Below are 111,897 nucleotides of genomic sequence, written 5' to 3'. Positions count from 1 at the left end.
TTGGTGCCGACCCGGTCGACGAACGGGATGATCAGGTTGAGCCCGGGATAGAGCGTCTTGGTGTAGCGGCCGAACCGCTCCACGGTCCAGTTGAAGCCCTGCGGCACCTGCTTGATGCCGGCGAACAGGACGATGATGGCCAGGAACACGAAGGCCGCGACGGCAATGTCGACCCCGGTGAAGAACATGCGCCCCTCCAGTCGGAAACCCCGCGCCATATAGGCACGGCCGGAAGCGCCAGGGAAGCGGCACGGGGGCCCGGACCGGCGGGTGGCCGGCCCGGACGTCACCGCGGCCCGTCGTCAGGCGGCGAGCGCCTTCAGGGCGGCCGGCGCCAGGGCTCCGGTCGGGCGCAGCACGCCTTCGGCGCCGAGGAGCGCGCCCGGCGTCAGCTCCAGCGCCAGGAAGCGATGACGCTCGTAGGGGCCCGGCATTGCGAGGCCGCCGGTGCGCTCGCTGGAGAAGCCGAAGCGCCGGTAGTAGGGCTCGTCGCCGACGAGGAGCACGGCCCCGTGGCCGAGCGCCTTGGCGCGGGCGAGCGCGAGCCGCATCAGGGCGCCGCCGACGCCCGCGCCCTGCTGGTCGGCCGAAACCGCCAGCGGGCCGAGCAGCAGCCCGTGCCGGCCCGTGTGCCCCGCCGCCACGGGCCAGAGCCGGACGGTGCCGACCAGCCGGTCGCCGTCCTTGGCGACGAGCGCCAGGCCCTCGGCCGGCAGGCGGCCGGCGCGGATGCGCTCGGACGACTTCAGGAAGCGCGCCGGCCCGAAGGCCCGGTCGAGCAGGGCTTCCCGGGCGCCGACGTCCTGCGGCGCCTCGTCGAGGTAGGTGATCATGGGGCGAAACCCTTCCCGCGGGCGCGCGGGCTCAGCCGCGCGCGACGCGAAACAGACACCAGGGGTGCCGGTCCCCCGGTTCGTCACCGGGGCCGGAGCGGGGAAAGGCGGCCGGCGGCCCTTGGAGGTCGGCCGGCCTTCGTGGGATCGAGGCGGTCGCCTCAGATCACGTAGCTTCGCAGGGGCTCGAAGCCGTTGAACGCCACCGCCGAATAGGTGGTGGTGTAGGCGCCCGTGCCCTCGATCAGCACCTCGTCGCCGATCTCCAGCGACAGCGGGAGCGCGTACGGGGTCTTCTCGTAGAGCACGTCGGCCGAATCGCAGGTCGGGCCGGCCAGGATGCACGGGGCCGTGTCGCCGCCGTCCCGCTCGGTGCGGATCGGGTAGCGGATGGACTCGTCCATCGTCTCGGCGAGGCCGCCGAACTTGCCGATATCCAGGAAGACCCAGCGGATCTGGTCGCCCGCCTGCTTCTTGGAGATCAGCACGACCTCCGCCTTGATGATGCCCGCGCCGCCCACCATGCCGCGGCCCGGCTCGATGATGGTCTCCGGGATAGCGTTGCCGAAATGCCGGCGAACCGCGTCCGAGATCGACCGGCCGTAGGCCTCAGTCGCCGGAACGTCCTTCAGGTAGCGGGTCGGGAAGCCGCCGCCGAGGTTGACCATCTTCAGGTGGATGCCGCGCTCCGCGAGGGTGCGGAAGAGCTGCGCCGAGGAGGCGAGCGCCCCGTCCCAGGCCTCGGTGTTGCCCTGCTGCGAGCCCACGTGGAAGGACACGCCATAGGCGGTCAGGCCCAGCCGGTGGGCGTGCTCCAGCACGTCCACGGCCATCTCCGGCTCGCAGCCGAACTTGCGCGACAGCGGCCACTCGGCGCCGGCGCCGTCGCAGAGGATGCGGCAGAACACGCGGGCGCCGGGCGCCTGACGGGCGATCTTCTCCACCTCGGCCTCGCAGTCGACCGCGAACAGGTCGATGCCGAGGCGGCGGGCGCGGGCGACGTCCGCCTCCTTCTTGATCGTGTTGCCGAAGGAGATGCGGTCGGGCGTCGCGCCGGCGGCGAGCGCCATCTCGATCTCGGGGATCGAGGCGCAGTCGAAGGACGAGCCCAGCTCGGCGAGCAGCGACAGGATCTCCGGCGCCGGATTGGCCTTCACGGCGTAGAAGATGCGGGTGTCCGGGAGCGCGCGGCGGAAGGTGAGGAAGTTGTCGCGCACGACGTCGAGGTCGACCACGAGGCAGGGGCCCTCGGGACGTCGGGTGGCGAGGAAGTCACGGATGCGAGCGGTCATTGGCGTGGACCCCAGAACCAAACAAGGTTTCACCGTCCGGAGCCGATGCGTTCGACCGCGTCGCCGCTGTGGAGACGGCGCCGGCGATGGATCGCACGGGCTCGCGACCGGCCTTCCGGCCGGCGGAGTGATGTCGGTTGCGCGCCAAGCCCAGCCGAAGCCGATCTCGTCACGAAGCCGTAAAGCCTTTGATTGGGCGGGAGGTCCCCGTCCGCACGTCCGGCAAGATGTAGTCGCCTCTTTAGTGACCCCGGCGGTTGGAGCGCCGGCAGAGACCAAAAAAGCCCTCTACGTCGTTGCTTTAAGTCGCGTCCGCCGCTTGAGAAGCGGCTTAGACCCGGTTCATCTCCGGTCACCGGTTTGCCCTCGCTGGATACCGCCGTGAGCGGCCCTTACGAAACCGGCACGCAACCACAGGCACGTGCGAAATTGGGCAAGCCGGGAGATAGCGCCATTGCCCCCGCTTCGCAAGACCCAATTCGCCCGTGCGGACAATTAATTCCGGACCGTCCGTCCGGCCGCCCCGAGCCGCCCCGGACGACGCCGCCGCGCACGCGCCGCCGCACCGGCCCGCAGCACGCCGGACCGCCCGTCCGGGCATTCGGCGCCATCTTGTCCGTCCTGCGCATTGTCGAACGATTGCTCCGATCCTACATGGGTTCAGACCCGGATCGGCCGTCCGGGTGAACATTGCCGGGAGTGGGCGGACCGGCGGCCGGCGCGCGACGGAGGACAAGGTGGACACGCTCACCCGGATGCGGACCTTCGTGGAGGTGGTGGACGCGGGCGGCTTCTCCGCGGCCGCGCGCAAGCTCGGCCGGTCCAAGGCGCTCATCTCCAAGTACGTGAAGGAACTGGAGGACGAGCTCGGCACCCGGCTGATGAACCGGACGACGCGCCGGCTTTCCCTCACCGAGCTCGGTCAGGCCTACTACCGCGACGCCGGCGAGATCCTGCAGCGCGTCGACGACCTGCAGGACATGGTGCGCGACCGCCACGGCGAGCCGACCGGCCTCCTGCGGATCGCCTGCCCGCGCACCTTCGGCGACGGCTTCGTCGGCCGGGCGGTGATGGACTTCGTGGTCGCCAACCCGTCCATCAAGGTGGACCTCCGACTCGACGACCGGTTCGTGGACCTCGTGGACGAGGGCTTCGACTGCGCCATCCGGATCACCGAGCTCCAGGACTCCAGCCTGATCGCCCGAAAGCTCGCCGACTACCGGTTCGTGATCGCGGCCCGCCGGGACGTGGTCGCCAGCCACGGCCGGCCCCAGCACCCGGACGACCTCGCCGACCTGCCCTGCGTGATCGACAGCAACCTGCGCAGCCGCTTCTCCTGGCGGTTCCAGGTGGACGGCGCGCGCACCACCGTCCAGGTTTCCGGCCGGGTGGAGGTGAACTCGCCCATGGCGGTCCGCCTCGCCGTCCTGGCGGGCCTCGGCTACGGCTCGGTGCCCTTCATCATGGTCCGCGAGGACATCGAGGCCGGCCTGATCGACGTGGTGCTGGAGGAATACGAGACCGCCAACCCCGGCGTCTACGTGGTCTATCCCCACCGCCGGCACCTCTCCGCCAAGGTCCGGGCGTTCGTGGACTTCATGGCCGACTGGTTCTCCCGCTTCGACGGCCAGAACTGCCGGGGCGACACGTTCGACGGCCCGGCCAGCCGCAGCGCCTGACGGGCGGTCATCGTTGCGCCGGAATTCGGCGCGATGCATCTTGCCCGATGGAACCGGGGCTGTTCGGGGGATTGTCGATGCGCTTCATGTCGGACCGGGTTCGGGGTTGGACCCGGCGCTCTTCGCCGGCCGTTCTCCTCGCCGCCTGTTCGATCATCGCGGTCGCGTCCCCGGCCGGCGCGCACCCCCACGTGTTCGTCGACGCCAAGGCCGAGATGGTGTTCGACGCCTCCGGCAAGGTCACCGCCATCCGCAACGTCTGGCGCTTCGACGACGCCTACTCGGCCTTCGCCAGCCAGGGCCTCGACGCCGACGGCGACGGCAAGCTCTCCGTGGAGGAGCTGAAGCCGCTCGCGGACGTGAACGTGGAGTCCCTGAAGGACTTCGCCTATTTCACCTTCCTGGCCGCCGGCGACCGGGACATCGATTTCGACGCTCCCACCGAATACTGGATCCAGTGGGACGAGGGCTTCCTGACGCTCTACTTCACGCTGCCCACCAAGGGCGCCGTGGAGATCCGCGGCCTCCCGGCCAAGCTGGAGGTCTACGATCCCACCTACTACGTGGCCTTCAACTTCGTGGAGACCGAGCCCGTGGCGCTCGACAACGCCCCGAAAGGCTGCACCCTGGAGGTGATCCGCCCCCAGGAGCTGGACGCCGCCACCGCCGCCACCCTGGCCGAGATCCCGCCCGACCAGCGCGAGATTCCCGACGAGCTCGCGATCGTGACCCAGGACCTCACCAACGGAGCCAGCGTCCGATGCCCGTGACGACGACCCGGCGCCCCGCCCCGCTCTCTCCCGCTCTCCTCGCCTTCGTCGCCCTCGCGCTCGTCGCCTTCGTCGCCCCGGCTCTCGCCGCCGGTCCGTTCGGCGTCGGCGTGCCGGAGCCCGCCCCGTCGGCCGGCGGCTTCCTGCCCGGCCTGTTCGGCTGGATCGCCGCGGAGCAGAGCCGCTTCTACCGCTCGCTCACCGCCACCGTGTCGGCGGTGAAGTCCGACGGCTCCGCCGTCCTATGGCTGATGGGCCTCTCCTTCGCCTACGGGGTCCTCCACGCGGCCGGCCCCGGCCACGGCAAGGCGGTGGTCTCGGCCTACGTCCTCGCCAACCGCGAGACGGCCCGGAACGCCGCCGTGCTCTCCCTCCTCTCCGCCCTCGCCCAGGCGGTGACGGCGGTGGTCCTCGTGTCCGTCGCGGCGCTCGCGATCGGCGCCACCGCCATGGCGATGACGCGGACGGCGGAGTATTTCGAGATCGGCTCGTTCGCGCTCATCACCGTCCTCGGCCTCTGGCTCGTCCAGCGCAAGATCGTCAGCCCCCTGTCGGCCGCGTTCGCGGCCCGCTACGCGCCGGTCGTGCTGCCGTCCGGCGGCCCGTTCGCCTTCGCGGGCTCCGCGGAGATCGGCGGGTCCCACCATGCTCACGCCCACGACCATGCCCACGCCCACAATCATGGGCCGGCGCACGGCCACCAACACGGGCACGGGCATGGGCATGCTCACGGGCACGACCACCATCACCATCACGCCGGCTGCGGGTGCGGTCACGCCCACGTGCCATCCCTGGAGCAGGCCGGCGGCCGGCTGAACCTCGCCAAGGCGTGGAGCACCATCCTGGCGGTCGGCATGCGGCCCTGCACGGGCGCCCTCATCGTGCTGGTGTTCGCCCTTTCCCAGGGCCTCTTCGCGGCCGGCATCGCCGCGACGGTCGCCATGGCGCTCGGCACCGGGCTGACGGTGGCGGCGCTGACGCTGCTCGCCGTGTCGGCGCGCGGCCTCGCGGTGCGGCTCGCCGGGGACGGCTCCGCCACCGGGCACCGGGTTCACATGGCCGTGGAGGCGCTCGGCGCCCTTCTCGTCCTCGGCTTCGGCCTTCTGATGCTCGGCGCCAGTCTCAGCGGCTGACGCCGGCGCCGGCCTCGCGCGCGGGCCCTATTCGGCGGCTTCCCGGCCCGCCGCGGCCGACCGGGCGGCTCCGTAGGCCCGGGCCGCGTCCCCGAACGCGCCGAAGATCCTCGCCGAAGGCCCGTCCGTGCGCGCCCAGTATTCCGGATGCCACTGCACCCCCAGCGTGAAGCCCGGCGCGTCGCGCACGGACACCGCCTCGATGGTGCCGTCCTCGGCCGAGGCTTCCACCTGCAGCCGGTCCGCCAGGCGGCCGATCGCCTGCCGGTGCAAGGAGTTAACGTCGATGCTCCCGGCGTCCACGATCCGCCCCAGGCAGCCGCCCTCGCGCACCAGGACAGGGTGCCGGATGGCGAATCGGATCTCCTGGAGCTCGGTCTCCGGCGCCCGGTGGTCCATCCGCCCCTCCTCCTCCTGGATCTCTCCGGCGAGGGTGCCGCCGAGGGCGACGTTCAGTTCCTGCAGGCCGCGGCAGATGCACAGGAGCGGGATGCCCCGCTCCAGCGCCCGGCGGATCAGCGGCAGGGTGGTGGCGTCCCGGTCCGGATCGAACGGCTCGTGCTTCTCGCTTGCCTCCGCCCCGTAGAGCGACGGGTGGACGTTGCTGCGCGATCCCGTCACCAGCACGCCGTCCACCCGGTCGAGCGCGGCGTCGAGGTTCATCCGGCTCCCGAAGGCCGGCAGGATCAGCGGCACCCCGTCCGCCCGTTCGATCACCGCCTGGAGGTAGGTGTGCGGCGCGGCGTGCCAATCGTAGCCCTGCATGGGGCGGACGTCGGCGGAAACGAGGATGACCGGGGCAGGCATGATGGTTCCTGAAGATGGCGACCGCACGGATACTGATGAGAAAGCGGGCGGCGTCAAGACGGCGGCGTCGCTGGTCAATCCGCAGGCACTTCAAGAGGCGGAATCCGGCTGTCCCGGAGACATTCTTCGTGTCTCTACAGATCCTTGGTCTAAAACAGCTTTCACCGCTTGTTCTGACCAGTCACATGCGCTTTAGTCCGTCCTCGGAGCAAGGGTTCGGCAGCAATCGGCCGACGGACGGACGCGATCCGGGAGGAGAGCCGGCAAGGACCCTCATCTCTGTCTGACTGGCCCGGATCCGGTCGCACGAACCGGGCATCATCCGCATGCGTGTGAGGTGCTGATCCCGGTCCGACCGAACTCGGGCGGCCGGCATCGCGACAAGAGCTTATCGGGAGGATCCATGGATCGTCGTTCATTCATCAAGAAGGCAGGTCTCGTCTCGGGCGGCGCCGCCGTCGCCGCGACCCCCCTCGCCGCTCCGGCCATCGCCCAGGAGCAGCCCACCATCAAGTGGCGTCTCACCTCCAGCTTCCCCAAATCGCTGGACACCATCTACGGCGGCGCCGAGATGATGGCGAAGACGCTGTCGGACATCACCGACGGCAAGTTCCAGATCCAGGTCTTCCCGGGCGGCGAGATCGTGCCCGCCCTGCAGGCGCTCGACGCGGCCTCGCAGGACACCGTGGAAGCCTGCCACACCGTGTCCTACTACTTCTGGGGCAAGGACCCGACGTTCGCGATCGCATCCGCGCTGCCGTTCGGCCTGAACGCCCGCCAGCAGAACGCCTGGCTCTACCAGGGCGGCGGCAACGAGCTCCTCAACGAGTTCTACGCCAACTACAACGTGGTCGGCTTCCCTGGCGGCAACACCGGCGTCCAGATGGGCGGCTGGTTCCGCCGAGAGGTGAAGTCCCTCGCCGACATGCAGGGCCTCAAGATGCGCATCGCCGGCCTCGCCGGCAAGGTCGTCGAGCGGATCGGCGTGGTGCCGCAGCAGATCGCCGGCGCGGACATCTATCCGGCCCTGGAGAAGGGCACCATCGACGCGACCGAGTGGGTCGGCCCCTACGACGACGAGAAGCTCGGCTTCTACCAGGTGGCCAAGTTCTACTACTATCCGGCGTTCTGGGAGGGTGGCCCGACGGTCCACTTCTTCTTCAACAAGGCGAAGTACGAAAGCCTTCCGCCCTCCTACCGGGCGGCTCTGGAATCGGCGACGCGCATCGCCAACCAAAACATGATGAACCAGTATGACGTGAAGAACATCACGGCCATCCGCAGCCTCGTCGGCAAGGGCGTGCAGCTGCGGCCGCTGCCGCGCGACGTGCTCGACGCCGCCTACAAGTCGGCTTTCGAGGTCTATGGCGAGATCGCCGAGTCCACGCCGACCTTCAAGAAGGTCTACGAGCCGTGGGCCAAGTTCCGCACCGAAGCCTACCAGTGGTTCCGGGTGGCCGAGTACACCTACGACAGCTACGTCTACGGCCAGCAGGCGGCCGGCAAGTAAGCCGCCCCGACAGCCTATACCGAAACGAGGGGCCCGCGGCGACGCGGGCCCTTTTCCGTTCCGGAGCCGGGTCGCGGCGGGCAGGGCCGCGAGGGGGCGGGCCTGGAGGTCAGGGCCACGGACGTCAGGGTTTTGGAGGTCAGGGTTTTGGAGGTCCGGCCCTACTGGCCCGGCCAGGTCTCATCGACCCGGCCATGTCGGCCGGATCGGCCGGCCGCAAGCGAAACCGCCGCCCGGAAGGACCGGGCGGCGGCTCTGGCGTCCTGTCACTGGGCCGGCGCCGGCGTCGCGGGCGCGCCGAAATCCGGCGGCGGCAGCCCGCCCGGGCTCGGCGGCGCCGATGGGGCCGCGGGCGCGCCGAAGTCCGGCGGCGGCGGGCTAGCCGGGGCGGCTCCATCCGCCGGCGGCGTGGCGAACGGATTGTCGCCGGGCGCCGGACCGCCGAACGGATTGTCCCCGGCGCCCGGACCGCCGAACGGGTTGTCGCCCGCGCCCGGGCCGCCGAGGCCCGGCATCGGGATGTCGATGTTGATGGTCGACGGGTCCACCGCCTCCGTGGTCGTCTTGTAGTGGGTGACCATGTACGGGAAGGCGATCACGAGGCCCACCATGACGATCTGGATGATCACATAGGGGATGGAGCCCATGTAGATCTGGCCGGACGTGACCGGCGCCATGGTCTTGCCCGTGATCTTGTCGACATAGGCCCTCGCCGGGGCGACCGAGCGCAAGTAGAAGAGCGCGAAGCCGAACGGCGGGTGCATGAACGACGTCTGCATGTTGACGCCGAGGATGATGCCAAACCAGACGAGATCGATCCCGAGCTTTTCCGCCACCGGCACCAGGAGCGGCACGATGATGAAGGCCAGCTCGAAGAAGTCGAGGAAGAAGGCGAGCAGGAAGACCAGGATGTTGACGACGATCAGGAAGCCCAGTTCACCGCCCGGGATGGCGGTGAGCAGGTGCTCCACCCACAGGTGCCCGTCCACGCCGTAGAAGGTCAGCGAGAAGACGCGGGCGCCGAGGAGGATGAAGATGACGAAGGAGGAGAGCTTCGCCGTGGTGTCGAGCGCCTGATAGATCATCCGGACATTGAGGCGCCTGTTGATGGCGGCGAGGATGAGCGCGCCGACGGCGCCCATGGCCCCGCCTTCGGTGGGGGTCGCGAGGCCGATGAAGATGGTGCCGAGGACCAGGAAGATCAGCACCAGAGGCGGCACCAAGGTCGTGACCACCTTGATGGCGAGCTTGGCGCCTCTAAGGGTCCGCGCCTCCGGCGGCAGGGCCGGCACGAACTGCGGCTTGAAGATCGACACGAGCAGGATGTAGGACGCGTAGAGGCCGGTCAGGATCAGGCCTGGGATCAGCGCGCCGGCGTACATGTCGCCGACCGACACCACCTGGCTCGATCCCGTCTTCAGCTGGTCGGCCAGCACGATCAGCACCAGGCTCGGCGGGATGATCTGCGCCAGGGTGCCGGACGCCGCGATGGTGCCGGCCGCCACGCGCCGGTCGTAGCCGTAGCGCAGCATGATCGGCAGCGAGATCAGGCCCATGGAGATCACCGACGCGGCCACCACGCCCGTGGTGGCGGCAAGGAGCGCGCCGACCAGGATCACCGCATAGGCGAGGCCGCCGCGGATCGGGCCGAACAGCTGCCCGATGGTGTCGAGCAGGTCCTCCGCCATGCCCGACCGTTCCAGGATCAGGCCCATGAAGGTGAAGAACGGGATCGCCAGCAGCGTCTCGTTCGCCATGGTGCCGAAGATCCGGTCCGGGATGGCCCCGAAGAGATTCGGCGACAGAAGGCCGAGTTCGATGCCGACGAGGCCGAAGACGAAGCCGTTGGCCGCCAGCGCGAAGGCGACCGGATAGCCGAACAGCATCACCACCACCAGGGCGGCGAACATGATCGGCGCGAGGTTCTCGGCGAGGAGAGCGGTCATGGATGGGAGGTCTCCGTCCCGAGGATCAGTGGTGCGACTGGGTCTGATCGAGCGCCGGGTCCGGCCCGTGGCCGGTCAGGAAGGCGACCCGCTTGATGAGTTCGGAAAAGCCCTGCAGGCCGAGCAGGAAGAAGCCGATCGGGATCAGGATCCACACCGGCCAGAGCGCGAGGCCGCCGGCGTTGGACGACATCTCGCCGGTGGCGATCTTGTCGACCACGACCGGCCAGACCAGCCATACGGTGATGATGCAGAACGGGAACAGGAACAGGATGGTGCCGAGGATGTCGATCCACACCTGCGTGCGCCGCGACAGGCGCCCGTAGATGATGTCGATCTTCACGTGCTCGGCCTTCAGCAGCGTATAGGCGGCGGACAGAAGGAACACCGCCGAGAACAGGTACCACTGGGATTCCAGCCAGGCGTTCGAACTCATGTTCAGGAACTTCCGGCTGAAGGCGTTGCCGGCGCTGACCAGGATGGCCACGAGCGACAACCACATCACCGTCTTGTGGACGATCTCGGATACTCGATCGATGCCACGGCTGAGCGCGAGAAGTCCGTGCATGGGTTGGATCGCCTCCAGGATTGCTGAACCGGGACGAGCGCTCCCACGACCGCGCGGCACCGGTCACGGCTCGGCGTCGCGACGACGGGGCCATAGACCGGTTGACCGAATGCGAGCGTGGCCGCCTGCCCCTCCCCACTGCCGGGTGCGGCCGCACCGGCAGGCGTCTCGTTTCTGTGGATGCGACCGGTGGTCGCTCCCGTGCAGTGGCGATAACAGGTTTCAGCGGCTCCGCCAAGCGAGGGAAAGCCCGCTTTCCGGTCCGATCCGCCGGTTTTCTCAGGGTTCCGCAGCGAAAGGTCCGCGCATCGTGCGCCCGCGCCGGCTGCGCAGAGCGCGCTCGCCCTGCCAAGGATTAACGATAGCAGGTCAACCACGCTGATCTCTTATGCAGAGTGTGATCATATCGCATTCTGTATGCGTCTTGGCGGAGGCGACCGTGGGCGGGAACGAGCGGCCGGGCTCGCCGGCAAGAGACACGGCGGATGCGCACATCCTCCTCATCGAGGATGACGAGGACGACGTACGCGTCATCACCCGGCTCCTCGACCAGGCGCCGATCTCGTTCCGCATCACCACCGCCGAGAACGGCCGCGAGGCCCTGGACTGGCTCGCCGGCGTCGGCTCCCTGGACGATCCGGCGGCGCCGGACCTCGTCATCCTCGACATCAACATGCCCGTCATGGACGGCATGCTGTTCCTCTCCGAACTGCGGCGGAACCCGGTGTTCCGCTCGCTTCCGGTGGTGACGCTGACCACCTCCACCGACCCGGACACCATTCGCCGGGCCTACGACTTCGGCGCCAACGCCGTCGTCAACAAGGCCGACAGCCTGGACGGCATGAGCCAGATCGTGAACACCACCGTGGACTTCTGGTTCAGGATCGCCCACCGCTACTACATCGATTGAGGCCGGATCGTCCGGCCCGGAGCCCGGACCACCGCCGGCCCGCCCCGAACACCCCGACGCGAACGACCGGCCCTCAACCGCCAGCCTCCTTCGCCCCGCCCGCGCGCCTCGGCTCGCCCCGCCGCCGTTGACGCCGACGGATTCGTCGCCACATGTGCGCTGCACGGATCCGCCCCCGCGGCCGTCCCGGCCCGGACGCCCCGACCTCGGTCGGCCGCGGCCGGGGCGTTGGGGCCGGAGCGGTCGGGACTTGTGATCCCGACCGCGGAATGGTTCGTATGCGGCACGACACGACGGCGTGGCCCTTCGAGGGTGCCGGCGCCGCGCTTTCGGAGACAATCAAGATGGACATGATCAGTGTCGGGACCGCGCCGACCGTTCCGACTCCGGTGCAGTTGCCCGCCGGGCACCCGGCCGTCGCCACCGGCAAGGTCGGCGTGCTCCTCGTCAATCTCGGCACCCCGGACGGCACCAGCTACGGGCCCATGCGGCGGTACCTGAGGGAATTCCTCACCGACAAGCGCGTGATCGAGTGGCCGAAGGCGATCTGGTACCCGATCCTGTTCGGCATCGTGCTCAACACCCGGCCCGGCAAGAAGGGCAAGGACTACGAGACCATCTGGAACCGGGAGCGCGACGAGAGCCCCTTGCGCACCTTCACGCGCAGCCAGGCCGACAAGCTGGCCGCGCGGCTCGGCGCCCTGCCGAACCTGGTGGTCGACTGGGGAATGCGCTACGGCAACCCGTCCATCGCCGAGCGCATGCGCGCCCTCAAGGACCAGGGCTGCGACCGGGTGCTCGTCTTCCCGCTCTACCCGCAGTATTCCGCCTCCACCACGGCGACGGTGAACGACAAGGCGTTCGAGTTCCTGCTGAAGGAGCGCTGGCAGGCGGCCGTCCGCACCGTGCCGCCCTATCATGACGACCCGGTCTACATCGACGCGCTCGCCCGCTCCATCGAAAGCCACCTGAAGACCCTCGACTTCGAACCGGAGGTGGTGCTCGCGTCCTTCCACGGCATTCCGAAGAGCTATTTCGAGAAGGGCGACCCCTACCACTGCCACTGCATGAAGACGGCGCGGCTGCTGCGCGAGCGGCTCGGCTGGTCCAAGGAGAAGCTGCGCGTCACCTTCCAGTCCCGCTTCGGGCCGGAGGAGTGGCTGCAGCCCTACACGGACAAGACCGTGGAGGCCCTCGCCAAGTCGGGCGTGAAGCGCCTCGCCATCGTGGCGCCGGGCTTCGTGTCCGACTGCCTGGAGACGCTGGAGGAACTGGCCGTGGAGAACGGCGAGATCTTCCTCCACAACGGCGGCGAGAAGTTCAGCCACATCCCCTGCCTCAACGACAGCGAGCCCGGGATGGACGTGATCGAGACCGTGGTCCGCCGCGAGCTCGCCGGCTGGATCTGACCGGCCGCCGCATCGCGTCCCGGGGCCGGCCGAAGCCCCAGCCCCGGGACCGATCGACGCTCCCGCCCCGGGCCGGCGGACGGTCCCGGCCGCCCCTCACGTCCCGAACGAGCTCCATCAAGGCCGGCGCGCTTCAGGTGCGTGCCGACATCGGTTAAGGAAGACCGCCGGGCGCGTCGGGAACTCCGACGGCTCGAAGGCACTTTCCTGGACCGGCTCGATGGAGTGATTCCGATTCTGACGCTCATGCAGGCGACTGCCCTCTCCATCATCGCCGTGATGATGGTGCTGTTCGTGTGGGGGCGCATCCGCCACGACGTCGTCGCCCTCCTGGGGCTCCTTGCGGCGATCCTCACCGGCATCGTGTCCGTCGACGAGGCCTTCGCGGGGTTCGGCGACGACATCGTCGTGATCGTGGCGAGCGCGCTCGTCATCAGCGGCGCGGTTTCCCGCTCCGGCGTCACCGAGATCCTGATGGGCAAGGTGGCGCCCTTCATCCGGACGGTGCCCACCCAGATCGCGGCGCTCGCCGGCACCGTCATGGTCCTGTCGGCGGTGGTGAAGAACATCGGCGCCCTCTCCATGCTGATCCCGCCGGCGTTCCAGATCGCCCGCAAGACGTCCACGTCCGCGTCCGCGCTCCTGATGCCGATGTCCTTCGCGTCCCTGCTCGGCGGCCTCGTCACCCTCGTCGGCACCTCGCCGAACGTCATCGTGTCGCGGCTGAGGGAGGACATCTCCGGCGAGCCGTTCCGCATGTTCGACTTCACGCCGGTGGGCCTGCCGATCGCCCTCCTCGGCCTCGCCTTCCTGCTGTTCGGCTGGCGCCTCCTGCCCCAGGACCGGCGCAGCGCCACGACGGAGACGACCTTCAACATCTCCGAATACACCACCGAGGCGGTGGTGCCCGACGACTTCACCCTCGCCGGCCAGTCGGTCGACGACGTGGTCAAGGCCGCCGGGGGCGGGGTCCGGGTCACGGCGCTGATCCGCGACACCCACAAGCGCTTTCAGAACCCGACCACCCAGATCGTCCGGCCCGGCGACCACCTTCTCCTGGAGGGTGAGCCGGACGACCTGGAACAGGCGGTCGCGGCCACGGGCCTGATGCTGTCCAGGGCGCAGAAGCAGCCGGAAAAGACGGCGCCGGACGACGAGATCGGCGTCATGGAGGCCGTCGTCACCGCGTCGAGCGTCCTCGTCGACCGGTCGTCGGAGAAGCTGCGCCTCTACGACCGCTTCAAGGTCAACGTGCTCGCCGTCAGCCGCAGCGGCGCGCGGGTCAACCAGCGCCTGAAGACGCTGCGCTTCCGCCCCGGCGACGTGGTGGTGCTCCAGGGCAACCTGAAGCTCCTGCCCGACATCATGGCGGACCTCGGCTGCCTGCCGCTCGCCGAACGCACCATCAACATCGGGCGGAACCGCAAGGGCCTGCTGCCCCTCGCCATCCTCTTCGTCGCCATGCTCCTCATGGCCATGCAGATCCTGTCGGTGACGACGGCCTTCTTCGGCGCGGCCGTCCTCATCATCGCCCTGCGCTGCATCAGCCTGAAGGACGCCTACGGGTCCCTGGACGGCCCGGTCCTCATCACCCTCGCCTGCCTCATTCCGGTGTCGGACGCCCTGAGAACCACCGGCGTCACGGACATTCTCGCCTCCGGCCTCTCGTCCGCCGCCGGCGTGCTGCCGCCGATCGGCTCCATCGCGCTCATCATGGCGGTCGCCATGGCGGTGACGCCCTTCCTCAACAACGCCGCCACCGTGCTGGTCGCCGGCCCCATCGCGGCCGGCCTCGCCACCCAGCTCGGCTACAATCCGGATCCCTTCCTGATGGCGGTGGCGGTCGGCGCCGCCTGCGACTTCCTCACGCCCATCGGCCATCAGTGCAACATGCTGGTGCTCGGCCCCGGCGGCTACCGGTTCGGCGACTATTGGCGCCTCGGCCTGCCGCTGTCGCTCCTCGTCCTCGTGGTCGGGGTGCCGCTCATCACCCTCGTCTGGCCGGTCTGACCGGCCGGACGAGGGTCGCCCGCCCGATCGCGAGGCCGGCGCGGCCGCGCCCTCCAACTTTCAAGCGTCGATGCCGGATCCCGACGTCCACCCCTCCCCGACGACCGACCCGGCGCTCGCCGCCGCGCTCGCCCGCGTGGCCGCGACCCTGCCGGACCTCGACCTCGCCGTCTCGACCGGCGAACCGGACGCCGTCCCGGTATCCGGCCTCCCGTCCGCCCTGCCCCGCTGGATCGACGAGGATCTCGCCCTCTGGCCGGGCCTCGACCGGCGCACCGCCGCCGTCCTCCTCGCCGGGCAGGCCGCCTATCCGATCGGCCTCACCCTCGTGGCGCTGCACCTCGCGGGGGCGCCCCATCCGTTCGGCCCGGACGAAGTGACGCTTCTGCGGCTCCGGTTTCCCCTCGGCGACAGCGGCCGAACCGGAACGCGGTTCGCCGTCCGGATCCGCCCGGACGTCGGCGGGCGTGGCGCCGACACCGGCGATCCGGCCCTGCGATCCCTGGAACGGGTGCTCGATCCGCTGATGGACGCGGTCGCCGCCACCGGCCCGCTCCGCCGCGGCAACCTCCAGCGGATCGTCGGCGACGCGGTCGCCATCGCGCACCTGGCGGCCGGGCGAGCCTTTCGCGCCGAAGCGGCCGCCCGCGACGACGCGCTCAGGCGCCTGCGCGTCCATCGGTCCCCGATCGCGAGCCCCCGCACCGGCTTCGTGGCGGTCCGGGCCGAGCGACCGGACGGCGAGCCTGCCGAACAGTGGTTCGTGGACCGCGCCGCCTGCTGCCGCCTGCACGAGCACCCGGCCTTCGAGGCCTGCGACACCTGTCCGCGCCGAAGCGCCGACGACCGGACGGCCCGCCTGAAGCGCTTTTCGACCTGACGGAAACGTCAGGTCGAAGAGACATCGCGCCGGATCAAGTCCTTGGAGCGCTCTTCCGCGCCCGTTTGACCGCATCCCCAAGCCGGCCCGGAACCCGGCGGTTGCACCTGCGCTTATAGTTGACTATGAAACTCAGGTTTCCACGTCGAACTCTTGTCGAAGCGCGGGTGCCATGACCGTGTATGCGTTTGCCGGCCGATCGGCCACCCTTCTCGCCTGCCTCGCCGCCCTCGCGCCGTCGGTTCCCGCCGCCGCGCAAGGAACCGCCGAGCCCTTCCGGGTCGAGCTCAACCGCCTGGAGCCCGTCGGCGCGGACTGCAGGGCCACCGTGGTCACCGAGAACACCGCCGCAGAGCGCCTCGACAGCCTGAAGCTCGACCTCGTGGTGTTCGACCGCGACGGCGTGGTGGCCAAGCGGCTCGCCGCCGAGCTCGGCCCCCTGTCGGCGCGCAAGACCGTGGTGAAGGCCTTCCCGATCACCGGCCTCGCCTGCGAGGCCATCGACCGGGTGCTGGTGAACGACGTGGTCGCCTGCGCGACGCCGGCCGGCGCCCTTGCCGGCTGCGTCGATCGGGTCGAGCCCACGTCCCGGTCCACCGCCCGCTTCCTCAAGTGACGCCAGGACCGAGAAGGATGCCGCCCATGCCGGATCTGCGCTCCGTTGCCCTCGCCGTGGCGATCCTCGCCGCCCCGTCCGTCGCCGCCCTGCCCTTTGCCGCCTCGGCCCAGGAGGCCGTCCCGGCCGCCGCCAGTCCTTCCGTGAACGTCCCCGCCCCGGAGGCCTCGTCAGCGCCCATCGCGCCGGCCTCCCCCGCGCCGGCCTCGACCCCGACGGCGGCCGACGTCTCGCCCCCGCCGTCGCAGGACTTGCCCGCGCCGCAGGCCAGCCTGTCGTCGGCCGCCCTGCCGCACGATCTGTCGCCCTACGGCATGTTCATGGCCGCCGACTGGGTGGTGAAGTCCGTCATGATCGGGCTGGCGCTCGCCTCGGTGATCACCTGGACGGTCGGGCTCGCCAAGGCGCTGGAGCTCGCCGGCGCCAACCGGCGGATCCGCGCCGCGGCCGCCCGGCTCCGCGACGCCGGCGGCCTTGCGGAGTCCGCCGGCGCGGCGGGGTTCGGCCGCGGGCCGGCGACCGAGATGCTGCGCGCCGCCGCCGCGGAACTGCGCGCGTCCGAGGGCCTGCCCCGCGCCGGGCTGAAGGAGCGCGTCGCCCTCCGCCTGGAGCGCATCCAGGCCGCCGCCGGCCGCGGCATGGCGAAGGGCACCGGCGTCCTCGCCACCATCGGGTCCACCGCGCCGTTCGTCGGCCTGTTCGGCACGGTCTGGGGCATCATGAATTCCTTCGTCGGCATCTCGAAGGCCCAGACCACCAATCTCGCCGTGGTGGCGCCCGGCATCGCCGAGGCTCTCCTCGCCACCGCCATCGGCCTCGTCGCCGCCATCCCGGCGGTCGTCCTCTACAACGCCTTCGCCCGCTCCATCGCCGGCTACAAGGCCGCCGTCGCCGATGTCGCCGCCGAGGTGACCCGCCTCGTCTCCCGCGACCTCGACCGGGCCGACGGTCGCCGGCGCGTCGCCGCGGAGTGACCCCATGGCGGCCCGGCTCGACGACGGCGACGACCTCGCCGAAACCCACGAGATCAACGTCACGCCCTTCATCGACGTGATTCTCGTGCTCCTGATCATCTTCATGGTGGCGGCCCCGCTCGCCACCGTGGACGTGCCCGTGGACCTGCCCGGCTCCACCGCCGCCCCGGCCCGGCGCCCCGAGGCGCCCGTCACCCTGACGATCGGGGCCGACCTCGGCCTCGCCCTCGGCAACGACCCGGTCGCCCGCGAGGCCCTCGGGGCGGCGCTCGACGCCCGCACCGGCGGCGACAAGGCCGAGCGGGTGTTCCTGCGGGCCGACAAGGCCGTCTCCTACGGCGACCTCACCGAGGTGATGAACGTCCTCAGGGCCGCCGGCTATCTGAAGGTCGCCCTCGTCGGCCTGGAGACCATGCCGGGCTCCGCCGTCGGAGCGGCGCCGTGACGGCCATCGGCGGACGGCCGGCGGACCGCGAGGGGGCCGGTTGGGGCCGCTGGACCGCCGCCTTCCTGGTGGCGACCGCCCTCCATGGCGGCGGCGCGGCGCTGATCCTGCCCCGGACGGCGTCCGAGCCCGCCATCCAGGCGCCCGAGGCCGCGGTCATGATCGATCTGCCGCCCGAACTCGCCCTGCCGCCGGCCGAAACGGTGGAGAGCCTCGCCTCCGAAGGCGTCGACGCCGAGACGCCCACCGAGGTCCCGACCGAGGCCGTGGAGCCGCCAGTCGAGACCGCCGCCCCCGTCGAGGCGGTGGCCGAGCCCCTTCCCGAGACGGTCGAGACCGCCGAGGTGGAGACGACCGTCGCGGCCGAAGCCGTCGCCGACGCCCCCGCCGAGACCCCCGTGGAAGACGCCGCCGAGGCCGCCCCGTCGGAGGTCGCCGAAGCCGCGCCGGCCGACGCCGTCGAGGCGCCGCCGTCCGAGGTGGCGGAAGCGCCGCCCTCGGAGGTGGTCGAAGCCGAAACCGTCGCGCCCGCCCCTCCCGTCGCCCCGACGCCGAAGCCGGTCCGCCGGGTCCGGCCGCGACCGGAGGCCAAAGTGGCCGAGACCGTCCGCCGGGTGGAGCGCGCCGCGCCCGCCCCGTCCCGCGCGGCGGTCGCCGGCGAGCGGGCTTCGGGTGCCGGCAACCCGGACCCGGACGCGTTGGAGACCTACAGCGCCACCGTGCGCGCCCGCATCATGCGCCAGCGCCGGACCGTGGACACCCGCGCCTCTAGGGGCGCGCGGGTGACGGTCCGGTTCACGGTGGCGGCGGACGGCAGCGTGACCGGCATCTCGGTCGCCCGGAGTTCGGGCGACCAGCGCCTCGACGAGGCCGCCGTCGCCATGGTCGGCCGGGCGAGCCCGCTGCCGGCCATCCCGGCCGCCGTCGGGCGGCCGAGCCTGACCATGAGCCTGCCCGTGCGGTTCGACCGCTGACGGCCTGTCGGCGCCATGGACCTGCCGCGACAAGGGCCGGACCGGACGCCCCCTCGGGACCGCCGACGAGACTGTCCGGTCGCCGCCGGTCAGAAGCGGTCGTTCTCGCTCGGCAGCCGGCCTTCCGGCGTGTAGCGGTCCACCGCGTCCGGCAGCGTGCGCGACAGGCGCGCCAGCAGCTCGTCGCGGGAAAGGCCGGTCTGCTGGGTCAGCGTGTCGATCACCTCCGGGTCGATGGCCTGTTCCAGCTGCGACGGCGACACCTCCCGGTTCGGGCCGCGGCCCACCCAGCTGTCCGCGGTCTCGCCATGGCCGGCCCGGCGGAAGCTGTCCACCAGGTCGCCGAGACCGCCGCTCAGCATGCCGCCCGCGCCGGCGCCGCCGGCCGAACCGGCCAGCCCGCCGAGGATGGACCCCAGCCCGCCGCCGCCCGCCTGGCCGAGCCCGCCCAATCCGCCCAAGCCACCAAGCCCGCCGCCCGACTGCTGCGCGGAACGGTCGTAGGCGCCCGGTCCGCCGATCCGGCCGTCCGAGGTTCCGTCGCCCTGGGGACGCTGGCCGAGCATCTCGGCGATCTTGTCCCGGTTCTGGTAGCCCGCGACGGCGAGAAGCCCCAGGAGGGCCGTCATGGAAGGAAGTCCGCGTGCCATTTTGGTCGTCTCCTCGTCTGAACTGGCGAGGGAACGAGCCCTGGCGCGCTTGGTTCCGCCGGCTTGAACCCGCCCTCCGGCCCGGCTGACGCTTGGGTGCGGCCGGCGATCGCCTGCGCTCGCCGCCGGCCGGCCGTCGGCGCAGGCGCCCGTCATCTCCGGTTCGCAGACCTGTCCTATGCAGCTTGCTGCAGAGGTCGGGGTTGCGTTCGCGGTGGTCTCAGGCAGACTGCGGGGCATGCGGCCAAGAGGAGGGCAACCGGAGCGGATGCTCCGTCCGGAGAGCGTGGAGACCCGTATGTCGAAGTGGATGAGCGTTGGCCTGGCGGTTCTCCTGACCGGAGCCGGGTGCGTGCCCATGCCCGCCGTGCCGCTGCCCTCGGTCACGCCGCCGCCCGCCTCGTCGCCCCCGCCGATGACCGAGCGGGACCGCTACATCGCGCGCTTCTGCGAACGCTATCCCATGGACCGCGACTGCGGCGACTGGATGAGCAACCGGGGCTTCTGGACCGACGAGCGCTATGCCGCCTGGCTGCGCCAGCGCCGCCTCGACCGGGACCCGACCACCGCCGCCCTGTTCGGCCTACCGGTGCCCCCGGCCGCGATCACGCCCGGCGCGGCGGCGCCTCTCTCCAGCCCGCCCCTCTCCGCTCCGGCCCCCGCCCTCGCGCCGCCGAACGCCTTGGCGCCGCCCGCCGGCGTCGCGTCCGGCGGCCAGCCGGACCGCCTGGCGCGCTGCCGCGCAAGCTTCAAATCCTATGACGAACGGACCGACACCTACGTCGGCTTCGACGGGGTCCGCCGCCGCTGCCCCTACTGACGGGCCTTTCCGTCGCGGGGGACGTCGCCTCGTGGCGCCGGTCCCGCGCGCCTTTCCCGCCTCCGAGGCCTTCCGCCGTTCGCGTCCTCTTTCCCGCGGCGGCCCGGAATCGAAACGGGCGCCCGACTGTCCGGACGCCCGATGGCAAGGGTTCTCGACCTCAGCTGCGAAGGACCGTCTCGGCATAAGCGACCCGGAGGCCCTCCCGGTCGATCACGCCGGCGGCGAGGTCGGCGGCGTAGATCGGCCACAGGCGTTCCACCAGGTCCTCCAGGCTTTCCCCGGGCTGCAGCGTTCGGGCGATGTTCAACGCGGCTACTCGTCGGGCTTCGGATTCGATCAGGCGTTGCGTGTCCATCGTCCGCTCTCCCCTTGTGATGTGGTCTGGTCTCTTCAAGGCGGCGTCTCCGCCGGGCCATGCCCGGAACGGGCCGGTGCTCCTCCACCCGGCCAGCCGCGAGACCTCTTCGATGCCTCGTCGTGTTGCTTGAGGTTCTGTCACTTTAGCGCATCTGGCCCGCGTGTCGACAGGCGATGGCGTTCCCGTTGTCACTGCGCAGGACCACGGCCGGCCGGCTCGGCGCCGGCCGGCCGCATCCGGGCCGCGCTCCCGCCTCAGCGGGTGAGGTAGAGCGAAAGCTCCGGCACGTAGGTGAGAAGGATCAGCACCGCGAACAGGGCCGCATAGAGCCCCACCGCCTGGCGCGTGAACGAGGCGACCCCCACCTTGGCGATGTTGCACACCAGCAGCATCACGGTGCCCACCGGCGGCGTCAGCGTGCCGATGGAAAGGTTGAAGATCAGCACGATGCCGAAGTGGATCGGATCGATGCCGAGCGCCTTCACGGTCGGCATGAGCAGCGGCACCAGCACGATCATCAGCGCCGTGCCTTCCATCAGCATGCCGGCGAACAGCAGCACCACGTTCACCACCATCAGGAAGCTGGTCGGGTCGGTGGTGAAGCCGGTGATCAGCCGCGACAGCGACACGCCCGCCTGCTCCAGCGAGAAGATCCACGCCAGTGCCGAGCTCGCCATGATGACGAGCAGCACCGACGAGGTGGACTTCGCCGTCTCCAGAAGCGCCTCGCCCACATGGCGCAGTCGCATCTCGCGGAACACGAAGAAGCCGATGATCAGCGTCAGCGTGATGGCGACGGCGCCGGCCTCGGTGGGCGTGAACACGTTCATCCGGATGCCGCCGATGATGGCGGCGACGAGCAGCACCGCCGGCCAGGCGCCAAGCAGGGTCCGCCCCGCCTCGCCCGCCGTCGGCCAGGCTTCCCGGCTCGGCTTGTACCCGCGCCGCACGGCGGTGACGTAGACCGCCAGCATCAGCAGCGCCGAGCAGAGGAGGCCCGGCAGGATGCCGGCCATGAACATGCGCCCCACGGACACGTCGGCGATCAGCGCGTAGATGATGAGCGCGATGCCCGGCGGGATGATCGGCGTCACCAGGGAGCCGGCGGCCGTCACGGCGCTGGCGAACGCCCGGTCGTAGCCGCGCCGCTCCATCTCCGGCACCATCATGCGGGTCAGCATGGCGGCGTCGGCGAGGTTGGAGGCGCTGATGCCGCCCATCAGGGTGGACAGCATGATGTTGGCGAGGCCCATGCCGCCCCGCAGCCGCCCCACCAGGAGGTCGGCCACCTTCAGCATGCGTTCGGCGATGCCCGTGTGGGCCATCACCGTACCGAGCATGATGAAGAAGGGAATCGCCAGGAGCGAGGTGTTCTGGGTCGGCCCGATCACCCGCTGGATGGCGATGCCGAGCGGCACGTTGGCGAAGACCAGGAAATAGGCGAGAACGGCCGCCAGCATGCCGATGTAGAGCCGCACGCCGAAGGCGAACAGCACCAGCATGATGCCGGAGATGACGAGAAGACTCATGAACTCTCTCCGGTGGTGACGGGTCCGTGGGGCCGGTCGTCGGCGCCGGGAGCGCCGGACCCGAGCCGCCGGATGGCGCCGACCGAGCGGGCGACCATCACCAGGGCGACGCCGAGGAAGCCGATCGGCACGGCCACGTCGATCCAGAACCACGAGATGCGCAGGATGTCGGTGAGCTTGAAGCTGACGCTCTGGCTGAGCTGCCAGCCGAGCCAGGCCACCGTGAGGAGGAGCGCCACCGAGGCGAGGTCGAACACCACGTCGAGCACGAGGCGCGGACGGCGCGCCAGAAGGTCGGTGAACACCGTGATGGAGAGGTGCTGGTTGTCGCGCTCGGCCGCGATGGCGCCGATCATCACGATCCAGATCATCAGGAGACCGGACATCTCCTCGGTCCAGTGGATCGGCTGCCCGACCGCGTAGCGCATCACCACGGCCGCGTTGAAGAGGACGATGAGGGCGACGAGCGGGATCACCGCCAGCCACCCCGTCCACGAGACGAGACGGTTCATCAGGACACCGCTTTCATGGAAGCCCGCGGCGACGCCGGCGATCCCGGACGCCCGCCGGGCCGGGCGGGGCTCGCCCCCGGGCCGCTCATGGCCCGGGGCGCGGGTCGGCGATCGGCTCCGGCCGGGGAGGCCGGATCCCGCCCCGGCGCCCGAGGGCGTCGGGGCGGGCGCCGGATCACTTCAGTTCGGCCTGGATCTTCTCGTAGAGGCCTTCCGACCACTCCGGGAATTCGCCGTAGACCGACTTGGTCTTCTCGCGGAACGGCGCCTTGTCGACCTCGATCACCTCGACCCCGGCCTCCTTCATCTTCTCGATGAACTCGGCGTCGTTCTCGGCGGCCATCTTCTGGCTGTAGAGGCCGGTCTCGCGGGCGGTCTCCTCGACGATCGCCATCTGCTCCGGCGTCAGGGTGGAGAAGAAGGCCTCGCCGCCGACGATGAGCGACACGTTGGTGAGATAGCCGATGAGGCTCAGGTACTTGGCCTCCTCCTGGAAGCGCTGGCCGTAGAGCACCGAGAGCGGGTTCTCCACGCCGTCGATCACGCCCTGGGACAGCGCCGGGAAGGTCTCGCCCAGCGGCAGCGGCGTCGCGGTCGCGCCCATCGCCTCGAAGGTCTTGATCTGCATGACGTTGTTCGGCACGCGGATCTTCATGCCGGCGAGGTCCTCGGGGGTCCGCACCGGCTTCTTGCTGATCAGGTGCCGCACGCCGTAGAGGTAGTTGCTCATCACGATGCGCACGCCCTTCTCGCGCAGCGCCTCGGCCTTCTCCTTGAACCACGGGCCCTCGTAGAGCTTGAACAGCTTCTGCGGGTCGTCGGTCAGGAAGGGCCCGAACAGCGCGCCGAGGTCCGGGTCGTAGTCGGCCAGGAAGCCCACGTCCGTCAGGGTCATGACGTTCATGCCCATCATGGCCTGCTCGGTCACGTCCTTCTTGGAGCCGAGCTGCGAGGACGGATAGAGCTCCATCACGATCTCGCCGTTCGAGCGCTCCTTCAGGAGGTCGGCCCAGTAGTGCATGGCCTGGTCGAACGGCTCGCCCGGATTGTTCTCGTAGGCCATCTTCAGGGTGACGTCCTGGGCCATGGCGACGACGGCGCTGCCGGCGACCAGACAGGCCGTGGCGACGCCGACCACCAGGGCCTTCAGGCCGGTGCGCTTATTCAATGTATACATCCTGCATTCCTCCAAATGGTCGACAGACGCCCCTCAGGTCGGCGCCAGGGCGCCGGCCATCCTCCGACGGGCGGTGTTCGGCTGGGACGCCCCGGCGGGGCCGTCGTCGTGGGCCGGCGCTCCCGGGCGAACCCGGGACGCCAACGGTCGCGCGCCCCGCCCGCCGGGCGGGGCGGCCGCGTCAGGTCCTCTCGATCATGATCTTGAGGGAGGTCGCCCGGTTCGCGTCCCAGAAGGGCAGCGCCGTGTCGGCCTCGTCGAACGGGATCATGCGGGTGATCAGGGCGTCCGCCCGGTCCCCCATCCCTTCCAGGCAGCGGATCACCGCCTGGAAATCGGCCAGGGTCGCGTTCCGCGACCCATGGATGTCGAGTTCCTTCAGGTTGAACAGCTGGGTCTGGTAGCTGACCGGCTGCTTGCAGTAGCCGATGTAGACGACCCGGCCGGCGAAGCAGGCGAAGTCCACCGCCTGGGTGAAGGTCTGAGGCACGCCGACCGCCTCGATCACCACGTCGTAGCCGTCGTCGCCGGTCAACGCCTTCACCCGCTCCGCCGCGTCCTCGCGGGTCGGGTCGATGCCGTGGGCGGCGCCGAGATCCTTCGCCAGCGCCAGCTTCTCCGCCGACACGTCGAGCACGGTCACCTCGGCCCCCTTGGCGAGCGCGCCGAGGAGCGCGCCGACGCCGATCATCCCGCAGCCGAGCACCAGCACCTTGTCGCCCGCCGCCACCCGGCCGCGCTCCACGGCGTGGAAGCCCACCGACAGGGGCTCGATCAGCGCCAGGTGCCGGGGCGCCAGGGTCTCCACCACGATCACCTTCTCGTGGGGCACCGCGATGCAGTCCTTCAGGCCGCCGTCCTGCTGGACGCCGAGGGTCTTGTTGTACCGGCAGGCGTTCAGCCGGCCCTTGCGGCACGACGAGCACCGGCCGCAGTTGGTGTAGGGCATCACCGTGGCGCGCTGGCCGACGCGCAAGCCCTCCGGCACGCCGGCCCCGAGAGCCAGGATCTCGCCGCCGATCTCGTGCCCCGGGATGCGCGGCAGCTGGACGAGCGGGTTGAGGCCCTTGAACGTGTTGAGGTCGCTGCCGCAGAGCCCCACGTGGCGCACGCCGATCAGCACCTCCCCGGCGGCGGGCTGCACGTCCGGCACCTCCACGAGGCGGGTGGCGTTGATGTCTTGGATCACCAGGGCTTTCATCGGAATTCCGTCTCGGTCTTGCTCGGTCGAGTGCCCGCCCGGTGCGCGTCAGCGCGAAGGCGCGGCGCCCGGCGCGTGGATGAGGAGGTGGTCGCGGCTCTTCTCCAGGTGATCGGTCAGGGCCGCCACGATGCGGGCAGGATCGCGCCCGCGCATCGCGCCGAGGATCGCTTCGTGCTCCGCGCGCGACCGCTCGAAGTCGTAGGTCTCCGGCGAATAGGTCCGGATGCTCTGGGTCTGCCAGAGGATCGTCTGGTGCCACGACGACAGGAGGCCGTTGCCGCCGAGCGTCATGATCGTCTCGTGGAAGTCCCGGTCGAGGCCGATCACCTCGGCCAGCACCGGCGCGGCCCCGGCGGCCCGGTCGAGCAACCCCACATGGGCGGCGTAGATCGCCTCCATCCGGTGAAGGAAGGCGTCGTCCAGGCGGCCCGCCGCGATCCCGGCGCGCACCGCGTTGAGCTCCAGGAGCACGCGCGCCTCGTAGATCTCGCGGATGTCGGCGGGCGTGAAGCGCCGCACCACGGACGCGCGCCGCTCCGTACCCTCCACCAGTCCGTCGCGCTCCAGGAGCGCGAGCGCCTCCTTCACCGGGGTCGGGCTGATCGAGAGCTCGCTCGCCAGCTCGTCGGCGAAGATGCGCTTCCCGGCCGGCAGTTCCCCGGTCAGGATCTTCTTCTGGATTTCCTCGTACGCCTGCCGGGCAAGCGTCGGCCGAACGATCGCCATCATGGGCGTGGTGCCTCCTCCCGAAGCGCCGCGACCTTAACAGCTGCCCGACGCGTGTCCAGAATAAAAAATTTTTTATTCTATATTTGGACTCCCGGACCGGTGACCGGGCCGCGCCTCTGTGCTCGCACGATGCAGCTTCTCGCCGAGCTCGCCGGAGGTGGTCTCCTCGATCCGCGCCTGGATCTGGGCGACCGTGGGTTTGCTCCGTCGGACGGCAGGTCGACCGGTGCTTTCAACTGCATATTCAGAAACGACACAGCAACATTCCGAAATTATACCGTATATCGCAGGATTGAATATCGTTTAATCATTGCGAGCCTAATGAACAGGCACAGCTTGTCTGAAAAATAAAGAAAAGATTCAGTGGAGTGCGGAATACTCTGTCTAAACAGGAAGACAGCGATGCCGAACTCATTCGACTTATCCCTGACACCAGGTTTCCGCGAGCGACTGAAGATGGCGACCTCCCGGACGCGATCGTGGCTCGCGCGACGTTCGGCCCTGCGCGCGGCCCTCGACTGCCTGCCGCAAGGCATCGTCCTCCTCGACCGCGACGGCCGGTATGTTCACTGGAACCCGCGGTACGCGGAGATCTACAAGGGCAGCGCGGACCTCTTCGCCGTGGGTCGGCGGCTGGAGGACACGCTGCGCGCCGGCGTGGCGCGCGGCCACTATCCGGAGGCGATCGGCCGGGAGGGGGAATGGCTGGCCGGTCGCATGGCGGCGATCCGGAACCCGGCCGGCCAGACCGAGCAACAGCTCGCCGACGGCCGCTGGATCCTGATCGACGAACGGCAGACCCGCGACGGCGGCTACGTCGGCATCCGCGTCGACATCACCGAGCGCAAGAAGCGGGAAACGTCGTTCCGGATCCTCTTCGACGACAACCCCGTGCCCATGGTCGTCCTGAAGAGCGAAACCGACGCGGTGCTCGCCGCGAACCGGATGGCGATCGACGTCTTCGGCGATCCGGCCGGTCACCTGATCGGCGTCTCGCTCGCCGACCTGTCGGCGGACGACGCCGATACCGAACTCATCGCGCCGGACGGCGCCGTGGTCGAGCACCGGTTCCGCGACAGGGCCGGCACCGTCCTGGAGATGCAGGTCTACGCCCGGCCCCACGTCTTCGAGGGCGAGGATGCGATCCTGGTCGCCCTGTTCGACGTGACCGAGCGCAACCGCGCCAAGGCGGAGGCCGCCTACCTCGCCCACCACGACCCGCTCACGGGGCTCGCAAACCGCGCCTACCTGCACCTGCGCCTGCGCGAACGGCTCGGCCGGGACCAGTGCGAGCCCACGGCCGTCCTTCTCGTGGACCTCGACCATTTCAAGGCCGTCAACGACACCCTCGGCCACCATGCGGGCGATCATCTCCTCCAGGAGGTCGCCCGCCGCCTCGTGTCCGCCCTCGGACCGGGCGACTTCGCCGCCCGGCTTGGCGGCGACGAGTTCGTCATCGTCACCCGGTTCGATCACCTGCGCGCCCTCAGGGCCACCATCGACGCCCTCCTCGACAGGCTGCACGAGCCCCTCTTTCTGGATGGCTCCGACGTATGTCCGCAGGCGAGCGTCGGGATCGCCATCGGTCCGGCCGACGGAGCCGAGCCGGATCTCCTGCTGCGCAACGCCGACCTGGCGCTCTACCGCGCCAAGGCGGAGGGACGGGGCACCTACCGCTTCTTCGAGGCGGAGATGGACGACACGCTTCGCCGACGCCGGGCGCTCGAGCTGGAGCTCCGCGCCGCCCTCGAGACTGGCGATCTCACGGTCCACTACCAGCCGCTCGTCGATCTCGCCTCCGGCACGGTGACGAGCTTGGAGGCCCTCGTCCGCTGGCACCACCCGGAGCGCGGCGCTATTCCGCCGTCGGACTTCATCCCGCTCGCCGAGGAGACCAACCTGATCGGCCGTGTCGGCGAGCACGTCCTCCGACAAGCGTGCCGCGACGCCGTCGCCTGGCCGGGTCACATCCGCGTGGCCGTGAACCTGTCGCCGCTCCAGTTCCGCTCCGGCACGCTGTTCGCCACCGTCGACCGGATTCTTGCCGAGACGGGACTCCACCCCGCCCGCCTGGAGCTGGAAATCACCGAAGCCCTTCTCCTGGAGCGCACCGAGCAGGTGCTCTCCACCCTCCATGCGCTCCGGGCCCTCGGCGTGCGGATCGCCATGGACGACTTCGGCACGGGCTACTCCAGCCTCAGCTATCTGCGCAGCTTTCCGTTCGACAAGATCAAGATCGACCAGTCCTTCATCCGGGACCTCGCGCTGGATAAGGAGGCGGTCGCGATCGTGCGCGCCATCATCCACCTCGGCTCCAGTCTCGGCATGAAGGTCACCGCCGAGGGCATCGAGGACCCGTCCGCCGCCGCCATTCTGAGCGAAAGCGGCTGCCACGAGGGTCAGGGCTACCACTTCAGTCGGCCGCGTCCGCAGTCCGACGTCCTTGGCCTCCTGGCAGCGGATGGCGCGGCGAGGGCCATCCGCGCGCCACTCGGCGCCTGATCCCGAGTCCGGGATCGCCCAGCCGATCGGACGCGTTCCCCCAGTGGCGACGCTGCGCCGGCCGGCGAGCGGCGCCTTCCCGCGCTCGCCGAACCGGAACACCCCATGCATCTCGTCGAAATCCTCCTGCCGACCGCCGACAACGAGGGCAATCCCTTTCCCCGGTCGCACTTCACCGCCCTCAGGCAGGAGCTGGTCGACCGCTTCGGCGGTGTGACCGTGTTCGCCCGCAGCCCGGCCGAGGGCTTCTGGGACGGTGGCGACAGCGTCGACCGGGACGAGATCGTCATCTTCGAGGTCATGTGTGAGGATCTCGACGAGGCCTGGTGGCGCGAACGGCGCCGGAACCTGGAACGCCTCTTTCGCCAGGACGCCATCGTGATCCGTGCCCAGTCGGTCCGCCGCCTGTGACGACCGGCGGCCGAACACGCCCTCCGCTGCCCGCGACCTGCCGTTGCACGCCCCCCGTCTGGAGGCGGCCGAGACTGGTCCGCAGCGCGCCGACGCCCGTCGGTCCGAGGCGCCTGGGGACGGCCCATTATTCCGTAATTGACATGCCTTGAGGCAGATTCGTCATTAGACGGTTATATCTTCGTCCGCCTATTCTCCACACATAAACAAGAACCGGACGGCTCCGCCAGATCCGGTCGCACATCGGGAAACGCTCGTCGGCCCTGCCAATGGCGGACCGGCAACCACAACACGCACCGGCCTGTCGCGCCGCGGACGTCCGTCCGCGAACGATGCCCCATGGCCGGTCGATCGGGAGGACACCCATGACCAGATCATCCCTCTTCGCAGGCGTCGCGCTCGCGGCCGGCCTCTTCGCCGCCACCCTCGCGTCCGCGGCCGAGCTCACCGTCGGCTTCTCCCAGATCGGCTCGGAGTCCGGCTGGCGCGCCGCCGAGACGACCGTCTCCAAGATGGAGGCGGAGAAGCGCGGCATCGACCTCAAGATCGCCGACGCCCAGCAGAAGCAGGAGAACCAGATCAAGGCCATCCGGTCCTTCATCGCCCAGGGCGTGGACGCCATCTTCCTCGCCCCGGTGGTCGCCACCGGCTGGGATTCGGTGCTGGAGGAAGCCAAGGACGCCGACATTCCGGTCGTCCTCCTCGACCGCACCATCGACACCAAGGACGAGAGCCTCTACCTGACCGCCGTCACCTCGGACACCGTCTACGAGGGCAAGGTCGCCGGCGAATGGCTGGCCAAGACCGTCGGCGACAAGCAGTGCAACATCGTCGAGCTCCAGGGCACCGTCGGCTCCTCGCCCGCCATCAACCGCAAGAAGGGCTTCGACGAGGCGATCGCCGCCCACTCCAACCTGAAGATCATCCGCTCCCAGACCGGCGACTTCACCCGCACCAAGGGCAAGGAAGTCATGGAGAGCTTCATCAAGGCCGAGGGTGGCGGCAAGACCATCTGCGCGGTCTACGCCCACAACGACGACATGCAGATCGGCGCCATCCAGGCCATCAAGGAAGCCGGCCTGAAGCCCGGCACCGACATCCTGATGGTCTCCATCGACGCCGTGCCGGACATCTTCAAGGCCATGGCCGACGGCGAGGCGAACGCCACCGTGGAGCTGACGCCGAACATGGCCGGCCCGGCCTTCGACGCCGTCATGGCGTACAAGAAGGACGGCACCGTCCCGCCGAAGTGGATCCAGACCGAGTCCGCCCTCTACCTGCCGGACACCGCCAAGGAAGAGTACGAGCGCCGCAAGAACCTCGGCTACTGAGCGGGGCGCCTCCCCCTCGCCCGTTTCCTCCCCAGCACCGGCCGCCGCTCCCCGCGGCGGCCGCAGCGCGCCCGTCCGGTCGCGCGCGCCCCCGATCCCGAGCGGAGCTTCGCGATGCAGGCCTCCTCCGATCCTCTCCTCGACATCCGCGGCCTCACCAAGATCTTCCCGGGCGTGAAGGCCCTCGACGGCGTCGACTTCACGCTCCGGGCCGGCGAGGTCCACGCCCTCCTCGGCGAGAACGGGGCCGGCAAGTCCACCCTCATCAAGGTGCTCACCGGCGTCCACGGCCGCGACGGCGGCGAGATCCGCCTCGCCGGCGCGCCCATCGAGGCCCGTGACGCCGCCGACGCCCAGCGGCTCGGCATCGGCACCGTCTACCAGGAGGTCAACCTCCTGCCGAACCTCACCGTGGCGGAAAACCTCTTCATGGGCCGCGAGCCCACCCGCTTCGGCTTCACCGACCGGCGCTCGCTCCGCCGCGCCGCCGCCGCCCTCCTGAAGGACTACGGCCTGTCGGTCGATCCGGACTCCACCCTCGGCGACCACTCGGTCGCCGTGCAGCAGATCGTCGCCATTGCCCGCGCGGTGGACCTCTCCGGCCGGGTGCTGATCCTCGACGAGCCGACCGCCAGCCTGGACGCCGGCGAGGTGGTCGTGCTGTTCGACGTGGTGCGCGGCCTCGCCCGGCGCGGCATCGGCGTCGTCTTCGTCACCCACTTCCTCGACCAGGTGTTCGCCCTCGCCGACCGGGTCACGGTCCTGCGCAACGGCCGGCTCGTCGGCACCCGCGCCATCGGCGATCTCGACCGCCTCTCCCTGGTCGCCATGATGCTCGGCCGCGAACTCAGCGCCGAGACCCTGAAGCGCCACCGCACCGGCCGCGTCGCCGCCGAGCCCTTCGCCCGCTTCGAGGGCTACGGCCGGCGCGCCTGGGTCCAGCCGCTCGATCTCGCGATCCGCCCCGGCGAGGTGGTGGGCGTCGCCGGCCTCCTCGGCTCCGGCCGCACCGAGACGGCGAAGCTCCTCTTCGGCATCAAGGAGGCCGACAGCGGCCGGGCGGTGGTGGACGGTCGCCCCGTCCGCATCGCCTCGCCGCGCGTCGCCGCCGCCCTCGGCTTCGGCTTCTGCCCGGAGGACCGCAAGACCGAGGGCATCGTCGGCGACCTCTCCGTCCGCGAGAACATCGTCCTCGCGCTCCAGGCCCGGCGCGGCTGGCTGAAGCCCCTGTCAGGCCAGGAGAGCCGCGCCATCGCGGACCGGTTCGTCAAGCTCCTCGACATCCGGACCTCCGACATCGAGAAGCCGATCCGCCTCCTCTCCGGCGGCAACCAGCAGAAGGCCCTGCTCGCCCGCTGGCTCGCCACCGAGCCGCGCTTCCTGATCCTCGACGAGCCCACCCGCGGTATCGACGTCGGCGCCCACGCGGAGATCATCCGGCTGATCGAGCGGCTCTGCGACGACGGCCTCGCGCTCCTCGTGGTCTCGTCCGAGATCGAGGAGATCGTCGCCTATGCGGACCGCGTGGCCGTGATGCGCGACCGCCGCCTCACCGGCGTCATCGAGGGCGACGGCGTCACCGTGGACGGCATCGTCCGGGCGATCGCCTCGGAACACCGGGAGGCCGCCTCGTGACCCTCGCCCGCCCGTTCCGCGCGCTGCCCGCCGCCACGCCGCAGATCCTCACCTTCGTGCTGGTGCTCCTCGCCAACTGGGCCGTCTTCCCGGATTTCTTCGATCTCCGCCTGCAGGATGGCCGCCTGTTCGGCAGCCTCATCGACGTCCTCAACCGGGGCGCGCCGGTGGCCATCCTGGCGGTCGGCATGACACTCGTCATCGCCACCAAGGGCGTCGACCTGTCCGTCGGCGCCGTGATGGCGATCGCCGGCGCCGTGGCGGCGACGCTGGCGGCAGACGGCCAGCCCCTGCCGGTCATCCTCGCCGCCGCCCTCTCGGTCGGCCTCCTCTGCGGCCTCTGGAACGGCCTCCTGGTGGCGATCCTCGACATCCAGCCGATCATCGCGACGCTGATCCTGATGGTCACCGGGCGCGGCATCGCCCAGCTCGTCACCGAGGGCCAGATCGTCACCTTCACCCACGAGGGCCTGATCGCCGTCGCCGGCAGCGCGCTTCTCGGCCTGCCCATGCCGGTCGTCATCGCCCTCGCGCTCGCCGGCGCCGTGGCGGCGCTCGTCCGGTTCACCGCGCTCGGCCTCCTCATAGAGTCCATCGGCGTGAACCGGACCGCCTCCACCTACGCGGGTGTGGACAGCCGCAGCGTCCTTCTCGCCGCCTACGGCGTCTCCGGCCTTTGCGCGGCGCTCGCCGGCCTCATCGCGGCCTCCGACATCCGGGGCGCCGACGCCAACAACGCCGGCCTCTGGCTGGAGCTCGACGCCATCCTGGCGGTGGTCATCGGCGGCACGTCGCTCTTCGGCGGGCGCTTCTCCATCCTCCTGTCGCTGGTCGGCGCCTTCGTGATCCAGGCCATGAACACCGGCATCCTCCTCTCCGGCTATCCGCCGGAGATGAACCTCATCGTCAAGGCGACGGCCATCGTGCTGATCCTGGTGGTCCAGTCGCCGGCGGCGACCCGGCTCAAGGGCTTCTTCGGACCGAAGGGAGGCCGCCCATGAGGCGTCTCGGACAGATCAACCCGCGCACCCTGCCGCTCCTCGCCACCCTCGGCGTGTTCATCCTCGCCTATGCGCTCTGCGCCCTGCAGTTTCCCGCCATGCTGTCCACCCGCGTGGCGGCGAACCTCCTCACCGACAACGCCTTCCTCGGCATCGTGGCGGTCGGCATGACGTTCGTGATCCTGTCGGGCGGCATCGACCTCTCGGTCGGCAGCGTCATCGCCTTCGCGGGCGTCTTCCTGGCCGTGACGATCCGGGCCGGCCTCGACCCGATCGTGGGCTTCGCCCTCGTCCTCGTCCTCTCCACGGCGTTCGGCGCCGTCATGGGGGCCATGATCCACTATCTGGAAACGCCGCCCTTCATCGTCACGCTCGCCGGCATGTTCCTGGCGCGCGGCGTCTGCTTCCTGATGACGACCGACTCCATCCCCATCGACCACCCGGTCTACGACACTCTCTCCGGCCTCACCTGGCGCATCCCGAGCGGCGGGCGCCTGTCGCTGATCGCGGTCGTCATGCTGCTGGTGTTCGTCGCCGGCATCGTCCTCGCCCACCGCACGAGGTTCGGCACGGCCGTCTATGGTCTCGGCGGCAACCGCGCCTCGGCGGAGCTGATGGGCGTGCCGATCGCCCGCACCACCATCCTGATCTACGCCCTCTCCAGCGGCCTCGCCGGGCTCGCCGGCATCGTGTTCTCGCTCTACACCTCGGCCGGCTATTCGCTCGCCGCGACGGGCGTGGAGCTCGACACCATCGCGGCCGTGGTCATCGGCGGCACGCTCCTCACCGGGGGCGTCGGCACGGTGGCGGGCACCTTCCTCGGCGTGATGATCCAGGGCCTCATCCAGACCTACGTGATCTTCGACGGCACCCTGTCGAGCTGGTGGACGAAGATCGTGATCGGCGCGCTGCTGTTCGGCTTCATCATTTTCCAGCGCGGCCTCGTGCATCTCGCCGTCCGTCGCCGCCAGGCCGCCCGCCTCGCCGCCGCCTGATCCGGTCCGGTCCCGCGACGCCGGACGCCTGCGCGCGTCCAGTCGGCGCCGCCAGCATGCGCCCGGGGCCGTCGGGCCGCCCTCAGTGGTGGCTGTCGTTCCGCCAGGCCCGGACCGCCGTCACCACAGACCGGGTCAGGACGGCGACGGCCAGCCCGACCGCGGCGGCGACCGGGAGGCCCGTCGCGACCGCGAGCGCGTCCGGCTCCGGCGTGGTCCGCACCGCGTAGGCGCCATAGAAGGCCACCGCCGCCACTCCGCACCCAAAGCACGACAGACGTGAACCGCTGCGGCCCCTGCCCATTCCCATCGACGCCTCCGACCGGCCTTCGACGCCTCCCCGTCAACCGGCCGTCTCAAGCGTCCGGTTGTGCCGAGCAAATCATCAACCGGCTTACGGGATCTGGGCAATTCAACTAAAAAGATGTGCGGATCGAAGACGAGACGGGGAACCATTCGGCCGGACCGTCAAGGACCGCGACCGCTGCGGCGATGCGCCCGCCGGCCGCATGGCCGAAGCCGGAATCGCCCGTCCGATCAACGGCCAAGCCCCAGCTTCCGTTTGCATTCCAGGCCGGCCTGTGGGACCGTATCCCTTCACCGGGATCCCGGAACCCTATCCGGGTGGCTCTTCCGGCCGCCGATCCGCCGGACAACCAGCATGGCACCGTTGCTGGAAGGTGCGCGACGGGACGTCACGTCCCCCGCCCTTCGACGAGCAGCCGACGGTGAGGCCTCAGGCCGACCGCGCACGCGGTTGTCGCCCGGGACGGTGCTGCGGACGCCAATCTGATCGGGATGCACCAGATCGATACTTATCGCAATTTTCACGCGCTTGACGGCATTCGTGGTTTGGCGGCTTTTGCGGTCGTTTGCTGGCACATCCCGGATCCCATGCTGGATCTGGACTTTCACAGCGCCTATCTTGCCGTCGATCTCTTCTTCTGCCTCAGCGGCTTCGTGATCTGCAAGTCGTACGAGGCGAAGCTGAACGGAGATCTTCAGGTCGGCCACTTCATGGCCATCCGCCTGGTGCGCCTCTATCCGCTCTATTCGATCGCGGTATCGATCGCGGTCGCCCAGCTGATCGTCGACACGCTCTTGTTCCGGTCCGAGCTTGCCGCGGACGCCGCCGTCCTCACGGCGTGGTTCGCGTTCGCGCTCCTGCCCGTGCCGCCGGGGCTGGCGGGCGTCAACCACCTCTTCCCCCTCTGTCCGCCCGCTTGGTCGCTCTACCTGGAACTGCTGGTGAACGCGGTCTACGGCGCCGTCTCCCGCTGGCTCACCCTCCGGCGGATCGCCGCCGTCCTCGCCGGGTCCGCCGCCACGCTGGCCGTCGCGTCCTGGTGGTTCCACGGGCTCGACACCGGCTATGGCTGGCACAACGCGCTCGGCGGCATCCCGAGGGTCGCCTTCTCGTTCTTCCTCGGCGTCGCCCTCTACCGGTCCAGACACTTCATGTCGTTCCGGGTCCGGCATGGCGCGCTCGTCGCGATGGCGATGGTCGCGGTCGTGCTGTCCGTGCCGGTGCCCTACAGCCTGCGGCCCGTCTACGACGTGCTGGCGATCGTCCTCGCCTTCCCGGCCATCATCCTGATCGGCTCCATGGCGTCGGACGGCCCGCGGGTGTCGCGCTACTGCTTCGTGCTCGGAGAGCTGTCCTATCCGCTCTACGTGTTGCACATCCCCGTGCTCGCCGCCTTCGTGAGCGGCTGGAACAAGGCCGCCTCCGCCCCGCCGGACGACGCCGGCTCGGTCAGCGGCGCCCTCTTCCTGATCGTGCTCGTGCTCCTCAGCGGCCTCGTCCTCAACCTCGTCGACGGCCCGCTCCGCCAGGAACTGCGTCGCCGCCTGTTCCAGCCGAAGCCGGTCTCGGCGATCTGAGGCGAACCCCGCAACCCGGGTCGGTCGGGCGCGCCCGTCGAAAGGGCGCCCTCAGCCGTCCCGGGTCAGCTCGTCCTGCACCTGCCGGACGGCCGCCTCGGCGATCTCCACGATCATGTCCGCCTCGTCGCGGGTCAGCACCAGCGGCGGCGCGAAGCCGAGGATGTCGCCGTGCGGCATGGCGCGGGCGATGAGGCCCCGGTCGCGGGCCGCCTTGGAGACGCGCGCGCCCACCTTCAGGTGAGGGTCGAACCGGGTCTTCCGCTCCCGGTCGGCCACGAACTCGATGGCGCCCATCAGCCCGACGCCGCGCACCTCGCCGACGATCGGCAGCTGCGCGAACGTCTCCGCCAGCCGGCGCTGGAAGTAGCCGCCCACGTCCCGGGCGTTGCCGGCGAGATCCTCCGTCTCCACGATGTCCAGCACCGCGTTGGCCGCCGCCGCCCCGATCGGGTGGCCCGAATAGGTGTAGCCGTGCGAGAAGGCGCCGATCCGGTCCGCCTCCGCCTCCATCACCTCATAGATCTTCTCGCCCACGATCGCGCCTGAGAGCGGGAAATAGGCCGAGGTCAGGCCTTTGGCGATGGTGATCAGGTCCGGCTCGATGCCGTAGTGGAAGCAGCCGAACAGCGACCCGGTCCGGCCGAAGCCGGTGATCACCTCGTCGGCGATCAGAAGCACGTCGTATTTGCGCAGCACCTCCTGGATCGCCGGCCAGTAGCCCTCCGGCGGCGGCGTGATGCCGCCGGTCCCGAGCACCGGCTCGGCGATGAAGGCGCCGATCGTGTCCGGATCCTCGCGGAGGATCAGCGCCTCCAGCTCCGCCGCCCGCCGGCGGGAGAACTCCAGCTCCGTCTCGCCCGGCTGCCCGCCCCAGTAGTGGTGCGGCACGCCCGTGTGCAGCACCCGGTCCAGCGGCAGGTCCATGTTGTCGTGGTAGAAGCTCATCCCGGTCATGGAGCCGGAGACCACGCTGCAGCCGTGGTAGCCGCGCTCGCGCGCGATGATCTTCTTCTTCCGCGGCTTGCCGCGCAGGTTGTTGTAGTACCAGACGAGCTTGGCCTGGGTCTCGTTGGCGTCCGACCCGGACATGCCGTAGAACACCTTGCTCATCCGCCCCGGCGCCATCCGGACGAGCCGGTCCGACAGGATGGCGAGCTCGTCCGTCGTGTGGGCCGCGTAGGTGTGATAGTAGGCCAGCCGGTACGCCTGCCGGCTGATCGCCTCCGCCACCTCGGTCCGCCCGTAGCCGATGTTCACGCAGTAGAGGCCCGCGAAGCCGTCGATATACTGCCGCCCGGTCGCGTCCTCGATCCGGATCCCCTTGCCCGTCGTGACGATCGTCGGATCGCCGAGCTTGCCCGTCGCGAAGTCCTTCAAATGGGTGAACGGGTGCAGCACGCTGGCCCGGTCGAGAGCGTTGATGCCGGCGATGTCGATCGACATGGGGCGGGTCCTTCCGATGCTGGCCAAGGCGGGCGGGGGCCCGGTCGCTCGCGGGTGACGACAACGCGACCGAGCCGCCCTTCCCCCAAGATGTAGCGGGCTGAAAAATTCCTGTCGATCTCTTTTCAGAATTGACACCGAATTCTAAATCTGAAAACCTCTCTACATATGTCGAGGGCGGCCGAATGAACAGCAAAGTCAAAGACATGCTGACCGCCCCCGGGCTTGCGCTGACCCCGTCGGAGGCCAGGATCGTGCAGGTCCTCTTGTCCGACTACCCCATGTCCGGCCTCGGCACCGCGACCACCCTCGCCCGCCGGGCGGGCGTCAGCGACCCCACCGTCGGGCGGCTCGTCATCAAGCTCGGCTTCGACGGCTATCCGGCCTTCCAGGCCCGCCTTCTCGCGGAGGTCGAGGCCCGGCTCCATTCGCCGCTCCTGATGATGGAGGCCAAGCGCCCGGCCGGCGATGGCGACGGGGCCGCCCAGGCCTATCTCGCGTCCGTCGGCCACAGTCTGGACGCCACCCGCCAGGCCGTGCCCGAGCAGGCCTACGGCCAGGCCGTGCGCCTCCTCCTGGAGACCAAAGGGCAGGTCTATCTGGTCGGCGGCCGGTTCAGCCGGGGCATCGCCGCCATGCTGGCCGGCTACCTGCAGCAGTTCCGGCCCGGCGTCGTCGACCTCGGCATCCTCTCCGCCGACAGGTTCGACGCCCTCGTGGACATCGGCCGCCGCGACCTCCTCGTCGTGTTCGACTACCGGCGCTACCAGAGCGACGTGGTCGCCTTCGCCCGGCAGGCGGCGGACCGGGGCGCCCGGATCCTCCTCTTCACCGACGTGTGGCTCTCGCCGGTGGCGGAGTTCGCCGAGGTGACGCTCTCCGCCCGCATCGAGGTGGACTCCCCCTACGACACGCTCGCCCCGGCGGTCGCCCAGATGGAGGCGGTCATCGCCCACGCCGTCGCGGAGACCGACTTCGCCGCCCGCGACCGCATCGAGCGCATCGAGCAGATCCGCGCGGCCCAGAAGGTCACGCTCGACGACGAACCCGGCCGCAACGCCCCGCCACGGCGCGGCCCCGACGGGGTCTCCCGCCGGCCGAAGCTGACGCCCAACCCCGAAGGCACCTCATGAACGCCATGACCCTCAGCCGCGACGCGCCGTTCGAACGCGGCAAGACCGCCCTCCTCCTCGTCGACATGCAGCGCATCTGGCTGGAGCCGGGGCTCGACCCGGCGCACGCCGACTGGACGGCGGACCACTACTTCTACCGGACCTGCCGCGAGACCGTGATCCCGAACCAGGTGCGCCTGCTCCAGGCCGCCCGGGCGTCGGGCGTGGAGGTCCTGCACACCATCATCCAGAGCCTCACCGAGGACGGCCGCGACCGCTCGCTCGACCACAAGCTCACGCCCATCCACATCCCGCCGAGCCTGCCTGAAGGCCTGCCGCCGCCGGAGGTCGGCCCGAAGGGCGACGAGATCCTGCTGCCGAAGACGTCGTCGGGCGTCTTCAACTCCACCAACATCGACTACCTCCTGAAGAACCTCGGCGTCACCTACCTGGTGGTCGCCGGCATCCTGACGGACCAGTGCGTGGACATGACCGTGCGCGACGGCGCCGACCGCGGCTATCTGGTCACCTGCGTGGCCGACGCCTGCGCGGCGCCGACCCCGGAGCGTCACGCGGGCGCCCTCAAGGCGTTCGGCGGCTACTGCTGGGTCGCCGACACCGCCACCGTCGCCGACCGGTTCGCCAGCCTGAAGGCGGAGGCCTGACCCATGGACGCCGCGTCGGCCAAGGCCCTCACCGCCATCGTGACCACGGATCTCGTCGCCGTCACCCGCGGCCGCCCAGTGCCGGCGGACGACCTCGAGAAGGCCAAGGTCGCCGGGGTGGGCTGGACGCCGGCGAACGTCTGCCTCACCGCCTTCAACACCATCGCGGACCCGAACCCGTGGGGCACATCGGGCGACCTGCGCCTCCTGCCGGACCTCAAGGCCCGCTACCGCACCGACCGAACCGGCAGCGGCACCCCGTTCGACATCGTGATGGGCAACATCGTCGAGCTCGATGGCGCGCCCTGGGACGGCTGCGCCCGCGTCCGCCTTGCCGAGGCGCTGGACGCCCTGAAGCGCGCGACAGGCCTCGCGCTCGTCGCCACCTTCGAGCAGGAATTCCAGCTCGCCAGCGACCGGGCGCCCGCCCACGCCTTCTCCTACGAGGCGTTCCGCCAGGCCGACCCGTTCGCCCCCATGGTGTATTCCGCGCTGGAAGACGCCGGGATCGAGCCGGAGATGGTGCTGGCCGAATATGGCGCCCACCAGTTCGAGGTCACCCACGCGCCGACGGACGCCCTGTCGGCGGCTGACCGCGCGGTCGCCATCCGCGAGATCATCCGCGAGGTCGCCCGCAACCTCGGGACGCGCGCGAGCTTCACCCCGAAGGCGGACCCGAACGGCGTCGGCAACGGCGTCCACATCCACTTCAGCTTCGTCGGCCCCGCCGGCGAGACCGCCACCTACGACCCCGCCGGCCCGGGCGGCCTGTCCGCCGTCGCCGGGGCGTTCGTCGCCGGCGTGCTCCGGCACCTGCCCGCCATCACGGCCCTCACCGCCCCGAGCGTGCCGTCCTATCTCCGCCTCAAGCCGCACATGTGGAGCTCGTCCTACACCTGGCTCGGCGAGCGCGACCGCGAGGCGAGCGTGCGCATCTGCCCGACCGTCACCCTCGGCGGACGGGATCCGGCGAAGCAGTACAATCTGGAATTCCGCGCCGCCGACGCGACCGCCAACCCCTATGTGGCGCTCGCCGCCATCGTCCGCGCCGGCCTCGCCGGCATCCGCGACGGCCTGCCGACCCCGCCCATCGTCACCGGCGACCCGTCCGTCATGTCCGACGCCGAGCGCGCCGAGAAGGGTCTCGTCCGCCTGCCCCAGTCCCTCGGCGAGGCGCTCGACACCTTCCTCGCCGACGCGGAAGCCCGGTCCTGGTTCCCGCAGCGCTTCGTCGACAGCTTCGTCGCCGTGAAGCGGGCCGAGATCGCCGCCACCGCCGACATGACGCCCGAGGCGCTCTGCGCCACGTTCAAGGCTCTCTACTGATGCGCGGTCACGTCGAACCCATCCGGCCCACCGCCGACTGGCCCGCCCCGGTGGAGGTGATCGCCGAGGCCGGCACGTCCGATTTCGTGCTCGTCTGCGAGCACGCGTCGAACCACATCCCGGCCGAATACGCCGGCCTCGGCCTGCCGCCGTCGGAGCTCACCCGGCACATCGCCTGGGACATCGGCGCGGCGGACCTCACCCGCCGCCTGTCCGCCAGGCTCGGCGCGCCCGCGGTCCTCGGCGCCTATTCGCGCCTCCTCGTCGACCTGAACCGGCCCTTCGGCGCGCCGACCGCCATCCCGACCCGGTCGGAGGCGACCGAGATCCCCGGCAACAAGGGGCTCGACGACCGCGAGCTGGCCCGCCGCCGCTCGCGGATCTTCGATCCGTTCCACGCCCGGGTGGCCGGCCTCCTCGGCCAGCGCCGGCAGCGCGGCCGGGCGACGCTCCTCGTCACCGTGCACAGCTTCACGCCGGTCTTCCTCGGGGTCGCCCGCCCCTGGCACGCCGGCATCCTGTTCGACCGGTCGGGCGCCTTCGCCCACCACGTGCTCGACGAGCTCGCCGCCGAGGGCCTGACCGTGGCGCCGAACGAGCCCTACACGGTCGACCGCGAGACCGACTACGCCATCCCGGTCTACGGCACAGACCTCGGCCTGCCCGCCATCCTGGTCGAGGTCCGCAACGACCTCATCGCCGACCCGGCCGGCGTCGAGGCCTGGGCCGACCGGCTGGCCTTGGCGCTCGAGCGGACGCGGCCGAAGGTGCTCGCCGCATGAAACACCGCGGCCGAAGACGAGGTTCGGCGGCAGGAAGGCACGACGTCCGGACACCGGGCGTCGGCGTCGGAAACACCGGGGCGACGAACGGGACTTGAGATCCCGGCCGCGCCGGCCACCAGGATCCACGAAGAAGAGGGGATATCGCGTAATGAAAAGGCTGCTTCTCGCATCCGCGCTCTGCACCGCCGCCATGCTGGCGACCGCCGGCGCCCAGGAGGACAAGATCATCATCGGCGGCGCCCTCGCGCTCACCGGCATCCAGGCCCCGCTCGACACCCCGGGCTTCAAGGGCGCCCAGGTGGCGGTCAAGTACCTCAACGACAACGGCGGCCTGCTCGGCAAGCAGGTCGAGTTCATCAACATCGACGGCAAGTCCGACCCGGTCACCGTCGGCAACGCCGCCGTCGAGGTGATCGAGAAGGGCGCCGAGCTCGTCCTGGCGCCCTGCGACTTCGACTTCGGCAGCCCGGCGAGCCGCGAGGCCCAGGCGGCGGACCTCGTCGGCCTGTCGCTCTGCGCGTCCGACCCGCTCTACAGCTCCTGGACGCTCGGCGACAAGCAGTTCACCCTCTCCATGTGGAACACCACCATGGGGGCGGTCGCCGCCGACTATGCCGTCAAGGAGAAGGGCTGGAAGACCGCCTACGTGGTCACCGACCAGTTCATCGCCTACACGAAGTCGCTGTCGAAGTATTTCGTCGAACAGTTCAAGGCGAACGGCGGCGAGATCCTCCTGGAGGACACCTACACCAACGGCGACAACAACTTCTCCGCCCAGATCGCCCGCCTGAAGGCGCTGGACAAGAAGCCGGACGTGATCTTCGTGTCGTCCTACGGCACCGACATCGGCGCCATCATCCGGTCGCTCCGCGAGGTCGGCTACGACGCCCCCGTCATGGGTGGCGACGCCTATGACGACCCGGCGCTCCACGCCGCTCTCGGCGAGCAGATGGGCAATGACGTCTTCTTCGTCACCCACACCTGGATGGGCGCCGAGTCCAGCCCGCAGATGAAGCAGTTCGTCGATCTCTACAAGGCGATGTTCAACGCCGAGCCCGACACGTCCTTCGTGGCCACCGGCTGGGACAGCGTCATGATGCTCGCCGAAGCGGTCAAGGCCGCCGGCTCCACCGACGGCGCCGATGTCGCCAAGGCCCTGGAGGACGGCACGTTCGAGCTCCTCACCGGCACGCTCGACTACGGCACCGCCGAGGAAGGCCACGTGCCCAACAAGTCGGCGGTCGTCGTGGAGCTGAAGGCCGGCAAGCCGACCCTCGTCGGATGGCGCACGCCGGAGACCCTGCCGAAGCCCTGATCGGCCCTCGCCTCCCGACGCGGCCGGAGCCTCCTCCGGCCGCGTCGATCCGCGGTCCATCCCGTCGCCCGAAGCCCTGGTTGCCCCAAGCACAGCGGAACCCTTGATGTCGAAGCCAATCCTCAGGGCGACGGACGTCGTCGTGGAATTCACCGGGCTGCGCGCCCTCGACGGCGTCTCCCTGGCGCTCGCCCCGGGGGAGATCGTCGGCCTCATCGGCCCAAACGGGTCGGGCAAGACCACGCTCATCAACGCCATCACCGGCCAGGTCCGCCTCGCGGGCGGCTCCATCACCCTCGGCGACCGCACCATCTCGGGCCTGAAGCCGCGCGACATCGCGCTCCTCGGCCTCGCCCGCTCCTTCCAGATCGTCCGGCTCTTCAACGAGATGACCGTCGTGGAGAACGTCCAGGCGGCCGCCCTCGCCCATGGCGCCGGCACCCGCGCCGCCCGCGCCACCGCCCTGCGGCTTCTCCACGAGCTCGGTCTCGACGCCCGGGCCGACGAGCTCGGCGCCAGCCTCTCCTACGGCGACAAGCGCCGGGTCGAGATCGCCCGGGCGCTTGCGGCCGACCCGGCCTTCCTGCTCCTCGACGAGCCGGCCGCCGGCATGAACGACGCCGAGACGGAGGCCCTCCTCCACACGCTCGCGGCCCTGCCGGCCCAGCGCGGCCTCGGCCTTCTCATCATCGACCACGACATGGGCCTCATGATGCGGCTCTGCCACCGGCTCCAGGTGCTCGCCTTCGGCAAGACCATCGCGGCGGGCAGCGCCGACGAGGTCCGCCGCCACCCGGCCGTCATCGAGGCCTACCTCGGCTCGGAGGCGGCCCATGCTTGAGGTCAAGGACCTGGAGGTCCGCTACGGTGCCATCCGGGCCGTCCGCGGCGTCTCGATGAAGGCCGAGGCCGGCCAGCTCGTCGCCCTTCTCGGGGCGAACGGCGCCGGCAAGTCGTCCACCCTCATGTGCGTCGCCGGCGCGCTTCGCGCCGCCGCCGGCTCGATCCGGCTGATGGGCGAGGACGTCACCAGCGCCCGACCGGAGGCCATGGTCCGCAAGGGCGTCGCCACCGTCACCGAGACCCGCGACGTCTTCCCGGACCTCACGGTCTCGGAGAACCTCCTCCTCGGCAGCTATGTCCACCGGCACGACCGGGCGGGCGTCGCGGCCGACCGGGAGCGCATGCTCCAGCTCTTCCCCCGCCTCGGCGAGCGCGCCGGCCAGGCGGCCGGCACCCTCTCCGGCGGCGAGCAGCAGATGCTCGTCATCGCCCGGGCCATGATGACCCGGCCGAAGCTCCTCCTCCTCGACGAGCCCTCCCTCGGCCTCGCGCCGGCCATCGTCGACCAGATCTTCGAGATGATCCGCGTCCTCAAGTCCTCCGGCCTCACCATCGTGCTCGTGGAGCAGAACGTCTCCAAGGCGCTCCAGCTCGCCGACACCGCCTATGTCATGCGGCTCGGCCGCATCGCCGCCGCCGGCACCGCCGCCGAGATCGCGGCGACGACCGACCTCGGCGCGCTCTATCTCGGAGGCTGAGCCCTTGACCTTCGCGCTCCAGTTCCTGATCGACGTCCTCAGCCTCGGCGGCGCCTACGCCCTGATGGCCCTCGGCCTCGTCATCGTCTACGGCATCCTCAGGCTGGTGAACTTCGCCTATGGCGAGCTCATCATGGTCACCGGCTACGCGCTCTTCCTCGCCGGCGGCACCGGCCTGCCCTGGCTCGTCATGGCCGCCATGGCGATCCTGGTCGCCGTCGCCACCGGCATTCTCACCGAATACGTGGCCTTCCGGCCGGTGCGGGCGAAGTCGGTCACCGCCGTCCTGATCACGTCCTTCGCCTTCTCCACCCTCCTCCAGAACGCCGCGCTCCTCTTCATCTCGCCGCGCCCGCGCAACGTGCCGCTGCCGCCGATCTTCTCCCAGACGGTGGAGATCGCCGGCGTGGTCACGCCCATGCGCAACCTCCTCACCATCGCGGCGGCCGCCATCCTCCTCGCCGTGTTCGCCTTCCTGATGCGCCGCACGGTGCTCGGGGTCGCCATGCGGGCGGCGGCGTCCAACTTCACCATGGCGCGCATGCTGGGCGTGCCCGCCAACCTCGTCATCACGTCGGCCTTCGCCATCAGCGGCCTCCTGGCCGGCGTGGTCGGCATCCTGTGGATCGGCCGCATCGGCACGGTCGTGCCGGGCATCGGCATGGAGCCGCTCCTCGTCGCCTTCATCGCCACGGTGATCGGCGGTATGCGCAGCCTCTCCGGCGCCGTCCTCGGCGGCTTCCTCCTCGCCTTCATCGACACCACGCTGAACTACACGCTGGCCCAGGATCTCCTGAAGTTCCGCGACGCCTTCACCTTCGGCCTCGTCATCCTGATCCTGCTCTGGCGCCCGCAAGGTCTCCTCAAGGGTCCCGCCACCGGACAGCGCACGTGAGGACCATGATGAACCGCCATCTTCTCACCGCCGTCCTCCTTTCCGGCCTCGTGGTCCTCCTGGTCGTCGCCACCGAGGCCCTCGGCGTCCGCGTGTTCGACCGCATCGCCACGAACCTCTGCGTGTCGTTGGTCCTCGTCATCGGCCTCCAGATCTTCATGGGCAATTCCGGCATCCTGTCCTTCGCCCACATCGGCTTCATGGGCGTCGGCGCCTACGTGTCGGCGCTCCTCACCATCCCGGCCCAGATGAAGGGCATGGCCCTGCCGGATCTCTATCCGATCCTCCAGGGCATCCAGGTCTCGCCCTATCTGGCCATCGCGCTCGCCGGCGTCGCGGCGGCGGTCGTGGCGGCGGTCATGTCCTACCCGCTGATGCGCCTCTCCGACGCGGCGGCGGTCATCACCTCCTTCGCGCTCCTCGTCGTGCTCCACACCGTCATGACCAACTGGAGCAACGTCACGAACGGGCCGCGCACCCTCTTCGGCGTCCCGAAGGCGACGGACCTCCTCCTCGCCGCCGGCGTCGCCGTGGCGGCCATCGTGGGGGCGGTCGCGTTCAAGGAATCCCGCACCGGCCTTCTCCTCAGGGCGAGCCGCGACGACGAGGTCGCCGCCGCCGCCCTCGGGGCGCACATCCCGCACCTGCGCTGGCGCGCCTTCATCGTGGCGGCCTTCTTCGCCGGGGTGGGCGGCGCGCTCTGGGGCCACTTCGTCACGTCCTTCTCGCCGAACGCCTTCTATCTGCACCAGACCTTCGTGATCCTCGGCATGCTGGTCATCGGCGGCGCCAACACGGTCACCGGCGCGGTGGTCGGCGCCTTCCTGGTGACGGGCGCGTTCGAATCCCTGCGCTCCGTGGAGGCGCGGCTCAACGACCTGAAGCTGTTCAACGATCAGGTCGTCGGCCTCACGGAAATCGTCCTCGCGCTCGCCATGATCGCCGTCCTGATCCTCCGGCCCGGCGGACTGTTTCCGTCGCGCGAGATCGGGGCCGTCCTGGCGAGGGCCTTCGCCAACAAGAAGAAAGGTGCCGCATGAGCTGGAAGACCGCCTACCGCTCCTTCTACTACGCCAACGCCGACGAGCCGGACGACATCCACCTGGACCCGGCGACGACGGCGCTCCTCGTCATCGACGTCCAGAACGTCTACCTCGCCCCGAAGGAGACGCCGGAGGAGACCGCCCGCTGGGCGCCCTTCTTCGCCCGCATGCGCGAGACGGTGATCCCCAACAACGCCCGCCTCATCGAGGAATGCCGCCGGCGCGGCGTGGAGATCGTCTACGCCCGCATCGCCTGCCAGAAGCCGGACGGCCGCGACCGCTCGCTCAGCCAGAAGAAGCCCGGCTTCAACTATCTCCTCATCCCGAAGGACCTGGAGGAGGGCCAGGTGGTGCCGGAGCTCGCGCCGCGCCCGGAGGACATCGTCGTCACCAAGACGACCGACAGCGCCCTCACGGGCACCAATCTCCGGCTCCTCCTGCGCAACATGGACATCAAGGACGTCATCTGCACCGGCATCTTCACCGACCAGTGCGTGTCCTCTACCGTGCGCAGCCTCGTCGACGAGAGCTTCGGCGTCATCGTGGTCGACGACTGCTGCGCGGCCGCCACCATGGAGCTCCACCACCGGGAGCTGGAGATCATCAACATGATCTACTGCCACGTGGTCCAGTCCGACGAACTTCTCGGCTTCTTCCCGGCCGAGACGGCGGCAGCAGCGGAATAGCGCCATGGCGACCCTGTTCGACCGGGACGCCGCGGCCATCTCCACCATGGCCCACCTGCGCTTCCACCCGCAGGCCGTCGTCGGCGGACGGGGCAGCCGGCTGACGGCGGACGACGGCCGCCATCTCCTCGACTTCTCCGCCTCCTGGGGCGCGGCCAGCCTCGGCCACGCCCATCCGGCCGTGCGCGCCGCCGTCGACCGCGCCCTGTCCGACCAGGCCGGCGCGAGCTATCTGTCGTCCGCCAACCTGCCGGCGGTGGAGCTCGCCGAGCGGCTCCTCGCCCGGGTGCCGCCCCGCGCCCGCGGCCGGGTCTGGCTCGGCCATTCCGGCTCCGACGCCATGGAGACGGTCGCCCGCATGGTGACGGCCGCCACCGGCCGTCCGCGCATCCTCGCCTTCCGGGGCGCCTATCACGGCGGCACCGTGGGCTCCATGGCCGTGTCCGGCCACCCGGTCCAGACGGTCCCGCGCGCCCCGGGCCTCGATCTTCTGCCCTACCCTGACGCCTACCGGGACGGCGGCCCGGAGGCCGCCTCGGCCGCCGCGCTCGCCCACCTGGAGGACCGCCTCGCCGGCCCCGTGCCGCCGTCGGAGGTCGCGGCCCTGCTGATCGAGCCGATCCAGTCGGACGGCGGCATGCTCGTCCCGCCGCCGGACTACTTCCGTGCCGTCGAGGCCCTCTGCCGACGGCACGGCATCCTCCTCGTCTGCGACGAGGTGAAGGTCGGCCTCGGCCGCAGCGGCCGGTTCAACGCCTTCGACCACCTCGGCATCGAGCCGGACGTGGTCGTCTTCGGCAAGGGCCTCGGCGGCGGCCTGCCGTTGTCCGCCGTGGTCGGCCCGGCGGACCTGATGAACCACGCCGCCGCCTTCGCCTTCCAGACCGTCCACGGCAACCCGGTCTGCGCCGCCGCCGCCGTCGCGGTCCTCGACACCATCGACGCGGAGGACCTCCCGGCCCACGCCGCCCGGATCGGCGACGTGCTGACGGCGGGCCTCCGGGAGATCGCCGCGCGCTCGTCCTCCGTCGGCGACGTGCGCGGCCGCGGCCTCGCCCTCGGCGTCGAGATCGTGTCCGACCGCGCCTCCCGCGCCCCGGACAAGCGCGCCACCGCCAAGATCGTCTACCGCGCCTTCGAGCTCGGCCTCGTCCTCTACTATGTGGGGGTCCACTCCAACGTCCTGGAACTCACCCCGCCGCTGACCCTCACCGAGGCCGAAGCCCGCGAAGGCCTCGCCCTCCTCGGCCAGGCCATCGCCGACGTGGAAGCCGGCCAGGTCCCCGACGAAGCCGTCGCCCCCTTCGCCGGCTGGTGAGGCCTCACCCCCGCGCCTGCCACCGCCTGAACTCCGCCTCAGCCTCCTCCAGGGCGGTGCGGTTGATCAGCCGGCGCAGCATGGCGACGCTCACCGCGCGGGTGCGCAGGTTGAACACCGCCTCGTCGGCCCCCTCGCCGTGGGTCACGCCGAGCTTGCCGTAGATCGCCTGCAGCCGGTTCTGCACGCTCCTCAGCGACATGTGCCGGCGCGCCGCGATCAGCTTGTCCGTGAGCCCGATGGCGAGGTCGAGCAGGATCTCGTACTCCGCGTCGGTGATGCCGGAGGAGCGGTCCTGCGTCTTCTGCTGGACGCCGCGGATCTCCTTGTCGATGACGCACTGGTTCTCCAGGAAGATCGACCGCAGCGCCAGGCGCAGCCGGTCCTCCGAGGCAGACTTCAGCAGGTAGCCGTAGGCGGCGCCCTCCGGCACGATGCGCGAGACGCCGCGCACATAGGCCTCGTCCGCGTAGTTGGACCAGAACAGGATGGAGGTGTCCGGCCGCGCCCGCCAGATCGCCCGGGCGGCGTCCACCCCCGTCCGGTGCGGCATCTGCAGGTCCATGATCACGTTGGAGAGGGCATACTCGCGCGCGGCCTTCTCGCCCGACTGGCCGTCCTCCGCCTCGATCACCCCGTCGCATTCCGGCAGGGCGCGCTCCACCGCCTCGCGCAGGAAGGCGCGGTGCACCGGGTCGTCCTCGACGATCAGAACCTGCATTTTCGCTTGTCCCGTCCCTGCGCCCATATCGGCGCGATCGTCCCTACCATGCCGCTTCGGCGCGACTATCCTTACTACGCCGCTTCGACGCGATCGTCCTGACTGTGCCGCCTCGGCGCGGTCTTCCCTACTGCGCCGCCTCGACCCGGGCCGGCAGCGCGATCCCGATGGTCACGCGCGTGCCGCGCCCGTCCGGCGGCGTCTCGATGGCGAAGTCCGCGCCCACCAGCTGGGCGCGGGTCCTCATGTTGGCGATGCCGCTCAGCCGGCGCGGTCGCCGCCCGCCGAGCCCGACGCCGTCGTCCGCGATGGAGATGACCGTGCGCTCCCCGTCGGCGGCGAGCCGCACCACGATCTCGCCCGCCCCCGCGTGGGCGGCCGCGTTGTTCAGCGCCTCCTGGACGATGCGGTAGAGCGCCACCTTCAGCGGCTCCGGCGCGTCGTCCATGGCGGCGCCGACCGTGTTCTCCAGCCGCACGACGAGCGCCCCGGCGCTGCCCCGCGCCGCCCGCTCGAGGAGGTCCTCCACGGCGTGCTCGAAGCCGAACAGCTGCAGCACGTTCGGCCGGGCGTCGTCGATGATACGCCGCAGCTCCCGCATGGCCGCCCGGATGTCCGCCTCGATCCCGTCCAGCTGCCCGGGCGTCACCGCCGGCTCCGCGCGCAGCCGCGCGATGGCGTGGAGGAGGCGCGTCAGGTCGGCGAGCACCTGGTCGTGCAGGTCCATGCCGATCCGCTGGCGCTCGCGCTCCAGCGCCTCCGTCAGCCGCAGCGCCCCGAGCCGCAGCCCCTCCTCGCGCGCCCGCGCCTCCGCCTCCACGATGGCGGAGGCCTTGGCCTCCTCCGCCTTGCCGATGGCGAAGCAATAGGGCGCCAGGAGGTCCGCCACGTGCTGGGCCGCCGTCACGTCCGCTCGACCGTAGACGTCGATCTGGTGGCTGGAGACGCTGAGCGCGCCGATCACCGCCCCGTGCACCCGCAGCGGCACGTGCAGCCGGCTCTTCAGGCGCGCCGCGAAGATCGGCTGGTCGTTGGCGCCCTCGAAATGGAAGCGCGGGTCCGACTGGGCGTCCGGCGTCACGATGTCGGCCACCTCGCCCCGCAGCAGCGAGCGGATCGGGCTGTTGCGCGTCGGATTGGCGGTCGGGCTGCCCCAGCTCGTGTGCAGCCCCACCTCGTAGGCGAGCAGGCTCTCGCCGTTCTTGGACAGGAGGCAGATGTCCATGTGGTCGAAGGCAAGGATCGCGCGCACCTCCCGCGACACCGCCAGGATGGCGGACTGGAAATCGAGCTGGCCGGCGAGGGCCTGGGAGATGCGGACGAGATGCTGGAGCATGGCGGCGTCGTCGAGCCTCGGAGGCGCGGTCGGGTCAGGCACGAGGCAATCTCCACTATGGGCCGGGCGCGCGCGTTTTGCCCGGCGTTCGATGCGCCATCGCGGCGGGGAGCCGCACCTCCGGATGCGGGTTCCCGCATGCGATCTGCGCGGCTCCGCCGACGCGCCGCGCGGATAGGCGGCGACGAAGCACAGGATCCACATTACCCTCTAAATCGATTGATACCGACCGTCTCTGACAAGGGGGGCGGCGGCTCGATCCGCCGCCCCCCTTCTCCAGAGACGGCCGGCGGCCGATCAATCCACCAGAAGCCGCCGGCAAGCGCGGCGAACCAGGGATGGAACCATGACACGCATCAGCTCCCTGCTGGCGGCGACCGCCGTCGGCATCGTCCTCTCGTCCGGTTTCGCCGTCGCCGACACCAAGGACAAGAGGATCGCCCTCTCCAACAACTACGCGGGCAACAGCTGGCGACAGGCCATGCTGAAGAGCTGGGACAAGGTGACCGGCCAGGCCGTCTCCGACGGCGCCGTCGCCGCCGCGGACGCCTTCACCACCGCCGAGAACCAGGCGACCGAGCAGGCCGCCCAGATCCAGAACCTGATCCTGCAGGGCTATGACGCGATCGTCGTCAACGCCGCCTCGCCGACCGCCCTCAACGGCGCCGTCAAGGAGGCCTGCGACGCCGGCATCATCGTCGTCTCCTTCGACGGCGTGGTGAACGAGCCCTGCGCCTGGCGGATCGCGGTGGACTTCAAGCAGATGGGCGCGGTTCAGCTCGACTATCTGGCCGAGCGCCTGCCCGACGGCGGCAATCTCCTGGAGATCCGCGGCCTCGCGGGCGTGTTCGTCGACGACGAGATCCACGCCGGCATCGAGCAGGGCGTCGCCAAGCATTCCAAGTTCAAGATCGTCGGCTCCGTCCACGGCGACTGGACCCAGGAGGTGGCCCAGAAGGCTGTCGCCGGCATCCTGCCGAGCCTGCCGGAGATCGCCGCCGTCGTCACCCAGGGCGGCGACGGCTACGGCGCCGCCGAGGCCTTCCGGGCCGCCGGCCGTCCGATCCCGCTCATCATCATGGGCAACCGCCAGGACGAGCTGCAGTGGTGGAAGGAGCAGAAGGACGCCAACGGCTACGAGACCATGTCGGTCTCCATCGCGCCGGGCGTCTCCACCCTCGCCTTCTGGGTCGCCCAGCAGATCCTCGACGGCAAGGACGTGCCGAAGGACCTGGTGGTGCCGTTCCTGAGGATCGACCAGGACACCCTGGAGGCTAATCTGGAGACCACCGAGAAGGGCGGCGTCGCCAACGTGGAATACACCCTGGAGGACGCCCAGAAGGTGATCGCCGGCATGTGACCGCGGCCGGCCGGGCCGCCGGGTTCCTCCCGCCCGGCGGCCCACCCTTCTCCCGCTCCGGCGCCGCCCGCGTCGGCGCGCCCGCCGGACCGTCCCTGGGCGGTCCGGCACGCGTCCAAGGGCGGACCGAGGGACGGCCCCAGATCCCGGCCCGGCTCCCCGGTCCATCATCCCGGCAGCACGAGCCCGGCCCCCAAGCCGCGCCCCCCAAGTCCCGGAGAGTGTTCCCCGTGTCGTCCTCCGCCATCGTCAGCCTCAAGGGCGTCGAGCGCAGCTTCGGGGCCGTGCGCGCCCTCGCCGGGGTGGACCTCGACGTCCGGGCCGGCGAATGCCTCGGGCTCGTCGGCCACAACGGCGCCGGCAAGTCCACCCTGATGCAGATCCTCGCCGGCACGCTTCCCGCCGGCGCCGGCGCGCTCGCCGTTCACGGGCGCGACCTCGCGTCCGCCTGGTCGGTGGCGGTCGCCCAGGCGAACGGCATCCGCTGCGTGTTCCAGGAGCTGTCGCTCTGCCCGAACCTCACGGTGGCGGAGAACGCCCGCATCCTCCATCCGTCGATCCGCGGCTTCGGCTGGCGGCGGCGGGCCGGCGCCCTCATCCGCCGCACGCTCGACGAGATCTTCCCCGGTCACGGCATCCGGCCGGGCGACGTGGTCGGCGACCTGCCGATCGGCCGCCGTCAGATGGTGGAGATCGCCCGCGCCCTCTCGCTCAGCGAGGGCCGGCTCGACCTCGTCATCCTCGACGAGCCCACCTCCTCCCTCGACAGCATGGTGTCGGCCCAGCTTCTCGCCTTCGTGCGCCGTTTCGTGGCGGGCGGCGGCGGCGTCATTCTCATCTCGCATCTTCTCGGCGAGATCCTCGGCACCGCCGACCGGGTCGTCGTCATGCGCGACGGCCGGGTGGTGGACGTCCGGGCCGCCTCCGCCCACACCCACGCCAGCCTCGTCGGCGCCATGGGCAATGTCGCCCGCGAGGCCGCCGAGGAGGGTCCCGCCGCCTCCCGGCGGGCGTCCGGCGCGCCCGCCGTGGACATCCGCCCGGACAGGCAGCGCGACGGCCGGCGCCTTTCCGTCCACCCGGGCGAGATCGTCGGCCTAGCCGGCCTCGCCGGGCACGGCCAGACCGCCACCTTGCGGGCGATCTTCCGGGCCGCCCGGGCCGGATCGCCGGCGGTGCGCGGCACCGTCGCCTTCGTGGCCGGCGACCGGCAGACCGACGGCGTCTTCCCGCTCTGGTCCATCGCCGAGAACGCCGTCGTCTCCTCCGCGCCCCGCCTCGCCCGGTTCGGCGTCACCAACCCGGCCGCCGAGGCGCGGCTCGCCGCCGAGTGGCGCCAGCGGATCGGCATCCGCACGCCGGACATGCGCAACCCCATCCTGTCCCTTTCCGGCGGCAACCAGCAGAAGGTCCTGTTCGCCCGCGCGCTCGCGTCCGAGGCCGACATCGTGCTGATGGACGATCCCATGCGCGGCGTCGACATCGGCACCAAGCAGGAGGTCTACGCCATCGTGAAGGCCGAGGCCGCGAAGGGCCGCAGCTTCGTCTGGTACACCACCGAGTTCGACGAGCTGCGCCACTGCGACCACGTCTACGTCTTCCGCTCCGGCGCCATCGTGGCCGACCTCGCCCGGTCCGACCTGACCGAGCAACGGGTGCTGCAGTCGTCCTTCGAGATGGAGGAGACGGCATGACCACGGCACCTCAGCACCACCCCGTCGTCGTCAGCGTCGCGGCACCTAAGCACCACCCCGTCGTCGTCAGCGTCGCCGCGCCTTTCCCACCCACGCCGTCATGGTCGGCGAAGGCCGACCACCCACGCATCGACTCCCGAGCGCTCGCCGCCACCCGGGCGCGTCCAGTGAACACCCCCCGGACGGATGCCTTTCCCCAATGCGTGGGTGGTCGGCCTGCGCCGACCATGACGGGGAGCGTCCGGCGCCCGCTCGACACGCCGCCCTCCCGCGTGACGGAAACCGCCGCCCCGCCCCCCACCTCCACACCGTCATGGTCGGCGAAGGCCGACCACCCACGCATCGATTCCCGAGCGCTCGCCGCACGGCGCGGAGCATGCCCATGAGCCCCCGCACCCTCCGCGCCCTCCTGCCGGCCCTGTCGCTCGCCGCGCTTCTGATCGCCATCGCGATCGTGCAGCCGCGCGCCATGAGCTACTTCGGCCTCAACCTCATGCTGAACCTCGCGCTGCCCATCGCCTTCGCCACCATGGCGCAGCTCTGCGTCATCACGGTCAACGACCTCGATCTCTCGATCGGCTCGTTCGTGTCCTTCTGCGCCTGCGTCGGCGCCACCTGGCTCGCCGAGAGCCCCGCCTTCGGCGTCCTCGTCCTCCTCGGCTGCATCCTGGTCTACGCGGCCGTCGGCGCCCTCATCCATCTCCGCAACCTGCCGTCGATCGTCGTCACCCTCGGCATGTCCTTCGTCTGGCTCGGCTGCTCGGTCCTCCTCCTGCCGACGCCCGGCGGCACCGCGCCGGACTGGCTGGTGTCGATCGTCAAGCTGAAGACGCCCGTCGTGCCCTTCGCCATCCTGGCGAGCGCGGTCCTCGCCCTCGCGGTCCACGGGGCCCTGATGGGCTCGGCCTACGGGGCGGTCCTGCGCGGATCGGGCGGCAACCCGCAGGCGATCGCGCGGGCCGGCTGGTCGCAGCTCACCGCCAAGGTGGCGCTCTACGCCCTCGCGGGCCTGTTCGGCGTCCTCGCCGGCCTCACCCTCGTGGGCATGACCACCTCGGCCGACGCCAACATCGCGCTCCGCTACACCCTCCTCTCCATCGCGGGCGTCATCCTCGGCGGCGGCGAGTTCGTCGGCGGCCGCGTGTCGCCCATCGGGGCGGTCCTCGGCGCGCTCACCCTGGCGCTCGCCGGCTCGCTCCTCTCCTTCCTCAGGATCTCGCCCGACTGGCAGATCGGCGCCCAAGGGGCCATCCTCATCGTGGTGCTGGCGCTCCGCGCCCTCGTGAACCGGGCGGAGGCGCGGGCCGCATGAACACGATCGCGGCCCCGCGCCGCTCTCCCCTGTCCCGGGTCGCCGCCCGGCCGTGGATCTGGTCCTTCCTCGGCGCGTTCGCCGTCTGGATCGCCACCATCGCGTTCACCGGCGGCCAGGGCGCCGGACAGATCCTCTCCGTCGCGCTCACCTTCTCGGCCTTCTTCGTGATCGTCGGCATCGGCCAGATGTTCGTCATCACCACCGGCCCCGGCAACGTGGACCTGTCGATCCCGGCCAACATCGCCCTCTCCGGCGCGCTCGCCATGATCCTGATGGACGGGTCCGACGCCATGATCCTGCCGGGCATCCTCGCCGCCGTCGGCTGCGGCGTGCTGATCGGGGCGTTCAACTACCTCCTGATCCGCACGCTCCAGATCCCACCGATCATCGCCACCCTGTCGGCGAGCTTCATCATCCAGTCGATCGCCATCGCGTACGGCCGCGGGCTGAAGATCAAGCCGCCGCCGCTCCTCTCCGGCCTCGTCCAGTCGCACGTCCTCGGCGTGCCGCTCCTCGCCCTCGTGGTGCTGGCGCTGGCGGTCGTGCTCGGCTTCGTGCTCCACCGCACGCTCTACGGCCGCGCCGTCACCGCCGTCGGCCAGAACCCCCGGGCGGCGGAGCTCGCCGGCATCTCGGTCGGCCGCACGCGCTTCGCCACCTACGTGCTCTCGGCCGCCCTCGCGGGCTTCTGCGGCGCGCTACTCGCCGCCTTCTCCGGCGGGGCGTCCCTCAACATGGGCGAGGAATATCTCCTCGCCTCCATCGCCGTGGTGGTGATCGGCGGCTCGTCCGTGTCGGGCGGCGACAGCAACGTGCCCGGCATCTGGGGCGCGTCGCTCTTCCTCTACCTGCTCGTCACCATGCTCAACACGTTCGGCGTCGGCGCCGGGGTGCGGCTGATCGCGACGGGCGTCATCATCATCGCAGTCATCACGCTCGCCGGCGGCAAGACGGCCGGCCGGCGCTAGGGGGGCACGTCCATGGGGTCCGATACGCTTTACGAGGTGCTGGACAGGCGGTTCCGCGACCTCGTCGTGCCGCACACGGAGGCGGACCTCCTCTTTTCCGGCTGCCGCTGGGCGGAGGGGCCGGTGTGGTTCGCCGACGGCCAGTTCCTCCTCTTCAACGACATCCCGAACCGGCGCACCCTGCGCTGGGTGCCGGACCTCGGCGTCTCGGTGTTCCGGGCCGACAGCAACTTCGCCAACGGCAACACCCGCGACCGGGAGGGGCGGCTCGTCACCTGCGAGCACGGCGGCCGGCGCGTCACCCGCACGGAGCACGACGGCTCGATCACCGTCATCGCCGACCGCTTCGAGGGCCGGCGGCTGAACGCGCCGAACGACGTGGTGGTCCGCTCCGACGGCACCATCTGGTTCACCGATCCCACCTACGGGATCATGTCCGACTACGAGGGCTTCAAGGCCGAACCGGAGCAGCCGACCCGCAACGTCTACCGGGTCGATCCGGCGACCGGCGACATCCGCGCCGTCGTGACCGACTTCCTGCAGCCGAACGGCCTCGCCTTCTCGCCCGACGAGAGCGTCCTCTTCGTCGCCGACAGCGGCGCCAGCCACGACCCGGACGCGCCCCGCCACATCCGCGCCTTCGACGTCGGCCCGGACGGCTCACTCTCCGGCGGCCGGGTCCACGCCGTGATCGACGCCGGCGTGCCGGACGGCTTCCGGGTCGACACGGCCGGCCATCTCTGGACGAGCGCCGGCGACGGCGTCCACTGCTTCTCGCCCGAGGGCGAGCTCCTCGGCAAGATCCGCCTGCCCGGCCCGGTCGCCAACGTCACCTTCGGCGGCCCGGCCCGCAACCGGCTGTTCGTCACCGCCAACAAGAACCTCTTCGCCGTCTACGTGGCCGCCACTGGGGCGCAGCGGCCCTGAGCCCGTCCGCGAGGGCCGCCCGGAGCGGACCTCGCGGACCTTCTCCCTTTCGAATTTGAGACTCCCGGTCATGGCGACCCCGCCCGCGGCAGTACAGCGCGCGGCCGAGGTCGGACACACTCGGCCTCAGGGGCGAGGTCGCAGCCGGAGGGCGCCGCCGGGAGGGGCATGGCGCCGCGACCGTCCCCTGAAAATCCGCCGCGAACGGCCGGCCGGCGGAGGTCTCAAGGGCCGTGAGGGAGGAACACCAGATGATGAGGACTTCGGTATCGGCTGCCGTGCTGCTCGCCAGCCTGCTCGCGTCGGGCTCGGCCATGGCCGAGACGATCAAGCTCGGCTTCCTGGCCACGCTGGAAGGGCCGCTCACGGCCCTCGGCGAGGACGGCAAGCGCGGCTTCGACATCGCCCTGAAGCAGCTCGGCAACAAGATGGCCGGCAAGGACGTGGAGGTGGTCTACGCCTCGTCCGACGCCACCCCGGACAGCGCGCTCCGGGCCGCGCGCAAGCTCGTCGAGCAGGACGGCGTCGACATCCTGATCGGCCCCCTCTCCGGCGACGAGGGCATCGCCCTCAAGGAATATTCCAAGTCCCATCCGGACAAGACGTTCGTCAACGGCGTCGCCAGCGCCATGGAGGCGACCGTCGTCGACCCGTCGCCCAACTTCTTCCGCTTCAACGAGGACGCCGCCCAGTGGATGGCCGGCGTCGGCGAGTATGTCTACAAGGAGAAGGGCTACCGCCGGATCGCCACCCTGGCGGAGGACTATTCCTTCCCCTACACCCAGGTCTACGGCATCGTCATGGGCTTCTGCCGCTCCGGCGGCGAGGTGGTGGACCGCCAGTGGGTGCCGCTCGGCACCAAGGACTTCTCCTCCGTCATCGCCAACCTGCCGGACGACGTGGACGCCATCTTCGTCGGCCTCGGCGGCGCCGACGCGGTCAACTTCCTCACCCAGTACCAGCAGGCCGGCGGCGACGCCAAGCTGATCGGCGGCACCATCCTGGTCGACCAGACGGTCCTCTCCTCCAAGGGCGAGGCCAAGCAGGCCCTCATCGGCACCCCGACCGGCGGCCCGCAGGCCGACGACTGGAACGACCCGAAGTGGCAGGAATGGGTGAAGCTCTATCAGGACAGCTATCCCGCCGAGGCCCGCTTCCCGACCCCGTCCCTGTCGGCCACCGCCTACTACGTCAACGTCATGGCGGTGAACCAGGCCCTGGAGGCCGTCGGCGGCGATCTCTCGGACGGCCAGGCCAAGTTCCGCGAGGCCCTCGCCAAGGTCGAGGTCGCGGCCCCGAACGGCAAGATCACCCTCGACGAGAACCGCCAGGCGATCGGCTCCACCTTCATCACCGAGGTGGTGGAGGGGCCGGAGGGCAACCTCATCAACAAGATGGTCAGCGTCGTCCACGGCGTGCGCCAGGGCGGCGGCATGTCGATCGACAAGCTGAAGGAGATCGGCATGCCCTCCCGCGACACGCCGGAGTGCAAGACGGAGTATTGAGCCGAAACGATCAACGGGGGGCGAAGCAGAGACGGCCGCGGTTTCGCAACCGCGGCCGTCTTCTATTGCAGTGCAATGAACCTTGCAAAGTCCTGCGGAAGATGAAGTAATCGGGAAAACCGGCGCTGAAGACCGGAACGGGAGGCTCGGTCATGAACAAGGCGTTGTCCGTGACGCACGGGCGGTTCGGTCGCGTCAATCTCTATGATCTCGATCGCGGATACGTCACCCACGCCCATCGTGAAGCGCAGATCGTCTTCCACATCCGCGGCCAGCCGGCCCCGCTCACCATCTCCAAGGCCCCCGTCACCCTGTGCCCCGACCACGGCGTCGCCTGCAACGCCTGGGAACCGCACGACTACGCCCCGCCCGCGCGGTTCGAGGGCCAGCGGTCGCTCACCCTCTATATCGACACCGCCTGGTGGGAGGCGTTCGGCGGCCCGTCGGTCGGCCCGCTCCACTTCGGCCGCCGGCATGTGGTCCAGACCAACACCATCGAGCGCGCCATCGACCGGCTGCTCGCCTCCATGGCCGACGCGAAGTCGCCGCTCCTCTTCGAGGGCCTGGTGTTCGAGCTCGTCGGCCTCGTCGCCGAGCAGACCAACGCGCGCATCGGCGCCGTCCCCGCCGGCCGCCCGGTCGCGTTCGACTTCCGCGTCCGCAAGGCGATCAAGCTCCTGTCCGAGCACCGGGGCAGCGACATGGACCTGGAGTTCGTCGCCCGCGCGTCCGGCATGTCGCGCCCGAACTTCTACCGCCTGTTCCGCGACCAGACCGGCATGACGCCGAAGCTCTACTACAACATCCTGCGCATGGAGCGCGCGCTCCAGGAACTCTGCGGCACCGGCAAGCCGATCACCGAGATCGGCCTCGACCTCGGCTTCGCGTCCCAATCGTCCTTTTCGCGCTTCTTCGCGCTCAACTCCGGCATCTCCCCGTCCGACTACAGGAACGCGCTCCAGATCCTCCACTGAGGCCGGCCCGGCGGGCCGGCGTCGCGGCCGGCTCCGGCGGTTCGGCCCCGCATCCGCGGGAGCCACGAATTGAGACGTCTGGGTATGCGGACGCGGGAGCCGCCCGACTACACTCATTCCGACCAGACGACAGCCGTCGCCGCCTCCGGGCGGTTCGGTCGGACGAACCCGAGGAAACCGGTTCATGGCGCGTGGGAGGCCGCAGACTGAGACACGCCCCGGGGGCGTTCTCCGGCCGGGAGGTGGTCCGTGAGCCGATCCCTGGCCGGCTGGCGGATCGCCCTCGTGGCGCTCGCCGTGGTGCTGTTCGCCTGGCTGGTGCTGGCGCCCTGGCCCCAGGGGTTCGAGGCGGTGTTCGGCCGCAAGAAGGTCTTCCTCAACGCCGTCCTCAACGGCATCACCCTCGGCGGCCTCTATTTCCTGGTGGCGAGCGGCTTCACGCTCATCTTCGGGCTGATGCGCAACGTCAACCTCGCCCACGGCAGCCTCTATCTCGTCGGCGGCTACGTGGCCTACGAGACCGTGGAGGCCACCGGCTCCTGGCTCCTCTCCTTCGTGGCCGCCTTCCTGGTCACGGCCTTCCTCGGCCTCCTCCTGCAGTGGTTCATCTTCCGCCGCATGGAGGGCCAGGACCTCCGCCAGACCCTGGTGACCATCGGCATCTCCATCGTGGCCGCCGACGTGATGCTCTGGCTCTGGGGCGGCGGCTTCTACCAGATCGCCGCGCCCGCCGCCCTCGGCGGCGCCACCCAGCTGCCGCTGATCTCCTCGGTGAAGTCCAACGGCGACACCGTCTGGCTCACCTATCCGATCGTCCGCCTTGTCATCTTCGCCGCCTCGGTGGTGCTCGGCGTCGCCATGTGGCTGGTCCTCAACCGCACGCGGCTCGGCATGATGGTGCGCGCCGGCGTCGACGACCGCGACATGCTCTCCGCCATCGCGGTCCGGGTGCCGATCCTCTTCATGCTGGTGTTCGCCTTCGGGGCCGGCCTCGCCGGCGTGGCGGGCGTCGTCGGCGGCACCTTCCAGTCGCTCGCGCCCGGCGAGGACAGCCGCTTCCTCCTCGTCTCGCTCATCGTGGTCATCGTCGGCGGCATGGGGTCGATCCCCGGCGCGGCCCTCGGGGCGCTCATCATCGGCCTCGCCGAACAGCTCGGCTCGGTCTACGCGCCCACCTACGCGGTGGCGCTCACCTTCCTGATCATGGTGGCGGTGCTGGCCTTCCGGCCGCAGGGCCTGATGGGGCGCGCATGACCGACATCCCCGTCCCCGCGCCCGCCGCCGCCGCCGCGCCCTCCGCCTCCGGCCTGCCGGCGTGGCTGTCCGCCGTCCACCCGGCCTGGTGGATCCTCGGCTTCCTCCTCCTGTTCATGCCCGCCATGGCGGGCGACTTCGTGCTCGTGCAGATCTTCGGCTGGAGCTTCATCCTCGGCATGATCGCGCTCAGCCTGATGTTCCTCGGCGGCTACGGCGGCATGGTCTCGCTCGCCCAGATGACCATCGCGGCGCTCGCCGGCTACATGGCCGCCGTGTTCGGCACCTCGTCCGTGGCCGAGATCAGCCTCGGCCTGCCGTGGTGGATCGCCGTGCCCATCGCGCTGTCGATCGCCACCCTCTTCGGCGTCGTCGTCGGGGCGCTCGCCGTGCGCACGGCCGGCATCTACACCATCATGATCACGCTCGCGATCTCGGCGGCCTTCTTCTACTTCGCGCTCCAGAACTACGAGATCTTCAACGGCCAGCGGGGGTTCAACGGCATCCGGGCGCCGGTCGCCTTCGGCGTCGACTGGCGCGCGCCCGTCCCCTTCTACTACCTGACCCTCGCCCTCGCGGCCGCGAGCTATCTCTTCGTCGTCTATGTCGGCCGGGCGCCCTTCGGCCTCGCCCTCCAGGGCATCCGCGACAACGCCCGCCGCATGGCGGCGATCGGCTACAACGTCACCGCCCACCGCATCGCCGCCTACGCGGTGGCGAGCTTCATCGCGGGCGTCGCCGGCATCCTGCTTACCTGGCAGAACGGCCAGATCTCGCCCGGCACCGCCGGCATTCCGGCCGTCATCGACATCCTGGTGATCGCGGTGGTCGGCGGCCTCGGCCACCCGATCGGCCCCTTCCTCGGCGCCCTCCTCTACGCGCTCCTGCGCACCTTCGCGCTCGACGTCTTCTCCGCTTTCGGGTTCGAGAGCACCCGGTTCAACCTCCTGGTCGGCGTCGCCTTCCTGGTCGTCGTGCTCGCCTCGCCGGACGGCCTCGTCGGTCTCTGGCGGCGCTGGCGCGACCGGCGCCGGCCCGCCGCCAAGCCGTCCGGAGGGCATCGCTGATGTCGTCCGTCGCCGAACGCCTGTCCGCCACCGGCACCGCCAACGCCCTGGAGCTGCGCGGCATCACGCGCCTGTTCGGCGCGCTCGCGGCCCTCACGGACGTCACCATCTCGGTCCGCCCCGGCGAGCGGCGGGCGGTGCTCGGGTCGAACGGCGCCGGCAAGACCACGCTCTTCAACTGCATCACCGGCGACTTCCTGCCCACCTCCGGCACCATCCGGTTCTTCGGCGAGGACATCACAAGCTTTCCGCCGCACGAGCGGATCCGCCGGGGCCTGCGCCGCACCTACCAGATTTCGCTCCTTTTCAAGGGCCTCACGGTCGTCGACAACGTCTACCTCGCCTGCCGGGGCGTCTCGCGGGGCCGCTTCTCGCTCCTGCGCCCCCGGCGCGGCGACGCGATCCGGGCCGCCGCCGAGAGCCTCGTGGAGGCGGTCCATCTCACCGGCGTCCGCGACCGGCTCGTCGGCGAGCTCGCCTACGGTCAGCAGCGCCAGCTGGAGATCGCCCTCGCGCTCGCCGGCGCGCCGCGCTTCGTCCTCTTCGACGAGCCGGCCGCCGGCCTCTCGCCGACGGAGCGGTCCGAACTGGTGGAGATCCTCACCGCCCTCCCCAGGCACATCGGCTACGTCATCATCGAGCACGACATGGACGTGGCGCTCCGCGTGGTGGAGAGCGTCACGATGATGCACAACGGCCGGATCTTCAAAGAGGGCGCGCCCCAGGAGATCGAGGACGACCCGGAGGTCCAGGACCTCTACCTCGGAGGCGGCCATGGCTGACGCAGCCCGCCCCGGCACGCCCGTCCTGGAGATCCGCGGCCTCAACGTCTTCTACGGCGCCGCCCAGGCCCTCCACGGCGTCGACCTGACGCTTCCGGCCGGCACCCTCTCGGTCGTCGGCCGCAACGGCATGGGCAAGACCACCCTCTGCCGCACCATCGTGGGCCTCCAGCGCGCCGCCTCCGGCTCCATCCGCTTCCTCGGCCGCGACATCGCCGGCATGGACCCGGCCGCCATCGCGCGCCTCGGCATCGGCTACGTGCCCCAGGGCCGGCGCCTGTGGCCGTCGCTCACCGTCGACGAGCACCTGCGCCTCACCCAGGCGAACCGGCGCGGCGCCTGGTCGGTGGAGCGCGTCTACGACACCTTCCCCCGGCTCGGCGAGCGCAAGTCCAACCGGGGCAACCAGCTCTCCGGCGGCGAGCAGCAGATGCTCGCCATCTCGCGCGCGCTCCTCCTCGACCCCAAGCTCCTCGTCATGGACGAGCCGACGGAAGGCCTCGCGCCGGTGATCGTCGCCCACGTGGAGGACCTTCTCACCGGGCTCGCCGAGACGGGCGGCCTGTCGGTCCTCATCATCGAGCAGAACATCGGCGTCGCCACCGCCGTCGCCGACAGCGTCGCCATCATGATCAACGGCCGGGTCAACCGCACCATGCCGTCCGCCGCCCTGTCGGCAGACCGGGAGCTGCAGCAGCGCCTCCTCGGCGTCGGCCGCCCGGGCGCCGCGCCGGAGACCGCGGACGACGCGTCCGTTTTCACCGGCGTGCCCGCCGCCGCGCCGACGTCCCGGCCGAAGGGCCCCGTCCGCGTCTGGGTCTCCAACCCCACCATCCCCACCCGCTGGTCCCAGCCCGTGCCGGTCGCCCGCATCGAGGCCGCCGCCCGCACGGTCACGCCCGTGGAGGCGCGCCCGGGCGTGCCGGCCGCCGGGGTCGAGCTCCACGCCCTGTCGCCCGCCGGCGAGCCGGTCGTGCTCGTCGTCGGCACCCTCGACACCAAGGCCGAGGAGCTGCGCTTCCTGGTCGACATCCTGCGCGGCCACGGCCATCGCACCCGCCTCGTGGACCTGTCCACCTGCGGACGGCCGTCCTCGGCGGACGTGCCGCCCCACCAGGTCGCCGCCTATCACCGCCGGGGCGCCGCCGGCGTCTTCACCGGCGACAGGGCCACCGCCGTCCCCGCCATGGCGGACGCCTTCGAGGCCTGGATCCGGCGCCAGGCCGGCATCGCCGGCGTCCTCGCGGCGGGCGGCGCCTGCGGCGCCCGCATGGTGGCGCCGGCGCTCCGCACCCTGCCGGTCGGGGTGCCCAAGCTCATCGTCTCCACGGTGGCGTCCGGCGACGTCGCCGCCTATGTCGGCCCGGCCGACATCATGATGCTGCCCTCCGTCACCGACGTCGCCGGCCTCAACGCGGTCTCCCGCCAGGTGCTCGCCAACGCCGCCGAGGCGGTCGCCGGCATGGTGTCGGCGCGCGCGGAGGCCCTCAAGGCCGCGCGCCGGGGCCGCGCCGGCCGGCCGGACCTGCCGGCGGTCGGCATCACGGTCTCGCCCGCCACCGCCGCCGTCGCCGAGGCGGTGACGGGCCTCCTGCGCGCCGAGTTCGACTGCCTCGCCTTCCCGGCCCCGGCCGGGGCCCGCGCCCTGGAGAAGCTCGCCGACGGCGGCCAGCTCGCCGGCGTCGTCGACCTCGCCCTCGGCGACCTCGCCGCGCACCTCGTCGCGGGCGCCGCCGGCGCGGAGGACCGCCTCGGCGCCCTCGTGCGCGCCCGCGTCCCCGCCGTGATCGCGCCCGGCGGCCTCGACGTCCTCGCCTTCGGCCCGCCCGAGACCGTGCCGGCCCACCTCGCCGGCCGCCGGACGCTGGCCCACGGGCCCGCCGTCACCCTCGTCCGCCTCGGCCCCGCCGAGGCCGCCGAGATCGGCCGGGCCCTCGCCGATCGCCTCAACCGGTGCGACGGCCCGGTGCGCCTCCTCTGGCCGGAGGCGGGCCTGTCGCCGGAGGGCCGTCCCGGCGGCCCGCTCGCCGACCCGGCCGCCGACGCGGCGCTCGTTCAGGCTCTGGAGGCCGGCCTTCGCCAGACCGCGAACCGCCGCCTGCAGCGCCTGCCCCATTTCATCGACGACCCGGCCTTCGCCGCCGCCGTCGCGACGGCCGTGCGCGGCCTTCAGGGCGGGCGCGGCCGGCCCCGCCGGGCGGCGCCGCCATGACGCGCGCCGATCGTCCAACGCTCGCAAGAACGGCCCGCGGGGAGGCGGCGCCGGCAGGGAGAGGTCCATGACGGGTCAAATGATCGGAGCGCTGATCCTCTGGCTGATCATCGCCGTGGTGGTCGTCGCCATCGTGGTCTGGCTGGTGAACTGGCTCTACCACCGCTCCTCCAAGGAGGTGGCCTTCGTGCGCACCGGCTTCTTCGGCGAGCGGGTCGTCATCGACGGCGGCGCGTTCGTGCTGCCCTTCGTGCACGAGATCACGCCGGTGAACATGAACGTGCTGCAGATGGCGGTGGTGCGGGCCCGGGAGGACGCGCTCATCACCAAGGACCGCATGCGCGTCGACATCGAGGCCGACTTCTACGTCCGCGTCGCCGCCGTCCGGGAGGCCGTGTCCATCGCCGCCTCCACCCTCGGCCGCCGCACCCTGGAGCCGGAGCGGCTGCACGCGCTCCTGTCCGGCAAGTTCGTCTCGGCGCTCCGCTCCGTCGCCTCCGAGATGACCATGGAGGAGATGCACGAGCAGCGCGGCGACTATGTGCGCCGGGTCAAGGAGGCGGCCGCCTCCGCCCTGGCGCAGAACGGCCTGGAGCTGGAATCCGTCGCCATCACGGACCTCGACCAGACCGACCTCCAGTACTTCAACCCGTCCAACCGGTTCGACGCGGAAGGCCTCACCCGGCTGATTCAGGAGATCGAGGAGCGGCGCAAGCTGCGCAACGACATCGAGCAGGACTCCATGATCCGCATCCGCACCCGCAACCTGGAGGCCGAGAAGCAGGCGCTCCAGATCGAGCGGGAGAGCGAGGCCGCGCGCCTCGACCAGGAGCAGGACGTGGAGATCCGCCGCGCCCAGCAGCGCGCCGACCTCGCCCGCGAGCGGGCGCTGCGCGACACCGAGGCGGAGCGCGCCCAGATCGCCGCCCGGGAGGAGATCGAGAAGACCCGCATCGCCAACGAGCACGCGATCGCCCAGGCCCGCATCGCCGCCGACCGGGAGCTCCGCGCCCGCGAGATCGACCGCGAGCAGGCGGTCGCCGCCGCCGAGATCGCCGCCCGCGAGGCCACCGAGAAGGCCCGCATCGCCCAGGAGCAGGCGCTCACCGCCGCCCGCATCGCCGTCGAGGAGGAGACCCGCCGGCGCGAGATCGAGCGCGCCCGCGCCCTGGAGGAGGCCGAGATCGCCGCCCGCGAGGCGACCGAGAAGGCCCGCATCACCCAGGAGCAGGCCGTCACCACCGCCCGCATCGCCGTCGAGGAGGAGACCCGCCGGCGCGAGATCGAGCGCACCCGCACCGTGGAGGCGGCCGAGATCGCCGCCCGCGAGGCGACCGAGCGCGCCCGCATCGCCCAGGAGCAGGCGGTCGCCGCCGCCCGCATCGCCAACGAGGAGGAGATCCGCCGCCGCGAGATCGCCCGCAATCTCGCCGTCGAGGAGGCCGACATCGCCGCCCGCGAGACCACCGAGCGCCAGCGCATCGCCCAGGAGACCGCCCTCACGGCCGAACGCATCGCCGCCGACCGGACCGCCCGCGACCTGGAGATCGGCCGCAACCGCGCCATCGAGGAGGCGGAGATCGCCGCCCGCGGCGCCGTGGAGGCCGCCCGCATCGGCCAGGAGCGCACCGTCGCGGCCGAGCGCATCGCCGCCGACCTCGCGGTGGAGCGCGAGCGCGTCGCCGCCGAGGAGGCCCGCGAGGTGCTCGGCATCGGGCTGAAGCGCAGCCTGGAGCTCGCCGAGGAGGACCGCGTCATCCGCGTCGCCGCCAAGCGCGTCGAGCGGACCGAGGCGGACCGGCAGGTCCGCGAGGCGGAGATCGTCGCCCGCGAGGCCATCGAGAAGGTGGAGGTCGCCCGCGACCAGTCGGTCGAGGCCGCCCGGCTGGAGCGCCGCCGCAGCCTGGAACAGCTGGAGATCGCCCGCGACCAGGCGCTCCAGGAGGCCCAGATCGCCGCCCGCGAGGATGTGGAGCGCGCCCGCCTCGCCGCCGAGCGCGGCCTCGACGAGGCCCGCGTCCACCGCGACCGCGACCTGAAGCGGCTGGAGATCGAGCGCGAGAAGGCGATCGAGGCCGCCTTCATGGAGAAGGCCATCGTCCTCTACGAGGCGTCCTTGCGCGAATCCGCCGCCAAGGAGGCGGCCGAGATCGCCCGCGCCCGCGCGGCGGAGGCGGAGGAGCGCGTCGCCACCGTGCGCGACACGGAAGCCGCCGCCCGGCGCAAGAAGGTGGAGGTCCTCCTCGCCGAGATGGCCGCCGAGGAGACCCGCATCGCCGCCGAGGCCCAGCGCATCCGCGCCGCCGTGGAGGCGGAGGCCCAGCGCCTCCTCTACGAGACGGAGAACAGCCTCACCCAGGAGGCCCGCCTCGGCATGTTCCGGCGCAAGCTCCTCGACAAGGTCGAGGGCATCGTCCGCGAGAGCGTCAAGCCCATGGAGAAGATCTCCGGCATCAACATCCTGCAGGTGGACGGGCTCACCGGCGGCGCCGCCGCCGGGGCGGCGCGCACGCCCACGGACGACGTCATCGACAGCGCGCTGCGCTACCGCATGCAGGCGCCCCTCATCGACGGCATCCTGAAGGAGATCGGCATCGAGGGCGGCAGCCTCGCCAAGATGGGCGGCCTCATCCGCGAGGCGAGCGATCTCCAGCGCGTCGCCAAGGAAGCCGCTCCCCGGATCGAGAAGCAGGAAAAGGCCTGATCCCATGCCGCGCGTCTACGTCTCCACCGTCGTCGCGGCGCCGCCCGCCCGGGTCTGGGCCCGTGTCCGCGACTTCAACGGCCTGCCGTCCTGGCACCCGGCCATCGCGGAATCCCGCATCGAGGACGGCGAGCCCGCCGACCGCATCGGCTGCGTGCGCGACTTCCGCCTGCGCAACGGCGAGCGGGTGCGCGAGAAGCTCCTCGGCCTGTCCGACTTCGAGCTCTTCGTCACCTATTCGATCCTGGACTCCGCCCTGCCGGTCACCGACTACGTGGCGACGCTCCGCCTCACGCCCGTCACCGACGGCGACCGCACCTTCATCGAGTGGACCGCCGAGTTCGGCTGCGCGCCCGAGCGGGAGGCCGACCTGATGGCGACGTTCGGCGGCGGCATCTTCCAGGGCGGCCTCGACAGCCTGAAACGGCACTTCGGAGGCTGACGCGTCATGCCGAAGGTCGCCCGCTCCACCATCCTGTCCGCGCCGGTCGACCGCGCCTGGGCGGTGCTGCGCGATTTCAACGGCCACGACCGCTGGCAGCCCCTGGTGGCGGCGAGCGTCATCGAGCGCGGCCAGCCGGCCGACCGGGTCGGCGCCGTCCGCCGCCTGCGTCTCGCCGACGGGACGGAGCTCCGCGAGCAGCTGATCGCCCTTTCGGACCTGGAGCAGACCGCCTCCTGGTGCCTTCTCGACACCCCCATCCCGCTCTTCAACTGCGTCGCCCACGTCCGCCTCCTGCCCGTCACCGACGGCGACCGCAGCTTCTGGTCCTTCGAGATGCGCTTCGACACGCGCCCGGGCGAGGAGGCGGCGATGATCCGCCTCGTCGGCGACGACATCATCGGCGCCGGTTTCCAGGCGCTCCAGACCACGCTGTCCACTCCGGCCTAGAGGTTCCGACGCCCCCATGCCGATCACGGTCAAGACCACGGCGACCTTTGCGGAGGCGGCCGACCTCGTCGCCGGCAACCGCGCCGCCCGCTTCCTCGGCGGCGGCACGCTCCTGATGCGCGACGTCAACGAGGGCTCCGTCGCGTTCGAGACCCTCGTGCGCACCACCGAGCCGGCGCGCGCCATCCGCACCGCCGGCTCGCGCATCGAGATCGGCGCCGCCGTCACCATCGCGCAGATCCAGGCGGAGCGGGACCTCGCCTTCCTGCACGGCGCCGCCCGCCTCATCGGCGGCCCCGCCGTGCGCGCCGCCGGCACCGTCGGCGGCAACCTCTTCGCGCCGTCGCCCTACGGCGATCTCGCCACCGCGCTGCTCGCCCTCGACGGCGTCGCCACCCTCCAGCAGGGCGCCAGCCGGCGCGAGATGCCGCTCGGCGACCTGTTCGCCCAGCGCGGCCGCGACCTTCGCGGCGTGGTCGTGTCGGTCAGCATCCTCCGGCCGGAGAGCGCCGACGCCTTCCGCTTCCGCAAGGTGTCGCGCGTCAAGCCGAAGGGCGCGGCGGTCCTCACCATCGCGGCCCACCTGCCCACCTCCGGCGGGCGGATCGGCAAGGCCCGCGTCGCCTACGGGGCGATGGCGCCGACGCCGATCCGCGCCCGCGCGGTCGAACGCGCCCTGGAAGGCCGCAGCCTCGACCGGGACGGCGTCGCCGCCGCCCTCGCCGCCGCCGCGGAGGGGACCGACCCGGCCGACGACGCCATCGCGAGCGCCTGGTACCGGCGCGAGGTGGCGCCCGTCTACCTCCGCCGCCTCCTCCTCAACGAACCGGACTGAGCCGGATCCCGCCCCATGAAGACACCCGTCCAGTTCCGGTTGAACGACCAGCCCGTCGCCGTCTTCGTCGACGGCGGCGACAACCTTCTCACCGCCCTTCGCGACGGCGTCGGCGACGTGACGCCGAAGTTCGGCTGCGGCCAGGGCGCCTGCGGCGCCTGCACGGTGATCGTGGAAGGCGAGCCGCGCCTCGCCTGCATCACCCTCGCGGAGGCCTGCGAGGGCGCCCGGGTGGAAACGCTCGCCGGCCTGAGGCGCGGGCCGGACCTCCACCCGCTGCAGTCCGCCTTCATGGAGCATTTCGCCGCCCAGTGCGGCTTCTGCACCCCGGGCATGATCATGGCCGCGAAGGCCCTTCTCGACCGCAATCCCCGGCCGTCCCGGGAGGAGGTGGTGGAGGCCATCGCCGGCAACATCTGCCGCTGCACCGGCTACGAGCCGATCATCGAGGCCATCCTCGCCGCCGCCGCCTCGGCGCGGCGCTACTGAGGGCGCGCACCATGCTGGAATTCCGCAAGGACTATTTCGCCGACGAGCGCCGCGACGACCTCGACGTCATCGGCAAGGGCGTGCAGCGCCAGGACATGCTCGGCCACGTCACCGGCACCACGACCTTCTTCGACGATCACAAGATGGCCGGCATGGGCCACCTGAAGGTGCTGCGCAGCCCGCACCACCACGCCCGCATCCGCCATATCGACGTGTCCCAGGCCGAGCGGTCGCCCGGCGTGCGGCGGGTGATCCGGGGCGCGGACGTGCCGCGCAACCTCAACACGCTCCTCGGCCTGATCGGCTTCGGCAAGGACGACGAGCCGTCGCTCGCCACCACCAAGGTGCGCTATCGCGGCGAACCGATCGTCGCCGTGGTGGCGGACAGCGAACGCCTCGCCCACGAGGCCCTCGCCAGGGTCCGGGTCGACTACGACCCGCTTCCCGCCGTGTTCGACGTGGAGGAGGCCCTGAAGCCCGGCGCGCCGACGGTCAACGACGTCTACCCCGGCAACGCCTTCGAGTACCACGACCGCTTCGACCACCAGCGCGTCCGCTTCGGCGACGTGGAGGCCGGCTTCCGCTCCGCCGACCACGTGCTGGAGCAGCGCTACCAGATGTCGCCCATCGAGCAGGCCCCGACCGAGACCAACGGGTCGATCGCCGCGCCGGAGACCAACGGCCGCTTCGTCGTCTACACGCCGACCCAGGGCCTCTTCTTCTCGCTCGACACCTGCGCCAAGATCCTCGACGTGGAGTCCAACGCGCTCCACTTCGTCGGCGGCACCGCCGGCGGCGGCTTCGGCGGCAAGGTGGACAGCCTCACCGAGCCGCTCGCCATCCTGGGCGCCATGCTGACCGGCCGTCCCGTGCGCTACGTGCTCGGCCGCGAGGAGGAGATGCAGTTCGGCGGCCCCCGGTCGGGCGAACGCATCGTCATCAAGGACGGCCTGATGCGCGACGGCCGCATCGTCGCCCGCAAGGTCACGGTCTGGTTCGACAGCGGCGCCTACACCCGGCTCACCAGCTACGGGGCGGTGAAATGCGCCGCCCACGTGCCCGGCCCCTACACCATCCCGGCCGTCCACGGCGACTTCTACTGCGTCTTCACCAACCGCACGCCGGCCACCGCCATGCGGGGCTTCGGCGTCACGGGCGTCGATTTCGCGCTCGAATGCCAGATGGACAAGCTCGCGGCCCTCGCCGGCATGGACCCGATGGAGTTCCGCATCCTCAACGCCTACCGGGACGGCGACATGAAGGCCCACCGGCGCGAGGCCAAGAACACCGCCCTCGTCGAATGCGTCCAGGTCGCCGCCGAGAAGGCCCGTTGGCCGATCCGGGAGGAGTTCCGGCGCGCCTCCAGCCGCACCGGCGGCGGCGGCGAGCGCGCCCGCATCCCGCCGACGCCGAAGGACACGAGCCCGCCGAAGCGCACCGCCGGCGGCTCGACCTACACGCCGTCCGTCGCCCCGCCGCCCGCCTCGTCATGGGACCGCCCGGCCGCGTCCCCGCCGGCGACGCCCTTCCAGGAGCGGTTCGCCATGCCGCCCCCGCCCCCTGCGCCGATGCCCCGGCCGGCCTCGTCCCAGCCGCCCGCGCCGCCGCCGCCCGAGCCGGCCGACCGCCGCGAGCCGCCCCCGCCGGCCGCGCCGGGCCCCGGCACCACCCGCTTCTCCTCCGTCTTCGGCACCAGGAGGCGCTGACATGTCCAGGCACCGCGGCCGAGGCATGGCCTCGATCAACTACCCCATCGGCATGAACCTCGGCGGAGACCCGAGCCAGGCGCTCGTCCACTCCAACCCGTCCGGCAAGTTCACCGTCGCGCTCTCGTCCATCGACCTCGGCCAGGGCATGAAGCAGGTGACGCGCCAGATCTGCGCCGAAACCCTCGGCATCCCGATCGAGGACGTCTTCGTGGACACCGCCGACAGCGACACCGGCCCGCACTGCATGGGCTCGTTCGCCTCCCGGGGCACCCACCGGGCCGGCAACGCGGTGCTCGCCGCCGCCAGGGAGGCACGCGGCGTGCTCCTGGAGGCCGCCGCCGAGGAGTTGGAGGTGGATCCGGGCGATCTGGAGACCGACGGCCGCGGCACCATCCGGGTCCGCGGCGCGCCGGGCAAGTCCATCACCGTCAAGGAGGCCGCCCAGGCCGGCCAGTTCAAGCAGGGCCGCACCATCGCGGGCCGGGGCATCTTCCTGGTGCCGCTGTCGCCGGTCGATCCGGAGACCGGCGAGATGTCGCCCGCCACCTGCTACGCCCACGCCGCCATGGTGGCGGAGGTGGAGGTCGACGACGAGACCGGCGTCGTCACCGTCGTCCGCCTCGACAGCGCCTACGAGCTCGGCCGCGCCCTCAACCCGCGCATGGTGGAGCAGCAGCTGGTCGGCGGCGCCTGGATGGGCGTCAGCCACGCGCTTTACGAGACGCCGGAGCCCTACTATCCGGACCCGAAGGCCGGCGGCCGCGACTTCGTCGAATACCTGATGCCCGGCCCCGGCGACATCGCGCCCCACGACATCGCCGTCCTGGAGCGCCCCGCGCCGGACGGCCCCTACGGCGGCAAGGGCCCCGGCGAGATGTGCGCCAACCCGGTCATCCCGGCCGTCGCCAACGCCATCTTCGACGCGGTCGGCGTCCGCATGGACACGCTGCCGATCACGCCGGAGAAGGTGCTCCGGGCCCTGAAGGCCCAGGGCGGCGCCCGGCCGCAGCACCGCGCGGGCCGGTGACGCCATGGCGATGCGCCGGGAAATCGTCGGGATCGACGGGCCGGAGGCGCTGGAGCGCGCGCTCCGCGCCGCCTACTACGTCGCCGACGACCGCCTCGCCACCGCCGCCTACCTCGCCCTCGCGCTCGGCAAGCCGCTGCTCCTGGAGGGCGCGCCCGGCGTCGGCAAGACGGAGGCCGCCAAGGCGATCTCCGGCATTCTCGGCCGCGGCCTCATCCGCCTCCAGTGCTACGAGGGCATCGACGCGTCGGCGGCCCTCTACGAGTGGAACTATCCCCGCCAGATGCTCGCCATCCGCCAGGCCGGCGACAAGCCGGTCGACGTCTGGAAGGACGAGTTCCTGATCGAGCGCCCCATGCTGGCCGCCCTCCGGGCGCCCGAACACCTCGTCCTCCTCATCGACGAGATCGACCGTGCCGACCACGAGTTCGAGGCCTTCCTTCTGGAATTCCTCTCCGACTTCACGATCTCCATCCCGGAGCGCGGCACCCTCAAGGCCTACGAGCGGCCGGTGGTCATCCTCACCTCCAACCGCACGCGCGAGCTCCACGAGGCGCTCCGCCGCCGCTGCGTCTACCACTGGATCGACTATCCGGATCCGGCCCGCGAGGCCGAGATCGTCATGCTGCGCGCCCCCGGCATCGCCGAGGCGACCGCCAGGGCCGTGGTCGCCGCCGTGGCGCGCCTGCGCCGCGAGCCGCTGGTCAAGCCGCCCGGCGTCGCCGAGACGGTCGACTGGGCCGAGGCCGCCACGCTCCTCGCCGAGCGCGGCTCCCCCTGGCCCGTCGCCTTCCGGCGCGCCATCGGGGTCGCCCTCAAGGACGAGGAGGACCTCGCCTACATCGCCCCGCGGCTCGACCAGATCCTGGCGGAGGCGGTCGGATGACCGCCCTTCCCCGCCCGCTCCGCCCCTTCCTCCGCTTCCCGCGGGTCCTCCGGGACAACGCCTTTCCGGTCGCGCCCGAGCAGGTCACCGGCTTCCTCGCCGCCGTCGATCTCCTCGGCCCCCGCTCCGTCGCCGACGTGCGCGCCGCCGCCCACGCGCTCCTCGCCCCGCCGCCGGAGCGCCGCGCCGCCTTCGACGCCCTCTTCGACGCCGTCTTCCTCGGCGAGGCCGCCGACCGTCCGGCCGACGCCGAGGCGGACGACGAGCTGCGCGTCCAGGACGACGAGGACGACGGCCTCCTCCACCCGGACAGCGGCGAGGAGAACCCCTCCGGCGAGGCCGCCACCGCCGCCGAGGTCCTGTCCCGCCGCCGCTTCGCCGGCGAGACCGAGGCGGACAGCCTGCGCCGCCTCGCCCGCGCCGCCCCGGCCGCCCTGCCGCGCCGGCGCGGCTACCGCCGCCGGGCCGCCCGCCGGGGCGGCCTGCCGGACCTTCGCCGCACCCTCCGCCAGGCGGCCCGCACGGACGGCGAGGCGCCGCGCCTCTTCGCCCGCCGCCGGCGCAAGCGCCAGCGGCCCGTCCTCGTCCTCATCGACGTGTCCGGCTCCATGAAGGCCCGCACGGAGGCGCACCTGCGCTTCGCCCACGCGCTCGCCCGCGCGGTGGACCGGATCGAGGTCTTCACCTTCGGCACCCGCCTCACCCGCCTCACCCGGGCCATGCGCCTGCGGAACGCCGACCAGGCCCTGGTCGCCGCCGCCGCCATCGTGTCCGACTGGGACGGCGGCACGCGCATCGGCGACGCCCTGCGGGCCTTCCTGGCCGTCCCGCGCTTCGCCGGCTTCGCCCGGGGCGCCGTCACCCTCGTGCTCTCCGACGGCCTGGAGCGCGGCGATCCCGCCGCCATGGTGGACGCGGTCACGCGCCTGTCGCGGCGGGCCTGGTCCATCTCCTGGCTGACGCCGCTGGCCGCCGATCCCGGCTACCGGCCCGAGACCCGCGCCCTCAAGGCCGTCCTGCCGCTCGTCGACACCCTCGCCGACGGCTCCTCCACCGAGCGGCTCTGCGCCCACGTCCTTTCGCTAGCCCGGAGCGCCGCATGACCGTCGTCGACGCCCACCACCACGTCTGGCGGCAGGCGGACCTGCCCTGGCTCCTCGGCCCCATGCAGCCGCGCATCTTCGGCCCCTACGAGCCGATCCGCCGCGACTACCCGATGGCCGAGTATCTCGCCGACATCGCCGGCCTCGGCATCGGCAAGTCGGTCTACGTCCAGGCCAACTGGGCGAAGGACCGGTTCGAGGACGAAGCCGCCTGGGTCTCCTCCGTCGCCGCCGAGACCGGCTGGCCCCACGCCATCGTGGCCTACGCGGACATGACCGTCCCGGACGCGCGGCCTGCGCTCGACCGCCTCGCCCGCCATCCGCTCGTCCGCGGCGTGCGCATGCAGCTCCACTGGCACGAGAACCCGCAATACCGCTTCGCCGCCGGCCCGGATCTCGCCCGCGACCCGGTCGTCCAGGCCAACGTCGCCCGCCTCGCCGACTACGGCTGGAGCTTCGATCTCCAGGTCTTCGCCCCCCAGATGGCCGGCGCCGCCGACCTCGCCGACGCCTGCCCGGACGTGCCCTTCGTCCTGCAGCACGCCGGCATGCTGGAGGACCTGTCGGAGGCCGGCCGCGCCGCGTGGCGGGGCGGCATGGCCCTCCTCGCCGCCCGGCCGAACGTCGCCGCCAAGCTCTCCGCCTTCGGCACCTTCGTGCACCGGGTCGACCCGGACCTCGTCGCCTTCATCACCCGCGAGACCGTCGCGCTGTTCGGCCCGGACCGCTGCCTGTTCGGCACCAACTTCCCCATCGAGAGGCTCTGGACCGACGCCGGCACGCTCCTCCGCGCCCATCAGGACGCCACCGCCCACCTGCCGGAGGAGGCGCGCGCGATGATCTTCGCCGGCACCGCGACCCGCCTCTATCGCCTGGAGTGACCATCCGGGCGGCCGACGACCTGCAGAGACCGACCAAGACGAAGCGACCGTCACGAAACGAGCGACAAGAACACCGGTGGAGGGAGCCATGGTCCATATCGCGTTGAGCCGTGCCTTCGAAGACCTACTCGACGTTTCCCGGGACGCGCAGCGGATCGTCTCCGGCTGCCGGTTCACCGAGGGCCCGGTCTGGCACCCGGTGGAGAATTTCCTCCTCTTCTCCGACATGCCGGGCGACGTGCGCCGCCGCTGGGACGAGCGGGGCGGCACGCGCGAGGTCATGCGCCCGTCCAACAAGTGCAACGGCATGACCTACGACGCCGAACTCGACCTCATCGTCTGCGAGCACGCCACCTCGCGCCTCGTCCGCGAGCGCCGGGACGGCCGGCGCGAGGTCCTCGCCTCCCACTTCGAGGGCCGGGAGCTGAACAGCCCGAACGACGTCTGCGTCCACTCCTCCGGCGCCATCTACTTCAGCGACCCGTGGTACGGCCGCATGCCGGGCTTCGGGGTGGAGCGCCCGCGCGCGCTCGGCTTCCAGGGCGTCTACCGGGTGGCCCCCGGCCGCGGCCCGGACCTCCTGGTCGACCGCGCCCTCTTCGGCCAGCCGAACGGCCTCTGCTTCTCGCCCGACGAGAGCCGCCTCTACGTCAACGACACCGAGCAGGCGCTCATCCGCGTGTTCGACGTCCGCCCCGACGGCACGCTCTCCGCCGGCCGCATCTTCGCCGACGGCCTCAGGTCCGACGCGGAGGGCGGCGTGCCCGACGGCATGAAGTGCGACCGGGACGGCAACGTCTGGTGCACCGCGCCCGGCGGCGTCTGGGTCTTCGCGCCGGACGGCGCCCTCCTCGGCAAGGTCCGCGTGCCGGAGGTCGTCGGCAACCTCCATTGGGGCGGGCCGGACTTCTCCATCCTCTATCTCTGCGCCTCCACGTCGGTCTATCGTCTCCCGACCAGAACCCGCGGAAGGACGGAACCTTTCATGGCAGCCAGCACGCCCCCCGCCCCGCTCTCCGCCGACGCGTCGAGCGGCATGCGCCTCGATCCCCACCGCACGGCGCTGATCATCCAGGACATGCAGAACGACGTGGTGATCGAGGGCGGCGCATTCGCGGCCTCCGGCTCGCCCGACCACTGCCGCCAGCAGAACGCCGTCGCCAACATCCGCAGGCTCGCCGACGCGGCCCGCCGGGCCGGAGTCATGGTCGTCCACGTCTGGTTCGTGGTCGACCAGGGCGCCCCCGGCCTCACCCTCAACGCGCCCCTGTTCGAGGGCGTGATCGACACCAACGCCCTCGTCCGCGGCACCTGGGGCGCCGCGCCCGTCGCCGGGCTGGAGCCCCAACCGGGCGATTTCGTGGTGGAGAAGATGCGCATGTCGGCGTTCGAGGGCACCATCCTGGAGACCATCCTCAAGGCCGGCAACCGCGACGTCCTCATCTCCACCGGCGCCTGGACCAACATGTCGGTGGAGCACACCGCCCGCACCGGCGCCGACAAGGGCTATTTCGTCGTGGTGCCGGAGGACTGCTGCTCCACCATGAACGCCGACTGGCACCGGGCCTCGATCGACTACGCCCTCCAGAACGTCGCCGTCGTCACCAAGGCCGACGAGGTGATCGCCGCCCTCTGACGCCGCCGTCCGACGCCGGCCGTCCGCCACGCGCCGGCCACCCGCCCGCCGGGAGCCGGACCTGACCGGCCCCGTCCGGCGACACCCGCCGCCCCTTCACGCCGGCCGTGCCCGTCCCGGCCGTCGCATCTGCCGAACCCGCGAGAGTGCAAGCCATGCCGAGACAGACCACCCAGCACGATTTCACCGGCCGCGTCGCGGTGGTCACCGGCGGCGCCCAGGGCATCGGCCTCGCGGCCGCGCGCCGTCTCGCCGGCTCCGGCGCCCGGGTGGCCATATGGGATCTGGACGAGCCCGAGATGGCGCGCGCCAGGGACGCCCTCGGCGGCGACACCCTCGCGGTCCGCTGCGACCAGGCCCGCTGGGAGGACGTCGAGGCCGCCGCCAAGGCCACCGAGGCGGCCTTCGGGCGCGTCGACATCCTGGTCAACAACGCCGGCATCGCCGGCCCCGCCGCGCCCCTCGCCGCCTACGACCTCGCCGCCTGGCGGCAGGTGATCGACATCGACCTTCACGGCGTGTTCCACTGCTGCCGCGCCGTGGTGCCCGGCATGGTGGCCCGCAACTACGGCCGCATCGTCAACGTGTCGTCCGTCGCCGGCAAGGAGGGCAACCCGAACGCCGCCGCCTATTCGGCCGCCAAGGCCGGCGTGCTCGCGCTCACCAAGTCCCTCGGCAAGGAACTCGCCGCCTACGACATCGCCGTCAACGCCCTCACGCCCTCCCCGGCGAAGACCCGCATCCTCGACCAGCTCACCCCGGAACAGGTGTCCTACATGCTCGGCAAGGTGCCGCGCGGCCGCTTCGTCGAGGTCGACGAAGCGGCCGCCATGATCGCCTTCATGGCTTCCGACGAGAACAGCTTCACCACCGGCGCCACCTTCGACCTCTCCGGCGGCCGCACCACCTACTGAGCGCACGGCCCTCAGGCCCCGCGACCGCGACCCATCACGACGCACCAGACCCGCCCCAGACCGATCGCACTCCCGCCCGAACCACCGTCCGTCACGGTCTGCATGAAGCGGACCATGACGACGTGACGGAACCACCACGCGCCAACCACCATCCCGCCCGAACCACCATCCGTCATGGTCTGCTTCACGCAGACCACCCACGCATTCCACCACCCGCCTCCGCCGGCCGAAATGCGTGACTGGTCCGCCTGAAGCGACCCATCACGACGCACCGGAACCGCCCAACACCACCACGCGCCTGTCCCGCCCCGCCCGATCGCGGCTCTTCCCCCCACGAGGTCCATTCCACACCACCCCCACATGCCCTACCTTCGATCCCACCAGCGAGGGAGGGTCGGGCATGGCCGGGAAACTCAGGTCCAGCAACATCGTCGAAGGCGTGGCGCGGTCCCCCAACCGGGCCATGTACTACGCGCTCGGCTATCAGCAGGCCGACTTCCAGAAGCCGATGATCGGCATCGCCAACGGGCATTCCACCATCACGCCCTGCAACGCCGGCCTCCAGCCGCTCGCCGACGCGGCGGTCGAGGCCGTCCGGGCGGCCGGCGGCAACCCGCAGGTGTTCGGCACGCCCACCATCTCCGACGGCATGGCCATGGGGACGGAGGGGATGAAATACTCCCTCGTCTCCCGCGAGGTGATCGCCGACTGCATCGAGACCTGCGTCCAGGGCCAGTGGATGGACGGCGTGCTCGTGCTCGGCGGCTGCGACAAGAACATGCCCGGCGGCATGATCGGCATCGCCCGCTGCAACGTCCCGGCGGTCTACGTCTATGGCGGCACCATCCTGCCGGGTCGCTGGAAGGGCGAGGACCTGTCCATCGTGTCGGCCTTCGAGGCGGTCGGCTCCTTCATGGCCGGCAGGATGAGCCGGGAGGATTTCGAGGGCATCGAGCGCAACGCCTGCCCGTCCACCGGCTCCTGCGGCGGCATGTACACCGCCAACACCATGAGCTCGTCCTTCGAGGCGCTCGGCCTCTCGCTGCTCGGCTCGTCCACCATGGCGAACCCGGATCCGGACATCCGCGGCGGCGCCGCGCGGGCCGCCGAGGTGCTCGTCGCGGCGGTCCGGGCCGAGATCCGCCCGCGCGACATCATCACCCGCCGGTCGATCGAGAACGCGGTCGCCCTCATCATGGCGACCGGCGGCTCCACCAACGCGGTCCTCCACTATCTCGCCATCGCGCGCGCCGCCGAGGTGGAGTGGACGCTCGACGACTTCGAGCGCATGCGCCGCAAGGTGCCGGTGCTCTGCGACCTCCGCCCGTCCGGCCGCTACATGGCGGTGGACCTCCACCGGGCCGGCGGCATCCCGCAGGTGCTGCGGCTCCTTCTCGACGCCGGCCACCTCCACGGCGACTGCCTCACCGTCACCGGCCGCACCCTCGGCGAGGAACTCGCCGCCGTCCCCGCCGCCCCTGACCCCGGCCAGGACGTCATCCGCCCGGTGGACCGCCCGATCTACGCGGAGGGCCACCTCGCCATCCTGAAGGGCAACCTGGCGGAGGACGGCGCGGTCGCCAAGATCTCCGGGCTGAAGAACCCGGTGATCACCGGCCCCGCCCGCGTCTTCGACGACGAGCAGTCCGCCATGGACGCCATCCTGTCCGACCGGATCCGCCCCGGCGACGTGCTCGTCCTGCGCTACCTGGGGCCGCGGGGCGGCCCAGGCATGCCGGAGATGCTGAGCCCCACCTCCGCCATCATCGGCCGCGGCCTCGGCGAGAGCGTCGGCCTCATCACGGACGGGCGCTTCTCCGGCGGCACCTGGGGCATGGTGGTCGGCCACGTATCCCCGGAGGCGGTCGACGGCGGCACGATCGCGCTCGTCGAGGAGGGCGACGCGATCACCATCGACGCCCACCAGCTCCTCCTCCACCTCCACGTGGACGACGCCGAGCTCGCCCGCCGGCGGAGCGCCTGGACCCGGCCCGCGCCCCGCTACACCGGCGGCGTCCTCGGCAAGTTCGCACGGCTCGCCCGCCCGGCGAGCGAGGGCGCCGGAACCGGCTGACGCCCCCCTGGGGCCTGCGGCCGGTCCCGGTCCTAACGCATGTGAGTGCCGTCCCCTCCGCGTTTCGCCAAGGATCGCCTCCTGGTGATCGGAGGGGCGGCCCATCATGACGGCGCGGATCGTTTCCATCGTCCTCGGCGGACTGCGGTATTCCGCAAGCTACACCCGGGTCGGCGACCGGATCGACCTGACCACTGGCCTCGCCAGGATCAGCCGGCCGATCGGCGACGACACGGAGGAGAAGGCCGCCGAGAAGGCGCTCCTGCAGCTTCTCGTCGACCACCCGAACACGCCCGGCGTCCCCGTCGCGCTGCCGACCGCGCCCGAGTGACCCCGAGTGACCCCGGCCGGGCCCGCGGCGACCCCTGGAGCATCGTCCGAACAGGCTGCACGACGTGATCGATGAGCGAACGCTCCAGGCGGTCGAGACGGAGCGGCTTGTTGCCGGCCCGACGAGTCCGTCAGGTTGGGAAGCGCTCTATCGGTCGCCCGGCTCGTCGATGTCGGCGGCGCTCAGGCCCAGCGCGTCGGCGCGGCTGCGGCCGGAGGCCGTGATCCGGAGCTTGTTGCTCACGTAGTCCGCGTAGCCGAGGCCGGTCAGTTCCTCCACCAGCGCGCGGTTGCGGCTGTTCAGCTGCCCCAGATAGTTCAGCGCCAGGAGCGCGATCCGGGCGGGGCGCGACATGGACGGCGTCGTCATCGCGGCACTCCGTCCGGCCCGCCGGACGACGGCCGCAGCCCCGCGTAGCGGCCGCCCTGACGCTCCGGCGTCGGCGTCGCCACGGCGGCCTCGATGGTGCGGACCAGCTGGGCGTTCGTGTAGGGCTTCATGAGGATCCGGACGCCGTCCCGGCCGTGACGGGCCGCCGCCTCGGAATCGCCGGTGATCACCACCAGCACGTGGTGGGTGCTCGTCACATCCGAGGGCCGGATGTCCGTGCGCAGCAGGATCGACAGGTCGCTCACCACCAGGTCCGGCTGGAGGTCCGCGATCGCCGTCACCGCCTCTATGCCGTTCGTCGTCACCACGGTCACGTCGCAGCCGAACTCGGCCGCGAGGAGATCGTGGAGATCGAGCGCGATGACGTGATTGTCCTCCACCACGACCGCGCGGCGGATCCGGCCGGTCTCGACGGCCGTCGTCCGACGCGGGAGACGTGCCGTCCAGCATCCATGGTCGGGACTGTGATGCATGCCGTGTCCGTTTCTTCGAAAGCGGGGCGAGGCCGGGCCAGCCACCGCAACTCCGCCGTTCGTGCCATGGCCGGCGCACCCGTGCCGCAACATGTGTTAACGGCGCGGTCCGGTCAGCCGGGCCGTTCGGATCCGAACTCCAGGAAGGCGCGGTAGACGACGCGGCCGGACTCGTCCCGCACGTCGAGCGAGAGCCGGCGGTGGCCGCCGTTCGGCAGCGCTTCCAGGGCGAGCGAGGCCAGCGTCTTGGCGCCGATCGCCTGCGCCTCCTCGAGCGTCCGGAAATGGACGCCCTCGTCGTCCGTCACGGCCCCGTCGCCGTCGTCGATGTCGAAGAAGTAGCGCATCACCGGGTCTCCGGCGGGGCGTGTCGGTCCCGCCCCTTGAACGACGCCGCGTGACGGTGCGCGGACACCTTGGTCGGGCCGGGGCGGATCACGCCGCCGGCCGGTTTTCCTTCACGTGCAGATAGGTAGCGTCGAAATCCGCCACGGCGACCAGCCGGTCCCAGTCGGGCACGGTGAGCCAGCCCTGGTCCAGCACGATGTGCCCGTCCGAGCGCAGCGCCTGCAGCACGCGGTTCACGTGAACGGCGGTCATGCCGAGCGCGTCGGCCAGTTCCGTCTGGGTGATCGGAAACGCGCAGCGGTCCTCCTCCACCAGGCCCACCGCCCGCTTGCGGGCCACCAGTTCGCAGAACAGGTGGGCCATGCGGCTGTAGCCTTCCCGCTGCCCGATGCTCGTCATCCAGGCCCGGAAGATGGCCGCGTCCACCAGGGTGCTCCGCCAGAGCGCCGCCGCGATCCGCGGAAAGCGCGTGCAGACGTCCCGGAGCACGGCGTGCTGGACGAAGCCGAGCGTGCACGGCGTCAGGGTGGAGAGGCTGTTGTCCATCTCCTCCAGAAGCAGGCTCTGAAGGTCGGGCGTGTCGCCCATGATGCCGAACGAGACGATCTGCCGCCGGCCCTTGGACGTGGACACGTACGTGGCCGTCATGCCTTCCAGGATGATGCAGGACCGGGACGGGCTGTCGCCCACCCGCACCACGTCCTGGTCGGCGCGCAGGGTCGCCACCTGCATGGGCATGGACAGGATGGCGGCCTTTTCGTCGTCCGCCAGAGCGAAGATGCTCTCCAGCTTCTGGACGAGCGGATGGGCGTCGAAGACATGGGAAGGGGCCACAGCGCTGCTCCCAATTACGGCGGGAGCACATCGAGCGCGTCTCTCAGCCACCGGCGCCGCGTTCGCCATGCCGATGATAGGCAAGTTATACACCAAAGATTACGATCCACCACTAACATATGTTTGGCTTGGCATCCTGCCGGGCCGGACCGCCCGGCGCCCGCCCCGAAAACGAAGCCGGGCTCCAAGGCCCGGCTTCTCGCCTTCGCGTCGTGGCCGAAGGTCGTCTCAGTGGCCGCGGCCCGGTCCCGTGGTCTTGCCGGTGTCGCCCACCCGGGCGCCATGGCTGCGGCCGACGTTCTCGGTCCACGTGCCCTCCTTGCCGAGCCGGGTGTCCGTGTAGCCCATCTGGGCCCCGTGGACGCCATTGTCATGGGCCTCGGTGTGCTCCGGCGTGGTGGTCTGCGGCCCGGCCGCCTCTTTCATCTTAAGGGCCTTCTCCATGTTGGCGACCATGGGCTTGTCCCGATGCTTGGCGATGAAGTTCTTGATGCCCTGGAACATGATCTGGTCCCTTCTCAGCGTCCGCCGTGGCCGCGGTTCTGGTGGTCGTTCTCGACGCCCTTGTTGGCTTGCTCCTGGCCCTGCTGCCTGGGGCCGCCGCCGGCGCCGTCACCGCCGCCGTTGTGCGAACTGATGCTGTTGTTGCGCCGGTCCGCGCCGGACCGGTCGATCTGGCCGCCTTCGGTGTCGCCCTGGTGGCCCTGAGCGGACGGATTGTGGTCCTGCTCGCCGGTCGCCTGGCCGGTCGGCACGTGACCCTTCATCTTCTCGCTGCGATTGTTGTGGTTCCGCGTCGTCATGTGGCCTCCGCGTCATGCTTGCCATCCCCATTAAAACGCTCGTCGGACTCATGGTTCCCGATCGCCGGAGAAGCCCCCTTCTGCAGAACCGTTTATGTCGGACAAATTGACCGCAAGAGCTTCGCGACAAAGCCACGACACGCCGTCCCTCGCGCGGTCACCCCGTCCTCGGTGAACACCCGTCCTGGACCGGCCCGCCGACCGGTCCGGACGGCGCTCCGGGCGCCGGCGCACGCCCGCGGTCTCGCCGACTCCCCCGCCCGACGACAATCCCACATGCGCCGTTCGCCACACGCTCCCGCCAATCGGCGGAAATCCGCCATGTCCGGCCGGCTGTCCGCCGCCGCCGATCCCGACATCCGCCACGACACACCCACGTGTGGAGCGGGGATGATTAGGGTCTCTTATGGGGTTGTTCCCCGGGCGTGGCCGATCCGGCCCGGCCCGGCGCCCTCGCCATGATCTTCAGAATACCATGGCGCTCGCTGGCGGAGACTTCCGCCGGGCGCACGAATACTCTGCCGCGCTCCCGCCCGTGATGCTCCGCTCCGTCCACCGGAAAGGCCCGCCGCCGCCCCCGAAGCCCCTTGACGTGCAGGGCTCATACTGAAAAGCTGGCAGATGTCAGACCAATTTCAGCGGCGATCAGAGCGGGCAGCCAAGCTCGCCGGCCGGGTCGGCGGGCAGAGGGAGGGGGGTATCATGGCCGATGGACATGCCGCGTTGGCGCCCCTGCCCCGGCCCGATCGGGCGGCTTCGGTGATGAAGGCGGTGGCCGATTTCGTCCATCGGGCCGGGCTGAAGCCCGGCGACAAGCTGCCCACGGAGCGGGAGCTCTGCGCCGCCCTCGACGTCGGCCGGTCGACGGTCCGCGAGGTCATCCGCCAGCTCCAGGCCCTTGGAATCGTGGAGTCCCGCAAGGGCAGCGGCACCTATCTCCTGCGCATGGTGTCGGCCGGCACCGTCCACGTGCCGCTCACCTTCGACACCACCCATCTGCGCGACGTCCTCCTCCAGACCCTCGACGTCCGCCGCGGCGTGGAGGCCGAAGCCAGCGTCATCGCGGCCCGCCGACGGACGCCGGAGGATCTTCGGGTCATCGAGGAGAAGCTCGACGAGATGGAGCGGGTGCACCTGGAGAAGGGCACCGCCGGCCGCGAGGACCTCGCCTTCCACCTTGCGATCTACGACGCCACCCACAACCCGTTGTTCCGCCAGCTTCTCGAGCAGATGCGCGAAGCGTTCGAGCGGTTCTGGGACAAGCCCTTCGACCGGCCGGACTTCGCCCGCCGGTCCTTTCCGTTCCACCGCCAGCTGTTCGACGCCATCCGCGACGGCGACGAGGCGGCGGCGCGGGCCACAACCATCGCCATCCTCGACATCGTGGAAGAGGACATCAAGGACATGTCTCGATGACCCCGGACGATCCCTTCGACCTCGCCCGGCTGACCGTCGCCCATGACGAGGCGCACGCCTTCGACGCGGTGGTGCCGCCGATCGTGCAGACCTCGCTGTTCACCTTCTCGTCCTATGCCGAGATGGAGGAGACCTATCGCGGCCTGAAGGTCCGCCCGACCTACACCCGCGGCCTGAACCCGACCGTGCGCCTGTTCGAGGAGATGATCGCGCGCCTGGAAGGCGCCGAGGATGCCATTGGTTTTGCGAGCGGAATGGCCGGCATCTCGTCCACCGTGCTGACCTTCCTGAAGCCCGGCGACCGCATGGTCTGCGTGAAGCACTGCTACCCGGACGCCTATCGGCTGTTCCAGACGCTGCTCGCTGGGCTCGGCATCCAGGTCGACTACGTGGACGGCCTCGACGAGGCGGCGGTCGCGGACGCCCTGTCCGGCGCGAAGCTCCTCTACCTGGAGAGCCCGACCAGCTGGACCATGGAGGCCCATGACGTGGGCGCGCTCGCGGCGCTCGCCAGGCGTCACGGCGTTCTCACCGTGATCGACAATTCCTGGGCGACGCCGGTCTTCCAGCGCCCGCTGTCGCTCGGCGTCGACATCGTGCTGCACTCCGCGTCCAAGTACATCGGCGGCCATTCCGACGTGGTCGCCGGCGTCGTCGCCGGGTCGGCGGACCTGATCCGGCGGATCCGCCAGACGACCTATCCCTATCTCGGCGGCAAGCTCTCGCCGTTCGACGCCTGGCTGCTGATCCGGGGCCTCAGGACCCTGCCGATCCGCATGAAGGCGCACGAGGCGGACGCGCTCGCGGTCGCCCGCTGGCTGCGCGAGCAGCCGCTGGTGGAGGCGGTCCTGCATCCCGGCCTCGCCAACGGGCTCCCGCCGGGGCTCGTTGGAACGTCGGGCCTTTTCAGCTTCCGGTTCCGCGACGGCGTCGACATTCCGGCCTTCGCGGACGCGCTCGCCCTGTTCAAGCTCGGCGTCAGCTGGGGTGGCCACGAGAGCCTCGTGGTCCCGGCCGAGGTCGTGCGCAAGCAGGCGGCCGGCCCCAATTCGGCGATCGACTTCGGCGTCGACGCCCGGGTCGTCCGCCTTCACGTCGGCCTGGAGGGCGCCGACGCCCTCGTCGCCGATCTCGCCGCGGCGATCGAGGTCGCCTCGGCTGGAGCGTCTTCCGACCTGACGGGGACGTCAGGGCGATGAGACATCGCTCCGGAACGACCAGTGTGGAGCCTTCGCTCGAAGACGGCTCCAGGACCTGACCCTCACAAAAAGCATCCAAAGGGACGGAAGGGGACACGCAATGATCAAGTCGCTGATCGCCGCATCCGTGGCGGCCGTGCTGATGACCGGCACGGCGCTCGCGGACACCACGCTGAAGCTCGTCGAAGTCATTACCAGCCCGGAGCGCACCGAGACGCTTCGCGGCATCGTGAAGACCTTCGAGGAAGCCAACCCGGGCACCACGGTCGAGATCATCTCGCTGCCCTGGAACGAGGCGTTCGAGAAGTTCGCCACCATGTACTCGGCCGGGGAGATCCCCGACGTCATGGAGATGCCCGACACCTGGCTCGCCCTCTACGGCAACAACGGCGCGCTGGAGGACCTGGAGCCCTACCTGAAGGACTGGGAGCACACCGCGGACCTGTCCGACCGGGCGCTGGAGTTCGGCCGCCAGGTGGGTGGCAAGACCTACATGCTGCCCTACGGCTTCTATCTCCGGGCCATGTTCTACAACAAGAAGCTTCTCCAGGAGGCAGGTGTCGCCGAGCCGCCGAAGACGCTCGACGAGTTCATGGAGGCGTCCAAGAAGGTTTCGGCGCTGCCGGGCAAGTATGGCTACTGTCTTCGTGGCGGACCGGGCGGCCTCAACGGCTGGATGATGTTCGGCGCCTCGATGGCCGGCAGCGACCAGCTGTTCAAGGAGGACGGAACCTCCACCTTCGCCGATCCGGGCTGGGTAAACGGCCTGAAATACTTGGTTGATCTTTACAGGAACGGCTACGCCCCCAAGGACAGCGTCAACTGGGGCTTCAACGATATCGTCGCCGGCTTCTATTCCGGCACCTGCGCCTTCCTGGACCAGGACCCGGACGCGCTGATCGCCATCGCCGAACGGATGAACCCGGACGACTACGGCGTCACCACGATGCCCAAGGGCCCGGACGGAAAAACGTTTCCGACCATAGGCTTCGCCGGCTGGTCGATGCTCGCCAACTCGGCCGAGAAGGACCTCGCCTGGAAGCTGATCGCGACCCTCGAGGGTCCGGAAGGCAACATCGCCTGGAACAAGCGCACCGGCGCCCTGCCGGCCCTGACCTCCGCGTCCAAGGACCCGCACTTCGCGACGCCGCAGTTCGAAGGCTGGTTCAAGGAGCTGGCGGACCCGGACGCGAAGCCGCTCTCCATGCCGACGTACTTGGAAGAGTTCGCCTACTTCAAGGACAGCCTCGTCATCAAGACGAGCCAGCAGGCTCTTCTCGGCGAAATCACGCCCGAAGATCTCGCCCGGCAGTGGGCGGACTACATGACCGCCGCCCAGCAGAAGTGGCTCGCCAACAAGAAGTGAGCGGATGCTTGCGCCAACCCTTCCCCCTGCTCGCAGGGGGAAGGACGACGCGTCCGCGCTCATGGCCGCGCGGCCGATCCTTCCCCTCAGGGGAAGGTGGCCCGAAGGGCCGGAAGGGGTCGTCTTCCTCTCCCTGCCAAATCGGTCCGCGTGAACATGGCCCCGGCCGACGAAAAGAAACACGACCCCTTCCGCCTGGCTTCGCTCGGCACCTTTCCTTGAGGGAAGGATCGATCAAGTCACTGGCAAACGGACCGATTTCATGACCGCCTTCGTGGCCTCGCGCCGACGCCCCTTCCTGCAACGCCTCGCCGACGCCAGCGAGCCGTGGCTCTACACGGCGCCCGCGCTGATCCTGATCGTGGCGGTCATGCTGGTGCCGCTGGTGCTCGGCGTGTCCTACGCCTTCCGGGACATCAAGCTCCTGAACCCGTTCGGCGGCGGGTTCGTCGGGCTGAAGCATTTCGAGGCCCTGGCGACAGACCAGGCGTTCCGCACCGCGCTCGTGAATACTTTGTGGTGGACGGGCGCGTCGGTGCTGATTCAGTTCGTCTTCGGCCTCATCCTGGCTCTCCTCCTGAACCAGCCGTTCCGCGGCCGCGCGATCGCGCAGGCGCTCTGCTTCCTGCCCTGGGCGGTGCCGAGCTTCCTCACCGGCCTTGATTGGGCTTGGCTGTTCAACCCGGTGATCGGCCCGCTGCCGCACTGGTTCGTCGCCCTCGGGCTGATGGAGACGCCGCAGAGCATCCTGTCCGACCCGGATCTCGCCATGTGGGGCCCGATCGCCGCCAACGTCTGGTGGGGCATCCCGTTCTTCGCCATCACGCTGCTCGCGGCCCTGCAGGCGATCCCCAAGGACCTCTACGAGGCCGCCGCCATCGACGGCGCCGGGCCGATCGAGCGCTTCCGCTCGATCACCCTGCCCTTCCTCGCCCCGACCATCGCGATCACGATCCTCCTCAGGACCGTATGGATCTCCAACTTCGCCGATCTCATCGTGGTGATGACCAACGGCGGCCCGGCGGACCGCACCCAGATCGTGGCGAGCTACATCTTCACGACGGCCTTCCGGCGGCTCGACTTCGGCTACGCCTCGGCGATCGCCCTCGTCCTCCTCGTCCTGCTGCTCGCCTATTCCATGCTGATCGTGCTGCTGCGGCAGTCGTTGCTGAAGCGAGGCTGATCCCCGCATGCGCCGCAATCCCGTCCTCACCGTCCTCCACCGCCTTGCGATCGGCCTCTACATCGCCTTCGCGCTATTCCCGCTCTATTGGTTGCTGAAGGTGAGCGTGACGCCCAACGACCTCCTCTATTCGGAGGGCGTGCGCCTGTGGCCGTCCCGCACGAGCTTCGAGCACTACGCCTTCGTGATCGCCAACAGCGAGTTCCCGCGCTTCTTCCTCAACAGCTTCATCGTCTCCGGGTCCACCGCCGTGATCGTCACCATCGTGGCCGCGGTCGCCGGCTACGCCCTGTCGCGCTTCGCCTTCCGGGGCAAGTATTGGATCACGGCGCTGATGCTTTTGACGCAAATGTTTCCGCTTGTGATGTTGATCGCGCCGATGTTCAAGATCCTGTCGCCGCTCGGCCTCACCAATAGCCTGACCGGACTGATCGTCGTCTACACGGCCTTCAACGTGCCGTTCGCGACCTTCCTGATGCAGTCCTTCTTCGACGGCATTCCGCGCGACCTGGAGGAGGCCGCCATGATCGACGGCGCAACCCGCTTCGTCGCCTTCCGGCAGATCATTTTGCCGCTGACGCTGCCCGGCATCGCGGCGACGCTCGGCTTCGTGTTCACCGCCGCCTGGAGCGAACTCCTGTTCGCCCTGATGCTGATCTCCGGCAACGCGGCGGCGACCTTCCCGGTGGGGCTCCTCTCCTTCGTGTCCAAGTTCTCGGTGGACTTCGGGCAGATGATGGCCGCCGGCATCCTGGCGCTCATCCCCGCCGCCCTCTTCTTCCTCTTGATCCAGCGCTATCTCGTGCAGGGCCTGACGGCCGGCGCGGTGAAGGGCTGAGGAGACCCCGCATGGCCGCCATCGACATCAAGTCCGCCCGCAAGGCCTACGGAGCCGTGAACGTGCTCCACGGCGTCGATCTGGCGATCGGCGACGGCGAGTTCGTCGTGCTCGTCGGCCCGTCCGGCTGCGGAAAATCGACCTTGCTGCGCATGATCGCCGGGCTGGAGGAGATCACGTCCGGCGAGATCGCGATCGGCGGCAGGCGGGTGAACGACCTGCAACCGAAGGACCGGGACATCGCCATGGTGTTCCAGTCCTATGCGCTCTACCCGCACATGACCGTCGCGGAGAACATGAGCTACAGCTTGAAGCTCCGCCGCACGCCGAAGGAGCGGATCGCCGCCGCCATCACGGCGGCGGCCGGCAAGCTCGGCCTCGACCAGCTGACGGAGCGCCGCCCGAAGGCCCTCTCCGGCGGTCAGCGCCAGCGCGTCGCCATGGGCCGCGCGATCGTGCGCAGCCCCAAGGCCTTCCTGTTCGACGAGCCGCTCTCCAACCTGGACGCGCGCCTGCGCGAACAGATGCGCGTGGAGATTAAGAGGCTGCACAAGGATCTCGGGGCGACCTCGATCTACGTGACCCACGACCAGATCGAGGCGATGACGCTCGCGGACCGGATCGTGGCCATGAACGGCGGCGTGGTGCAGCAGGTCGGCAGCCCGCTCGACCTCTACGACCGGCCGGCCAATCTCTTCGTCGCCGGCTTCATCGGGTCGCCCGCCATGAACATGATCCCCGCTACCTACCGGCTGGCGAATGGCACTGGTGTCGCGGAGGTCGCGGGCGGCCACCGCCTTCCGCTCGCCGGATCCTTCCCGGTGCCGGACGGGACCGCGGTGGTGATCGGCGTCCGGCCGGAGCACGTCACCGTTTCGCCGCCGGGCAGCGGCGGACTGCGCACCGGCGTGGATCTCGTCGAGCCAACCGGGTTCGGCTCCATCCTCCACCTCGCGCCCTTCGGCCAGCCTATCAAGGCCTTCTCCCTCGACCGCTCGCTCGGCCGGGACGGGGCCGCGGTGGACGTGACCTTCGATCCCGCCCGGCTCCACGTGTTCGCCGAGGCCGACGGGCGGCGGATGGACCCGGCCGGCTGACGGTCGAGCCTCGGCCGCCGTCAGGCGGCTGGCGCCTGGTGCATGATGTAGAGCTTGCGGGTCGTCTCCACGATCCGCCAGGTTCCGCGCCAACCGACCGGCAGGACGAGAAGATCGCCCGCGCCGAGGTCGCGGGTCTCGCCGTCGAGGGTGGTCATTTCGACCCGGCCGGAGATGATGTGGCACATCTCGGACGTGGTGGATCGGTCGGCCGTGAAGCGGCCGGGGGTGCATTCCCAGACGCCGATCTCGACGGACCCGTCCGGCGAGGTCCAGAGCGTCCGGGCCGCCTCCCGCTGGTCGCCCTCGAAGGAGGTCGGCTTCGGGGCCGGCGCGCCGAGGTCGATCCCGGCCAGATGCTTGAAGGTGTCAAGGTCGATCAAGTGCGCTCTCCGTCCGTGGGTCAGTGTCCGGTGATGCGGTCCGCCAGGGTGGCGAGCCGCGAACTCCGCTTGAGGCCAGCTTCCTCGCGCCGGTCCGCGAGGCCGTAGAGCCGGTACATGGAATGCACGCCGAACCAGCGCAGCGGTTCGGGCTCCCACTGGCGGACCGCCCGGTTCACCCAGGGCAGCGAGGTCAGGTCCGTGTCGTGGCCGAGCACCAGATCGCGCAAGGTGCGGCCGGCGAGGTTGGAGCTGGAGACGCCGAGCCCCACATAGCCGCCAGCCCAGCCCATGCCGGTGCGCGGGTCGAATCCCACGGTCGTGCACCAGTCGCGCGGAACGCCGAGGACGCCGCACCAGGCGTGGTCGATCCTGAGGTGGCGGGTCTGGGGCAGCAACCGGACCAGGATGGCGTGGAGCTGGTCGATCGTCGCCTGCTGGGTCTGGCCGCGGACATCCGTGCGGGAGCCGAAGCGATAGGGAACGCCTCGTCCGCCCATGGCGATGCGGCCCTCGCGGGTGCGCTGGGCGTAGCAATAGGTGTGCGCCGCGTCGCCGAGGAGTTCGTGGCCGCTCCAGCCGATCTCCCGCCAGAGCGCGTCCGGCAGCGGTTCCGTCATGATCTGGGCGCTGTTGAGCGGCAGCCAGTTGCGCTTCTGGCCGGGCAGGCCGGCGGTGAAGCCCTCGGTCGCCCGGATGACGACCGGCGCCCGGACCACGCCCCGGTCCGTCGTCACGCGGCCGGTCTCGATCTGAAGGGCGGCGGTCCGCTCGTAGATCGCGACGCCGAGGCGCTCGACGACCGACGCGAGCCCCTGCACCAGCTTGGCCGGCTGCACCCGCGCGGTGCCGTGCACCACCATGGCGCCGAGGATGTTGTGGATGTTGATGCGGGACCGCGCCTCCTCGGCCCCGATCAGGTCGATCCGGTCGGCCGGCGTGTCCCAGCTCCGCGCCTCGTCGTACATGGCCCGGACGCGCTCCAGCTGGGGCGCGTTGGTGGCCACGGTCAGCTGGTCGACCCGGCGGATGTCCGCGTCGATCCCCTCCCGCTCGGCGACGGAGACCACCTCGTCAACGGTCCCGGTCATGGCGTTCTGCATGGCGACGACACGGTCGCGGCTGGAGGTCTTCAGGTATTTCTCCCGCGACCAGCCGAACCCGCCGGACAGCCAGCCGCCGTTGCGGCCGGAGGCCCCGAAGCCGGCGAACTCCTTCTCGACGATGGCGATCCGGATCGAGGGCTGCGCGGATTTGAGGTAGTAGGCGGTCCAGAGGCCCGTGTAGCCAGCCCCGACGATGGCCACGTCCACGTCGAGGTCGCCCGAAAGGGGCGCCCTCGGCTTCGGCAGGCCCCCGATGTCCGCGTACCAGAAGGATACGTCGCCATTGACTTTCGGCTGCATGGTCGTCCCGATCGAGCTCAGGTGAGGGTCGTGTCCGCGGACCGGTCGTCCGCCAGAAGCTTGGCGTCCGCCGGCGAAAAGAGGAGATCCACCGGGTCGCCGATGGCGAAGCTCTCGTCGCCGAGCGGCGAGCGGACGATCGCGGTGGAGCCGTCGGCCAGTTCCACCTCGTACTTGCTGCCCGAGCCCAGATAGATGACCTCCGAGATCCGGCCGGCGAGCCGGTTCAGACCGTCGCCGGCGCCGGTCGCGGACCGACGCTGCAGCCGTAGCTTCTCCGGCCGGATCAGCATCACGGGCACGCCGCCGCCGGAGAGGCGCTTGTCGGTGACGACGGTCTCGCCGGCGATGGTGAGGGCCGTGCCCGTGCCGTCGCTCCGGGCCGCGCCGCGCAGCACGGTGCTGTCGCCGATGAAGCGGCCGACGAACAGCGTCGCCGGCTCGTCATAGAGCTGCCGGCCGGTGCCGATCTGCTCCACCCGCCCACCATTGAAGACCGCGATCCGGTCGGAGAGCACCAGCGCTTCCTCCTGGTCGTGCGTCACATAGACGAACGTGGTGCCGAGCTCCCGATGGATGCGCTTGATTTCCAGCTGCAGCCACTCGCGCAGCTTCTTGTCGAGCGCTCCGAGCGGTTCGTCCATGAGGAGGAGCGGCGGATCGAACACGATGGCGCGCGCCAGGGCGACCCGCTGCTGCTGGCCGCCTGAAAGCTCGCTCGGATAGCGGTGGGCGAAGTCGGTCATCTTGACCATCTCCAGGGCCCGTTTCACCCGCTCGGTCCGCTCCGCCGCCGGAACCCGGCGCAGGCTGAGCGGATAGGCGACGTTCCCGCCGACCGTCATGTGCGGGAAGAGCGCATAGTGCTGGAACACGACGCCGATGTTGCGCTTGTGCGCCGGCACGCCGACGACGCTTTTCCCGCCCACGTCCAGGTGCCCGCCGCTGATGTCCGTGAAGCCGGCGATCAGGTTGAGCGTGGTGGTCTTTCCCGATCCGCTCGGACCCAGGAAGGTCATGAACTCGCCGGGCTCGATATGGAGCGAGACGTCGGAGAGCGCGGCGAACCCGCCATAGTGCTTGCTGACCGACCGGATACCGATGGCCGCGCCGCGGCCGAGGGTTGGAACTGCGGTCGCCATCAGGTCCTCCGCTCACGACCGAACAGGACGAGGCCGAGCCCGATGAGGAGGGTCGTCGCCAGGAACAGGATGGTTCCGACGGCGGCGACCGTGGGATCGGCGTCCCGGGTGATGCTCGAGTAGATCTGAACCGGGAGGGTCTTCAGATACGGGCTGGTGATGAACAGCGACACGATGATCTCGTCGAACGACGTCACGAAGGCGAACAGGAAGCCCGACAGGATGCCGGGCGCGATCAGCGGCATGGTCACCGTTCGGAACGTGGTCCAGCGCCCGGCGCCGAGGCTCGCGGCCGCGAGCTCCAGGCGCTTGTCGAACACCTCCAGGCTGGCCGAGACGGCGATCAGCACGAAGGGGATCGCCAGCATGGTGTGGGCCACCACGAAGCCGAACAGGGTGCCGACGAGGTGCGTGTCCAGGTAGACCGCATAGATCCCGATGCCGAGCACGACACCGGGCACGATCATCGGCGTCAGGAGGATCATCCGCAGCCATCCGGCCGAGGCGCTCTTCATGCGGTCGAGCCCGAAGGCCGCGAGGGTGCCGAGGACGGTGGCCGCGACGGCCACCAGGCTCGCCACCTTCAGCGAATTGAAGAGGCTGGACGACCATTCCGGGTTCGAGAAGAAGTTCGCGTACCAGTCGAGCGTGAAGCCCTTCGGCGGAAAGGCCAGCGACTTGTTCTCGTTGAACGACATCGGCACCACCACCAGGGTGGGCGCCACCAGCCAGAGCGCGACCAGGAGGCAGCAGAGGCCGAGAAGCACGCGCGTGAACGGCGACATGGTCATCAGCGGGCCCCCGTCTTCTTGTGCCGCTGCCGCATCAGCGGCGCCGCGAGGGCGAGGAGGACGAGCGTGGCGACCAGGAGCACGACGCCCATCGCGCCGCCGCGGCCCCACTGGAGCAGGCTGAGGACCTGGGTCTGGACCAGCGTGGACAGCATGGTGCTGCGCGGTCCGCCGAGGAGGGCCGGCGTGATGTAGAAGCCGAGCGCCAGGATGAAGACGATGATCGCCCCCGCGTAGACGCCCGGAAGCGAGAGGGGCAGGTAGACGCTGAAGAAGGCCCGGGATGGGCGGGCGCCGAGGCTGCGCGCCGCCTGCACGAGCCGGAGGTCGATGCCCTTCATGACGGAATACATCGGCAAAATCATGAAGGGCAGCAGGACCTGCGCCATGCCGATCACCACGCCCGTCTGGGTGCGGATGAGCCGGACCGGCGGCAGGCCCAGGCCGCGGAGCGCGGAATTGATGGCGCCGGAGTCCTGGAGAAGCAGGACCCACGACAGGGTGCGGACAACTCCGCTGACCCAGAACGGCACCATGACGCAGAGGATCAGGACCACGCGCAGGGTCGGCCCCACGACGGTCATCACGTAGGCGTACGGATAGGCGCAGAGGACGCAGACGACCGTCACCCAGGCCGAGATGGTGAACGTGCGCTGCAGGACCGTCAGGTTCACCGGCGTGCCGAAGAACCAGGCGTAGTTCTGCAGGCCCCATTCCGGCTGGGAGATGCTGCGCACGGCGATGCTGGCCAGCGGATAGGCCATCACGGCGCAGAGCACCACCAGGGCCGGCAGCACCAGAAGCCAGCCCTCGCGAAAGAGCGCCGCCCGCCCGGCGCTGCCGCCCGACCGCGGCGAGCCGCGGTCGGGGTTGGCGTCGGATCGGGCAGGCGTCGACGCGTCGGATCCGGACAAGGAGGTCAACTCAATTCCCCGACATCAGGGCGGTCCATTTCTCCTGCGTCTCCGGGAAGTTCTCTACCCAGAACTTGACGTTCTGCTGATAGCCCTGCTGCTGGCGCTCGGGCGTGTTGGTCATGAAGGCCGCCACGGCCGGTTCCACCTCGGGCTGCGCGTCCTTGTGGATGGGCGTGTAGGAGGTCTTCTCCGCCAGGACCTCCTGGGAGCGCTTGCCCAGATAGGCGTTGATCAGGGCGTGAGAGGCGTCCGGATCCTTCACGCCGACCGGGATCGTGAGCTGATCCATCACCACCAGCCAGTCCTGCCACACGGGCGTGAACTCGGCTCCGTTCTTCACGGCGGTCATGGCCCGTCCCGTCCACATGACGATCATGTCGGCTTCGCCGGATTCGGCCATCTGCTGGGATTCGGCGCCGGTCTTCCAGTAGATCGTGTCGGGTCCGAGCTGGCGCACCTGGTCGATCGCCTTGTCGATGTCGGCCGCGGTCATAGTCTCCACCGAACCGCCGGCGGCGATCAGCGCCTGCTCCAGGAAGCCGCCGGACGGGTCGCCGCTGCCGTCGATGGCGCGGACGCCCGGGAAGTTCTCCGTGTCGAAGAAGTCCTTCCAGCTCTTCGGCGGATTATCCTTGTAGGTCTCGTTCTTGTACATGAGCACCACGCCATAGTTCATGGCGGGCACGCTGCACTCCCCCACCTGTCCCGGCGGGATGTTGGAAACGTCGATCTTGGTGAAGTCGAGCTTCTGGAACAACGTCCCGCAGTGCACGAACGGCGGGAAGTCGGCGGTGTCCACCACGTCCCAGGAGACGTTGCCGGATTCAACCTGCGCCTGCAGCTTCGCGATCTCCGTCGGGCCGTCGCTCAGCAGCCGGACGCCGGACTTCTGGACGAACTCCTCAAGGGCGGCGATCTGCCCGTCCTGGAAGATGCCGCCATAGGACACGAAGGTGAGGGTCTTGCCCGCGAGCGAGCCCTCCTTGACCTCGCCGGCGACGGCCTTCTCCTGGGCGAGCGCAGGCGCGCTCAGGGCCGCGAGGACCAGCGCCACCGCGCTGCCGCTCAAGATGGATCGACGAATAGTCATTGCATCTGCTCCCGCTCTGATACTGTTCTTCTGTCTTTAAGCTGGCTTCCAGGCGATATACTTCTCCAGGTCCGAGTGGGCGGAGGTGGGTGGAGCGATGATCCACATCACCTCGGCGCGGCCGTTGCCGACATTCACCGTCCGGTGCGGCGTGTCCGTCCCGTATTCGATGCTGTCCCCCTCCTCCAGGATGTATCTCGCCTCGCCGAGGCTCACCTCGACGACTCCCCGCAGCACGGTCAGCATCTCCTGTGCCTTGCCGTGCGTGTAGAGGTCCGGGCCCGTCGACCCTCCGATCTCGAATTCACCGATGTAGACTTCGAAATTGCGGACGGGTCGCGAGGACAAGAGGGTCTTCCGGCAACCTTCGGTGGACGGCAGGGCCGGGCGGAGGCTCCGCTTCAGCACTGTGTGCACTGCAGCTGAACGGCCCTCGAACAGGTCCGCGACACTGATCCCGAGGGCGGCCGCCAACTGGTTGAGGGTGGACGTGCTCGCGCCGGTCAGCCCCCGCTCAAGCTGGCTGAGGAAGCTTGCGCTCGTGCCGCAGCGCTCCGCCAGATCCCGCAGCGACAACCGGCGCGCCGCCCGCAGATCCCGGACCCGCTGCCCCAGGCGTTGGAGCGCGTCCTGCTCGTCCCTTACAGTGGTGTCGGTCCTGGCGGCGTCGGTCACCGGTTCACTCCTGCTGAACGGAGTGTTCAGTCAGGCTTGATGTGTGTCAAGCATACACTTTGAAGGGACGCGCCAGAACCGTTGCCCGAAATCGACATGGGGACGGTCATCCGGCTGCGGCGTCGGGCCGAGCGGCGGGGTGACAGGAGGAACTAGGGTCCGACCGTCTGGGACGGCGTCGGGATCAGAAGGTCGTTCACCGGTGGGCCTCCTCGAAGGGCGTGGCGCGGCGGTCGCGCACGTCGATATCGAAGGTGTAGCCGAGCGCCCAGTCCGGGTTGGTCACGCCGAGATTGGATCCAGGTTTCGGTCGATCCGATCCGGTGGGCGGTGTCGAGAAGCAGGAGGCCGGAGACGAGGTCCGTCCGCGTCGCCGCCAGCATCTGGGCGATCATGCCGCCGATCGAGAGCCCTACGACCAGCGCTCCGCGACCTTGCCGCCGAAAGTCTCCTTCACCGGCCGATCCTGAGCGTCACCTTGGCCGTTACTTCGGTGGGCGACGTCAACACCAGGCCGTCGCAGCCGGAAATGCAGGCCTTCAGCACCTCCGGATCGTTGAGGGCCGCCCAGACCGTTTCGCGCGAGGCCGGGATGCGCTGGCCGTCGTTCATCTGCATGGGCGAGGCCCTTCAGTCGGAGAGGATTTCGCGCTGACCCTTGCGGCGGAGCGCCAGGATCTCGGCGAGGATCGACAACGCGATCTCCTCCGGCGTAATGGCGCCGAGATCGAGCCCGGCGGGCCCCTTGAGCCGGTCGAAGCGCTCCGCCGGAACCCCGTCCTCTATGAGGCTATCCCGAAGGGCGGCGACCTTTCGCCGGCTGCCCACGAAGGCGACGTGGTCGCAGGCGCCAAGGAGTGCGGCCTTCAGCGCCTCCTCGTCGCCGCGGCCCTGAGTGGAGACGACGCAGAAGCGCCGGCCGGCCGGCTCCTCGTCGAGCGCATAACCGTCGATCCGCCGGTCGGGCGTGGGAAACAGCCGCTGGTCGTCGGCGGGCGCCGCGACCGTCACGCGGTAGCCGAAGCGGGGCGCGAGGTCAGCGAGGGCAATGGCCACCGGGCTCGCGCCGAGCACGACGAGGTCCGGCTTCGGCAGCATCGGCTCGATGAAGACGTCCATGGTGCCCCGGCTCGGGCACATGTTGCGGGCGAAGCGCACGCCTTCCTTCTCATCGCCCGGCTTCAGGCCGAGCTCGGCAAGGATGTCCTTGGGCATGATCGAGACGAGCCGCGGCTCTCCGTCGGCGAGCGCCTCCCGGGCGGCCTTCAGCACCGCCGCGCGGGCGCAGCCGCCGCCGATCCAGCCCTCCGAGATCGCCCCGTCGAGCCGGATCACCGCCTTGGCGCCCGCCTTGGCGGCCGTCACGGAAACCGTCCGCACCACGGTCGCCAGGCAGAAGGCCTCCCCCCTGGCCTTGAGGTCGGTGACGAGATCGAGCACGTCGGCGCTCTGTCGCATGGCTTGTGCCTCTCAGATCCGGGCGAGATAGGGTTCGAGAGCGGCGAGACTGTCGAGCGTGTGCGCGGGGGCGAACAGATCCACATGCGGCAGCGCGGCGGCCATGCCGCGGGCCACCGGCTCGTATCCCGCCCAGCCGATCATCGGGTTCAGCCACACGATCCGACGGCAGCGTCGACCGAGCGCCGCCATCTCGGCGCCGAGGGGCTCGGGCTCGCCGGTGTCGTAGCCGTCCGACAGGATCATCACGCAGGTCCGCGAGTGGATCACCCGGGCGGCGTGCCAACGGTTGAAGGTGGCGAGGCTGTCGCCTATGCGCGTGCCGCCGCCGACGCCTTCGGCCATCAGGCCGAGCCGGTCGAGCGCGCGGGCGGCATCCTTCTCCCGCAAGGCATCCGACACGTGGACGAGCCGGGTGTGGAACAGGAAGGCCTCCGCCTCCCGGAACTGGTCGAGCACCCCGTGGACGAAGCGCAGGAACACGCCCGTGTAGAGGCTCATCGACCCGGACGCGTCCACCAGCAGCACGAGGCGAAGCGGCTTGTGCCGGGGCTTGCGCCGCACGAGCCGGAGCGGCGTGCCGCCGGTCGACAGGCTGCGGCGGATCGTGCCGCGAAGGTCCAGGCCCCCTCCCCGCGCGCTCGCCTTGTCCCGCCGGGTGAGGCGGGCGCGCATGCGCCGGGCGAGACGCTCGGCGAGCGCGTGCGCCAGGGCCAGTTCGTCCGGATCGGCGATCTTGCGGAAGTCCGTCCGGGCGAGGCTCTCGTGGCGCGTCGCCCCTTCGCGGCGCCCCTCGGGGGAGGCGTCGCCGTCGGGCGCATCCGGGCGGCGGTCCACGTCGATCGCCGGACCAGGCTCCCCGCCGCTCCCGGTCCCCTGCTGCAGGGTCCGGAGCGTGCGCTGGCTCGCCTTCGGGCTGGTCCCGGAGACGGCGACGCTCGCCTTCACGCCGCGCCCCTGCCAGTACGCGTCGAACAGGTCGTCGAAGCGGTCGAAGTCCGACCGCCGGCCGCAGAACAGCGCCTTCAACGCCGGCTTCACGGTCGCCGGCCGTCCGAACGGCGCAGCCGCAAGGACCGCGAGCCCGTCCCGCGTCTCCGCGAGCCCGATCGCGAAGCCGTTGTCGCGCAGCGTCCGCACGAAGCCGGAGAGCCGCCGGCGCGCCGCAGGGCCGATATCGGCGGGATCCTCGAGCGCGGGCGCGGTCATCAGGCCACCTTCGCGGCGAGGCGGGCGATGACCTCCGGGCTCATCCGCGCCCGGTCCTCGCGCGTCTTCAGCACGCAGGAGAGCGTCGCGTGCAGCACCTCCCGGTCGGCGTCCACCCGCGCGACGCCGAGGCCGACCAGCGCCGCCGCCCAATCGAGCGTTTCGGCGACGCCCGGCACCTTGGACAGGTCCTCCTTGCGGATCCGCTCCATCAACCTGGCGATCTGCAGCGCGAGCGCGACGTCGATGTCCGGCAGGCGGGCGAGGATGATCCGCGCCTCCCGGTCGACATCGGGAAAGTCGAGCGCGTGGTAGAGGCACCGGCGCCGGAGCGCGTCCGAGAGTTCGCGCGTGCCGTTCGAGGTCAGGATCACGCGAGGGATCGACGTCGCCCGCACCGTGCCGAGTTCCGGGATGGTCACCTGGAAGTCCGACAGGATCTCCAGCAGGAAGGCCTCGAACTCCTCGTCCGCCCGATCGATCTCGTCGATGAGGAGCACGGGCCGGTCGGTTCGCCGGATGGCGGCGAGGAGCGGTCGTTCCAGGAGATAGGTCTCGGAGAAGACATGCGCCTCCGTCGCCGCAGCGTCCGCCCCCTCGCGCGCCTTGATGGCGAGGAGTTGGCGCTGGTAGTTCCACTCGTAGAGCGCGTCCGACCGGTCCAGCCCCTCGTGGCACTGCAGGCGGATCAGCTCGGCGCCGTGCAGCGCCGCCAGCGCCTTGGCGACCTCCGTCTTGCCGACGCCGGCCTCGCCCTCCAGGAGCAGCGGCCGGCTCAGCATGTCCATCAGAGCGAGCGCGGTCGCGAGCGCCCCGTCGGCCACGTAGCCGACGGCGGCGAGACGATCCGCGATGGTCTGGCGGTCGAGCATGGTGGGGTCACTTCGATACGATGTCAGGAGCGCCGGGTCGTCCCGGTCCGCCCGCGCGGACCAGGGGCGGGCGGACTTGGCGGCGGGCAAAGCGCCCCGCCGCCTGCCGCCGCGAGCCCTATTGGTGCAGCCCGAGCCGCTTCGCCGCCTCCCAGACCCTCCAGGCGTCGTGCGGCATCTGGATGTGCGTCGAGCCGAGGAACCCGAAGGCGTCGTTGACCGCGTTGGAGAAGCACGGCACGCCGCCGACGTTCGGGCTCTCGCCGACGCCCTTGGCGCCGATCGGATGGTGCGGCGAGGGCGTTACGGTGTGGTCCGTCTCCCAGTGCGGGGTCTCGACCGCCGTCGGCAGGAAGAAGTCCATGAAGGACGCGCCCTGCACGTTGCCCATCTCGTCGTACTTGATCTCCTGGCCCATCGCGATCGCGAAGGCCTCGGTCAGCCCGCCGTGCACCTGACCTTCGATGATCATCGGGTTGATCCGGGTGCCGCAGTCGTCGAGCGCGTAGAACCGCCGGATCCTGGCGACGCCCGTGTCCACGTCGATGTCCATCACGCAGAAGTAGGCGCCGAACGGATAGGTCATGTTCGGCGGGTCGTAGTAGTTGACCGCCTCCAGGCCCGGCTCCAGGCCGGGCGGCGGCGCGTTGTAGGCCGCCCAGGCGATCTCCTTCATGGTCTTCGACCGCTCCGGATTGCCCTTCACCCGGAAGCCGTCGATGTCCCATTCCAGGTCGTACTCGGACACCTCCAGGAGGTGCGCGGCGATCATCTGCGCCTTGTTCTTGATCTTGCGCGCGGCCATCGCGATGGCCGCGCCGGCGACCGGCGTCGACCGTGAGCCGTAGGTGCCGAGGCCGTAGGGCGCGGTGTCGGTGTTGCCCTCCTCGATCATGATATCGTCGGCCGGGATGCCGAGCTCCGTGGCGATGATCTGCGCCCACGTGGTCTCGTGACCCTGGCCCTGGCTCTTGGAGCCCATGCGGGCGATGATCGAGCCGGTCGGATGGATGCGGATCTCGGCCGAGTCGAACATGGCGACCCCCAGGATGTCGCAGTTCTTCGACGGCCCGGCGCCGACGATCTCGGTGAAGAATGTGACGCCGATGCCCATGATCTCGCGCGTCTCGCCCCGTCGAAAGGCGTCCTGCCGCGCCTTCTGCTCCGCCCGGAGCTCGCGATAGCCGATCGCGTCCATGGCCTTCTGCATGGCGAGATGGTAGTCGCCGGAATCGTATTCCCAGCCGAGAGCCGACTGGTAGGGGAATTGCTCGCGCCGGATGAAGTTCTTCATCCTGAGGTCCGCCGGGTCCATGCCGAGCTTCTGGGCGAGGACGTCCATCGCCCGCTCGATGCAATAGGCCGCCTCGGTGACCCGGAACGAGCAGCGATAGGCGACGCCGCCCGGCGCCTTGTTGGTGTAGACGCCGTCGACCGCCAGATGGGCGACCGGGAAGTCGTACGACCCGGTGACGATGTTCATGAAGCCCGCCGGCCACTTGGACGGGTCGGCGCAGGCGTCGAAGGCCCCGTGGTCGGCGAGCACGTGCACCCTGAGGCCCGTGACCTTGCCGTCCTTGGTGGCGGCGATCTCCGTCGTCATATGGTAGTCGCGGGCGAACGACGTGGTGGAGAGGTTCTCCATCCGGTCCTCCACCCACTTCACCGGCAGGCCCGTGACGATCGAGGCGACGATCGCGCAGATGTAGCCGGAATAGGCGCCCACCTTGTTGCCGAAGCCGCCGCCGATGTCCGGCGCGATCACGTGGATCTTGTGCTCCGGGATCTTGGAGAGCAGCGAGGCCACCGTCCGGATCACGTGCGGCGCCTGGAAGGTTCCGTAGAGCGTGAGCTCGCCCTTCACCTTGTCGAAGCTCGCCAGGCACTGGCAGGTTTCGAGCGGCGACGGATGGGTCCGGTGGTAGGAGATCAGCTCCTTGATCGTCACCTCGGCGCTGTTGAACGCCTCGTCGGTCGCGGCCTTGTCGCCGATGGTCCACTCGAAGATATGGTTGTGGTGCTTGCGCGGCCCGTGCGCGCCCACAGTCTTGCCGTCGAGATCCGGGCGAAGCACCGGCGCGTCCGGGTCCATCGCCGTGAAGGGATCCACCAGGACGGGCAACTCCTCGTACTCCACCTCGACCAGTTGGAGCGCGTCGTCCACCACATAGCGGTTCTCGGCGACGACGAAGGCGATCTCCTGGTTCTGGAAGCAGACCTTTCCGTCGGCGAGCACCGCCTGCACGTCGCCCGCCAGTGTCGGCATCCAGTGGAGGCCGAGCGGCTTCAGCTCCTCCGCCGTGATGACGGCGATCACGCCCGGCAGCGCCAACGCCCGGGATGCGTCGATCCGCTTGATCCGCGCATGGGCGTACTGGCTGCGGACGAAGTCGCCGTGCAGCATGCCCGGCAGCTTGATGTCGTCCACATACTGGCCCTTGCCCTGGGTGAAGCGGATGTCCTCCACGCGCTTGCGCTTGCAGCCCATGCCTTCCAGGCGCGCTTCCCGCTGCTCGCGGGTGATGACCATCTCGTTCATTCCGCGGCCTCCTGGAATTCGCGGCCATTCAGCTTGGCGGCGGCGTACTGGATCGCTTTGACGATGTTCTGGTAGCCGGTGCAGCGGCAGAGATTGCCGGCGATCCCGTGGCGGATCTCCGCCTCCGTCGGGTCCGGATTTTCCGAGAGCAGCACCTTGGCGCGCATCAGCATGCCCGGCGTGCAGTAGCCGCACTGCAGGCCGTGCATCTGGCGGAAGCCCTCCTGGAGGGCGTGGAGGGTGCCGTCCGGGTTGGCGAGGCCCTCGACCGTGGTGACCGCCGACCCGTCCGCCTGGACCGCGAACATCGTGCAGGACTTCACCGACTGTCCGTCGATCTCGACGGTGCAGGCGCCGCAGTGGCTCGTCTCGCAGCCGATGTGGGCGCCCGTGAGGTTCAACTCCTCGCGCAGGAAGTGGATCAGAAGCGTGCGGGGCTCGACGAAGCGTTGCACCTTCCTGCCGTTCACCGTGACGGTGACGGGAATGGTATCGATCTCGCTCATGTCCATCAGGTTCCCTTCGCCCGGCTCTCGGCCTTCGCCAGCGCGCGGGCGACCATGACGCCCGCCATCTCGCGGCGATACTCGGCCGTGCCGCGGCCGTCGGTGGCTGGGTCGGCGATCGCCTTGGCGGCCTCCGCGGCGGCTTTCACCGTCGCTGCGTCGAGGCTCGTCCCCACGACGAGACGGCTCGCGGCCTCGGCGAACAGCGGCGTCGGGGCAACGTTGGTGAGCGCGATCGAGCAGGTCGCGACCGTGCCGCCGTTCATGGTCAGGATCACCGCCGCCGCGGCGGTCGCGTAGTCACCAACCTTGCGCTTCAGTTTCTCGTAGGCGAAGCCGTGCCCGGCCGGCGGCACGGGGACGCGCAGAGCCGTGAGCAGTTCGCCCGCCTCGAGCGCGGTGAAATAGGCGCCCTGGTAGAAGTCGCGAGCGGCTACGACCCGTTCACCGGCGGGGCTCGTCAACACATAGTCCGCGGCGAGGCACTGCATCACACCCGGCATGTCGTTGCCCGGATCGCCGTTGGCGACGTTGCCGCCGATGGTGCCCTTGGTCCGGATCTGCGGATCGGCGATCAGCAGCGCCGTCTCGCGAATGATCGGCAAACGGTTCGCCAGCAGATCGGACTTGATCAGTTCCGCCTGCGTCGTGGTCGCGCCAATCACGATCGAGCCGGCCTCCTCGCGAACGCCCTTCAGATCGGCCAGCCCGCCGAGGTCGACGAGATGCTCCGGCGACGCCATCCGGAGCTTCATCATGGGGATCAAGCTGTGACCGCCCGCGAGCGGCCGCGCCTCTTCGCCGAGCGAGGCGAGCAGGCCCACGGCCTCCGCCACGCTCGACGGGCGATGGTAGACGAACTGTCCCGGGATCACGGTGGCTCCCTCCTTCAAGCGCCAGCGCCGGCCTGCCGCCGGTCTTGTTCAATCGATTGAAAAGAAGGTCGAGGAAGGTGCGGCGCAGCATCAACGCGGCGTGCTCGAAGGGCCGAACAAAGGCATGATCTGCCGATTTCCGACACCAACTGCGACAAGATGGCTGTCGCAGTTCGCGGTCGGGCAAGATCATCAGGCGGGGTTCGGCGATGCCGGGGATAGGCCCTTGCCGCACCGCGCCACGCGCCTCGCCGTTCAGCGGAGCGACATCGCGAGCCGGAGACCCGAAGCGGACGGGGTCGGAGGATCGTTCAGGCGGCGACGGTCCGGCTACGGAGCAGATCCTTCAGCCAGCCCTTGCGGGACCGTGCCACGGGGACCCGGTACGGGACCTTGGTCGACAGAAGCACCGTCGCCGCATCGCCCGCGCGGTGCATGGAGACGATCGCGTGCAGGCGCACGATATGGCTGCGATGAATGCGGACGAAGGCCGCCGGGTCGAGCTGGGCCTCGACGTCCGATATGGCGAGCGGGCAGAACCACACCGCTTCGCCGTCGAAGAGCTGCGTGTAGTGTCCCTGGGCCTGCACGGCCATCAGGCGGGCAATCTCGAGGGTGCGGTGGATGCCGTCCTTCTCGACGGGAAGCCGGAGCGCCGACGGGGCGGGGTCGCTCGCGCGGTCCCCGTCGGTCTGCTCGGCCGGCGGCGGGGCGATCTCGATCGCCTCGCCGGGTTCGTCGACCTGTTCCGGCACGAGTGTCAGCAGGAAGAGGCCCGACACCAGAAACGCGACCACCGACACGACGACCGCCAGGATCCCGTGCGAGAAGGTCGGCTGCCCGGGCAGGACGCCGTCGACCATGACATGGACCTCGGTCCCGGCCATGGCGGTGTAGTGCATGGCGGCGATCGCGGCCGCCATGATCGCCGCAGGCACCATGTCGGCCGCGCGATCGTGGGCGCCGAAGGCGAACCAGAGCGCCGCCCCCGAAGCGCCGACCCCGATCAACGCGCTCGCGGCGACGTAGAGCGGGTCATGGTCCATGTGCAGACCGGTGTGGAGGGCCGACATGCCGAGGTAGTGCATGGTGACGATGCCGGCACCCATGAACAGCGCCGCGATCGTGATCCGACGGGCGGACGGCCGGCCGGATCCGACGAAGACGACCGCGACGCCGACCACCAGCACGCAGACCAGGAAGGAGACGAGCGTCGGCAGGACGAGGAAATCGACCGCGACCGGAAGATGGGCGGCGAGCATGCCCACGAAGTGCATCGTCCAGATGCCGAGCGCGAGCGAAAGCGAGGCCATGGTGATGAGATGCCGCCGGCGGATGCCGCCGGCGTTCTCGATTCCTCGAGCGAAGTTCAGTCCGACGTAGCTGCCCTGAAAGGCCACAAGCAGGGACAGCGCGACGAGCCACGGCTCGTGCGATGGACTCATGCCTCATCCTCCCGCACCGGGACGGGGCCGACTGCCTCAGCCTCTCTATTCCCGGGTGTGCCGGACTATAGCGCGATCGGAGAGCCTCCGCACGCCTCTCGCCGCCGGAAGCGGGGGATGCCGCCGGGCTCCGGTTCAGGCGATGTGGAGGGTCGCGCCCGCCGGAGCGGCCCGCACCGCCAGGCATATCGCGCCGGCGACCCGGCGCCAGTCCGCCGGACCGGCGAGCACCACCGGACAGGCGATGCCGTAGAGCTCGACCGCCACCATGGCGCCGACCGTCACGATGGCGTCCCGGGTGGCAAGCACGATCGCCGCGGGGCCGGTCCCGCGCCGCAGCGCCTCGGCGAGAACCGAGCTCCCGGAGCTGGACCCGCGGCCCGCATCCATGACGAGGACTTGTCCGGCCAGGGATGCGCCGTGCTGCGGGTGCCAGCGGTCGATGATGAGGCCCGTGGCAGCGTCGAAGCCGCCCCAGAAGCTGAGCGGCTCGGACAGAACAAGGACCGGACCCTCCGCCTCCCCCGGCACGAGCGTGATGGCGTCGGCAGGACGGGCGGTCGCGGTCATGGGCGCACCACCTTTCCGGCGCGGGCGGAGGCCACGCAGTCCTCCAGCGAGCCGAAGGCGACCTCGACGCCGAGATTGCCGGGAGCGTAGTAGGCCCACTTGCCGGAGTTGGTCATGACGGCGCCCGACAGGTCGCGGATGACCGCCGTGACATAGGTGCAGGTGTCGATGACCAGCGTGACGCCGGCGGCCTCCAGCCGTTCCTGCCAGCCGCGGTCCACCAGGTGCGAAAGGACCGCGCGGCTGGTGTTCACGTAGAGGTCGATGACGGGACACGATTCCTCCACGAGCGGCAGCAGCCGCTCGAACTCCTGAAGCGAGAAGTGAGGCGTGCCCAGGCTCACCGCCGAGATCGGGGTGCCGTCCGGGACGGTGGAGAGCCGGCGGATGGTGTCGCGCAGGTCGTCGGCGCCGAGGTGAATGACCTCGTCAGGACGGCCGCCCTGCAGCGCGTCGTCCAGCGTCTCGGCTTCCGGGGTGAGCCCGACCGCGTGGAAGAGCGCGACTCCGCCGGAGGAGGCCGCAACGGCGCCGAGAGCCTTCAGGTCGTCCTCGGATGAGTCCTGCGGGAGCCCGGTGACGACAGGGATGCGGTCGCCGCAGCGGCGGCCGATCACGTGTCCCACCGCGACGCAAGCAAGGCCGGGGGCGCGCCATTCGTCCGGGAGATCGTCGATCGCCACCAGGACGGTCGCGCGCCGGTTCTCCGCCAGATGGAGCCCGTACCATGGGAGACGGCCGGTGATGGCGCAGCAGAGGTCGATGAAGTCGCCGTAGCGGTTCGTGCGGGCGCCGAGCACGGAGTTGGCAAAGACGATCGCATTGGATTCCGCCCAGGCGATCTGGGCGCCGCGACGGGGCCTGGCAAGCGCCTGGTAGGGCGCGCAGGTGAACGTCGGCAGGCAACCGAGATCCTCGTGGGCACGCATGAGTCGGGTGCCGGCGGTGCGGAGATCGTCGTCGCCGCGGAAGAGGTCGGGATGGATGAGGTCGACCGAACCGACATTGAGTGTGGTCGGGATCCGCACCCGCCCCCCGAGCGACACGAGGCGCTCCACAAAGTCCAGACTGACCTTGCCGTGATAGAGGCAGCCGTCGATGTGGGCGCTTTCGGCGTCCTCCAGGCGGGTGGCGCCGACCGCCTCGGCGAAGCGGACGAGGAGGCGCATGCAGAATGCCGCGGCGGGCCCGAGGGCGCCGTCGAGGAGGTCCCGATCGATCGAGGAGATGACTACAACCATCCCCTCGAGTGGAGCGGGGCCGCACCAGGATGTCAACGGTATGTTTCCGCGTGCGTTTTGACTGCCGCGCCCCCTGCGATCCGCTCCAGATCAGGCTAGGCTCCGGGCTCATCCATTGTCAGAATGCGATGAGGGTTGACAGAGCGAAGGGCAGTAAGTGGGATTGGTGCGCGTGGGACGACACCAGCCTTGCGATCATGTTGAACGCTGGAAAAGGCTCGTAACGGCTCAACACTCTCTTCGCTCGCGGCCACTTTGATGACAGCGCTAATGCACGAGAGCATCCGACCGACGCTGCTGCCGGTAAGCCCTTTGGCAATCAGCCAATCTCGGCAGGCACACGCCGACGATATAGTAGTTGCCCTTCCTTCAAAAGGAAAAGCGAACCCGATTGTTATACGCCATGTTCTACGCCGCGAACGTCAGAGAGACGATCTCCAGAACGTTTGCAGGCACTTATCGGGAAGGAAATGGCGCTCCCTATGGGACTCGAACCCCTGTTTTCGCCGTGAGAGGGCGAAATTCCACGCTCCCCTTGTCCGCAACCGTCCGCGACGGTACTTTTCGAAACAAAGGCTTATCTGGATAATGTTCGCTAGCATGCACCAAAGTTCGTCGCTATATATTTGATGGATATTTGACGGTTCGGATCTAGGCCTATGGCGAAGACTCTCAGCGAAAGCGGCATCACCAGCCGGAGCGCCCGGGCGAAGCTGAAGGTCGGGCTGCACTGGCGTGGAATCGATCCCGACGTCCACCTTGGGTATCGCAAGGGCTTACGCGGTGGTCGATGGCTGGTCCGCTCCTACGAGGGCGGCGGCGCTTATGTCCAGGCGACACTCGCTTCCGCCGACGACGTGCTCGACGCAGATGGCGACACAGTACTCTCGTTCGACCAAGCGGCACGCAAGGCGCGTGCCCACGTAGCAAAAGTGCGTGCCGACCGACTCGCCGCTGCTGCTGGCCCGGTGCTGACCGTCTCGGCCGCAATCGAAACTTACCTTGCGGTTCGCGAGGCTAGGGAGAAAACCCAACGCTCTACAGGCATGAAACGGGACGCGCGGTCTCGGCTTACCCGTCATGTCCTCGGTACACCTCTCGCAACGACGCCTTTGCACTCGCTCGCCGAGCCCGATCTAGTAGTATGGCTCGCCGGACTTGCTGAGACGCTTGCGCCGGCGAGCGTTCGACGCCTGGTTAACGATCTGAAGGCTGCAATTAACCTTGCGGCACGGATGCACCGGGCGCGCCTTCCTGCCTCTTTGCCTGTGATCGTTCGGAACGGATTGACCACCCCCGAAGCCCATGGTGGCGAAGCACGACGACAAATCCTCAGCGATGCCGACGTGCGCCGAATTGTACTTGCTGCGCAAGAGTTCGACGCCACGGCTGGATGGGATGGCGACCTTGCACGGCTGGTACTAGTCCTCGCGGCGACGGGAGCGCGCTTTTCTCAAGTTGCCCGCATCACCGTCGCCGACGTGCAGCTAGCCGAAGGCCGGCTCATGATCCCGACCAGCCGAAAGGGACGTGGCACCAAGGGCGGTCGAGTCGGGGTACGCGTCGGTGAGGACGTGCTAAAGGCACTTCGGCCAGTGATTACCGGCCGAAAGGGACCGATGCCGCTCCTGGAGCGCTGGAGGCACCGCCAAACCGAGGTCGGCGCCTGGACTCGCGACCGCCGCGCACCCTAGGCTGTTGCGGCCGAGATGACGCGGCCTTGGGCTGCAATCATCAGGAAGGCCGGGCTTCCAGCCGACACAATTCCGTATGCCCTGCGGCACTCATCAATCGTACGCGGCCTTCGCGCCGGACTGCCCATCCGACTGGTAGCCGGAATCCATGACACGTCGGCGGCGATGGTCGAGCGGCACTATGCAGCCTTCGTGGTGGACGCCCTCGACGAGCTCACCGCCCGAGCAGTGGTGCCGTTGACAGCCGAACCCGGGGAAGTCGGGGACTTTGAGGAGGTCGGAAACAGCGATGATCTTCCGTAACATAAATACAGCGCTTAAGGCACTGTTCGGTCGGATGGCTTTGGCCGGTGTGACGACAATTGGCTTCCGCTCGAGCTTCTGGAACTGCGCCAGCGTGTGCACGTCGTACCCGGCGTAAAATCGCCGACAACTGTACATGTGGTCGGCAATCAGAGTGAGAGAACGTACTGCAAGGGGCGATCCACTTTAGAAGCGGCCGGATCGAATGGGGCCAAGCTTGATAGTTCGAGGGCTTATATGAGAAAAAAATCTTTGATAACTCGATTCGACGATAATGGGCCTATCATAGATCTGTGCAAACCTGACGATGACAAGGAGGAAATGCTAATACATCTACTTATACTTTGGCTTCGAAGAGTGAATGGTGAAGAATACAGGGAGTGGAGCCCTGGTTTTTTTGAGTATGGTACCCCGATTACAAACCTTGAACAAATCTATAAAACAGCCTCTGCTTTCGAGCAGGCCATGACGACAGACGTCATCCATGAAGATTAATCTATACTTTTTCGTAGCTATAAGTCTTATCGAAGAAAAGCTGGGAAAAAAATTACGGAGTTCCGAAATGATATAGGGCCTTTTGTAGGTGCAACTTATGAGGCCATCGAAGAGGTCAAAGTATGAGACCGCCGGGACGGCCCCAGTCCAAGAATACATTAATCATAAATCACTATATTGGACTGCTTATTGACTGGATAGAAACCGCGGGAGGAACCGCATCAATCAGCCAGTATGGCGGTCTTCCGTCGGGAACGCTTCCCGAGCTGCTGAAGTTGTTTATACAAAAGGGGTATTTGAGAAACGAACTTTTCTTTGCTCTGTCATACGAGCAGCTGCGAAAAGCAAAGAAGCTTCAGAGGTCCCGCTCGAGCTCTCGTGGATAATTGGAAGCGCGATCAGGCAATTTACAACGATGACAGGATTGGCCGTGGCTGGTCTTGATGAGCCTCTCGATAACGGAGGCCTCCATGACCCGACAAACCGATCGTCCCCTCTCATATCGAATTGACTCGGCTTGCCGAGCGCTCGGTGTCGGCCGCACTAAGCTGTACGCTCTGATTGGTGCCGGTGAGATCAGACCAATCAGGATAGGTCGCCGCGTCCTTATTCCTCGCTCCGAACTGGAAACGCTCCTGCGTCGCCTTCAGCCGGAGAAATCCCGATGACGAACCAAGGACGTCCCGCAAAGCCGGGGCCTGGGCAAGCTCGCGAGCCTGGCTTTCAACTGGCAGCCGCTACTAAGCTCCCGCGTAGTGAGCGCAACAAGACCCCGGTAGAAGGTCACTCAACGGCGTCGCGATCCTTCAGCCTCCCTGCCCAGGGCGCACTTGCCACCTATGCCCCGCTCCCCTCGGGCGAGTTCTCGTCCACTTGCCTCATGAGCCTTGGCGAGACAGCCCGGTTGCTCGGCGTATCGGTGAAAACGCTGCGCCGACTCTACGAAGCGGGCGAACTGCCAGTTGTGCGCATTGGTCGGCAGATCCGGATCGCGCCTTCAGATCTCGACTGCTTCATTGCCAATCGTCGGGGCGGTTGACAACCTTGTCCAGATTTTGTCCAGCAAAGTTCATGTATTCAAACCGATAGTGAAACTGCATCACTTTAGGTGAGCGGATCACTACATGCCGGAGGAGTCGGCGCGAGCTTACCTCCGCGATCTGCCCGATGCCGAGCTTCATCTGCTGGACGGAGGGCACTGGCTGCTGGAGACGAACCTCGACGAGGTCGTCCCGCTGGCGCGAACCTTCCTGGACCGCCTCTGACGCCGACGGCTGCGGACTCGCCATCCATCCCGGTCGGCGTCGAGCAGGTTTCAAACGGCCCGGCGCCCGGACGCGGCCCTGGCCGAGGTTGCTCCGTCGTCCTGCGAACGGCCCGCTCGCCAGGCCCCATCGTCACCGGGACGGCGCCAGAAGCCCCTCGGACAGGCAGCGAAAGGCCTCGACGGCTTTCGGAAGCCGCGATCCGGGGTCGTCGCCGGCCGCAACCCAGAGCGCGGCCGTCAACGCCGCGCCGGTCAAGAGCCGGGCTGCGGCGTCCAGATCGACGGGCTTCAGCACGCCGTCGGCCATCAGCCGCTCGACGGCGCGTCGTGTCTCCTCGAGACAGGCGTTCTGGCTCGGCCACTTGGACGGGTCGCCGAGAACGGCGGGACCGTCAAGGAGGACGATGCGCTGCACCTCCGGGTCGAGGGCCATCTCGATGTAGGCCGCGCCCTCCGCGACCAGCGCCGCGAACCCGTCGCCCGCCCGCGCACCGACGGCTTTCGCGCGCGCCGCCATCTCGCCGTCGATCTGGCCCACCACGGCGGCGAACAGCCCGCGCTTGTCACCGAAGCTGTGATAGAGCGCGCCGCGCGTCAGGCCCGCCTCGGCCGCGAAGTCGTCCATCACGGCATCGCCGTAACCCTTGGCTGCGAAGGCTCGCCGCGCAGCGTGCAGCAGCCTCGCGCGGTTTTCCTCCATGCTCTCGACACGCCGCTTCGCCATTCGGGGGCCCGCTGAATTTCGCGTACGTCACGTATGTGAGTTGACATACGGCGCGTATGTCGTAATTTGACGTACGCATCGTATCTCGAACCGCGGCGTCATGGGAAGCGCTTCCCGAGAGGAACCGCCCGGCGCAACGAACCAATCCCGACAGGACAGGATCCTTCCATGCGCGACGCAGTCTTCCCCGAGAACCGGCACGCCCTCTACGAGGCCCATGGCTATTCGCCGGCGATCCGCTCAGGAGGCTTCCTCTTCGTTTCGGGCCAGGTGGGCAGCCGCCCGGACGGATCCCCCGAACCGGACTTCGAGCGGCAGGTCGAGCGCGCTTTCGAGAACCTTAGAGCGACGCTCGCCGCCGCGGGTTGCGGCTTCCACGACCTCGTCGACGTGACCTCGTTCCACACGGATCCCGAAGCCCAGTTCGGCACCATCATGGCGGTCAAGAACAGGATCTTCGACAGGCCGCCCCATCCTACCTGGACCGCGGTCGGCGTCACGTGGCTGGCGGGCTTCGATTTCGAGATCAAGGTCGTCGCCCGCTTGCCCGACGCTGTCTAGCACCTGCCCTCCGGTCCGACATCCCCGACGCCGGTCCTTCCATCGACCGGAAAGGCGCCGACCTGGGAAAAGCCCCTGAGCCGGGCGGCTCCATCCTCCGGAACCGAAAGGCCCGCCTGTTCGGCCAACCGCGTGGTGGTCAGCCGGCGCGCCCCCCCCCGGCCCCGCCGGGCCCTCCCCTCAACAAAGACGGGTCCCGCCTCTTCGACCGTCCTCACCCGAGGTCGGTCCACGCGCCTCCGGCCGCGGACGAGCGCACGGCGGCGTCGATAAAGCGCATGCCCTTCACGCCGTCGTCGACCGTCGGATAGATCACGTCCGGGTCCGGCGCGGCGCCGGTGCGGGCGGCCCGGATGGCGCGGGCGGCTTCCGCGTAGATGCTGGCGAAGCCCTCCAGGTAGCCCTCCGGGTGGCCGAAGGGCGTGCGCGTCACCCGCTGGGCCGCCGGGCCCGCGCCCGGGCCGCCCCGGGTGATCAGCCGCTTGCCCTCGCCGAGCGGCGTGTACCAGAGATGGTTCGGCTCCTCCTGGTGCCATTCCAGGCCGCCGGTCTCGCCATAGAC

The 111,897-nt window shown here is 70.1% G+C and carries 110 protein-coding genes, 1 tRNA gene, 2 pseudogenes and 1 other annotated feature (1 of these 114 only partly in view); of the genes and pseudogenes, 68 read left to right on the top strand and 45 right to left on the bottom strand.

The genetic code is table 11. The features are described from left to right. From HND91_RS10640 to HND91_RS10630, 3 genes are all read right to left on the bottom strand, one after another. Positions 1–188 carry the 5' end (the start) of an SPFH domain-containing protein gene (locus tag HND91_RS10640; RefSeq protein WP_181706553.1) on the bottom strand. The gene continues 811 nt to the left of window position 1, outside the view, so only the first 188 of its 999 coding nucleotides appear in the window; the start codon lies at positions 186–188; its stop codon lies beyond the left edge, outside the window. 114 nt (positions 189–302) lie between these two features. Next, positions 303–833 carry a GNAT family N-acetyltransferase gene (locus HND91_RS10635; RefSeq protein WP_181706552.1) on the bottom strand — a complete coding sequence of 177 codons (531 nt, stop codon included), beginning with the start codon at positions 831–833 and terminating at the stop codon, positions 303–305. Between the two features lie 161 nt (positions 834–994). Further along, positions 995–2,125: a type III PLP-dependent enzyme gene (locus HND91_RS10630; protein ID WP_181706551.1), complete on the bottom strand. Its 1,131-nt coding sequence runs from the start codon at positions 2,123–2,125 to the stop codon at positions 995–997. A 737-nt stretch (positions 2,126–2,862) separates the two neighbouring features. On the opposite strand from HND91_RS10630, the gene HND91_RS10625 reads away from it, so the two are divergent. From HND91_RS10625 to HND91_RS10615, 3 genes are all read left to right on the top strand, one after another. After that, positions 2,863–3,804 (top strand): LysR substrate-binding domain-containing protein, encoded by a 942-nt coding sequence (locus tag HND91_RS10625; RefSeq protein ID WP_181706550.1) that lies wholly within the window; start codon positions 2,863–2,865, stop codon positions 3,802–3,804. Between the two features lie 77 nt (positions 3,805–3,881). Continuing rightward, positions 3,882–4,574, top strand: a complete 693-nt coding sequence (locus HND91_RS10620; RefSeq protein WP_181706549.1) for a DUF1007 family protein — start codon at positions 3,882–3,884, stop codon at positions 4,572–4,574. Next, a complete protein-coding gene (locus HND91_RS10615; RefSeq protein ID WP_181706548.1) occupies positions 4,565–5,707 on the top strand; it encodes a nickel/cobalt transporter in 1,143 nt (380 codons plus the stop codon). The genes HND91_RS10620 and HND91_RS10615 overlap by 10 nt, the downstream gene beginning before the upstream one ends. A gap of 27 nt (positions 5,708–5,734) precedes the next feature. Here the strand turns inward: HND91_RS10615 and HND91_RS10610 are convergent, their stop codons facing one another. Next, the gene (locus HND91_RS10610; protein ID WP_181706547.1) at positions 5,735–6,514 is read right to left on the bottom strand and encodes a gamma-glutamyl-gamma-aminobutyrate hydrolase family protein; all 780 of its coding nucleotides are present in this window, start codon (positions 6,512–6,514) and stop codon (positions 5,735–5,737) included. Here HND91_RS10610 and HND91_RS10605 point away from each other — a divergent pair. Next, the gene (locus tag HND91_RS10605) at positions 6,513–6,710 is read left to right on the top strand and encodes a hypothetical protein (RefSeq protein ID WP_181706546.1); all 198 of its coding nucleotides are present in this window, start codon (positions 6,513–6,515) and stop codon (positions 6,708–6,710) included. The genes HND91_RS10610 and HND91_RS10605 overlap by 2 nt on opposite strands. A 207-nt stretch (positions 6,711–6,917) precedes the next feature. Further along, on the top strand, positions 6,918–8,024 hold the full coding sequence (locus HND91_RS10600) for a TRAP transporter substrate-binding protein (protein ID WP_181706545.1): 1,107 nt from the start codon (positions 6,918–6,920) through the stop codon (positions 8,022–8,024). A gap of 266 nt (positions 8,025–8,290) precedes the next feature. Here the strand turns inward: HND91_RS10600 and HND91_RS10595 are convergent, their stop codons facing one another. Then, entirely contained in the window at positions 8,291–9,970 is a 1,680-nt protein-coding gene (locus HND91_RS10595) for a TRAP transporter large permease (RefSeq protein WP_181706544.1), read from the bottom strand. A gap of 25 nt (positions 9,971–9,995) precedes the next feature. Beyond that, complete coding sequence (locus tag HND91_RS10590) at positions 9,996–10,538, bottom strand: TRAP transporter small permease subunit (RefSeq protein ID WP_181706543.1); 543 nt, start codon at positions 10,536–10,538, stop codon at positions 9,996–9,998. 439 nt (positions 10,539–10,977) lie between these two features. Here HND91_RS10590 and HND91_RS10585 point away from each other — a divergent pair, with 439 nt between their 5' ends. The 8 genes from HND91_RS10585 to HND91_RS23050 all read left to right on the top strand — a co-directional run bounded on the left by HND91_RS10585 (position 10,978) and on the right by HND91_RS23050 (position 18,756). Continuing rightward, positions 10,978–11,448 carry a response regulator gene (locus HND91_RS10585; protein ID WP_181706542.1) on the top strand — a complete coding sequence of 157 codons (471 nt, stop codon included), beginning with the start codon at positions 10,978–10,980 and terminating at the stop codon, positions 11,446–11,448. Positions 11,449–11,798: 350 nt separating this feature from the next. After that, positions 11,799–12,857, top strand: a complete 1,059-nt coding sequence (gene hemH, locus HND91_RS10580; protein ID WP_181706801.1) for a ferrochelatase — start codon at positions 11,799–11,801, stop codon at positions 12,855–12,857. Between the two features lie 237 nt (positions 12,858–13,094). Further along, entirely contained in the window at positions 13,095–14,867 is a 1,773-nt protein-coding gene (locus HND91_RS10575) for an SLC13 family permease (protein WP_181706800.1), read from the top strand. A gap of 70 nt (positions 14,868–14,937) precedes the next feature. Beyond that, on the top strand, positions 14,938–15,747 hold the full coding sequence (locus HND91_RS10570; protein ID WP_181706541.1) for a hypothetical protein: 810 nt from the start codon (positions 14,938–14,940) through the stop codon (positions 15,745–15,747). Between the two features lie 172 nt (positions 15,748–15,919). Next, positions 15,920–16,363: a hypothetical protein gene (locus tag HND91_RS10565; RefSeq protein ID WP_181706540.1), complete on the top strand. Its 444-nt coding sequence runs from the start codon at positions 15,920–15,922 to the stop codon at positions 16,361–16,363. 26 nt (positions 16,364–16,389) lie between these two features. Beyond that, entirely contained in the window at positions 16,390–17,337 is a 948-nt protein-coding gene (exbB, locus tag HND91_RS10560) for a tonB-system energizer ExbB (RefSeq protein WP_210272661.1), read from the top strand. 4 nt (positions 17,338–17,341) lie between these two features. Beyond that, a complete protein-coding gene (gene exbD, locus HND91_RS10555) occupies positions 17,342–17,782 on the top strand; it encodes a TonB system transport protein ExbD (RefSeq protein WP_181706538.1) in 441 nt (146 codons plus the stop codon). Continuing rightward, positions 17,779–18,756, top strand: coding sequence for a TonB family protein (locus tag HND91_RS23050; RefSeq protein WP_181706537.1), 978 nt, complete (start codon positions 17,779–17,781; stop codon positions 18,754–18,756). The genes exbD and HND91_RS23050 overlap by 4 nt, the downstream gene beginning before the upstream one ends. Before the next feature lie 89 nt (positions 18,757–18,845). Here HND91_RS23050 and HND91_RS10545 read toward each other — a convergent pair whose 3' ends face one another. Further along, a complete protein-coding gene (locus tag HND91_RS10545; RefSeq protein ID WP_181706536.1) occupies positions 18,846–19,406 on the bottom strand; it encodes a YidB family protein in 561 nt (186 codons plus the stop codon). 298 nt (positions 19,407–19,704) lie between these two features. Here HND91_RS10545 and HND91_RS10540 point away from each other — a divergent pair, with 298 nt between their 5' ends. Beyond that, positions 19,705–20,226, top strand: a complete 522-nt coding sequence (locus HND91_RS10540; RefSeq protein WP_181706535.1) for a BA14K family protein — start codon at positions 19,705–19,707, stop codon at positions 20,224–20,226. Positions 20,227–20,386: 160 nt separating this feature from the next. Here HND91_RS10540 and HND91_RS10535 read toward each other — a convergent pair whose 3' ends face one another. The 6 genes from HND91_RS10535 to HND91_RS10510 form a co-directional block, all read right to left on the bottom strand. Next, entirely contained in the window at positions 20,387–20,584 is a 198-nt protein-coding gene (locus HND91_RS10535; RefSeq protein WP_181706534.1) for a hypothetical protein, read from the bottom strand. Between the two features lie 257 nt (positions 20,585–20,841). Next, positions 20,842–22,116, bottom strand: a complete 1,275-nt coding sequence (locus HND91_RS10530) for a TRAP transporter large permease (RefSeq protein ID WP_181706533.1) — start codon at positions 22,114–22,116, stop codon at positions 20,842–20,844. Beyond that, positions 22,113–22,628 carry a TRAP transporter small permease gene (locus HND91_RS10525; RefSeq protein ID WP_181706532.1) on the bottom strand — a complete coding sequence of 172 codons (516 nt, stop codon included), beginning with the start codon at positions 22,626–22,628 and terminating at the stop codon, positions 22,113–22,115. The genes HND91_RS10530 and HND91_RS10525 overlap by 4 nt, the downstream gene beginning before the upstream one ends. A gap of 175 nt (positions 22,629–22,803) precedes the next feature. Next, positions 22,804–23,805 carry a C4-dicarboxylate TRAP transporter substrate-binding protein gene (locus HND91_RS10520; RefSeq protein WP_181706531.1) on the bottom strand — a complete coding sequence of 334 codons (1,002 nt, stop codon included), beginning with the start codon at positions 23,803–23,805 and terminating at the stop codon, positions 22,804–22,806. 181 nt (positions 23,806–23,986) lie between these two features. After that, the gene (locus HND91_RS10515) at positions 23,987–25,006 is read right to left on the bottom strand and encodes a zinc-binding alcohol dehydrogenase family protein (protein WP_181706530.1); all 1,020 of its coding nucleotides are present in this window, start codon (positions 25,004–25,006) and stop codon (positions 23,987–23,989) included. 48 nt (positions 25,007–25,054) lie between these two features. Beyond that, positions 25,055–25,738 carry a GntR family transcriptional regulator gene (locus tag HND91_RS10510; RefSeq protein ID WP_181706529.1) on the bottom strand — a complete coding sequence of 228 codons (684 nt, stop codon included), beginning with the start codon at positions 25,736–25,738 and terminating at the stop codon, positions 25,055–25,057. A 456-nt stretch (positions 25,739–26,194) separates the two neighbouring features. On the opposite strand from HND91_RS10510, the gene HND91_RS10505 reads away from it, so the two are divergent. The 6 genes from HND91_RS10505 to yjfF all read left to right on the top strand — a co-directional run bounded on the left by HND91_RS10505 (position 26,195) and on the right by yjfF (position 33,613). Next, positions 26,195–28,240, top strand: a complete 2,046-nt coding sequence (locus HND91_RS10505; RefSeq protein ID WP_181706528.1) for a putative bifunctional diguanylate cyclase/phosphodiesterase — start codon at positions 26,195–26,197, stop codon at positions 28,238–28,240. Positions 28,241–28,345: 105 nt separating this feature from the next. After that, on the top strand, positions 28,346–28,651 hold the full coding sequence (locus HND91_RS10500; RefSeq protein WP_181706527.1) for a hypothetical protein: 306 nt from the start codon (positions 28,346–28,348) through the stop codon (positions 28,649–28,651). A 365-nt stretch (positions 28,652–29,016) separates the two neighbouring features. Then, the gene (gene ytfQ, locus HND91_RS10495; RefSeq protein WP_181706526.1) at positions 29,017–29,982 is read left to right on the top strand and encodes a galactofuranose ABC transporter, galactofuranose-binding protein YtfQ; all 966 of its coding nucleotides are present in this window, start codon (positions 29,017–29,019) and stop codon (positions 29,980–29,982) included. A 114-nt stretch (positions 29,983–30,096) separates the two neighbouring features. Next, the gene (locus tag HND91_RS10490; protein ID WP_181706525.1) at positions 30,097–31,617 is read left to right on the top strand and encodes a sugar ABC transporter ATP-binding protein; all 1,521 of its coding nucleotides are present in this window, start codon (positions 30,097–30,099) and stop codon (positions 31,615–31,617) included. After that, a complete protein-coding gene (locus HND91_RS10485; protein ID WP_343057286.1) occupies positions 31,614–32,618 on the top strand; it encodes an ABC transporter permease in 1,005 nt (334 codons plus the stop codon). Before HND91_RS10490 ends, HND91_RS10485 begins: the two co-directional genes overlap by 4 nt. A gap of 14 nt (positions 32,619–32,632) precedes the next feature. Then, on the top strand, positions 32,633–33,613 hold the full coding sequence (gene yjfF, locus HND91_RS10480) for a galactofuranose ABC transporter, permease protein YjfF (RefSeq protein ID WP_181706798.1): 981 nt from the start codon (positions 32,633–32,635) through the stop codon (positions 33,611–33,613). A gap of 82 nt (positions 33,614–33,695) precedes the next feature. On the opposite strand, the gene HND91_RS10475 is transcribed toward yjfF, so the two are convergent. Continuing rightward, positions 33,696–33,860 carry a hypothetical protein gene (locus HND91_RS10475; RefSeq protein ID WP_181706524.1) on the bottom strand — a complete coding sequence of 55 codons (165 nt, stop codon included), beginning with the start codon at positions 33,858–33,860 and terminating at the stop codon, positions 33,696–33,698. Positions 33,861–34,213: 353 nt separating this feature from the next. Then, positions 34,214–34,271: a sequence feature (sul1 is cis-regulatory element that is thought to sense ions involved in sulfur or methionine metabolism; They are found in Alphaproteobacteria), on the top strand. 140 nt (positions 34,272–34,411) lie between these two features. Between HND91_RS10475 and HND91_RS10470 the strand changes: the two genes are divergently transcribed. Further along, positions 34,412–35,497: an acyltransferase family protein gene (locus HND91_RS10470; RefSeq protein WP_246329415.1), complete on the top strand. Its 1,086-nt coding sequence runs from the start codon at positions 34,412–34,414 to the stop codon at positions 35,495–35,497. A 51-nt stretch (positions 35,498–35,548) separates the two neighbouring features. Here HND91_RS10470 and HND91_RS10465 read toward each other — a convergent pair whose 3' ends face one another. After that, positions 35,549–36,943: an aspartate aminotransferase family protein gene (locus HND91_RS10465; RefSeq protein ID WP_181706522.1), complete on the bottom strand. Its 1,395-nt coding sequence runs from the start codon at positions 36,941–36,943 to the stop codon at positions 35,549–35,551. Between the two features lie 185 nt (positions 36,944–37,128). Here HND91_RS10465 and HND91_RS10460 point away from each other — a divergent pair, with 185 nt between their 5' ends. The 11 genes from HND91_RS10460 (at position 37,129) to HND91_RS10410 (ending at position 47,629) form a co-directional block, all read left to right on the top strand. After that, a complete protein-coding gene (locus tag HND91_RS10460; protein WP_181706521.1) occupies positions 37,129–38,076 on the top strand; it encodes a MurR/RpiR family transcriptional regulator in 948 nt (315 codons plus the stop codon). Further along, entirely contained in the window at positions 38,073–38,720 is a 648-nt protein-coding gene (locus tag HND91_RS10455) for a cysteine hydrolase family protein (RefSeq protein ID WP_181706520.1), read from the top strand. The genes HND91_RS10460 and HND91_RS10455 overlap by 4 nt, the downstream gene beginning before the upstream one ends. A gap of 3 nt (positions 38,721–38,723) precedes the next feature. Further along, on the top strand, positions 38,724–40,046 hold the full coding sequence (locus HND91_RS10450; protein WP_181706519.1) for a glutamine synthetase family protein: 1,323 nt from the start codon (positions 38,724–38,726) through the stop codon (positions 40,044–40,046). After that, a complete protein-coding gene (locus HND91_RS10445) occupies positions 40,046–40,828 on the top strand; it encodes an N-formylglutamate amidohydrolase (protein WP_181706518.1) in 783 nt (260 codons plus the stop codon). Before HND91_RS10450 ends, HND91_RS10445 begins: the two co-directional genes overlap by 1 nt. 151 nt (positions 40,829–40,979) lie before the next feature. Further along, positions 40,980–42,146: an ABC transporter substrate-binding protein gene (locus tag HND91_RS10440; RefSeq protein ID WP_181706517.1), complete on the top strand. Its 1,167-nt coding sequence runs from the start codon at positions 40,980–40,982 to the stop codon at positions 42,144–42,146. Positions 42,147–42,252: 106 nt separating this feature from the next. Continuing rightward, entirely contained in the window at positions 42,253–42,987 is a 735-nt protein-coding gene (locus HND91_RS10435; RefSeq protein ID WP_181706516.1) for an ABC transporter ATP-binding protein, read from the top strand. Next, on the top strand, positions 42,980–43,687 hold the full coding sequence (locus HND91_RS10430; protein WP_181706515.1) for an ABC transporter ATP-binding protein: 708 nt from the start codon (positions 42,980–42,982) through the stop codon (positions 43,685–43,687). Before HND91_RS10435 ends, HND91_RS10430 begins: the two co-directional genes overlap by 8 nt. Positions 43,688–43,691: 4 nt before the next feature. Then, positions 43,692–44,582, top strand: a complete 891-nt coding sequence (locus HND91_RS10425; protein WP_181706514.1) for a branched-chain amino acid ABC transporter permease — start codon at positions 43,692–43,694, stop codon at positions 44,580–44,582. Positions 44,583–44,590: 8 nt separating this feature from the next. Further along, the gene (locus tag HND91_RS10420; RefSeq protein ID WP_425485443.1) at positions 44,591–45,622 is read left to right on the top strand and encodes a branched-chain amino acid ABC transporter permease; all 1,032 of its coding nucleotides are present in this window, start codon (positions 44,591–44,593) and stop codon (positions 45,620–45,622) included. Continuing rightward, positions 45,619–46,311 carry a cysteine hydrolase family protein gene (locus HND91_RS10415; RefSeq protein ID WP_181706513.1) on the top strand — a complete coding sequence of 231 codons (693 nt, stop codon included), beginning with the start codon at positions 45,619–45,621 and terminating at the stop codon, positions 46,309–46,311. Before HND91_RS10420 ends, HND91_RS10415 begins: the two co-directional genes overlap by 4 nt. 4 nt (positions 46,312–46,315) lie before the next feature. Beyond that, a complete protein-coding gene (locus tag HND91_RS10410; RefSeq protein ID WP_181706512.1) occupies positions 46,316–47,629 on the top strand; it encodes an aspartate aminotransferase family protein in 1,314 nt (437 codons plus the stop codon). A 4-nt stretch (positions 47,630–47,633) separates the two neighbouring features. Here HND91_RS10410 and HND91_RS10405 read toward each other — a convergent pair whose 3' ends face one another. Both HND91_RS10405 and HND91_RS10400 read right to left on the bottom strand, forming a co-directional pair. Further along, positions 47,634–48,350 carry a response regulator transcription factor gene (locus HND91_RS10405; protein ID WP_181706511.1) on the bottom strand — a complete coding sequence of 239 codons (717 nt, stop codon included), beginning with the start codon at positions 48,348–48,350 and terminating at the stop codon, positions 47,634–47,636. 127 nt (positions 48,351–48,477) lie between these two features. Beyond that, a complete protein-coding gene (locus HND91_RS10400; RefSeq protein ID WP_343057283.1) occupies positions 48,478–49,728 on the bottom strand; it encodes a GAF domain-containing sensor histidine kinase in 1,251 nt (416 codons plus the stop codon). Positions 49,729–50,032: 304 nt separating this feature from the next. Here HND91_RS10400 and HND91_RS10395 point away from each other — a divergent pair, with 304 nt between their 5' ends. The 23 genes from HND91_RS10395 (at position 50,033) to HND91_RS10285 (ending at position 76,820) form a co-directional block, all read left to right on the top strand. After that, a complete protein-coding gene (locus tag HND91_RS10395) occupies positions 50,033–51,046 on the top strand; it encodes an ABC transporter substrate-binding protein (RefSeq protein WP_181706510.1) in 1,014 nt (337 codons plus the stop codon). A gap of 221 nt (positions 51,047–51,267) precedes the next feature. Continuing rightward, positions 51,268–52,740 (top strand): ATP-binding cassette domain-containing protein, encoded by a 1,473-nt coding sequence (locus HND91_RS10390; protein ID WP_181706509.1) that lies wholly within the window; start codon positions 51,268–51,270, stop codon positions 52,738–52,740. Positions 52,741–53,116: 376 nt separating this feature from the next. Further along, positions 53,117–54,052, top strand: a complete 936-nt coding sequence (locus tag HND91_RS10385) for an ABC transporter permease (protein ID WP_181706508.1) — start codon at positions 53,117–53,119, stop codon at positions 54,050–54,052. Continuing rightward, positions 54,049–55,023, top strand: a complete 975-nt coding sequence (locus HND91_RS10380) for an ABC transporter permease (protein ID WP_181706507.1) — start codon at positions 54,049–54,051, stop codon at positions 55,021–55,023. Before HND91_RS10385 ends, HND91_RS10380 begins: the two co-directional genes overlap by 4 nt. 12 nt (positions 55,024–55,035) lie before the next feature. Next, a complete protein-coding gene (locus HND91_RS10375; RefSeq protein WP_181706506.1) occupies positions 55,036–55,950 on the top strand; it encodes an SMP-30/gluconolactonase/LRE family protein in 915 nt (304 codons plus the stop codon). Positions 55,951–56,201: 251 nt separating this feature from the next. Further along, on the top strand, positions 56,202–57,455 hold the full coding sequence (locus HND91_RS10370; RefSeq protein ID WP_181706505.1) for an ABC transporter substrate-binding protein: 1,254 nt from the start codon (positions 56,202–56,204) through the stop codon (positions 57,453–57,455). 152 nt (positions 57,456–57,607) lie between these two features. Then, a complete protein-coding gene (locus tag HND91_RS10365) occupies positions 57,608–58,429 on the top strand; it encodes an AraC family transcriptional regulator (RefSeq protein WP_181706504.1) in 822 nt (273 codons plus the stop codon). Positions 58,430–58,678: 249 nt separating this feature from the next. Continuing rightward, positions 58,679–59,683, top strand: coding sequence for an ABC transporter permease subunit (locus HND91_RS10360; protein WP_181706503.1), 1,005 nt, complete (start codon positions 58,679–58,681; stop codon positions 59,681–59,683). After that, positions 59,680–60,750, top strand: coding sequence for a branched-chain amino acid ABC transporter permease (locus HND91_RS10355; protein WP_181706502.1), 1,071 nt, complete (start codon positions 59,680–59,682; stop codon positions 60,748–60,750). The genes HND91_RS10360 and HND91_RS10355 overlap by 4 nt, the downstream gene beginning before the upstream one ends. After that, complete coding sequence (locus HND91_RS10350) at positions 60,750–61,532, top strand: ABC transporter ATP-binding protein (RefSeq protein WP_181706501.1); 783 nt, start codon at positions 60,750–60,752, stop codon at positions 61,530–61,532. Before HND91_RS10355 ends, HND91_RS10350 begins: the two co-directional genes overlap by 1 nt. After that, positions 61,525–63,744 (top strand): Tm-1-like ATP-binding domain-containing protein, encoded by a 2,220-nt coding sequence (locus HND91_RS10345; RefSeq protein ID WP_181706500.1) that lies wholly within the window; start codon positions 61,525–61,527, stop codon positions 63,742–63,744. The genes HND91_RS10350 and HND91_RS10345 overlap by 8 nt, the downstream gene beginning before the upstream one ends. A gap of 67 nt (positions 63,745–63,811) precedes the next feature. After that, a complete protein-coding gene (locus HND91_RS10340) occupies positions 63,812–66,448 on the top strand; it encodes a flotillin family protein (protein ID WP_181706499.1) in 2,637 nt (878 codons plus the stop codon). 4 nt (positions 66,449–66,452) lie between these two features. After that, on the top strand, positions 66,453–66,890 hold the full coding sequence (locus tag HND91_RS10335) for an SRPBCC family protein (RefSeq protein WP_181706498.1): 438 nt from the start codon (positions 66,453–66,455) through the stop codon (positions 66,888–66,890). A gap of 6 nt (positions 66,891–66,896) precedes the next feature. Next, positions 66,897–67,340, top strand: a complete 444-nt coding sequence (locus HND91_RS10330; RefSeq protein WP_181706497.1) for an SRPBCC family protein — start codon at positions 66,897–66,899, stop codon at positions 67,338–67,340. A gap of 16 nt (positions 67,341–67,356) precedes the next feature. Continuing rightward, the gene (locus HND91_RS10325) at positions 67,357–68,175 is read left to right on the top strand and encodes an FAD binding domain-containing protein (protein WP_181706496.1); all 819 of its coding nucleotides are present in this window, start codon (positions 67,357–67,359) and stop codon (positions 68,173–68,175) included. Positions 68,176–68,190: 15 nt separating this feature from the next. Beyond that, a complete protein-coding gene (locus HND91_RS10320) occupies positions 68,191–68,664 on the top strand; it encodes a (2Fe-2S)-binding protein (RefSeq protein WP_181706495.1) in 474 nt (157 codons plus the stop codon). Positions 68,665–68,675: 11 nt separating this feature from the next. Then, positions 68,676–70,370, top strand: a complete 1,695-nt coding sequence (locus tag HND91_RS10315; protein ID WP_181706494.1) for a xanthine dehydrogenase family protein molybdopterin-binding subunit — start codon at positions 68,676–68,678, stop codon at positions 70,368–70,370. A 1-nt stretch (position 70,371) separates the two neighbouring features. Continuing rightward, positions 70,372–71,400: a xanthine dehydrogenase family protein molybdopterin-binding subunit gene (locus tag HND91_RS10310; protein WP_181706493.1), complete on the top strand. Its 1,029-nt coding sequence runs from the start codon at positions 70,372–70,374 to the stop codon at positions 71,398–71,400. A gap of 4 nt (positions 71,401–71,404) precedes the next feature. Further along, positions 71,405–72,286: an AAA family ATPase gene (locus HND91_RS10305; protein ID WP_181706492.1), complete on the top strand. Its 882-nt coding sequence runs from the start codon at positions 71,405–71,407 to the stop codon at positions 72,284–72,286. Further along, positions 72,283–73,389 carry a VWA domain-containing protein gene (locus HND91_RS10300; RefSeq protein WP_181706491.1) on the top strand — a complete coding sequence of 369 codons (1,107 nt, stop codon included), beginning with the start codon at positions 72,283–72,285 and terminating at the stop codon, positions 73,387–73,389. Before HND91_RS10305 ends, HND91_RS10300 begins: the two co-directional genes overlap by 4 nt. Further along, the gene (locus HND91_RS10295; RefSeq protein WP_181706490.1) at positions 73,386–74,270 is read left to right on the top strand and encodes an amidohydrolase family protein; all 885 of its coding nucleotides are present in this window, start codon (positions 73,386–73,388) and stop codon (positions 74,268–74,270) included. The genes HND91_RS10300 and HND91_RS10295 overlap by 4 nt, the downstream gene beginning before the upstream one ends. A gap of 88 nt (positions 74,271–74,358) precedes the next feature. After that, positions 74,359–75,906 carry an isochorismatase family protein gene (locus HND91_RS10290; RefSeq protein ID WP_181706489.1) on the top strand — a complete coding sequence of 516 codons (1,548 nt, stop codon included), beginning with the start codon at positions 74,359–74,361 and terminating at the stop codon, positions 75,904–75,906. A 155-nt stretch (positions 75,907–76,061) separates the two neighbouring features. Continuing rightward, positions 76,062–76,820, top strand: coding sequence for an SDR family NAD(P)-dependent oxidoreductase (locus HND91_RS10285; protein WP_181706488.1), 759 nt, complete (start codon positions 76,062–76,064; stop codon positions 76,818–76,820). Between the two features lie 11 nt (positions 76,821–76,831). Here HND91_RS10285 and HND91_RS10280 read toward each other — a convergent pair whose 3' ends face one another. Next, positions 76,832–77,008 (bottom strand): hypothetical protein, encoded by a 177-nt coding sequence (locus tag HND91_RS10280; RefSeq protein WP_181706487.1) that lies wholly within the window; start codon positions 77,006–77,008, stop codon positions 76,832–76,834. Between the two features lie 212 nt (positions 77,009–77,220). On the opposite strand from HND91_RS10280, the gene ilvD reads away from it, so the two are divergent. Both ilvD and HND91_RS10270 read left to right on the top strand, forming a co-directional pair. Then, positions 77,221–78,894, top strand: coding sequence for a dihydroxy-acid dehydratase (ilvD, locus tag HND91_RS10275; RefSeq protein WP_181706486.1), 1,674 nt, complete (start codon positions 77,221–77,223; stop codon positions 78,892–78,894). A gap of 106 nt (positions 78,895–79,000) precedes the next feature. Further along, positions 79,001–79,225, top strand: coding sequence for a hypothetical protein (locus tag HND91_RS10270; protein WP_181706485.1), 225 nt, complete (start codon positions 79,001–79,003; stop codon positions 79,223–79,225). Between the two features lie 147 nt (positions 79,226–79,372). Here HND91_RS10270 and HND91_RS10265 read toward each other — a convergent pair whose 3' ends face one another. The 6 genes from HND91_RS10265 to HND91_RS10240 form a co-directional block, all read right to left on the bottom strand. Continuing rightward, positions 79,373–79,594 carry a hypothetical protein gene (locus tag HND91_RS10265; protein ID WP_181706484.1) on the bottom strand — a complete coding sequence of 74 codons (222 nt, stop codon included), beginning with the start codon at positions 79,592–79,594 and terminating at the stop codon, positions 79,373–79,375. Beyond that, positions 79,591–80,088, bottom strand: a complete 498-nt coding sequence (locus tag HND91_RS10260) for a response regulator (protein ID WP_181706483.1) — start codon at positions 80,086–80,088, stop codon at positions 79,591–79,593. Before HND91_RS10260 ends, HND91_RS10265 begins: the two co-directional genes overlap by 4 nt. A 113-nt stretch (positions 80,089–80,201) precedes the next feature. After that, positions 80,202–80,435: a DUF6894 family protein gene (locus tag HND91_RS10255; RefSeq protein ID WP_181706482.1), complete on the bottom strand. Its 234-nt coding sequence runs from the start codon at positions 80,433–80,435 to the stop codon at positions 80,202–80,204. Positions 80,436–80,523: 88 nt separating this feature from the next. Continuing rightward, entirely contained in the window at positions 80,524–81,270 is a 747-nt protein-coding gene (locus HND91_RS10250; protein WP_343057281.1) for a Crp/Fnr family transcriptional regulator, read from the bottom strand. Between the two features lie 228 nt (positions 81,271–81,498). After that, entirely contained in the window at positions 81,499–81,774 is a 276-nt protein-coding gene (locus HND91_RS10245; protein ID WP_181706481.1) for a hypothetical protein, read from the bottom strand. 14 nt (positions 81,775–81,788) lie between these two features. Further along, entirely contained in the window at positions 81,789–82,073 is a 285-nt protein-coding gene (locus tag HND91_RS10240) for a hypothetical protein (RefSeq protein ID WP_181706480.1), read from the bottom strand. A 702-nt stretch (positions 82,074–82,775) separates the two neighbouring features. Between HND91_RS10240 and HND91_RS10235 the strand changes: the two genes are divergently transcribed. The 6 genes from HND91_RS10235 (at position 82,776) to HND91_RS10210 (ending at position 89,172) form a co-directional block, all read left to right on the top strand. Beyond that, positions 82,776–83,489 carry a FadR/GntR family transcriptional regulator gene (locus HND91_RS10235; protein WP_181706479.1) on the top strand — a complete coding sequence of 238 codons (714 nt, stop codon included), beginning with the start codon at positions 82,776–82,778 and terminating at the stop codon, positions 83,487–83,489. Further along, entirely contained in the window at positions 83,486–84,688 is a 1,203-nt protein-coding gene (locus tag HND91_RS10230; RefSeq protein ID WP_181706478.1) for a PLP-dependent transferase, read from the top strand. The genes HND91_RS10235 and HND91_RS10230 overlap by 4 nt, the downstream gene beginning before the upstream one ends. Positions 84,689–84,791: 103 nt before the next feature. Then, positions 84,792–86,054 (top strand): extracellular solute-binding protein, encoded by a 1,263-nt coding sequence (locus tag HND91_RS10225; RefSeq protein WP_181706794.1) that lies wholly within the window; start codon positions 84,792–84,794, stop codon positions 86,052–86,054. Between the two features lie 262 nt (positions 86,055–86,316). Continuing rightward, entirely contained in the window at positions 86,317–87,237 is a 921-nt protein-coding gene (locus tag HND91_RS10220; RefSeq protein ID WP_181706477.1) for a carbohydrate ABC transporter permease, read from the top strand. Positions 87,238–87,244: 7 nt separating this feature from the next. After that, positions 87,245–88,075: a carbohydrate ABC transporter permease gene (locus tag HND91_RS10215; protein ID WP_181706476.1), complete on the top strand. Its 831-nt coding sequence runs from the start codon at positions 87,245–87,247 to the stop codon at positions 88,073–88,075. 11 nt (positions 88,076–88,086) lie between these two features. Continuing rightward, positions 88,087–89,172: an ABC transporter ATP-binding protein gene (locus HND91_RS10210; protein ID WP_181706475.1), complete on the top strand. Its 1,086-nt coding sequence runs from the start codon at positions 88,087–88,089 to the stop codon at positions 89,170–89,172. Positions 89,173–89,192: 20 nt separating this feature from the next. On the opposite strand, the gene HND91_RS10205 is transcribed toward HND91_RS10210, so the two are convergent. The 18 genes from HND91_RS10205 to HND91_RS10120 all read right to left on the bottom strand — a co-directional run bounded on the left by HND91_RS10205 (position 89,193) and on the right by HND91_RS10120 (position 106,830). After that, positions 89,193–89,555 carry a cupin domain-containing protein gene (locus tag HND91_RS10205; RefSeq protein WP_181706474.1) on the bottom strand — a complete coding sequence of 121 codons (363 nt, stop codon included), beginning with the start codon at positions 89,553–89,555 and terminating at the stop codon, positions 89,193–89,195. A 20-nt stretch (positions 89,556–89,575) separates the two neighbouring features. Continuing rightward, the gene (locus HND91_RS10200) at positions 89,576–90,961 is read right to left on the bottom strand and encodes an NAD(P)/FAD-dependent oxidoreductase (RefSeq protein ID WP_181706473.1); all 1,386 of its coding nucleotides are present in this window, start codon (positions 90,959–90,961) and stop codon (positions 89,576–89,578) included. A 17-nt stretch (positions 90,962–90,978) separates the two neighbouring features. Next, positions 90,979–92,103, bottom strand: a complete 1,125-nt coding sequence (locus tag HND91_RS10195; RefSeq protein WP_181706472.1) for an ABC transporter ATP-binding protein — start codon at positions 92,101–92,103, stop codon at positions 90,979–90,981. Further along, the gene (locus tag HND91_RS10190; RefSeq protein WP_181706471.1) at positions 92,103–92,894 is read right to left on the bottom strand and encodes an ABC transporter permease; all 792 of its coding nucleotides are present in this window, start codon (positions 92,892–92,894) and stop codon (positions 92,103–92,105) included. The genes HND91_RS10195 and HND91_RS10190 overlap by 1 nt, the downstream gene beginning before the upstream one ends. Further along, a complete protein-coding gene (locus HND91_RS10185) occupies positions 92,894–93,694 on the bottom strand; it encodes an ABC transporter permease (protein ID WP_246329427.1) in 801 nt (266 codons plus the stop codon). The genes HND91_RS10190 and HND91_RS10185 overlap by 1 nt, the downstream gene beginning before the upstream one ends. Positions 93,695–93,818: 124 nt before the next feature. Next, complete coding sequence (locus tag HND91_RS10180; RefSeq protein WP_181706470.1) at positions 93,819–94,901, bottom strand: extracellular solute-binding protein; 1,083 nt, start codon at positions 94,899–94,901, stop codon at positions 93,819–93,821. A 36-nt stretch (positions 94,902–94,937) separates the two neighbouring features. Continuing rightward, the gene (locus HND91_RS10175) at positions 94,938–95,576 is read right to left on the bottom strand and encodes a cupin domain-containing protein (protein WP_181706469.1); all 639 of its coding nucleotides are present in this window, start codon (positions 95,574–95,576) and stop codon (positions 94,938–94,940) included. Between the two features lie 453 nt (positions 95,577–96,029). Then, complete coding sequence (locus tag HND91_RS10170) at positions 96,030–96,194, bottom strand: SRPBCC domain-containing protein (protein WP_181706468.1); 165 nt, start codon at positions 96,192–96,194, stop codon at positions 96,030–96,032. Between the two features lie 12 nt (positions 96,195–96,206). Then, entirely contained in the window at positions 96,207–97,034 is an 828-nt protein-coding gene (locus HND91_RS10165; protein ID WP_181706467.1) for an XdhC family protein, read from the bottom strand. 12 nt (positions 97,035–97,046) lie between these two features. Beyond that, on the bottom strand, positions 97,047–98,243 hold the full coding sequence (locus HND91_RS10160) for a vWA domain-containing protein (RefSeq protein ID WP_181706466.1): 1,197 nt from the start codon (positions 98,241–98,243) through the stop codon (positions 97,047–97,049). Beyond that, on the bottom strand, positions 98,243–99,115 hold the full coding sequence (locus HND91_RS10155; protein WP_181706465.1) for an AAA family ATPase: 873 nt from the start codon (positions 99,113–99,115) through the stop codon (positions 98,243–98,245). The genes HND91_RS10160 and HND91_RS10155 overlap by 1 nt, the downstream gene beginning before the upstream one ends. Before the next feature lie 118 nt (positions 99,116–99,233). Then, positions 99,234–101,654: an aerobic carbon-monoxide dehydrogenase large subunit gene (locus tag HND91_RS10150; RefSeq protein ID WP_181706464.1), complete on the bottom strand. Its 2,421-nt coding sequence runs from the start codon at positions 101,652–101,654 to the stop codon at positions 99,234–99,236. After that, entirely contained in the window at positions 101,651–102,160 is a 510-nt protein-coding gene (locus tag HND91_RS10145) for a (2Fe-2S)-binding protein (RefSeq protein ID WP_181706463.1), read from the bottom strand. The genes HND91_RS10150 and HND91_RS10145 overlap by 4 nt, the downstream gene beginning before the upstream one ends. A gap of 5 nt (positions 102,161–102,165) precedes the next feature. Beyond that, positions 102,166–103,035: an FAD binding domain-containing protein gene (locus HND91_RS10140; RefSeq protein WP_181706462.1), complete on the bottom strand. Its 870-nt coding sequence runs from the start codon at positions 103,033–103,035 to the stop codon at positions 102,166–102,168. 311 nt (positions 103,036–103,346) lie between these two features. Beyond that, the gene (locus HND91_RS10135; RefSeq protein WP_181706461.1) at positions 103,347–104,480 is read right to left on the bottom strand and encodes an MHYT domain-containing protein; all 1,134 of its coding nucleotides are present in this window, start codon (positions 104,478–104,480) and stop codon (positions 103,347–103,349) included. A 135-nt stretch (positions 104,481–104,615) separates the two neighbouring features. Then, positions 104,616–105,050, bottom strand: a complete 435-nt coding sequence (locus HND91_RS10130; RefSeq protein WP_181706460.1) for an aconitase X swivel domain-containing protein — start codon at positions 105,048–105,050, stop codon at positions 104,616–104,618. Beyond that, positions 105,047–106,291, bottom strand: a complete 1,245-nt coding sequence (locus HND91_RS10125) for an aconitase X (RefSeq protein WP_181706459.1) — start codon at positions 106,289–106,291, stop codon at positions 105,047–105,049. The genes HND91_RS10130 and HND91_RS10125 overlap by 4 nt, the downstream gene beginning before the upstream one ends. Before the next feature lie 471 nt (positions 106,292–106,762). Beyond that, a tRNA-Glu gene (locus tag HND91_RS10120) sits at positions 106,763–106,830 on the bottom strand. 120 nt (positions 106,831–106,950) lie between these two features. On the opposite strand from HND91_RS10120, the gene HND91_RS10115 reads away from it, so the two are divergent. Continuing rightward, a complete protein-coding gene (locus HND91_RS10115) occupies positions 106,951–107,985 on the top strand; it encodes a site-specific integrase (protein ID WP_210272657.1) in 1,035 nt (344 codons plus the stop codon). Between the two features lie 93 nt (positions 107,986–108,078). On the opposite strand, the gene HND91_RS22440 is transcribed toward HND91_RS10115, so the two are convergent. Further along, positions 108,079–108,390: a hypothetical protein gene (locus HND91_RS22440; protein WP_210272656.1), complete on the bottom strand. Its 312-nt coding sequence runs from the start codon at positions 108,388–108,390 to the stop codon at positions 108,079–108,081. Positions 108,391–109,226: 836 nt separating this feature from the next. On the opposite strand from HND91_RS22440, the gene HND91_RS23340 reads away from it, so the two are divergent. The 3 genes and pseudogenes from HND91_RS23340 to HND91_RS10100 form a co-directional block, all read left to right on the top strand. After that, complete coding sequence (locus tag HND91_RS23340; RefSeq protein ID WP_425485436.1) at positions 109,227–109,451, top strand: helix-turn-helix domain-containing protein; 225 nt, start codon at positions 109,227–109,229, stop codon at positions 109,449–109,451. Further along, the gene (locus tag HND91_RS23335) at positions 109,448–109,822 is read left to right on the top strand and encodes a helix-turn-helix domain-containing protein (RefSeq protein WP_425485435.1); all 375 of its coding nucleotides are present in this window, start codon (positions 109,448–109,450) and stop codon (positions 109,820–109,822) included. Before HND91_RS23340 ends, HND91_RS23335 begins: the two co-directional genes overlap by 4 nt. A gap of 76 nt (positions 109,823–109,898) precedes the next feature. Next, positions 109,899–110,048, top strand: a pseudogene (locus HND91_RS10100) (alpha/beta fold hydrolase); the annotation flags it as partial. 132 nt (positions 110,049–110,180) lie between these two features. On the opposite strand, the gene HND91_RS10095 reads toward HND91_RS10100, so the two are convergent. After that, complete coding sequence (locus HND91_RS10095) at positions 110,181–110,774, bottom strand: TetR/AcrR family transcriptional regulator (protein WP_181706456.1); 594 nt, start codon at positions 110,772–110,774, stop codon at positions 110,181–110,183. A 168-nt stretch (positions 110,775–110,942) separates the two neighbouring features. Here HND91_RS10095 and HND91_RS10090 point away from each other — a divergent pair, with 168 nt between their 5' ends. Continuing rightward, a complete protein-coding gene (locus HND91_RS10090) occupies positions 110,943–111,335 on the top strand; it encodes a RidA family protein (protein WP_181706455.1) in 393 nt (130 codons plus the stop codon). A 214-nt stretch (positions 111,336–111,549) separates the two neighbouring features. Here the strand turns inward: HND91_RS10090 and HND91_RS10085 are convergent. After that, a pseudogene (locus HND91_RS10085) lies at positions 111,550–111,897 on the bottom strand (gfo/Idh/MocA family oxidoreductase); the annotation flags it as partial.

Origin of the sequence: Chthonobacter rhizosphaerae (genome assembly GCF_013839525.1) — a bacterium.
GTDB lineage: Bacteria > Pseudomonadota > Alphaproteobacteria > Rhizobiales > Pleomorphomonadaceae > Chthonobacter > Chthonobacter rhizosphaerae.
Note: the sequence above shows the minus strand (reverse complement) of the source record. Positions and strands in the feature narration are given on the sequence as shown.

Excerpts from the sequence above, each read along its gene's own strand:
- HND91_RS10635 (WP_181706552.1), bottom strand. The coding sequence starts at position 833 with ATGATCACCTACCTCGACGAGGCGCCGCAGGACGTCGGCGCCCGGGAA.
- HND91_RS10630 (WP_181706551.1), bottom strand. The coding sequence starts at position 2,125 with ATGACCGCTCGCATCCGTGACTTCCTCGCCACCCGACGTCCCGAGGGC.
- HND91_RS10620 (WP_181706549.1), top strand. The coding sequence starts at position 3,882 with ATGCGCTTCATGTCGGACCGGGTTCGGGGTTGGACCCGGCGCTCTTCG.
- HND91_RS10615 (WP_181706548.1), top strand. The coding sequence starts at position 4,565 with ATGCCCGTGACGACGACCCGGCGCCCCGCCCCGCTCTCTCCCGCTCTC.
- HND91_RS10605 (WP_181706546.1), top strand. The coding sequence starts at position 6,513 with ATGATGGTTCCTGAAGATGGCGACCGCACGGATACTGATGAGAAAGCG.
- HND91_RS10610 (WP_181706547.1), bottom strand. The coding sequence starts at position 6,514 with ATGCCTGCCCCGGTCATCCTCGTTTCCGCCGACGTCCGCCCCATGCAG.
- HND91_RS10600 (WP_181706545.1), top strand. The coding sequence starts at position 6,918 with ATGGATCGTCGTTCATTCATCAAGAAGGCAGGTCTCGTCTCGGGCGGC.
- HND91_RS10595 (WP_181706544.1), bottom strand. The coding sequence starts at position 9,970 with ATGACCGCTCTCCTCGCCGAGAACCTCGCGCCGATCATGTTCGCCGCC.
- HND91_RS10590 (WP_181706543.1), bottom strand. The coding sequence starts at position 10,538 with ATGCACGGACTTCTCGCGCTCAGCCGTGGCATCGATCGAGTATCCGAG.
- hemH (WP_181706801.1), top strand. The coding sequence starts at position 11,799 with ATGATCAGTGTCGGGACCGCGCCGACCGTTCCGACTCCGGTGCAGTTG.
- HND91_RS10570 (WP_181706541.1), top strand. The coding sequence starts at position 14,938 with ATGCCGGATCCCGACGTCCACCCCTCCCCGACGACCGACCCGGCGCTC.
- HND91_RS10565 (WP_181706540.1), top strand. The coding sequence starts at position 15,920 with ATGACCGTGTATGCGTTTGCCGGCCGATCGGCCACCCTTCTCGCCTGC.
- exbB (WP_210272661.1), top strand. The coding sequence starts at position 16,390 with ATGCCGGATCTGCGCTCCGTTGCCCTCGCCGTGGCGATCCTCGCCGCC.
- exbD (WP_181706538.1), top strand. The coding sequence starts at position 17,342 with ATGGCGGCCCGGCTCGACGACGGCGACGACCTCGCCGAAACCCACGAG.
- HND91_RS10545 (WP_181706536.1), bottom strand. The coding sequence starts at position 19,406 with ATGGCACGCGGACTTCCTTCCATGACGGCCCTCCTGGGGCTTCTCGCC.
- HND91_RS10540 (WP_181706535.1), top strand. The coding sequence starts at position 19,705 with ATGTCGAAGTGGATGAGCGTTGGCCTGGCGGTTCTCCTGACCGGAGCC.
- HND91_RS10535 (WP_181706534.1), bottom strand. The coding sequence starts at position 20,584 with ATGGACACGCAACGCCTGATCGAATCCGAAGCCCGACGAGTAGCCGCG.
- HND91_RS10530 (WP_181706533.1), bottom strand. The coding sequence starts at position 22,116 with ATGAGTCTTCTCGTCATCTCCGGCATCATGCTGGTGCTGTTCGCCTTC.
- HND91_RS10525 (WP_181706532.1), bottom strand. The coding sequence starts at position 22,628 with ATGAACCGTCTCGTCTCGTGGACGGGGTGGCTGGCGGTGATCCCGCTC.
- HND91_RS10520 (WP_181706531.1), bottom strand. The coding sequence starts at position 23,805 with ATGTATACATTGAATAAGCGCACCGGCCTGAAGGCCCTGGTGGTCGGC.
- HND91_RS10515 (WP_181706530.1), bottom strand. The coding sequence starts at position 25,006 with ATGAAAGCCCTGGTGATCCAAGACATCAACGCCACCCGCCTCGTGGAG.
- HND91_RS10510 (WP_181706529.1), bottom strand. The coding sequence starts at position 25,738 with ATGATGGCGATCGTTCGGCCGACGCTTGCCCGGCAGGCGTACGAGGAA.
- HND91_RS10505 (WP_181706528.1), top strand. The coding sequence starts at position 26,195 with ATGGCGACCTCCCGGACGCGATCGTGGCTCGCGCGACGTTCGGCCCTG.
- HND91_RS10500 (WP_181706527.1), top strand. The coding sequence starts at position 28,346 with ATGCATCTCGTCGAAATCCTCCTGCCGACCGCCGACAACGAGGGCAAT.
- ytfQ (WP_181706526.1), top strand. The coding sequence starts at position 29,017 with ATGACCAGATCATCCCTCTTCGCAGGCGTCGCGCTCGCGGCCGGCCTC.
- HND91_RS10490 (WP_181706525.1), top strand. The coding sequence starts at position 30,097 with ATGCAGGCCTCCTCCGATCCTCTCCTCGACATCCGCGGCCTCACCAAG.
- HND91_RS10470 (WP_246329415.1), top strand. The coding sequence starts at position 34,412 with ATGCACCAGATCGATACTTATCGCAATTTTCACGCGCTTGACGGCATT.
- HND91_RS10465 (WP_181706522.1), bottom strand. The coding sequence starts at position 36,943 with ATGTCGATCGACATCGCCGGCATCAACGCTCTCGACCGGGCCAGCGTG.
- HND91_RS10460 (WP_181706521.1), top strand. The coding sequence starts at position 37,129 with ATGAACAGCAAAGTCAAAGACATGCTGACCGCCCCCGGGCTTGCGCTG.
- HND91_RS10455 (WP_181706520.1), top strand. The coding sequence starts at position 38,073 with ATGAACGCCATGACCCTCAGCCGCGACGCGCCGTTCGAACGCGGCAAG.
- HND91_RS10450 (WP_181706519.1), top strand. The coding sequence starts at position 38,724 with ATGGACGCCGCGTCGGCCAAGGCCCTCACCGCCATCGTGACCACGGAT.
- HND91_RS10445 (WP_181706518.1), top strand. The coding sequence starts at position 40,046 with ATGCGCGGTCACGTCGAACCCATCCGGCCCACCGCCGACTGGCCCGCC.
- HND91_RS10440 (WP_181706517.1), top strand. The coding sequence starts at position 40,980 with ATGAAAAGGCTGCTTCTCGCATCCGCGCTCTGCACCGCCGCCATGCTG.
- HND91_RS10435 (WP_181706516.1), top strand. The coding sequence starts at position 42,253 with ATGTCGAAGCCAATCCTCAGGGCGACGGACGTCGTCGTGGAATTCACC.
- HND91_RS10430 (WP_181706515.1), top strand. The coding sequence starts at position 42,980 with ATGCTTGAGGTCAAGGACCTGGAGGTCCGCTACGGTGCCATCCGGGCC.
- HND91_RS10420 (WP_425485443.1), top strand. The coding sequence starts at position 44,591 with ATGAACCGCCATCTTCTCACCGCCGTCCTCCTTTCCGGCCTCGTGGTC.
- HND91_RS10415 (WP_181706513.1), top strand. The coding sequence starts at position 45,619 with ATGAGCTGGAAGACCGCCTACCGCTCCTTCTACTACGCCAACGCCGAC.
- HND91_RS10410 (WP_181706512.1), top strand. The coding sequence starts at position 46,316 with ATGGCGACCCTGTTCGACCGGGACGCCGCGGCCATCTCCACCATGGCC.
- HND91_RS10405 (WP_181706511.1), bottom strand. The coding sequence starts at position 48,350 with ATGCAGGTTCTGATCGTCGAGGACGACCCGGTGCACCGCGCCTTCCTG.
- HND91_RS10395 (WP_181706510.1), top strand. The coding sequence starts at position 50,033 with ATGACACGCATCAGCTCCCTGCTGGCGGCGACCGCCGTCGGCATCGTC.
- HND91_RS10385 (WP_181706508.1), top strand. The coding sequence starts at position 53,117 with ATGCCCATGAGCCCCCGCACCCTCCGCGCCCTCCTGCCGGCCCTGTCG.
- HND91_RS10380 (WP_181706507.1), top strand. The coding sequence starts at position 54,049 with ATGAACACGATCGCGGCCCCGCGCCGCTCTCCCCTGTCCCGGGTCGCC.
- HND91_RS10375 (WP_181706506.1), top strand. The coding sequence starts at position 55,036 with ATGGGGTCCGATACGCTTTACGAGGTGCTGGACAGGCGGTTCCGCGAC.
- HND91_RS10370 (WP_181706505.1), top strand. The coding sequence starts at position 56,202 with ATGATGAGGACTTCGGTATCGGCTGCCGTGCTGCTCGCCAGCCTGCTC.
- HND91_RS10365 (WP_181706504.1), top strand. The coding sequence starts at position 57,608 with ATGAACAAGGCGTTGTCCGTGACGCACGGGCGGTTCGGTCGCGTCAAT.
- HND91_RS10355 (WP_181706502.1), top strand. The coding sequence starts at position 59,680 with ATGACCGACATCCCCGTCCCCGCGCCCGCCGCCGCCGCCGCGCCCTCC.
- HND91_RS10350 (WP_181706501.1), top strand. The coding sequence starts at position 60,750 with ATGTCGTCCGTCGCCGAACGCCTGTCCGCCACCGGCACCGCCAACGCC.
- HND91_RS10345 (WP_181706500.1), top strand. The coding sequence starts at position 61,525 with ATGGCTGACGCAGCCCGCCCCGGCACGCCCGTCCTGGAGATCCGCGGC.
- HND91_RS10340 (WP_181706499.1), top strand. The coding sequence starts at position 63,812 with ATGACGGGTCAAATGATCGGAGCGCTGATCCTCTGGCTGATCATCGCC.
- HND91_RS10335 (WP_181706498.1), top strand. The coding sequence starts at position 66,453 with ATGCCGCGCGTCTACGTCTCCACCGTCGTCGCGGCGCCGCCCGCCCGG.
- HND91_RS10330 (WP_181706497.1), top strand. The coding sequence starts at position 66,897 with ATGCCGAAGGTCGCCCGCTCCACCATCCTGTCCGCGCCGGTCGACCGC.
- HND91_RS10325 (WP_181706496.1), top strand. The coding sequence starts at position 67,357 with ATGCCGATCACGGTCAAGACCACGGCGACCTTTGCGGAGGCGGCCGAC.
- HND91_RS10320 (WP_181706495.1), top strand. The coding sequence starts at position 68,191 with ATGAAGACACCCGTCCAGTTCCGGTTGAACGACCAGCCCGTCGCCGTC.
- HND91_RS10315 (WP_181706494.1), top strand. The coding sequence starts at position 68,676 with ATGCTGGAATTCCGCAAGGACTATTTCGCCGACGAGCGCCGCGACGAC.
- HND91_RS10310 (WP_181706493.1), top strand. The coding sequence starts at position 70,372 with ATGTCCAGGCACCGCGGCCGAGGCATGGCCTCGATCAACTACCCCATC.
- HND91_RS10305 (WP_181706492.1), top strand. The coding sequence starts at position 71,405 with ATGGCGATGCGCCGGGAAATCGTCGGGATCGACGGGCCGGAGGCGCTG.
- HND91_RS10300 (WP_181706491.1), top strand. The coding sequence starts at position 72,283 with ATGACCGCCCTTCCCCGCCCGCTCCGCCCCTTCCTCCGCTTCCCGCGG.
- HND91_RS10295 (WP_181706490.1), top strand. The coding sequence starts at position 73,386 with ATGACCGTCGTCGACGCCCACCACCACGTCTGGCGGCAGGCGGACCTG.
- HND91_RS10290 (WP_181706489.1), top strand. The coding sequence starts at position 74,359 with ATGGTCCATATCGCGTTGAGCCGTGCCTTCGAAGACCTACTCGACGTT.
- HND91_RS10285 (WP_181706488.1), top strand. The coding sequence starts at position 76,062 with ATGCCGAGACAGACCACCCAGCACGATTTCACCGGCCGCGTCGCGGTG.
- ilvD (WP_181706486.1), top strand. The coding sequence starts at position 77,221 with ATGGCCGGGAAACTCAGGTCCAGCAACATCGTCGAAGGCGTGGCGCGG.
- HND91_RS10270 (WP_181706485.1), top strand. The coding sequence starts at position 79,001 with ATGACGGCGCGGATCGTTTCCATCGTCCTCGGCGGACTGCGGTATTCC.
- HND91_RS10265 (WP_181706484.1), bottom strand. The coding sequence starts at position 79,594 with ATGACGACGCCGTCCATGTCGCGCCCCGCCCGGATCGCGCTCCTGGCG.
- HND91_RS10260 (WP_181706483.1), bottom strand. The coding sequence starts at position 80,088 with ATGCATCACAGTCCCGACCATGGATGCTGGACGGCACGTCTCCCGCGT.
- HND91_RS10255 (WP_181706482.1), bottom strand. The coding sequence starts at position 80,435 with ATGCGCTACTTCTTCGACATCGACGACGGCGACGGGGCCGTGACGGAC.
- HND91_RS10245 (WP_181706481.1), bottom strand. The coding sequence starts at position 81,774 with ATGTTCCAGGGCATCAAGAACTTCATCGCCAAGCATCGGGACAAGCCC.
- HND91_RS10240 (WP_181706480.1), bottom strand. The coding sequence starts at position 82,073 with ATGACGACGCGGAACCACAACAATCGCAGCGAGAAGATGAAGGGTCAC.
- HND91_RS10235 (WP_181706479.1), top strand. The coding sequence starts at position 82,776 with ATGGCCGATGGACATGCCGCGTTGGCGCCCCTGCCCCGGCCCGATCGG.
- HND91_RS10230 (WP_181706478.1), top strand. The coding sequence starts at position 83,486 with ATGACCCCGGACGATCCCTTCGACCTCGCCCGGCTGACCGTCGCCCAT.
- HND91_RS10220 (WP_181706477.1), top strand. The coding sequence starts at position 86,317 with ATGACCGCCTTCGTGGCCTCGCGCCGACGCCCCTTCCTGCAACGCCTC.
- HND91_RS10215 (WP_181706476.1), top strand. The coding sequence starts at position 87,245 with ATGCGCCGCAATCCCGTCCTCACCGTCCTCCACCGCCTTGCGATCGGC.
- HND91_RS10210 (WP_181706475.1), top strand. The coding sequence starts at position 88,087 with ATGGCCGCCATCGACATCAAGTCCGCCCGCAAGGCCTACGGAGCCGTG.
- HND91_RS10200 (WP_181706473.1), bottom strand. The coding sequence starts at position 90,961 with ATGCAGCCGAAAGTCAATGGCGACGTATCCTTCTGGTACGCGGACATC.
- HND91_RS10195 (WP_181706472.1), bottom strand. The coding sequence starts at position 92,103 with ATGGCGACCGCAGTTCCAACCCTCGGCCGCGGCGCGGCCATCGGTATC.
- HND91_RS10190 (WP_181706471.1), bottom strand. The coding sequence starts at position 92,894 with ATGACCATGTCGCCGTTCACGCGCGTGCTTCTCGGCCTCTGCTGCCTC.
- HND91_RS10180 (WP_181706470.1), bottom strand. The coding sequence starts at position 94,901 with ATGACTATTCGTCGATCCATCTTGAGCGGCAGCGCGGTGGCGCTGGTC.
- HND91_RS10170 (WP_181706468.1), bottom strand. The coding sequence starts at position 96,194 with ATGCAGATGAACGACGGCCAGCGCATCCCGGCCTCGCGCGAAACGGTC.
- HND91_RS10165 (WP_181706467.1), bottom strand. The coding sequence starts at position 97,034 with ATGCGACAGAGCGCCGACGTGCTCGATCTCGTCACCGACCTCAAGGCC.
- HND91_RS10160 (WP_181706466.1), bottom strand. The coding sequence starts at position 98,243 with ATGACCGCGCCCGCGCTCGAGGATCCCGCCGATATCGGCCCTGCGGCG.
- HND91_RS10155 (WP_181706465.1), bottom strand. The coding sequence starts at position 99,115 with ATGCTCGACCGCCAGACCATCGCGGATCGTCTCGCCGCCGTCGGCTAC.
- HND91_RS10150 (WP_181706464.1), bottom strand. The coding sequence starts at position 101,654 with ATGAACGAGATGGTCATCACCCGCGAGCAGCGGGAAGCGCGCCTGGAA.
- HND91_RS10145 (WP_181706463.1), bottom strand. The coding sequence starts at position 102,160 with ATGAGCGAGATCGATACCATTCCCGTCACCGTCACGGTGAACGGCAGG.
- HND91_RS10135 (WP_181706461.1), bottom strand. The coding sequence starts at position 104,480 with ATGAGTCCATCGCACGAGCCGTGGCTCGTCGCGCTGTCCCTGCTTGTG.
- HND91_RS10130 (WP_181706460.1), bottom strand. The coding sequence starts at position 105,050 with ATGACCGCGACCGCCCGTCCTGCCGACGCCATCACGCTCGTGCCGGGG.
- HND91_RS10125 (WP_181706459.1), bottom strand. The coding sequence starts at position 106,291 with ATGGTTGTAGTCATCTCCTCGATCGATCGGGACCTCCTCGACGGCGCC.
- HND91_RS10115 (WP_210272657.1), top strand. The coding sequence starts at position 106,951 with ATGGCGAAGACTCTCAGCGAAAGCGGCATCACCAGCCGGAGCGCCCGG.
- HND91_RS23340 (WP_425485436.1), top strand. The coding sequence starts at position 109,227 with ATGAGCCTCTCGATAACGGAGGCCTCCATGACCCGACAAACCGATCGT.
- HND91_RS23335 (WP_425485435.1), top strand. The coding sequence starts at position 109,448 with ATGACGAACCAAGGACGTCCCGCAAAGCCGGGGCCTGGGCAAGCTCGC.
- HND91_RS10095 (WP_181706456.1), bottom strand. The coding sequence starts at position 110,774 with ATGGCGAAGCGGCGTGTCGAGAGCATGGAGGAAAACCGCGCGAGGCTG.
- HND91_RS10090 (WP_181706455.1), top strand. The coding sequence starts at position 110,943 with ATGCGCGACGCAGTCTTCCCCGAGAACCGGCACGCCCTCTACGAGGCC.